Source organism: Bradyrhizobium sp. SZCCHNS1050 (assembly GCF_032484785.1).
GTDB lineage: Bacteria > Pseudomonadota > Alphaproteobacteria > Rhizobiales > Xanthobacteraceae > Bradyrhizobium.
On the sequence record NZ_JAUETR010000002.1, the window covers coordinates 513,234 to 623,126 of the forward strand.

Genomic DNA, 109,893 nt, shown 5'->3' on the forward strand with positions numbered 1-109,893 from the left:
AGCCACGAGCGCTGGGCCTCGGAGAATGGCGCCGTCGGAGGAATGATCTCGATCTTGGACATGGGCGTGATCTGGTTCATGCTGAGACCTCCGACGAGATCTGGGCTTCGGCGAGATTGCGCAGCGCTTCGCCGTCGTGACGGCGCGCGAACGACAGGAAGGTCTCCTCGGGCGAGGCGCGATGGGCGAGATAGGCCTTGAGCAGCTTCTCGACGGTTACAGGCGCATCCGCCGCCTTGAGGTCACGATAGACCTCGCGGCCGATGTCGGCCTGCGGGCCGAAGCCGCCGCCGGCGAACAGATGATAGCCTTCGACCGTTTCATCGCCGTCACCAACCGGCACCTTTGCCGCGATCATGCCGATGTCGCTGATGTAGTGCTGGGCGCAGGAGTGATGACAGCCGGTGAGATGGATGTTCAGCGGCGTGTCGACGTCCACCCTGCTCTCGCACCAGTCGCCGATCTCGGCCGCATGTTTCTTCGTGTTGGATGCTGCGAACTTGCAGCCGGCGTTGCCGGTGCAGGCGATCAGTCCGGCGCGGACGTAGGAGGCCTTGACCGACAGTCCGATCTGCTCGACTGCGGCGCAGGCCAGCGCGACCTTGTCGTCGGGAACGCCCGATAACAGCAGGTTCTGCCAGACCGTGAGCCGGATCTCGCCGTCGCCGAGATCGGCTGCGATCTTCGCGAGCGCACGCATCTGATCCGTGGTCAGCTTGCCCAGCGGCAGCACGACGCCGATCCAGTTCAGCCCCTGCTGCTTCTGCTTGTGCACGCCGATATGGGCCATCCGGTCCGAATCGGGACGCGGATTGAGCGCCTCGTCCGGCACGCGCGTGAGCTTGCGGCCGAGCCTGGCCTCGACGGCTTCCATGAACTTGTCGTGGCCCATGCTGTCGAGCACATATTTGAGCCGCGCCTTGAGGCGATTGGTGCGATCTCCGGTCTCGATGAACAGCCGCACGACGGCGTCGGCCACCTCGGTCGCCCGCTCCGGCTCGACGATGATCCCGGTCGGCTTGGCGAAATCCTTGTGGCCGGTGATGCCGCCGAGGCCGAGCTTGAACCACACGCCCGGCGCAACGCCGAATCCGTCCTTCACCTCAACCGCCGAGAACGCGATGTCGTTGGTGTCCTCCAGCGCCGCGATCCGACCGGCGCCGTCGAAGGCGACATTGAACTTGCGCGGCAGGCCGTACAGCGAGCGGTCGTTGAGGATGTGGAAGTGCCACTCGCGGGCATAGGGCCGCGTGTCCAGCAGCTCCTGCGGATCGATGCCGGCGGTCGGCGTTCCCGTCACGTTGCGGATGTTGTCGGCGCCGGAGCCGCGCGCCGTCAGGCCGAGATCCGACAGACCTTCCAGCAGCATCACGGCATGCTTGGGCGGGATCTCGCGTAGCTGCAAATTGGCGCGCGTCGTGACGTGGCTATAGGGACCGCAGAGCCGGTCGGCGAGGTCGGCAAGCCCCGCGAGCTGCCAATGCTTCATCACGCCGTTGGGAATGCGCAGGCGGCACATGTAGGAGTCCTGCGCCGGCGCGACATGGAACAGGCCGTAATAGCGCCAGCGGAAATTGTCCGCCGCGGACGGCGCAGCATTGCTGCGGGCCTGCTCCTTCAGCCGCTCATAGGCATCGAACGGGTGCAGCTCGCGCTTGACCTTCTCCTGGTCGGCGAGCTTGCGCCCGGATGCGATGACCTTGTCCTGCGCCTTGATGTGAATGGCGTCGGGCCCGGTCGGCTCGGCAGCCGTCGTCGCAGCAGCCTGCCCGCGGCCGGGGAGCGTGACCTTGAGGCCGGCGGCGAACCCCTCGAGGTAGCGCTTCTGCTCGTCGTTGAAGTCGACTGACAAGGGTTCGATTTTCATGATGGCGGACGAAGCTCCAGCGGCCAGGACGAATGGCGTTTGCGGATGGGACGAGGATCGCGTCGTCGAACGGCCGATGGGGCGCGGTTCAAATGAGCGATCCGACCAGCTTCGTTGCTGCGGAAATCCGATAATGGACTGCAGTCAGCGGCATCTGTGGCGGCTGACTGCACTGCAATATTCAAATTGCGTGCCAGCCGGGACAAGCAGGAAATGTAAGAGAATTCAGAGGGCTGCTCGAATCGGCGAACCCGCGCTGGCAGGCTCAAGCCCTCAAATGCGGGCACTTCGCCCAAAACTTGATCGGCGGAGCGAGTTGCCCAAATTGAGTACTGAGTGGAAGACTCAGGCCGTCCAGCGGCCGATCTTGAAGGCCTTGAGGTGGCCGATCACGTCGTCCGCCGCGAAAGGCGGACCGGCGAAGGCGCCGATGGCGCCATCCGTGCCGACCGCGGCCGTGCCCATCGCCGCGTCGTAGATGTCCGGCCGGAACACGCCCATGGCGGTGCCCAGGGCTTCAGTGCTGAGGGGAGTCTGGCCCCACCGCACCATCTGGGCATAGAGCCAGGCCGCCTGGATCTTCTCGGGCCGTCCCGCCTCTTCCCGGCCCACCAGCAGATAGCGCGAGCTTTCGCGGAAGGTGCCGTCCGGCGAGATCTTGAGGCGGCCGTCCAGCGTGCGCTGGAGCACCTCCGCATCGACGCCGATCCGCTCCGGCTGGGCTAGGATACGCGCGGCTTCTGCGTGGTTCTGCTCGATGAATTCGGCGGCCTTGGCGCAGGCGCGGACCAGGCCGGCGAGGGCGCCGGGATTCTTGTCAGCCCAGCTTTGCCTGACCGCCAGCACCTTTTCGGCCGCGCGCACCAGCACGTCAGACACGAAGTGGAGAATATGGCCGATGCCAAGATCGACCGCGATCGAGTTCCACGGTGCTCCGACGCAGAACGCGTCGACGTGACCGTTGGCGATGCTCTCCACCATGTAGGGCGGCGGCAGCACCACGAGACGGACGTCCTCATCGGGGTCGACACCGCCTGCAGCCATCCAGAACCGCAACTGATAGTTGTGGGTCGAGAACGGAAACGTCATGCCGAACGTCAGCGGCTCGGCGCCGGCCTTGCGCCGTTCAGCGACGACGCGCGCCAGCGCCAGCGCCGTCGCCATCGGGTCGAAACGATCACCCTCGAGGTGGGCCATGATCGCCGCATGCAGCGCTGGCGTCACGGTGATCGCGTTGCCATTCACTCCGAGATTGAAGGGAGCCACGATCGGCACCTTGACATGGCCGATGCCCAGGCTCGACGCAATGGCGACGGGAGCCAGCAGATGCGCCGCGTGGAACAGGCCGATGTTGAGCTTGTCGCGCACGTTCGACCACGACACTTCGCGGACCAGCGTGACATCGAGACCTTCAGCCGCGGTGAAGCCGTTGTCGACGGCGACGATCAGCGCGGCGGCATCGACCAGCGGGATGAAGCCAATGCGAAGCGGGCCGGTCATTTCAACATCTCCGAGGCGGTCAGGATCGATTGCGCGATCTCGCCGATCTTCTTCTTTTCGCGCATCGCTGTGGAGCGCAACAGCACATAGGCTTCCTCTTCGGTGAAGCCCTTCATCTTCATCAGAATGCCCTTGGCGCGGTCGATCACCTTGCGGTCTTCGAGCGCGGACTTGGTGCGCTCGAGCTCGTCCTGAAGCTTGGAGAACGCATTGAAGCGGGAGATGCAGAGATCGAGGATCGGCTTGATCCGCTCCTTCTTCAGGCCGTCGACGATGTAGGCGGAGACGCCCGCCTCCACCGAGGCCTGGATCGAAGCCGCGTCGCTCTGGTCCACGAACATTGCGATCGGCCGGCGGACGGCGCGGCTGACCTGGAACATCTGCTCCAGCACGTCGCGGCTCGGGTTCTCCAGGTCGATGACGATGACGTCCGGATCCAGGGCATAGATGCGCGCCAGGAGACCCTGCATCTCGCTGACATGCACGACGCCGGTAAAGCCCGCTTCCCGCAAGCCTTCCTCGAGGATGGCCGCGCGGATCGGGCTTTCGTCGACGATCACGATTTTAGGCGATTGCTCGGCGCTCATCGATCACCAGGTTGTCCGGGCCCTCACCCATAGCATGGACGTGGCCGCGTCAAAGCCTTGTCTTTCTGGGCAATTCGGACTAGCTGACGCCTATCTCATCAGGCAGTTCCAAGATGCAGCAGGGTTCGGCGCCCAAGATCAGCTTTGTTTCGCTCGGATGTCCCAAGGCCTTGGTCGATTCCGAGCGCATCATCACGCGCCTTCGCGCCGAGGGCTACGAGCTTGCCCGGAAGCATGACGGCGCCGACGTCGTCATCGTCAACACCTGCGGGTTCCTCGACAGCGCCAAACAGGAATCCCTGTCGGCGATCGGCTCGGCCATGGCCGAGAACGGCAAGGTCATCGTGACCGGCTGCATGGGCGCCGAGCCGGAGCAGATCGAGCAGGCCTATCCCGGCGTGCTGTCGATCACCGGCCCGCAGCAGTACGAGAGTGTGCTGGACGCCGTCCACCGCGCATCGCCGCCTGCGCACAACCCTCATCTCGACCTGGTTCCTCCGCAGGGCATCAAGCTCACGCCCCGGCACTACGCCTATCTGAAGATCTCCGAAGGTTGCAACAACCGCTGCACCTTCTGCATCATCCCGAAGCTGCGTGGCGATCTGGTGTCGCGCCCCGCAGCCGACGTGCTGCGCGAGGCCGAGCGGCTGGTCGCGGCCGGGGTCAAGGAGCTCCTGGTCATTTCGCAGGACACCTCGGCCTATGGGCTGGACCTGAAATATGCCGAAAGCGCCTGGAAGGACCGCAGCGTCCGGGCTCGCTTCCTCGATCTGGCGCGCGAGCTCGGCGAGCTCGGCGCCTGGGTCCGGCTGCATTACGTCTACCCCTACCCGCATGTCGACGAGGTGATCGGCCTCATGGCTGACGGTAAAATATTGCCGTATCTCGACATCCCGTTCCAACATGCCAGCCCGAAGGTCCTGAAGGCGATGCGCCGCCCGGCGGCGCAGGACAAGACGCTGGACCGGATCAAGGCGTGGCGGACCACCTGCCCCGACCTCGCGCTGCGCTCGACCTTCATCGTCGGCTTCCCCGGAGAGACGGACGCCGATTTCGCCTATCTGCTGGACTGGCTGGATGAGGCCGAGATCGATCGGCTCGGATGCTTCAAATACGAGCCTGTGGCCGGCGCGACCTCCAACGCCCTACCCGACCAGGTCCCGGACGCGGTCAAGCAGGAGCGCTGGGACGCCCTGATGGCTCGCCAGCAGAAGATCTCGGCACGCCGGCTCAAGCGCAAGGTTGGAACGCGTCAGCAGGTGATCATCGACGAGGTCGGGCCAAGCGTCGCCAAGGGCCGCACCAAGGCTGATGCCCCCGACATCGATGGCGCCGTTTATCTGTCCAGCCGGCGGCCGTTGCGTGTCGGCGAGATCGTTACGGTCAAGATCGAGCGTGCCGACGAATACGACCTGCACGGCACTGTCGCTGGGTTCTAGCACGGCTCTGTCGCGTCTCGGGCCACTCGCCGGGAACTCGCGGGGAATCGCAGACGGGCGTGTAGATGCGTCCTGGACCTGCGGACCGCCCCTCAGTGCGAGGAGCCCGTGGTGCGAACCGACCAGAGCTTCAGCAGGCGAAGCGCCTCGTCCTGCTTCAGTTCGAGATATTTGTTCTTGAGCTTGGTCAGCTCGTCGGGAGGCGTTGCACCTGAAACGAACCGGCTATCGAGGATCGCGGCAACCGTGACCCAGCTCAGGCCAGCGGCCTTGCACGGCACGAGAATGCCGTCGCTGCGCAAGCTCTGCATCAGCGGCCGCACCAGCTCGATGCTGCATTTCGCGAGCTCCGCGATGGCCGCGATCGTCTCGCCGTAGCGCCGCTGGCGGGCAAATTCGAGCAACTCGGCCTCGGTGAGCTTTCCGCCCTGTTTGAGTTGGCCGATCGCCGCCCTGGCGCTGCCGCCGACGCGGTTTCGTGACATCTCGCGCTCGGCGTCGAGCGTGGCCGCCGAAATGGCGCTGCGGATTTCCTCGTAGAGATGCGGCGGCGCCGAGGCGAGCAGGCGCACCCTCACCGCCTCCGTCGCGCGCTGCAACAGGGTCCTGCGCAAGGCTGCCGGCAGATCGGCGCGGATGCCGGCCGCGACCGTGAGCTCCGCATCTCCAGCCGCTTGCGCCACGATGGCGGCAAATCCGGCGGGAGACACCCGCGCACCGGGATTCTTCATCAGTTGCCGGCTCACGCTCGGATAGCGTCGCGCGAGCAGCGCATCGGTGACGATCTCCTGCAGCCACCAGCGCCCGGCGATCGCCACCAGGTGCTTCTCGCTGCGCGTCTGCGCTATCTCGATCAGATCCTCGCTGCTCAGCCGCGGCGATTCCGAAAGCACCGGCCCCGCGACGGCGATGTCGTCATGATGAGCCAGCCGCCGGATCACGCCAGCCGGCGCCTGCGGGATCGGGGCAAGCTGGGCGCTGAGTTCGGCGAGTGCGATCCGGGCACCGACGTCGGCCAGCGCGCGCAGCTCGATGGTGTTGACGAGACGCTCGAAGACGTCGGCAAACAGCGCGTGCTGCTCGATATCCAGGCTGCCGGCGGAGGCGACGAACAGGGAGGCGACCCGCTCGGCCACGCCGGAGCAGCGGTCGGCTGAGCCGGTGGCTATGGCCGCCTGCACTTCTTCGGCGATCGTGAGATGGGGGTTCGACATCGCTCATCCTGAGCAGCTTGCATTTTCAAGCTGGCCGGCAAAGTAAACGCAGCCGCTAAATGTTTGGTAAAGTTGTCACTAAAGCGCGAGACCCGAGATTGGATCGTGCGGCCTTCGCGCCGGCCGGCGCTTCCCTCGCCGCTTCCCGGAGCGGCGGCCCGTATTGCACCCTGCAGGCCGGCATCTTGACACCGGTTGCGATTTGCCTGTATGGCCGCCGCATGATCTTCAACCGGACCAACCGCCGCGCCGCCGTTTGCCGTCGTCACCGCCGTGACGATGCCGGGGCGCGCCATGTCCGAAGACGTTGCTGATCAGCTAGCTCATCAGCTCCAGGTTTTCGAGAAGGCCGCTCCCGCAAAGGAGCGGCCTTCTCGCTTTTTGGCCCACCGTTTCACCCCTGAGCACAGGAGATTGCACATGCTGACCGCCTCCCATCCCTACGACGCTCTGATGGAGATCACGGCGCGTCCGCGCACCGTCTTCGTTCAGGGCAAGGGGTCCTGGCTATGGGACGACGACGGCAAGCGCTATCTGGACTTCATCCAGGGCTGGGCCGTGAACTCGCTCGGCCATGCGCCGCCGGCGCTGGCCAGCGCGCTCGCCAGCCAGGCGGCGCGCCTGATCACGCCGAGCCCAGCGTATTTCAACGACACCAGCCTGCAGTTCGCCAAGGCACTCGTCGACCGCTCGTGCTTCGACCAGGTGTTCTTCACCAATTCGGGCGCCGAAGCCAATGAAGGCGCCATCAAGCTCGCGCGCAAATACGGCGCTCTGCGCAAGAACGGCGCGTATGAGATCATCACCTTCGAGGGCGGCTTCCACGGCCGCACGCTGGCGACGATGTCGGCTTCTGGCAAGAAGGCGTTCGAGCCGCTGTTCGAGCCCAAGGTCCCGGGCTTTCCAAAGGCACGCCTGAACGACATCGCCTCGGTCGAGGCCCTGATCTCCGACAAGACGGTGGCGATCATGCTCGAGCCGATCCAGGGCGAGGCCGGCGTGTGGCCCGCGACGGACAGGTTCCTGCAGCAGTTGCGGGTGCTGACCACCAGGCACGGGCTGCTGCTGATCGTCGACGAGATCCAGACCGGCATGGGCCGCACCGGAAAGCTGTTCGGCTATGAGCACGCCGACGTCCTCCCGGACATCATGACCTTGGGCAAGGGCATCGGCGGCGGCGTTTCGCTCGCCGCCCTGCTGGCGACCGAAGCGGCGTCTTGCTTCGAGCATGGCGATCAGGGCGGTACCTTCAACGGCAATCCGCTGATGTGTGCGGCGGGACTCGCCGTGCTCGACGTCATCGAGAAGCCGGAGTTTCTGAAGGCTGTCACGGACAACGGGATCTATCTGGAGAGCGAGTTGCAGCGCATCTCGGCAAGGCACGGCCTGGGCGAAGTGCGCGGCCGCGGTCTGTTGCTTGCGCTCGACGTGATCAGGCCGATCGCGCCGGCGATCGTCGCGCATGCCTTCGAGCTCGGCCTGCTGCTGAACGCGCCGCGTCCGGATGCGCTGCGCTTCATGCCGGCCCTCAATGTGACGCGCGATGACATCGCGGCGATGATCGACACGCTGGACGGAATCCTGACCAAGGTCGGCGCTGCGCGCTGCGTCGCCTGATCGAATGCCGTTCGGGACGCAGACTCCGTGCCATACGCGAAGCCTGCGTCCCGCTGCCTACAGATGGGGCACAAACATCGAGGTCGGGCTCGCCGCCATTTGACCTGGATCAAGGACAGCCGTCCCTCTGAACAACGATCCTGATCGCGCCAAACACCTGCGATCCGATGACTTACGTTATATCTATTCTGATATAGCGTGTACGGGATGTGATCAGCTCGGAGGAAGAGGCTTGCCGGGACCAAGCTGATGATCATCCGCCGACAACGAGGTCGGCACGATAGAGGAGATGCAAGAATGGCGAGAGACAATCTGGCTCGGGCGTTGCCGGTCGAAGACAGCGGCAGCCACATCGCCCTGGCCGCGACCGAAGAGGTGCTGATCCACGTTCGCTTCTTCCCGAACTCGGACATCAACTCGATCGGCGAGAAGCCCGCCAGCCTGACCGCCAATGAATGGTATGAGCGCCTGCTCGACATGGCGCGTCCGCATTATCAGACCTTCGCCGGCGGCCGCGGCTTCTTCCGCATCTCCCGCCCCTGTTTCGAGGCGATCCTGAAGGGCGTTGCTGCCTGACGTCGGCTCCCCCTCCGGATGAGGCCGCGGGCGTCCTCTCTGCCTCATCCCTGTCGACCGCGGTGCGCCGGGTGCGCCGCGGTCGCTGGCGTTTTGGTCCGTGCGCGCGTCGGAGGACAACATTGAGCGAAGCGGCTTTCAACGAACTGCGACGGGTCTTCAACGCGCTGCTGGCGTCCGGGCTGGCCTCGCAGAATCTGGCAGACATGCTCGCCGACCGCGCCTTCGATCTGTTCGAAGCCAACATCGATGCCCAGACGGCGCATCTGCCCACCCTCGCCTGCGCCAAGGGCTGCCCCTCCTGTTGCGCGCTGCGCGTGACCGCGACGGCACCGGAGATCTTCCTGCTCGCGCGCTACGCCCGGCAGATCGATCAGCGCATGCCGGCAACCGCGCTCGGCTCGCTGTCACGCCGGATCAAGCTCGCCAACCGCGCGACGCGTGGCTTGAGCGAGACCGAGCGAATGAAGCTGCGCCAGCCTTGCCCATTCGTCGTGCGCGGCGGCTGCATCATCCATCCCGCGCGTCCGCTCGCCTGCCGCGGCCATGCCTCGTTCGACCGGCGCGCCTGCGCGCAGGCCATGGCCGGCCGCGAGGTCGACGTGCCGGTCTCGGCGCCACACGTCGCGCTGCGCGCCCTGGTGCAGGATTCGCTCAGGGACGCGCTCGGTGCTGCGGGGCTCGCCTCTGGCCTCTATGAGCTCAACCAGGGTCTCGTTCTGGCGCTCGACGCCCCCGAGCGCGAGCGCGCCTGGCGCGACGGACAAGACAGCCTCGCGCCGGCGCGGATCGTGGCGTCGACGACGGCAGCGCAGACGGACGCGGTGCTCTGGAGCCGGGCGGCGGGTGACGCTTCGATCCGGGACGAGGTTCCAGAGGCAGAGCCAGGTCGCCAATCTCCTATGGCTTGAGGATCGAGGCCCCGGTCGTGACGCGGCTTTCGAGATCGGCGTGCGCCCGGCCCGCATCCTTGAGCGCATAGGCGTGATTGATCTGCACGTGCAGCTTGCCGCTGATCACCGCCGAGAACAGCGTGTCGGCGCCCTCCAGCAGCTCGGACCGTTTGCCGATGTAGTCGTTGAGCTTCGGCCGGGTCGCGAATAGAGAGCCGTGACTGTTGAGCTCGGCGATCGAGAATGGCGGCACCGGACCCGAGGCATTGCCGAAGCTAACGAACAGACCGCGCGGCTTCAGGCAGGACAAGGAGCCGGGGAAGGTCGACTTGCCGACGCCGTCATAGACCACGTCGCACAATTCGCCGCGGCTGATCTGCTTGACCCGCGCGACGAAGTCCTCCTCGTTGTAGAGGATGACGTGGTCGCAGCCATTGGCCAGCGCCAGATCCGCCTTCGCCGTGGAGCCGACGGTGCCGATGACGTGCGCGCCGAGCGCGCGCGCCCACTGGCAGGCCAGCAGGCCGATGCCGCCCGCGGCGGCGTGGATCAGGACGCGATGGTGCGGCTCGACCTTGAAGGTCTTGTGCAGCAGGTACCAGACCGTCAGCCCCTTGAGCATCAGCACCGCGCCCTGCTCATAGGTGATGTGGTCGGGCAGCTTGACCAGCCGCTGCCAGCCGATGTTGCGCTCGGTGGCATAGCCGCCGAGGTTCTCATAATACGCGACGCGGTCGCCGGGATGGAAATGCGTGACGCCCGGCCCCACGGCGATCACCTCGCCGGCCGCCTCGTTGCCGGCGATGAACGGCAGGCCGGGCGCCTTGTACAGTCCGGTGCGATAGTACACGTCGATGAAGTTGAGGCCGATCGCGTGCTGGCGGATGCGGACCTCGCCGGGGCCGGGCGCGACGAGATCAACCGGCTCATAGACGAGCGCTTCGGGGCCTCCCACCTTGTGCACGCGCACCGCCTTGACCATCCCGCCATCTCCCCTTCGGACTCTCCATCGCCGCCTCCGGGAATCCGGCGAAAGAACCTTCGACACTTACCTGATTCTCATCGACATCCGGCTCCGTTGAAGGAGCCGACCTCCGGCCGCGCATCGGGCGCTGCCGGCGGCAAAAGCGAAGGCGATCACGACGGCCTTGTCAACTCGGCGCCTGTCAGGCGTTGCGCTTCCTGCGGTTGCGCGAGGCCATCACGTTGAAGGCTTCGACTGCCAGCGCAAAGACGATCGCGAAGTAGATGTAGCCGCGCGGGATGTGGAACTCGAAGCCGTCGGCGACCAGCGCGACGCCGATCAGCACCAGGAAGGCGAGCGCCAGCATCTTGGTGGTCGGATGGTTTGCCACGAAACGCGCGACGGGTCCCGAGGACACGTACATGATGACGACCGCGATGATGACGGCGGCGATCATGATCTCGAGATCCTGGGCCATGCCGATCGCGGTGATGATCGAGTCCAGCGAGAACACGAGATCGATGACGATGATCTGCAGAATCACCCAGAAGAACTTGTTGGCGCCGCCGCCCTGCGACCCCTCCTCCCCCTCACGCGCCTCGACCTCGGCATGGATCTCGTGCGTGGCCTTGGCGATCAGGAACAGGCCGCCGGCGATCAGGATGATGTCGCGCCAGGAGAAGCCGAGGCCACCGATCGTAAACACCGGCTGCGTCAGCCCGATCAGCCAGACCAGCACGCTGAGCAGCAGGATGCGGAAGATCAAGGCCAACGCCAGCCCGATCTGGCGGGCGCGTGTCGCCTGCGGCTGCGGGATGCGCGAGGTGATCACCGACAGGAAGATGACGTTGTCGATGCCGAGAACGATCTCGAGGGCGGTCAGGGTGAGCAGCGCGGCCCACGCTTCGGGACTGGTCAGAAGGTCGATCATGCTTTCAAGGATCTCAACAGGCGGATCGCGGAGTCGCTCGCGACGATGTAGAGGGCGATCGCGCACAACAGCGTCGTTACGATCGGGCCCACGGCGAAGTTGTTTCCCAGCACGTCGATGACCAGGACGCCCCAGAGCGCGACCAGCGGCAGCGTCAGCCAGCGCAGCCGCTCGACGCGCACCGGGTGGATGACATGGAACGGGACGAAGGTCAGCGCGATCAGGACCGCGAGACCCAAGGTCGCCAACGATGGCGAGGGATGCAGCAGGAACAGGTAGAATGCCGCGATGTTCCAGAGTCCCGGAAACCCGCGAAAATGATTGTCGTCGCTCTTCATGCGGCGATCGGCGAAATACAGTGCGCCGGTGACGGCGATGCCGACGCCGATGACCGGCGCGGCGAGCGGCAGCAGCATCCCGCTGGCGGTGATGGCGTAGGCCGGCACGAACACATAGGTCGTGAAATCCACCACGAGATCGAGCACGTCGCCCGACCAGTCCGGCTGTACATGGACGACGTCGAGCCGGCGCGCCAGCGGCCCGTCGACGCCGTCGATGATGAGCGCGACGCCGAGCCACCAGAACATCGCAGTCCAATGCTCGCGCACGGCCTCGAGCATCGCGAGCAGCGCGACACCGGCACCGAGCGCGGTGAAGACGTGCACCGAGAACGCCGCGGCACGATGCGCGGGCGTTGCGGCCACCCTGCTCTCTGGTCTCAACTGATCCATGCGGCGCCAGTGCTATCAGGAATCTGAGCCAATTGCATATCCGCCGTTGCGGCCATGCGCCGCGCAGGCTCACGCAATACTCTTGAAAAAGCCCTGCAGGAACGTCAAATGTTCCCGGATGAGCAACACAGACGCCAGCTTTGATGTCATCGTCGTCGGCGGCGGACCCGCCGGGCTCGCCGCCGCGATTGCATTGTCGCAGACCGGGGCGCGGACGGCGCTCGTGGCCCGCAAGGCTCCATATGCCGACAACCGCACCACCGCCCTGCTCGGCGGCTCGGTCGATTTCCTCGACGAGATCGGCGTCTGGTCATCGTGTCGTGACCGCGCCGCCGGCCTGAAGGCGATGCGGCTGGTCGACGATACCGGCCGGCTGATCCGAGCCCCGGAGGTGCGCTTCGTCGCCGACGAGATCGGTCTCGACGTGTTCGGCTACAACATCGCCAATGCCGTCCTGGTCGAGGCGCTGGAACAACGCGCCGGCGAGATCGACGGCCTGGTGCGGATCGCCGAGGATGCGGACAGCGTGCGCAGCGATGCCGATGCGGTGACCGTCACCAGCGCATCGGGCCGCGTGCTGACGGCGCGGCTCGTGGTCGGCGCCGATGGCCGGCATTCGCTGTGCCGCGAGGCCGCCGGCATCGGCGTGAGCCGGCGCACGCTGCAGCAGTCGGCGCTGACCTTCAACATCACCCATGCGCGGCCGCATCACAACGTGTCGACGGAATTCCACACGCCGCAGGGACCCTGCGTGTTCGTGCCGCTGCCGGGCGACCGCTCCAGCGTCGTCTGGGTCGCAGCCCCGAAGGAGGCCGACCGGCTGTTCGCGCTCGACGACGATGCCCTGTCCGCCGCCGCCGAGCGGCAGTCGCATTCGATCTTCGGACGCGTTCGCGTCGAGCCGGGCCGCCATGTGTTTCCGCTCGCGATCGAGCGGCCCCTGCGCTACGCGCAAAACCGCATCGCCCTGGTCGGCGAGGCCGCGCATGTGGTGCCGCCGATCGGTGCGCAGGGACTGAACCTCGGCCTGCGCGACGGCATCGACATCGCCGATGTCGTGCGCAAGGCCAATGCGGCCGGCGAGGATATCGGTGCGCCGCAGGTGCTCGCGCGCTACGGTGCGGCGCGCCGCGCCGACATCCTGAGCCGCACCTTCGCCATCGACGTCGCCAACCGCTCGCTGCTCAGCGATCTCCTGCCGATGCAGTCGCTGCGCGCCGTCGGCATGCACCTGATGAGTGGCATCGGTCCGCTGCGGCGGCTCGCGATGCGCGAGGGTCTGGCGCCGTCATGGAGAGCCACGCGCAGGGCCGGTTGACCACCGTCAGGGAAACACCAGCCGGCCAGTCTGGATCAGCCACATCACGCTGGTCAGGGTGATCACCGAGGCGAAGGTGCCGATCAGCACCGCCGATGAGGCCGGCTCGATCCAGCTGTCATTCTGGCGCGCGATCACGAACACATTGAGCGCCGGCGGCAGCGCCGCCATCAGCACCGCAGTCGCCGCCCAAGGCTGTGCGAACGGCCCGAACAGCAGCATCAGCCCGAACGACAGCAGCGGGTGAACGACGAGCTTCACCACGGTCAGGATCGGCACCTCCCAGGGCAGCCGCTCGAACGGGCGCAGCGCCACGGTCACGCCGAGCGCGAACAGCGCCGTCGGCGCAGCGGCGTTCTGCAGGAACTGCAGGGTGCGGTCGAGCACGGTCGGCGGATGCAGCTGAAACGCCGCCGCCAGGATGCCGGCTGCCGTCGCCATGATCAGCGGGTTCTGCAGGATCTGGCGCAGCACCGTGCGCAGCGCGTGCGCCACCGAGGCGTGATCGCGCTCGGTCAGCTCGACGAGCAGCGGCACGATCGAGAACAGGAAGATGCTGTCGCAGCAGAAGATCAGCGCGGTCGGCGCCGCCGCCTTGGTCCCGAGCACGGCCAGCGCCAGCCCAGGCCCCATATAGCCGATGTTGCCGTAGCCGCCCGCGAGCCCGGCCATGGTCGCCTCGCGTAGCGACAGCCGCCCGATGGCCTTGCCGAGCACGAGCGCCAGGGCGAAGGTGAGCATGGTGGCGAGCGTCGTTGCAACCAGGAAGGGAGGGTTGCTCAGCTCCGTGAACGGCGTGCGCGCGATGAGGTTGAACATCAAAGCGGGCAGCGAGACGTAGAGCAGGAAGAAGTTCATCCAGGCGAGCCCGGCTTCGGGCAGCCTCCTCCACTTACCGCAGGCGAAGCCTATGAAAACGACGCCGAAATAAGGCAGGGCCAGATTGAGAATGTCGAACATGGGCTCGGAAGATGACCCCCTGAGGGGGCCTGGGAAGGGCCTGGAATGCGGGGGCGTCGCGGCTTGACGCGAATCGGATTGGTCTAGATCAAATCCGCCCGCGGGGCACTAGCATCGCTCCCCATCCTGGTCTATTCGACTGGGATGATCAAAGCGCGAACTGCCAAGTTTCAGATCGGCCAGATCGTCCGGCATCGGGTGTTCTCGTTCCGGGGCGTGATTTTTGACATCGATCCGGAGTTCAACAACACCGAGGAATGGTGGTTGTCGATTCCCGAGGAGGTCCGTCCGCACAAGGACCAGCCATTCTATCACCTGCTGGCCGAGAACGCGGAATCCGAATACGTCGCCTATGTCTCCGAGCAGAACCTGGTTCCCGACGAGTCCGGCGAGCCGATCCGCCATTCCCAGGTTGCGGAGATCTTCATCAAGGACAAGTCGGGCGGCTATCGTCCGCGCAATTCGCTGATGAACTGACCTATCGACCGGAGGGTTTCAACCCAGCGCTGGTTCCGGCGCGCAAGTTCCCCTCACATCATCAGTTCGCAGAACGAAAAAGGCGCTCCGAATGGAGCGCCCTTGATTTTGCGGTATGGACCCGACCGGCGTTACTGCTTCGCCTGCGGCTGGCCTGGCTGGGTCTGCTCGAGCTTCTTGCGCTGCTCCTCGGCGCGCTTCTGCAGCTCTTCCTGCAGCTTCTTCTGGGTCTCCTCGAACTGCTTCGGGTCGGTCGGCGGGCCATCATAGGCTTTGGCGAAGCTGCTGTTGCCTTCCTGCAGCGGCAGCGGCAGCGTCAGCGCGGTGCCGTTCGAGTTGATCGCCTGGACAAACAGGGTCTGGCCCTTCTTCAGGTTGTTCACGAACTCAGGCGTGGCTTCGTAGTCCGACATGCAGCCGTTCTGGAAGCAGATGACGTATTTGCCTTCCATGAACTGGTTGTTGTCGATGACGATGCGGGTTCCGGGCTGGAGCTGCATGCCGAGCGGCAGGGTCACACGCAGGATCTTCTTCGGCTCGCCTTCGGGCTCGATGATGACGGCTGCAACCACAGGCTGACCGGATTCGATGCGGCCGTCCTTGCCGATGAAGCAGACCTGCTTGGCGTTGGCATCCTGCCCCTTCAGGCAGAACTTGGTCCACGGCGCGTAGATCAGCTGCGGCATCTCCTGCTGAGCCTGGGCCTGAGGCTGGCCGCCGGCGGGAGGAGTGGCAGGGGCCTGGGCGGCCGGAGCGGGAGCCTTGGGAGCGGCAGCCGGAGCCTTCGCCTTCGGCGCTTGAGTCTGCGCAACCGAAGGAGCGAAGGAAACGGCCAGCGCGGTGACCGCGAGCAGCGCGACAAGCCGCCCACGCGGCCCAACCGACGAGGCCAAGTCACGGAAATTCATTGCGGAAAACCCTTTCTGAACGGCAGCGCCCGAGACCGCCAAAGGCGCCACACCAAGCCGTTGAAGCGGCTGTCTCCTCAGGAAATGAGGCGGTTAAGTGACAGGCGTTGCCGCCTTCACTCAATCGCCCGCCTTCTTAACGCGGTGCGCGGAAGAATCAATGCCGCGAGACCATGTCGAAGCCGCGGTCTAGCGCTGGCGAGCCTGTGGTAAAAGCCCCTTGTGACCTGTTCCGAATCAAATGCTTGCGCCCCGATCCTGATGCTGCAACGCATGTTCAGCGCGGCCGTGCGATGTGTCGCCGTCATCCTGGCATTGTTGCCCGAGGTCTACACTCCCATGGCGAAAGCGGCAGAAACTGCGGCGATCGCCATGCATGGTCACCCGGCCTTGCCCGCCGACTTCGACCACATGGCGTACGCGAATCCCGACGCGCCCAAGGGCGGTCGTCTGGTCTGGGGACTGCTCGGCACCTTCGATAGCCTGAACCCGTTCATCGTCCGCGGCATCGCAGTGCAGCAAATCCGCAGCTATGTGGTCGAGAGCCTGCTCACCCGCGGCAATGACGAGCCGTTCACGCTGTATGGCCTGCTGGCGAAAACCGTCGAGACCGACGAGAACAGGACCTATGTCACCTTCCGGATCGACCCGCGCGCCCGCTTCTCCGACGGCAGCCGGGTGCGCGCCGAGGACGTGGCGTTCTCCTTTGCGCTGCTGCGTGATCACGGCCGCCCCAACCACCGGCAATACTACGGCAAGGTCGCCAGGGTCGACGTGCTTGATCCGCTGACCATCCGGTTCGATTTCGGCGGCGCCGAGGACCGCGAGTTGCCGCTGATCCTCGGCCTGATGCCGATTTTGGCGAAGCACGCGACCGACCTGGCGAGCTTCGAGGACACGACGATGACCGCGCCGCTCGGGTCGGGCCCGTATCGTGTCACCGCGGTGCAGCCGGGATCCAGTGTCACCCTCACCCGCAATCCGGACTATTGGGGACGCGACCTGCCGGTCAACCGCGGATTGTGGAACTTCGACGAGGTCCGGCTCGATTACTACCGCGAGTCCAATGGACAGTTCGAAGCCTTCAAGCGCGGGCTGTACGACTTCCGCGTCGAGACCGAACCGCTGCGCTGGCACGACGGCTACGACTTCCCGGCCGCGCGCAATGGCGAGGTCATCCGCGACAACTTCACCTCGGGGATGCCGCAGCCCTCGCAGTTCCTGGTGTTCAACACGCGGCGGCCGGTGTTCGCCGACGTGAAGGTGCGCCGTGCGCTGACGCTGCTGTTCGATTTCGAATGGATCAACCGCAACTACTTCTTCGGGCTGTACCGCCGCAGCGGCGGCTATTTCGCCGGATCCGAGCTTTCGGCCTATGGACGTCCAGCCGATGCGGCCGAGCTCGAGCTGTTGAAGCCGTACGCCGCGCAGATCCCCCCCGATATCATGGACGGCAGCTACCGCCTGCCGATCACCGACGGGTCCGGCCGCGACCGCGCAACGCTGAAGGCGGCGCTCGATCTGCTTGGCGAGGCCGGCTACGGCTTCGACGGGACGGTCTTGCGGTATCGGACGACGCGGGCCCCCCTCGCCTTCGAGATCCTGGTCACGACGCGCGATCAGGAGCGTATTGCGCTGGCTTACGCCGGCAGTCTCAAGCGGGCCGGCATCAATGCGTCCGTCAGGGTCGTCGATCCCGTGCAGTTCGACCAGCGCCGCCTGAGCTTCGAGTTCGACATGATCCAGAACCGCTGGGACCAGTCGCTGTCTCCCGGCAACGAGCAGGCGTTCTATTGGGGCAGCGAGGCCGCCGATCGGACCGGAACCCGCAACTACATGGGCGCCAAGGATCCGGCGATCGACGCCATGATCGCGGCGCTGTTGCGCGCCCGCGACAGGCCGGAATTTATCTCGACGGTTCGCGCATTGGACCGTACCCTGATGGCGGGGTTCTACGCTATTCCAGTGCTCAATGCCGCCGAGGAATGGATCGCGCGGTGGAATCGTATAGAACGGCCAGAGAGGACGGCTTTGACGGGAGCGCTCCCGGAGAGCTGGTGGCAGCGGCCGGAGCCGGCACGGAAGTGACCAATCGGGGCAATTGGTCGTGGCCGGGTCCGTGAAAGTACGGGGCAACAGGTGAATCAGGCCAATACGTCGCCGACGCTCGACGCGTTGTTTCAACGCATCCTGGCGCGCAAGCCGGATACGGTTGCGCTGGTCGATCCGATCAACAAGCAGCGCGTCACCGGGCGACCGCCGATGCGCCTGACCTATGCCGAAGCCGATCGCGTGATCTCGGCGCTGGCCGCGCACTTCGTCGACGCCGGCCTGCCGGCTCATTCGGTGATCGCGGTCCAACTGCCCAACACGATCGAGTTCGTGCTGACGGTGCTGGCCGCGCATCGCGCCGGCCTCGTGGTCGCCGTATTCCCGCTGCTGTGGCGTCAGTCGGAGCTCGTGGCGGCGCTGAACCGCACCAGCGCGCGCGCCATCGTCACGATGTCGAAGATCGACGGCGTGATTCACTCCGATCTCGCGATGAATGCGGCGGCGGAGGCGTTCTCGATCCGCCACGTCTGCGGCTTCGGCTCCGACCTGCCCGAGGGGATGTATTCGCTGGACCAGTCGATCGCAAAACCCTCGCGCTCGACGCGCGGGCTCATGCCGGACGGCCGCAAGGCCGCGATCGTCTCCTTCGACGTGACCGCCGACGGCTTCCGCGCCGTGCCGCGCACCCATTTGAGCCTGATCGCCGGTGGGCTCGCCGTCTCGCTCGAGAGCGATCTGCCGCAGGGCGTGAACATGATGTCGGCCTTCCTGCCGTCGTCATTCGCCGGCCTCGCCGCCTCGGTCGTGACATGGCTGTTGTCCGGCGGCACCCTTGCGCTGCACCACCCGTTCGACGCCGACGCGCTGGAACAGCAGCTCGCGGAGCTGGCCTGCGATACGCTGGTCGCCCCGGCTCAACTCGCCTTGCGTCTCGACGAGGGCAATCTGGCCGCGCGGCTGCCGAACCTGCGCTATGTGCTCGGCCTGTGGCGCGCGCCTGAGCAGGTGGCGTCGAGCGCATCGTGGAAGACGCGCGATATCGAGATGACCGACGTCTATCTGTTCGGCGAAGCCGGACTGTTCGCCGTGCGCCGCACCGCGGCCGATGGCAGTCCCGGTCCGGTCAAGCCGGGCCGCCAGGGCGCGCCGCGCGAACAGCCGGGCTCGTCGATCGCCGGCGAGATCCTGGTGACGCCGAAGGGCACGCTCGGGCTGCGTGGCCCCATGGTCGTGTTGGCCGCCTACGCGCCGCCGCAACCGCCGAGCGACTCGCTGATGCCGGCACCGCCGCGCGACTACGTCGACACCGAATACGCCGTGCGCCTCGACCGCGCCCAGGACACGATCTCGATCACGGCGCCGCCGGCCGGCGTGATGGCCGTGGGCGGCTACCGCTTCCTCGCCCAGGACCTGCACGAATGGTCGAGGCGGCTCGGCCAGGGTGCGCTGCTGACCGCTCTGCCCGACCGTCTCAGCGGTCACCGCCTCGCGGGCCGCGCGATGGACAATGCGCGCGCGCGGGAAGCGCTCGCCGAGCTGGGACTCAATCCGCTGATGGTCGAGGCCTTCCGCGACCGCGCCGGCTCGGGCGGCTGATCCTGCCGGACAGCTACGGAACCGTCATGTTTGGAACAGTGTTGACGCTGCGTTAACGGGAGGGACCTAGGATCGCGATGTAACGTCAGCGTATCCTGAGTTTCCTGGATGTCCCCACAAGGCCCGCTTCTCATCGTCTCCTCGTCCACGCGGCCTTCGCTGAGTGCGGCCCTCGCGGTGGCGCAAATTCTCCCCTCCGTCGAGACGCGCTGGGCTGATGCGATCAGCACGATGTCCAAGGTTCAGCCGGCGGCGGTCGTTGCCGTCGTCGAGGATGCTGATGCAACCGAGCTTGCGGCGTTCTCGCGTCATGTCGGCGCGCGCAAGCCGTACGTGCCGCTGATCGCAATCGCACCCGGTGGCGCTGTCCTGCCCGACCACGCCATTCCCTTGCATGGCAGCGACAATCACGAGCGGCTGCTGGCGCGGCTGCGCGCGGCGTTGCGCGTCCGCACGCTGCACACCACCGTGCTGCGCCGTCTCGATGAGAAGAAAGCACCCGACGCCACACTGCCGGAAACAGATCCGCTCGATGACGCGACCGTGCTGCTGCTCGGCCGCGGCAGCTCCCTGCCCGGCCTGTCGGTCGCGCTCGGCGAACGCATGGCGGTCGTCGGCGCGCTCAGCATCGAAGCCGCCGCCAAACATCTGTCGAGCCGCGACATCGACGGCATCGTGCTCGGCGAAGGGTTTTCGCCGCGCGTGGTCGATGCGTTCCTCGCGGTGCTCGCCGAGGACACCCGCTTCCGCAACCTTGCCGTCGTCGTCACTGCCAACCAGCCGGCGCCGCTGCAGGAACTCGCCAATCTCGAGATCATCGCCGGCGCTCCCGCGCACATCGCGGCCAGCGCGCTGCCCCTGATCCGCCAGCACGCCTTCGAAGCCCGCCTCAACCGCACGCTGCGCGCCATCGAAGCCGGCGGCATGCTCGACCCGCAGACCGGCCTGCTCACCCGTAACGCCTTTGCGCGCGACTTTGCCTCCGCCGTCAGCCAGACCCAGAAGAGCGGCGGCAGCCTGGCGGTGGCCCGCTTCGCCTTCGATCCGGTCAATCCGCGCGCCCAGTATGACGGCGCCCGCATCATCAGCCGCCTGATGCGACGGATGGATTTCGGCACCCACGAGGACAACGGCTCTGTCGTCGTCGTGTTCGCCGAGACGGATCTGCGCTCGGCCCACGCCATCGCCCGCCGCCTCTCCAGCGTGATGCGCCACACCTCGCACGGCAAACGCGACACGCGCACGGAGCCTTCGGTCACCGTCGCCGCGCTGCAGCCGGGCGACACCGCGCGCACCTTGCTGGCCCGCGTCTACGGCGAGGCGCAACGCGCGGCTTCATAGAACGTTGCCTGCGTCACGGGCGTCATTGCGAGTGACCTGCCACCGAAGTTTCATCTAGGAGCATTTAGAGTCCTGTTGGGTTTTACGCCGAGTGGCGCGGGTGCAGCAACGGGCGATTGGCGGAGCTGGTGGGGGTTGCGCAGCCGATCGCCCGTTGCGGTGCGGTTGGCCGCATAGGCCGTAAATTCTTAGGGCAGGTCACTACAACAAAGCATATAACGTCAGATCTGAGCCCTTCGTCTGGACCAAGAAAAAGGCCCGGCAACGCCGCTTCAAAGACCGCCGTATCACCGAGCTATGATTCCGGGTACCAGGTCCGCTTGCGCATGCCAGTTGAAACGGTCTCGTGTGCACGCACATGGGTGCAGATCGTGATAACGAGCGCAAGCCGGCTGCACTGCCAGTCAGCGCCGAGCGCGGCGCTAGTGGGTGACGTCACGTTGACCGACAATAATGCCGCTACGCTGGCAAACATCACGCACGCCGCGATCAGCACCGCTCCCTTGTGGGTCCTTGGGTGGGAAATCATGGCCTTGGCTCCTGTACGATGGCCGGAAGAAGAAAGGGCAGGCTCCACAGTCCTTGTGATCTAATTCACGACCTGACCCACAGTTTTCGCGGGTGGCCCGAAGGCGTGCGCGATTGCTGGCGCTGGATCAGCGCCGCAGCCGGACTCGCGCACCGGAGCAAACAGCATCTTTGTTCGGCCACCTCGTCGGCCCGAGGCGGGCGGCGTGGACGGAATGTCAACGCCGAGCGCCTTGGCTGTCGTGAGATTGACGACCAGCTCAAACCTGGTTGTCTGCTCGACGGGCTTCGCGTCCGGCTGCTGCCTCGGCTTGATCTTGATCAAGTTCAGCAGCGTCGCCGCCACGATCATCACCAGGACGCCGCCAACACTGAGCGCGATCTGCATCGTCAGCCCCTCCGAGATGCCGAGCAGCGCCAGGCGGCTGGCGAACGTCAGCAGAACGCCGACGCAGTAGATTGGCAGCGAATTCTGGCCACAGAGAATGGCGCCGCGCATCACCGCCGTCGTCAGCCCTCGCCAATTGCGAGGCACTAACCATACCACCAAAACCGCAAGGGCCAAGAAATGCAGCAGTCGCAATGGATCGAGATTAGATTTGTCCATCGGGTAAAGCAGCGTCAGCAGCGCCCGCGGGACCAGCGCTTCCAGCGGTTTGATGCTCCAGCTCAATGCGATGATGAGGCTGAACACCAGATAGAGAGCGGCAGCCACAAGCGCGGTGCGTGAGGTCACCCATGGCCGGGCTCTCTTGTCTTCGATCATCCACCACACGCCAAGCACGACCAGCAGCTGCCAGGCCAGCGGATTGAAGGCCCAGTGGCCGTTCGGCCATGCCGGGATGGTCCATCCGAAGACGTGCACCAGTGCGTAAAGCAGCAGCGACGCGCCGAGCGTTGCGTTCGGCGCTCGCAGCAGCAGCCACAGCAGCGGCGCGAACAAAAGGTGATAAAGCACGAAGAGCGGCAAGACGTCGGTGTTGACGGGGCAGTATTGCAGGATCGCCGCGTGCGCGAGCGTCGCGCCCGGCTGTTCCAACAGAATGCGCGTATTGCTCTCGTCGGCAAGATGGCCGCCGCCTGCGAGGTGAACCATGATGGCGCAGGCGAGCGTGAGCAGCAGAAATGCAACATAAATATCCCAGCTTCGCCACAGCGTCCGGCCGATCACGCCGGTCCAGCCCCCGCAGCGCCATGCCTTGCCGTAGGCCAACGTGCAGGTTACGCCCGACACGAACATGAACACTTCCGCGGCATCGCTGAAGCCGTAGTTCCGCAGTGTCAGCCAGCTCCCGATGTTGTTGGGGACATGATCAAGAAAGATGCACCAGAGCGCGATGCCGCGGCAGGCATCAATGCGCAAATCGCGGCCGTAGCCTTTCAGCTCCGGCAACGCGCCTACCGATGGCTTCAGGTCGGCAGTTCGATCATGCATCTGATTGCCCCGTCCGGCGTACGAGCACGCTTCAAGAGGGACCGAATTTGACAAAAAGTCACCGCCGCGCTGCCGGATCGTGACAACGCCGCAATCTAGATTTGCTTCACGCCGACCCCGGCCACGAAAGCTATTACGATAACGATCATATGGCGGCGCTTGGTAGAACCTGCTGGCGCGTGAGGCTGTCCGTTTGACGATCATCGTTCAAACGGCAGAGCGCGTAAATCAGCCGGAGGTCCACAGAGAGAGGTTCCTAGGTCCTATGATCAAGGTACCGTACAGATCTCGGCATCAATCACCTTTGCCTACAGGCGAAGGAGACTCTGAGTCCCACGACTTTCGTGGTCCGTACTCGCGCTCCGACCGTGCGGTGACTACAATTACACCACACAACGGCATTCGGCTCCTACCTTGAGTGCCCGGCGGCGAACCGCTGGTTGGGTCAAGGATGATGGCGGAAGACGGTATCGAGAGCCCGTCTTCCGCCAGCTTCTTCCTCGCCAAAGACCCGAAGGTGGGTGTATGTTTTTTTGAGTTGGATCTCCGTGCAATGGGATGACGGAGAGCTTTTATGAAAGTTCTTATTGTCGACGACCATGCATTAATCCGCGAGGCGTTGCACGCTGTCGTGAAACAACTGAAGCGAGACTCCGTCATTTTTGAAGCTTCGAACGGCCGTGAGGCAGTGCACATAGTCGAGGAACATCCTGACATCAGCCTCATTTTGCTTGATATCAATTTGCCTGATCGAGATGGCTTCTCTGTCCTCCGCGAACTGCGTGACCGCTATGCGACCATTGCTATCGTCATTCTCTCGTCCTCGGATGATCAAGATACAGTCAGGCGCGCTTTCAAACTTGGCGCTCTGGGTTTCATCCCGAAAACTACCGAACGTGAGGTCATGCTCAACGCCATCAAGTTAGTGTTCTCTGGCGGCATTTACATTCCCTCGGAGATACTTGAGGAACCAACGTCTCCGCGGCCTGCAAATAAGCTAGCGACGCGCGACTCTCCCAAGGGTCTCGGGTTGACCGATCGGCAGATTGAAGTGCTTGCGCTCCTGATGAAGGGAAAAAGCAACAAGATCATTGCCAAGACCCTCGATATGGCCGTGCCGACAGTGAAGAACCACATCACGGTCGTTCTCAAGGCACTCAATGTAACGAGTCGCACCGAGGCAGTAATAGAAGTAGGAAAAATGGGCTGGGAATTGTCGCCGAAATCTGATTCATAACGCCGCCCCGGTGTCTCTCCTATCGTCTTGATCCCTCAAGAACTCGTGCATGACAGCGCGGAGCCGCATTGGGTCGACAGGTTTGTGCAGCAAAATGTACCCTCTATCCTTAGCGTCACGTAATGGTTCGGGTGCGGTATCGCCGCTGGTGAGGATAGCTGGAATTGATGAGCCAAACGCCGCACTAATTTGTTCAATTGCTCGGATCCCGGTCTTTCCGCTGGCAAGATGATAATCCGAGATTATAAGATCGAGGCGTTGTTGGCGCTCAGCCAGTCGGATGAGCGCAGCTTCGTCGGATCCGGCGGTAAGGACGGAGTATCCCCATTTGCCAAGCAATCCGCCCGTCTCCTCTCGCACAATTGGAGCATCGGCAATAACAAGAATTACCTTACCTTCGACCGCAACGACTGGGGGGCGAGGTGAGTCGACGGGCTCAGTGGACGTGACGCATTTATCGGCCATCGGAATCAGGATTGCGAATCGCGAACCTCGGCCCACAGTCGAAGCTAAGTCGACTTGATGGTTGAGAAGTACGCGAAGCCTGTCGACAATAGCCAGGCCGAGCCCCAGGCCGCCGTACCGGTTCCGTTCTGGGCCGGGTAGTTGAAAAAACTCGCCAAAGATATTCTGCTTCTGATCCTCAGGAATGCCGGGACCGCTATCCCATACTTCGATACGCAACATTTCACCGCGCCGACGACATCCGACGATGATCCCGCCCCGTGACGTATAGCGCACAGCATTGGATACCAGATTGAGCAGTATGCGTTCGAGCAGCATGGCGTCGCTCCGCACCCAGGCGTCACTTCGCCGAACGCGTAGACGCAAGCCTTTTTCTCGCGTTGCCTGATCAAACGTAGTCTCAATTGTTTGCAACAGGCGCGCGATCGGGAATTCGGTAATTTTGGGTGTAAGGATTCCAGCATCGAGCCTGGAAATATCCAGGAGCGAGTTGAACATTTCATCCATTTCTTTGCGCGTTGCATCGATCCGCTCGATCGTCTTTGTCCTTTCCCCCGATTTGAGCGGCGTGCGCAGCTGTGCAACGAACAGGCCTAGTGCATGTAATGGCTGCCGCAAATCATGGCTTGCCATGGCAAGAAAGCGCGATTTTGCTGCATTGGCGAGCTCCAGCTCTTGCGTACGCTCAGCGACCTTCCGTTCGAGTTCCATCTGCGCGTGGCGCAGACTTTCCTCCGCTTTCTTGCGCACCTCGACGTCGGCGCTCAGTAGCAAGCTTGGAACGGTAATACTGATCAAAAACATCAATACCAGCAGGAATGAAACGTTGAGATCCACGGTCGTGAAGGGGCCGCCGCCCGTGAGCGTCCCCCAAATCGTGATCCCCGCAAGCACCAGCGCAACCGTTGCGGTGTCACGTGGACCGCGGCGCAGCGCCGCCCACAACATTGGCAGGATCGCGAGAAAACCCAATGGATTTCGGCTCGGCGTTTGCTCGATCAGGGGGCTGAAAGCAATGAGTCCAACAGCCGCCGCTGTTGCGAGGACGCCGACCGTCTCCAAGAATTCCTTGCGGTTGAAAGCATGGTAGGGGCTTGATGCCCAAAGCACGATAACGGGGGCAATGACCAGCGCGCCGGTCACATCTCCCAGCCACCATGTGACCCAGGCGTTTGCGAAATTCGTCCGTTCGATGTACCCGGCGGTTGCCAGGCTGGACAGTCCAATGCTGGCGCTGATCGGTGTCGCGATCACGAGGCAAATCAAGGTAAACTTCGCGACAGAATATGGCGTCGAAAACGTATTACATCCGCTCGACCATCGATTGATTAGGTAAGCGCCAACAACCGCTTCAAGAGAGTTACCGGTCGCAATCGCAATCGCGGTGGCAACCGAGCCGGCGGTCGTCGCATTGGCGATCACCGCCGCCGTGAAAATTGCGGGCCAAGTCCGATATCCCCACAACAGCACCGCCGCCAGCGCGACACCTGTCGGTGGCCAAATTGGCGTTGCACTGGGATGAATAGAGGCGAGAGCAAGGCCACCTTTTGCCAGGGCGAAATAGATCGGTCCAATTGCGACCAGACCGCCAGCATAGCTAATGCCTCGGCGGAAATTTATCTCCGGCGATAGTGATCGTGGATCGGACATCGTCGATGCCTGAACTAGGCAGTTGGATCGCCCCCCACAACTGACCTTTGATCTTCTTGAAGATCTGCGAAACTGATCTCGTTGATAAAAATCTGTGAAACATTAATCCTCTTTAGGGACTCGTGCGACCATCTCAAGGTTGCACACGCGTTCGAGCCGGACTTAGCTAGCGCTCGCATGATGCCGATACCGGCGAGCATCGCAGGCCCGCCCTGTTCTGCAACTGACCTGCCACCGAAGTTTCATCCGGTAGGATTTAGAGTCCTGTTGGGTTTGACGCCGAGTGGCGCGGGTGCAGCAACGGGCGAATGGCGGAGCTGGTCGGGGTTGCGCCGCCGATCGTCCGTTGCGGGGAGGTTGGCGGCTGAAGAATGGCGGCGGCCTTGCCGTCGCGCGCTTCGCCTTCGATCACGTCGACCCCCGCGCCCAATATGACGGCGCGCGCATCATCAGCCGGCTGATGCGCCGGATGGATTTCGGGACCCACGAGGACAACGGCTCGGTCGTGGTCGTGTTCGCCGAGACCGATGATCTGCGTTCGGCGCATGCGATCGTGCGGCGGCTGTCGAGCCGTGATGCGCCATACCTCGCATGGCAAGCGCAACACGCGCATGGAGACGGCGGTGACCGTCGCCGCGCTGTAGCAGGGCGACACCGCACGCACGCTGCTGGCCCGGGTCTATGGCGAGCCGCAGCGCGCGGCGTCGTGAAGCCCACTAGTAAGCCTGCCTCAGGCAAGCACTTCAATTCCGATGAGCCGCCCATCCGCATCGAGATCCAGGATTATGTCGGCGCCAACGTATGAAAGAAGGTCAGACAATGGTACTTGCCTGGCAGAGCACCCCTTTGTTCCTGACCCGGGATGCTCAGGCAACATCAGATACGCCACGTTCGGATCGTCTGCACTAATGCGAAGTGCGATGTTACGTTGCGTCATCGACATCTCCCAAGCAGGCGCATCAACGTCCGTAAGGTGGGTACACGCGCACGCACGATCTCGCCATATGTGAGCGCAAGACGGCGCCGTGCCCGCCATCCCAAGAAATTAGCCGAGCGTACCATAAATTGTAAGGGATCGCTTCCAGCAAGTCCAAGACACGGCGTGTGCGCGTGGCTCGCATATCCTGACTTCGGTCGTCAGATCTCATCGCCTTGGCCACGATCTCAACCGAACACTGGCATCTTCAGATCGCGCATTTGCCCCACTCGTCTGATGCTATCACCCTTAGTTCGGGGGCGTCTGACGAAGCGAAGGATGGCGCGATGCAAAACCGACAATCTCGCGATGAGACCGACTGGATCAGCGTGATCGCGATCGTCTCAGTCTTCACGATCGCCAGCCTTGCGTTGCATTTCGGCTGGATCCTTCGCTAACGCTCCATTCCGCTACGCCGCCTTCTTCTTCTCCGCGAGCTCCGCCAGCTCCTTCAGAATATCCGTGGTCCCGGCCAGCCGCTCTTCCGGAGTCTCCCAGACCTGCAGGAACACGACCTTCATGTCCGGGCGCACCTTGGCGGCCTGGCCGTGGCGCTTGATGAAGGCGACGAGGCGGTCCGGATAGGCAAAACTGTTGTCGCGGAAGGCGATGACGGCGCCCTTCGGGCCGGCATCGACCTTCTCGACATTGGCGCGGCGGCAGTAATTCTTGATCGCGGCGACCTTGAACAGATAGCGCGTCTCGTCCGGCAGCTTGCCGAAGCGGTCGCGCAGCTCGGCTGCAAAATTCTCGATCTCCTCGTCGGTCTCGAGATCGGCGAGCCGGCGGTACAGCGACAGCCGCACGGAGAGGTCGGAGACGTAGTCCTCGGGGATCAGCACGGGCATGCCGATTGTGATCTGCGGCGACCAGCGGTCGACCGTCGGCTCGGTGATGCCGGCCTTGAGGTTCTCGATCGCCTCCTCCAGCATCGACTGATAGAGTTCGAAGCCGACCTCCCTGATATGGCCGGACTGTTCGTCGCCGAGCAGGTTGCCGGCGCCGCGGATGTCGAGGTCGTGGCTGGCGAGCTGGAAGCCGGCCCCCAGCGTCTCCAGCGACTGCAGCACGCCCAGGCGCTTTTCGGCCAGTGGGCTGATCTTGTGCGTCGACGGCAGGGTGAACAGCGCATAAGCGCGCAGCTTGGAGCGGCCGACGCGGCCGCGCAGCTGATAGAGCTGGGCAAGGCCGAACATGTCGGCACGGTGCACGATCAGCGTGTTGGCGCGGGGAATGTCGAGGCCGGATTCGACGATCGTGGTCGACAGCAGGATGTCGAACTTGCCGTCGTAGAATGCGCCGATGATGTCCTCGATCACGGTCGGCGCCATCTGGCCGTGCGCGACCGCGACCTTCATCTCCGGCACGGTCTTGTCGAGGAACTCCTTGACCTCGGCGAGATCGTCGATGCGCGGCACCACGTAGAACGCCTGGCCACCGCGATAGCGCTCGCGTAAGAGCGCCTCGCGGATCATCACGGGATCATGCGGCGCGACGAAGGTGCGAACGGCGAGACGATCGACTGGCGGCGAGGCGATGATCGACAACTCGCGCACACCGGTGAGAGCGAGCTGCAAGGTGCGCGGGATCGGCGTTGCCGACAGGGTCAGCACATGCACCTCGGCGCGCAGCTGCTTGAGCCGCTCCTTGTGGCTGACGCCGAAATGCTGCTCCTCGTCGACGATGACGAGGCCGAGATCGCGGAACTTGATCGCCTTGCCGAGCAGCGCATGGGTGCCGACGACGATGTCGACCGAGCCGTCGGCGAGGCCCTTCTTGACCTGATTGAGCTCCTTGGTGCTGACCAGCCGCGACGCCTGTGCGACGTTGACCGGAAAGCCCTTGAAGCGCTCAGCAAACGTCTTTGCATGCTGGCGCGCGAGCAAGGTGGTCGGCACGACGACGGCGACCTGCTTGCCGTCGAGCGCGACGGCAAAGGCGGCGCGTAGCGCCACCTCGGTCTTGCCGAAACCGACGTCGCCACAGACCAGCCGGTCCATCGGCCGGCCCGCTTCGAGATCGGCGAGCGTCGCCTGGATCGCGGTGAGCTGGTCCTCGGTCTCGTCATAGGGGAAGCGTGCGCAGAACTCGTCATAGAGGCCGGCCTGCACCGGCAGCTTCGGCGCCTCATGCAGCATGCGTTCGGCGGCGATCTTGATCAGCTCGCCGGCCATCTCGCGGATTCGGTTCTTGAGCTTGGCCTTGCGTGTTTGCCAGCCGGAGCCGCCGAGCTTGTCGAGCTCGACATTGGTCTGGTCGGAACCGTAGCGCGACAACAGCTCGATGTTCTCGACCGGCAGATACAGCTTCGTGTCGCCGGCGTAGCGCAACTCGAGACAGTCATGCGGCGCGCCGGCAACTTCGAGCGTCTGCAGGCCGACGAAGCGGCCGATGCCGTGATCGACATGAACGACGATGTCGCCGATCGCGAGGCTCGTCACCTCCGAGATGAAATTGTCGAGCTTGCGGCTCGCCCGGCGCGGCCGCACCAGGCGGTCGCCGAGAATATCCTGCTCGGAGATGACCGCAATCTGATCGGTCTCGAAGCCGGTCTCGAGACCGAGCACCGCGAGCATGGTCTCGTTGCGCGGCGTCGCCTGCACCACGCGCCAGGTGTTGACGCTGGTGACATGGATCAGCTTGTGATCCTTCAGCATGCTGGCCATGCGGTCGCGCGAGCCCTCGCTCCACAGCGCGATCACGACCTTCTTGCGCACCGATTGCAGCGCCTGCACGTGCGCCACCACGGCCTCGAATACGTTGACGGCGGAATCGTTGCGCTCGGGCGCGAAGTTGCGGCCCTGTCGCGCGCCGATGTCGACGACGTTGGCGCTCTCCGGCACCGCGAACGGAGTGACACGCGCCAGCGGGACGGCGGCGAGCCGCTCGGCCCATTCGGAGGACGTCAGATAGAGGCGGTCGACCGTCAGCGGCTTGTAGATCGCGCCGCCGCCGGGATGCTCCATCGCCTCGCGGCGCGCGTCGTAATAATCGATGATCTGCTTGAAGCGCTCGCGCGCGGCATCCTCGCCCTGCGGCTCGATCACGACGGGCGTGTTCGGCAGATAGTCGAACAGGGTCTCCATCTTGTCGTGGAACAGCGGCAGCCAGTGCTCCATGCCCGGATAGCGCCGGCCCTCGCTGACGGCCTCGTACAGCGCATCGTCGCGCTCGGGCGCGCCGAACTCGGCGACATAGCCCATGCGGAAGCGGCGGATGGTGTCGGTGACGAGCTGGAATTCGGAAACGGGCACGAGGTCGAGCGAGCGCATGTCGAGCAAGGTGCGCTGGGTCTCGGCGTCGAAGGTACGGATCGATTCCAGGCTATCGCCGAAAAAGTCGAAGCGCACGGGCTGGTCGAGGCCGGCCGGGAACAGGTCGAGGATGCCGCCGCGCACGGCATATTCGCCGCTTTCGCGGACGGTCGACGAGCGGTGGTAGCCATTGTGCTCGAGCCAGGCGACGACCGAATCCATCGGCACGACATGCCCCGGCGCCACCGACAGCGCCTGCCCCGCCATGGTGTCGCGCGACGGCACGCGCTGGACGATGGCATTGACCGTGGTCAGCACGATCAGCGGCTTGTCGCTGCCCGCGAGGCGCGACAGCCGCGCCAGCGTCGTGACGCGCTGGGCCAGGATGCCGCCATGTGGCGAGACGCGGTCATAGGGCTGGCAGTCCCAGGCCGGGAACTGCATCACCGGCAGATCCGGCGCGAAGAAATCGAGCGCCCGCGCCAGCTGCTGCATCCGGTTGCCGTCGCGGCAGACCACGGCCAGGCTGACCGCCGGCGGCTTCGGCCGGGCGGCGATGGCGCGCGCCAGATCGGAGACGACGAGGCCTTCGGCGCCCTCGGCGACATTGGCGAGCGTCAGCGCGCGCCCCGGCGCGAGATGCTCGGCTGGCGACTTGACCGGGCTCTTCATCAATCGGCGCCCACCGCGCGGAACGCCTTGATGCGCTCGAACAATGCCGGGGTCTGCTCCGGCGGCAGCGGCCGGGCGCCGGTGACCGCGGCATAGAAGTCCGGGTCGGGGACTTCGAGCAGTTGCTCGAGCTCGGCCAGCTCGCTTTCGCTGAGGGCGCCGATCTCGGCGTCGGCAAAGCGGCCCAGGATCAGATCCATCTCGCGGGTGCCGCGATGCCAGCAGCGGAACAGGAGCCGCTTGCGGCGGTCGTCAAGGCCTTGGCTCGATCGGGTCGTTCCGGTCATCGCGACATCCTGCTGTTCAACGCCAAAAGCCCGGACGGTGCCGGGCGCGGTTGATATAGCGGTGCACAGCGCCCCTGTCAGCCCCTCTCGGGCTGCAGAACCGGCATGCCCGGCACCTCGAACCTGAGAAAAAGACGTGGATGTCTCGGCATTCGCGGCTATTCCGGCTCCCAAACGGCTTTAAGTGTTCGCTCCATGCGCCCCAGCATCCTCAATCCTCTGTTTGCGCCGGTCACGACCCTGTCGGGGGTCGGGCCGAAGCAGGACAAGCTGCTGCGCTACCTGCTCGGCTGCACCGAGACGCCGCGGCTGGTCGACCTGCTGCTGCATCTGCCGGCCAGCGTGATCGACCGCCGCAACCGGCCGAAGGTCCGCGACGTCGAGGCCGGAACCGTGGTGACGCTCGAAGTCACGGTCGACCGCCACCGTCCCTCGCGCAACGCGCGCGCGCCATACCTCGTTTACGCCAGCGACGAGACCGGCGACGTCGTGCTGACGTTCTTCCGGCCCAAGGGCGACTACATCGAGAAGATGCTTCCGGTCGGCGCCAAGCGCTACGTCTCCGGCACCGTACAGATGTATGACGGCGTGCCGCAGATCGTGCATCCCGACCGCATCCTGGACGAGGCCGGCTTCGCAAAGCTCTCGGGAATCGACCCGGTCTATCCGCTGACCGAGGGCCTCGCACTCGGCTCGCTGCGGCGGGCGATCGCTGCGGCGCTGACCAAGCTGCCTGAGCTGCCGGAATGGATCAGTCCGGAGGTGCTCCGACGCTGCAACTTCCCCTCGCTGAAGGAGGCGCTGACGCGGGTGCACGTCCCGCAGGAGCTGACCGACATCCTGCCGGAAAACCCGTTCTGGTCGCGGCTGGCCTTCGATGAGCTGCTCGCCGGCCAATTGGCACTGGCACTGGTGCGGGCGCAACTGCGCCGGCCCGCGGGCAACCGTCATGCCGGCGACGGCCATCTGCGCCGCAAGATCATCGACGCCCTGCCCTATGCGCTGACGAACTCGCAAGCCGAGGCGATGGCCGCGATTGCCGCCGATCTCGAAAAGCCGGTGCGGATGCTGCGGCTGCTGCAGGGCGACGTCGGCTCCGGCAAGACGGTGGTGGCGTTGCTGGCGGCGGCCGCCGTCGCCGAGGCCGGCAAGCAGGCCGCCCTGATGGCGCCGACCGAGATTCTGGCGCGCCAGCATGCCAAGACCATCGCGCCTCTCGCCGCGCGCGCCGGCATGAACGTGGTCATCCTGACCGGACGCGAGAAGGGCAAGGAACGCCGCGACATCCTCGCCCGGCTCGAAGCCGGTGAGATCGACATCCTCATCGGCACCCACGCGCTGATCCAGGACGACGTGGTCTTCAAGTCGCTGGCGCTCGCCATCGTCGACGAGCAGCATCGCTTCGGAGTGCGCGAGCGGCTGGCGCTGACCTCGAAGGGCGAGGCCGTCGACGTGCTGGTGCTGTCGGCGACGCCGATCCCGCGCACCCTGGTGCTGACCTATTTCGGCGACATGGACATTTCCGAGCTGCGCGAGAAGCCAGCCGGCCGGCAGCCGATCGACACCCGCGCGGTGGCCGACACCAGACTCGGCGAGGTCGTCGACGCCGTCGGCCGCGCGCTCGATGCCGGCAAGCTGGTCTACTGGATCTGCCCGCTGGTCGAGGAATCCGAGGCCGAGGGCATCGATCATCTCACCAACGCGACCGACCGCTACGAGAGCCTGCGCGAGCGCTTCGGCGACAAGGTCGGCCTCGTCCACGGCAAGATGAAGGGCAGCGAGAAGGACGAGGTCATGGGGCGGTTCGCGGCCCATGAGCTGCGCCTGCTGGTTGCGACCACCGTGGTCGAGGTCGGCGTCGACGTGCCGGCCGCCAGCATCATGGTGATCGAGAACGCCGAGCGCTTCGGCCTGGCGCAGTTGCACCAGCTGCGCGGCCGGATCGGCCGCGGCTCGGAAGCCTCGACCTGCATCCTGCTCTATCACGAACCGCTCGGGCCGATGTCGAAGGCCCGCCTCGCCGTGATCCGAGAGACCACAGACGGGTTTCGCATCGCCGAGGAGGATCTCAAGCTGCGTGGCGAAGGCGACGTGCTCGGCATCCGCCAGAGCGGCCTGCCCGGCTACCGCATCGCGCGGCCCGAGGTGCATGCCCAACTGATCACCCAGGCCCGCGACGAGGCGCTGCGGATACTCAAGGAAGACCCGAAGCTGAAGGGCCCGCGCAGCGATGCGCTGCGCTGCCTGCTGTATCTCTACGAACGCGACGAGGCGATCCCGCTGCTGACGGCGGGTTGATCAGCAGAAGGTGCATCAACAAACTCCCATGTCGTCCCGGCCCTGAGCCGGGACCCTTAACCCCAGGGATCAGTTTGAGGCAGGGTGGCGATTGGCTTTTTCGCACCTCACAACCGCCGCGGAGTATGGGTCCGGGTCTGCGCCACGATGGGCTATCGCGCGTCGTGGCTCGCACGGGACGACGAGCTGAAATCGTCTACTTCGTTTTGCAACTCTCGGCGAACGCCACCAGCTGCGCCGCGTCGGTGCCCTCGCCCTGCACGTCCGCCGCAATGTGCTCGAACAACCGCGCAAAGCCCTCGTAGATCAGAGCAGCCGGATGATCCTCGCCGAGGAACCCCGCGATCTCGCGCATTTCGGCGACCCAGCGATAGGCCTTCGGCAGCATGTCCGGCAGTGCGTTGGCGAGACGGGCCTGGACGTGCGGCAGGCTCAGCGCCAGCTCGTCGCGCAGCGCGTCGGCGGCGCCGGCGCGGGTGGCGGCCAGCACCATCGCTGCGCCGAGCCCTGTCAGTCCCTTGTTGATGCCGGCATAGGCCATCTTCAGCGCCGAAGCCGCGCCGATCGGCCCTTCGATCCGGCGCAGATCGAGCCCGAGTTCGCCCAACGCGGCGACATCGGCTGCCGCCTCGCCGCTCACATAGAAGGCCGGTCCCTTCGTGCCGGGCTTCGGCGGCAGACCGATGATGGCGGCGTCGACCAGGCGCGCGCCCGACGACAGCACGATGTCCTCGATTGTCCGGATGGTCTCGACGTTGACGGCGTTGCAGTCGACGATGATGGGCTTCTTCGAATTCCGGTTGATGACCGTCGCGAGCTGCTCCGCCAGCGCCACAGCCTCGCCCGGCGGCACGATCGACAGGATGATGTCGGCATTGGCGATCTCGGCGTCGCTGGCGCCGACCATGCCGGATGCGGCCGCCCTCGCCCGCGTCGCCGCGCTGCGCTCCTCGAGCGACGTCAGGACCTTGCAGCCGTGCTCCACGAGACGGGCGGCGATGGCGCTGCCCATGGCGCCGGGCGCGATGACGGCAATGCTGGGAGGCATGATGACGCTCCGATTCCAACGATGGTCTCGAAGACTATGCGCACCCCATGACAAAATTGAAGGCACGAAAACGAAGGGCAGCCCTTCCGGGCTGCCCTCGCCTTGGCCGCAACGTCAACGCTCCCCTCAGAGCCCCCGAGAACGCTGACCGCCGCGGCAGACCTCAGAACGCAATCTTCAAGCCTCCGCTGCCGAAGAAATCGTCGCCACCCGTGCGTCCGATCGTGCGCGACACGTTCACCGTCAGCGCCACATGGCTCCAGAACGGCGCCACGACGCCGGCGCTCACCCGGCCGTAGACGTTATGCGACGTGCCGTTCGGAACCGTCCAGTTGTTGACGATGACGGGCGCCGAGGTCGCGTTGTACTGAATCAGGCGGCCGTTGCCGATGATGTCGTCATCGAGCGTCAGGTTCAGGTACGGATTGATGACGTTGCCCTGCACCTGGAACGGGGTGCGCAGCTGCACGCCGACGCTGCCGATCAGGGTCTCGGCGGTCTGCGAGCCGACCGCGAGCGTGAGCGCAGGATCGCCGGTCTCAGTGAAGCCGTCGACGCGGGCGCGGGCATAGGTCAGCCCGCCGATCGGGCCGAGCTTCGCCGTGCCTGCATCGAACAGGTAACCGGCTTTGCCGGCCGCGACGAAGGTGGTGCCGCCGGGATTGGAGGTGATGGTGTCGACCACGCCCGGCCGCGTGTTGCGATAGTCCTGATGGCCGATCGTCGCCAGGCCCTCGGCAAACAGGCTGCTGCTGGCCCAGGCCCCGTAGAGGCCGAACTGATAGGAGTTGGCATCCGTGGTGCCGGCGCTGTTGAACAGCCTCGCCTTTGGATTGGAATAGTCGAAGGCGGTACCGATCATGGTGTTCGCCGACAGCCGGTACTCGACGCCAATGGTGCCGCCGATGCTGTCGAGATTGAAGCCGTTCGAGGCGGCGCTGCCCTGGCGGTCGCTGACGCCACCATTGCCCTGCATGTAGAACGACCATGGACTGACCGGCGCGAGCGGCGGCGCCTTGGTGTAGGGCGGGCGGCCCATTGCCCCATAGGCGTTCATCGTCGACGGAGCAAAGCCCGCGGTCTCGCGGAACATGTCGAGCTTGCCGAACAGGGTCGAGGCGAAGCCCATCGCGGTGATCGACCCCACCTCGCCTTGCGGCGCGAAGGTCAGCGGCGCGTTGAGGCGGTTGACGATGTACTGCCCCAGCACCTCGAAGCCGTGTGACGTCAGGTGCACGCCATCGACGTAGAACAGATACTGGTTCTGCAGCGCAGGATTGCCGATGCACGCGATCGGACAGGCGCCGACATTGGTGAAGCCATAGCGCGACGGATTGGCCTGGATCAGCGTGCCGATCAGTCCGGTGTCGACGTACTCGACACGCACGCCCGAACGCGCGACGCCAGCGAGCGACTGCTGCATCAGGCTGTTATAGGTCGTGCTGTAGGCCTTGCCGGCCGGAGCATTGGCGTTGCCAACGGCCTCCGGCAAGGTGCTGACATCGCCGGCCGTGAACACGATACTGCGCGCGCCGTCGCCGACCAGCGCGTTGATGCCGGCCATGGCCTGCTGGGCCGTGACGGCCGCGGCCGTCGGCGCGCCAGCGAGCGAGCCGCCGGCGCGGTAATAGGCCCGCGCATCGTTGCCGCCGACCGAGATCTCGACCAGGTCGGTCGACGAGATCCTGCCGGAGAAGCCCGTCAGTCCGCTCCATTCCTGGAAGAAGCCGGGAATGCCCGGCGCCACCACGTTGGTATCGCCCGCCATGGCGCCGCCGATCGCGTAGTTGAGCTGGGGAATGCCGAGCAGCGCCGAGGTCGTGTCGACGAAATTCGTGCCGCCGCTGAAGCGACCGGTGGGATAGAGCGGCAGCTTGCCGGCGCCGCCGGTGAAGGTCCAGAGATTGCCCGTGTCGGCGTAGCTGTCGCCAAAAGCCTGAATGCGCGTATAGGTGGTCTGGGCCGCCGCCGGCGCGGTCAGTTGCAGGGACGCCGCGGACAGCGCGACCGCACACAACGATGTCGTCCTACTCACAGGCATCCTACGCGCCTCCCCAACGCCCTACTTTTGTTTGCCCGATGTTTCCATGGTGACCATTCGAAACACCACTGCCCATTGGTTGTAGGAACGATGACATCCGTGGCTGTGCTTTCCCCGCATCATCATGCAGTGCAAAGCGCCGCGATGCGCACGTTCGCCCGCTGGGCGGACCGGACCGCCACCGACCATGCTCACGAAGGCCGCTGACAGAATCTGGCAGAGGGCTCGGCTAGTCGTGTGGCTGAAGCGCCGCAGCCGGCGCCGCCACCGGAGAGACGACGATGCCCGACTTCAATTTCCTGATCCTCTATGTCGACAACCCGCCGAGGAGCGCGGCCTTCTATGCGGATCTGCTCGGCCGGCCCGTGATCGAACAATCGCCGACGTTCGCCATGCTGCCGCTGCGCGAGGGCGTCATGCTGGGCTTGTGGTCGCGGCACACGGTCGAGCCGCCAGCGACGGGCGCCGCAGGCTTCGGCGAGGTCGCGTTCGCGGTCGGCGATGCCGGCGAGGTCCAGCGGCTGCACGACGACTGGAAGGCGCGCGGACTTTCGATCGCGCAGGCGCCGACACGGATGGATTTCGGAACCACGTTCGTCACGCTCGATCCGGACGGGCATCGCCTGCGCGTGTTCGTTCCGCAGGATGCGGCCTAGCTCTTCCGCAGTGGCTGGCCTTTCGCGCCAGTCGGCCTTTCAGCCTAGTCCGCCTTGGCCGGCTCGGGCTCGCGGTGCGGCGCTGGCTGCGCGGGTGTGTTGGCGAGGCGCGCGGCGTTGGCCATGTTGGCCAGCGCCGCGACTTTTTTCTGCTGGTCCGATCCCGGCTGCACCACGCCGCAGGACATGATCAGCGTCGCCGCGTCCTCGGCGCTCATGTCGACCTCGATGATCTTGCTCCGCGGCAGATAGAAGAAGAAGCCGGTGGTGGGGTTCGGTGCGCACGGCAAGAACACCGAGATCTGCTCGTCGTCACCGGGCAGCCGGCTCGAAATCTCCGCGCTCGGCGGCTGCGAGATCAGGACGATCGACCACATGCCGGGCGAGGGAAACTCGACCAGGCCGACACGGCGCAGGCTCGAGCCCTTGCCCGAGAACAGCGTCTCGAACACCTGCTTGAGGCCGCGATAGATCGCCCGCACCGCCGGGATGCGGCCGAGCAGCCGCTCGCCGAGGTCGACCAGGGTGCGGCCGATCAGGTTGGCCGTCAGGAAGCCGAGCAGCGTCAGCCCGATCACGGCTACGATCAGGCCGGAGCCGGGCACGCCGAACGGCAGATAGGTCTCCGGACGATACACCAGCGGCACGAACGGCCGGACCAGCCCGTCCACCCAGGTCACGAACCACCAGGTGATGTAGAGCGTGATGGCGACGGGACCGGCGACGACGAGGCCGGTCAGGAAATAGTTGCGAAACCGGAACATCAGCCCATGATGGGGCGTCTCGGCCGGAGCATCGGCCAAGGGATCGGTCTCAGGCGGCAGGTCGTCGCGGGAACTCATGCGAACTTCCGGGTCGGATCAAATCTCACCTAGGGGTCTTAGCAGATTTTTGAAGGGCGAAGGCCCTCTTTCCGACACATGCGCGCTTTGCCGCTGACCTGTGGCCCGGCAGCCGGGCACCAAGTCAACGCGCAAGGCGTCGATTTCAATCCCTACTGCGGCGAGGAGCCACTCAAAAGGGCAAACGCGCTGCCCTAGGCGCTACGCAGCGGCAGGGCCAGGCCGACCGCCACGAAGATGCCGCCGCAGACCTGGTTGAAGCGCCGCCCGACCCGGGCGAGCCATGGACGAACCTGGGCCGCCGCGCTGGCGATGGCGACCTCGGTCAGGAACTCGGTCGCCGTATAGGTGACGGCCACGATGCCGAACTGTACCACAAGGCTGCGCTCGGGGTCGATGAACTGCGGCAACAGGGCGCTGAAGAACAGCAGGCATTTGGGATTGGTGGCCGCGGTCAGGAAACCCTGGCGAAACAGCACCTGCCCGCTCGCAACGGCGGGCTCACTGCCGGCATCGACCGCCACCGGCGGCGATCGCCACAGCTTGATGCCGAGCCAGGCGAGATACAGCCCGCCCACCCACTTCAGGACGACCAGCCAGGCGATGGAGGATTGCACCAGCGCGCCGATGCCGAACATGCAGAGCGCGATGATGAGGACGAAGCCGATCAGGCCGCCGGCGATCGTGAACAGCGTCCTGCGCCCGCCATGCAGCGCCCCATGGGTGAGAGCCAGCAGGCCGCTCGGGCCGGGCGTGAGCGAGATACCGATGCTCATGAGCAGGAACAGCAGCCAAGTGTCGAAAGCCATCGTGATCCCCGTGATGGAGCGGACCGCCGAGCTCCGTCGGGGACATCGCCTGAAACTGATGTCGGATTGCGGATCAGATGGCAAGCACGGCCGAGTTTGCACGCTCGTGCCCCCCGTAAGGTGTGGGCGCGAAAAAAAACGGTGTCGTCCCGGACAAGCCCGGCAACGCGATAGCGTTGGCGGGCGCAGATCCGGCAACTGTTATGTTGATGGAGTGATCGCATAAGGTTTTCGGTCGCGCATCATGGCATTCAGGATGGTTAGAAGCTTCCTGGCGACGGCGATGAGGGCGAGCTTGGCGGGTTTACCGGCTTGGCGCAGACGGTTGTAAAAGATCTTGAAGCGATCGGCGCGGCGGACGGCGTTGAGGGCGGCCATGTAGAGGGCGTCGCGGACACGCTTCCGGCCGCCGCCGATCTTGCGCTTGCCACGATACGCCCCGCTATCGCGATTGAAGGGAGCCAGGCCCGCAAGAGCGGCTACCTCCTTTGGCCCGAGATGGCCGAGTTCCGGCATCTGGGTGATGAGTTGCATGCAGGCGACGGGTCCCACACCGGGCACGGAGCGCATCAGCTGTGCCTGCTCCGCAAGCACCGGCTCGGCTTTGATGAGCGCGTTGATCTCGGCCTCGATCTCGACGATCTCGTCATTGAGGACCTCGATCAGGCGGCTGATGCGTTCGGCCATGGCGCGGTCCTCGGCCTCGCTGCGGCGGTTCTTTTCCTGGGCGCGCATGGCAACCAGTTGATCCCGCCGTTTTGCAAGCCTGGCGAGGGCGCTTTGGGCAGGCGTCATGGCCTGCTCGGTGGCTGGCTGCATGGCGCGCCCAAAGGCTGCCAGCGTTCGCGCGTCGATCGGATCGGTCTTGGCGAGTTGGCCGCTGGCGCGGGCGAAATCGCGAGCTCGAGCCGGGTTGATCCGCGCAAAGCGGATGCCCGCCCGACGCAGGGCCTCGCGCAGTTCGAGGTCGTAGACACCCGTGGCCTCAAAGACCACCAGAACATCGCATCCCCAACGCGCCACCAGCTGTGTGATGGCCTGTGGCCCGTTGGCGATGCGCTCCGGCGCCCCCACGGCTTCATCAAAAATATCGAGATAGGGTTTGCAAACGTCGATTCCGACGCAACGAAAAGGTACGATCACGGTGCCTGTCCCTGTGATGCGAGGTCTGTTGGCGCAGCCTCGTGCAACTGTTCAGGTTGATAAATGGAACGGGCGGGAGACCGAGCCGGCTCACGGCGTCTAGCGCCAAGGACCCAACGGCTTCCCGCCCACCATCATCATGGCAGACTTTCCAGACACAGGGACCCATAATCCCGAGAGGTCGTTTGAGACAGGCTGGAGCCGCCGGCGCTGCGAACCATTAAGCACTGTGGCTATGGATCCCGGCGTTCGCCGGGATGACAGCGAATGTGAAGATGCCGCGTCGCAACTTACGCCGAACTGGTTCTCAAGGCGATGCGAGAGCATCAGCCAAGAGAAACCCGCTGCTACTCCACCGTGACCGACTTGGCGAGATTGCGCGGCTGGTCGACGTCCGTCCCCATCACCACGGCGGTGTGATAGGCCAGGAGCTGGACCGGGATGGCGTAGACGATCGGCGTGAACGTCGCGGCCATGTCCGGCATGATGATCGTGACCAGCGAGTCCACGGTCGCCTCCTCGGCGCCCTTGGCATCGGTCATCAGGATGATCTTGCCGCCGCGCGCGGCGACCTCCTGCATGTTCGACACCGTCTTCTCGAACACGCGATCATAGGGCGCAATGACGACGACCGGCATGGTCTCGTCGATCAGCGCGATCGGGCCATGCTTGAGCTCACCGGCGGCATAGCCCTCGGCATGGATGTAGGAGATCTCCTTCAGCTTCAGCGCGCCTTCCAGCGCCAGCGGATAGGAGGTGCCGCGGCCGAGATACAGCACGTCCTTCGACTTGGCGATCTCGCGCGCGAGCTTCTCGATCTGCGGCTCGACCGTCAGCGCCGCCGCAATCAGCCGCGGCACCTCGACGAGGCCGTGCACCAGCTTGGCCTCGTCGGCCTCAGAGAGCTCGCCGCGGCCGCGGCCGGCGGCAATCGCCAGCGCCGCCAGCACCATCAGCTGGCAGGTGAAGGCCTTGGTCGAGGCGACGCCGATCTCGGGGCCCGCAAGCGTCGGCATCACGATCTCGCTCTCGCGCGCGATCGTCGAGGTCGGGACGTTGACGACGGAGAGCGTATGGACGCCCTGCGACTTGGCGTAGCGCAGCGCCGCCAGGGTGTCGGCGGTCTCGCCGGATTGCGAGATGAAGATGGCAAGATCGCCCTTGCGCAGCGGCGCCTCGCGGTAGCGGAACTCGGAGGCGACGTCGAGCTCGACCGGCACCCGCGCGAAGCGCTCGAACCAGTATTTGGCGACGAAGCCGGCGTAGCTTGCGGTGCCGCAGGCGGTGATCGAGATGCGCTGGATATCTTTGAAGTCGAACGGCAGCCGCGCCGGCAGCATCACGCGCTCGGTGCCCATGTCGACGTAGCGTGCCAAGGTGTGGCCGACGACCTCCGGCTGCTCGTGGATTTCCTTGGCCATGAAATGGCGATAGTTGGCCTTGTCGACCAGGAACGACGACGCGCCGGATTTCAGCACCTCGCGCTTCACCACCGCGCCCGTTGCATCGTGGATGATGCCGGCGTCGCGGGTGATCTCGACCCAGTCGCCGTCATCGAGATAGCTGATCGTATCGGTGAACGGCGCCAGCGCGATCGCGTCCGAGCCCAGGAACATCTCGCCGTCGCCATAGCCCATCGCCAGCGGCGAGCCCTTGCGGGCGCCGATCAGGAGATTGCCGTGGCCCTTGAACAGGAAGGCCAGCGCGAATGCGCCCTTCAACTGCGGCAGCGACGCAGCCACGGCCTGTTGCGGCGTGTGGCCCTTCAGCAGATAGGAATTGACCAGATGGACGACGGTCTCGGTGTCGGTCTCGGATGCGAACTTGGCGCCCTGCTTTTCGAGCTCGGCCCGTAGTTCGCGAAAATTCTCGATGATGCCGTTATGCACCACGGCAACGTTGTCAGTCGCATGCGGATGCGCGTTGCTCTCGGTCGGTTTGCCGTGGGTGGCCCAGCGGGTGTGACCGATGCCGGCGTGTCCCTTCAGCGGCTGCTGCTCGAGCCGCTTCTCGAGGTTCTTCAGCTTGCCCTCGGCGCGCCGCCGGTCCAGATGATCGCCCTCGAGCGTGGCGACGCCCGCGGAATCGTAGCCGCGATATTCGAGACGTTTCAGGGAATCGACGAGATGCGCAGCAACCGGCCCGCGTCCCAGGATCCCGATGATTCCGCACATCAGCGCCAGTCCCCAAATCGTCGAGAGAGATTCAAAAGCGTGGCATTGTCTTAACGAAAACGGCGCGCTTTCAGGATTCAATAATTATTGCGGATTGCGACAGGGTTAAGTGAGAGCCCTAACCGAGGGCCTGCAGGCAACTCCGGTTCGATGCGGAGGTCCAGTTCGGAGCGCACTTAACGCCAGGTCAACGCTTTTGCGCAGAGACTGTCGCGTCGGAGAGGACGCCATGACCTATAGCCGCCGCCCAACTGATCCCAAGGGCACCAGCCCGCTGAGCCTGTCGCATCCGACGTCCGGGAGCCATCTGGCGCACTGGCCGCCGCCGACCTTGAGCAACGAGCTCAAGCCGATGCCTATCAAGCACCGTACGAACGAGCCGGTCAAGCACGCCACCCGCCGCGGCTGGCGTTTGACACGTGCGATGTTCGCCGAGTTCCAGGACGACGAAAGCTGATGTTTCAGCTCACTTCTTGTGGCGTTGCTTGGCATTCCGAAAGCGCGCCGCGGCGCCTTCGCGCGTCGTCTGAGGACTGCGCTCCAGCGCCAGCGCATCGTCGGGCACGTCGCGCGTGATCACCGAGCCTGAGCCGATATAGGCGCGGGCGCCGATGTTGATCGGCGCCACCAGCGAGGTGTTGGTGCCGATGAAGGCGCCCTCGCCGATGTTCGTCTTGTGCTTGTTGAAGCCGTCATAGTTGCAGGTGATGGTGCCGGCACCGATGTTGGAATTGGCGCCGACATGGGCGTCGCCGATATAGGACAGGTGATTGACCTTCACGCCCGCCTCCAGCACTGCGGCCTTGGCCTCGACGAAATTGCCGATCTTGGCGCCTTCGCCGAGCGACGTACCGGGCCGCAGCCGCGCGAACGGCCCGAGCAGGCTGTTGCGGCCGAGCTTGGATTGCACGATGTGCGAGAACGAATGCACCACCGCGCCGTCGCCGATCGACACGCCGGGGCCGATCACGACGAACGGCTCGATGGTCACGTCCTTGCCGAACGTCGTATCCGCGGCGAGATAGACGGTCTCCGGCGCGATCAGCGTCACGCCCGCATCCATCGCCGCGCGGCGCAACCGGGTCTGCATCACGGCCTCGGCCTCGGCGAGCTGCGCCTTGGTGTTGATGCCGCGCACTTCGTCTTCAGACGTCTCGATCACGACCGCGTCGAGCCCCTGCTCGCGCGCGATCGCCACCGCGTCAACGAGATAATACTCGCCCTTGCTGTTGGCGTTGCCGATCCGGTCGAGGATCGCGAGCGCGCAACGGCCGTCCATCGCCATCACCCCGGCATTGCACAGCGTGATCGCCCGCTCCGCTTCGCTCGCATCGGCCTGTTCGCGGATCGCGACCAGCTTCGATCCGTCGAGCAGCAGGCGACCGTAGCCGGTCGGATCGGCGGCGCGAAAGCCGAGCACGGCGAGCGCTGCGCCCTGCGCCAGCGCCGCCCGCAGCCGCGCGAACGTCTCGGCCGTGATCAGCGGCGTGTCGCCGAATGCGACCAGCAGATCGTCTGCGCCGCGCGCGATCGCCTGCCGCGCCGCCAGCACCGCATGCGCCGTCCCCAGCCGGTCGTGCTGGACGAAGATATCCGCATCCGCGCGCAGGCGCCTGGCTTCCTTCTCGACCGCGTCGTGCCCCGGCCCCACCACCACCGCGATGCTGGCGCCATCCCCGTGCGGCGCCGCCGCCAGGACGTGCGCGAGCAGTGATTCGCCGGCGATGGGATGCAACACCTTGGGCACGCTCGTGCGCATCCGGGTGCCCTCGCCTGCCGCAAGCACGATGGTCAGACTGGATCGAGCGGTCATGAAACACCTGGGATGAAGGGAGCGCATAGGTCGCGCTGTCATAATGCGTTTTCTGCGCGGGGCAAGCCGCACCGGCTCAAGCCCCTGGTGGTTTTCCTGTTAATGTTCGCTTCGTGATTCGATTAAGGCAGGTTCATGGCTAGGGACTCCCGCAAATCCGCCGGCACGAATGGAGCTGAGAAGACGGGCGCAACTCTGTCCGGACTGTTTGCTGACGAGAACGAGTTCGATCGCCGCGCGCTGTGGCGGCTCGGCTGGTGGGGGGCTGGCGCCGTCGGCGCCGTCGGCCTGGCCGTTTTCACCAATCAGGCTGCACAGGGATGGCGGCAGGACCGTGTTTCCGCGGCCGATCTGTCGCGCCAGGCGCAACTGCTGCAGTCGCTGGCCCGTGAGACCCAGGGCGAGGCGCGCCAGCTCGGCGCGGCCATCGAGACGCTCAACACCGATCGCGACCGGCTGTACGCGCGCGTGACGGTGCTCGAGCAGGGATTGGACTCGGTGACCGGCGCGCTGGCCAAGCAGAGCGCCCAGGCGACCGCGAATCCCGCCCCCGGCAGCAAGGCGCCCCCCGCGCCACAGATCGCTGCCGTCGAGTCCCAGGCCCCGGTGGCGGCCCCGTCGGGTTCCCCGCCACCCGGCCCCTTGCCCGCATATGCGAACGCGTCGCCGTTCATGCCGGTTCCCAACGGGGCGGCCGGAACCAGTCCGGCTCAGCCGAGTACCCCGCCGGCTGCCGCGAGCGCCGACAAGACGAAACAGGAGCAGGCCAAGCCGATGTCGGCCGGGCTATCGGGGGCTTCGTCACCGCCCGTCTCTTCCGCCCCTTCGCCGACACCGTCAGCCTCGTCCGCATCGCCGGCTGCGACCGGTTCCAAGCCGACTGGTGGTGCCTCGGACCCGGCCGGCAAGCCGGCCGAGACCGACAAGCTCGCAAGAGCCGAACCCGCAGAGGCCGCCGGCGCCAAGGGCAGTGACAGCACCGACGCCGCGGTCACGGCGGTCCAGAAGACCGAATTCGCCGTCGATCTCGGCGGAGCCAACTCGCTCGGCGGCCTGCGGGCGCTGTGGCGGGATCTCGTGAAGACCCATGCCGACCTCGCCCTGCTCAGGCCGATCATCATCCTGAAGGAAGGCCGGGGCGGTCCAGGTATGCAACTGCGGCTCGGCGCCGGCCCATTGGGCGACGCGGCGACGGCGGCGAAGATCTGCGCGGTCCTCGCCGAGAGCCAGCGCGCTTGCGAGACCACCGTCTATGACGGCCAACGCCTCGCGGTCCGCGAGGAGCCGGAGGCGGCCAAGCCGGCCGCGCCCGCGGCTGCCGCCCAGAAGCCGGTGCAGCGCCGGCGCACGTATCAGCCACAGGCCCAGCAGCAGCGTCACGGCAAGCGCGAGGAGCCGCCGGCCGCGGCCGCGCCGGCACCGCCGCCGGCAGAGGCGCCCAAGCCCGAACAGCCGTCGGCGCTGTCGTCGTTCTTCCGCCGCTCCTGAGGCTCGAATCGACGTGCGGCCAAAGCCGGTTGGGACGGATTGTGAAAGCAGTCCGCGAACCGGCTTTGCGGCTTGTCCGCACGTCCTTTCCGCAGCATAGTCCCGCGCATGAAAAAGACCCCGTTCCGCCTCTCGCCCTATCAGGTGCAATGGCTCCTGATCATAGGCTTCGTCACCGTCGGCTATGCCCTCTATCTGCGCTATCTGGCGATCGAGCTGTCGAGCGTCGCGCTCGCCTGCGACGCCGGCCTGCAGACGCTGGCCTGCAAGAGCCGGGCGGTTGCGACCACGCTGTTCAAGAATTCGGTGTTCGGCGCCACGGCGCTGGTGATCGCAGTGCTGCACGTGATGCGGCCGTCGATCGTGCTGCTGACCGGCGGGCTGATCGCCGCCGGCCTCGGCATCGTGCTCTACAACATCGTGCTGTCGGGGCTGGCGATCGGCCTGCTCATCCTCGGCTTTGCGCGGCCCGCGCCCGCCACAGCGTGAACGCCAGCAGCAGATACATCGCGCAGGTCCACATCGCCTGCCAGTTGTCGCGGCCCTCGTTGTAGATCACGTAGACCGAGGAGATCGCGAGCAGGCCGGCGAAGCTGGCCTCGGCGATCGGCCGGGGACCCTGCGCCGGACGATTGCCGAGCAGCATCGCGAACGGCACCACCGCCATGGTCAGGCTGGCGAACGGGAAATCGCGGTAGCGCGGGTCGAACACGAAGCCGAGCGCCGTCTCGGCCGCAATCAGCACCGTCACGACGAGGACCAGGCCCAGCAGGTAGGTGATCTTCAACTGCTTGCGGCCGTCATTCGGTCCGAGCAGGTCGAGGAAGGTCGGCAACGGCCGCCCGGCCATCGTCGCATTGGCGCTGAGGATCGGCGCCAGGACGCCGGCCGCGAGCAGCGCCCCCCAATGCAGCCAGCCGCCAACACCGAGGCTCTCATAGAACATCTTGTCCGCGGCCATGCCGAACAGCACGCCCGCTGTCGTCGCGGAGAACCCGACCCCGATCCAGGCCGAGACGTGCGGCGGCCAGGGCCGGCGCCGCACCGTCAGCCACCCGGCCAGGAACACCACGAACGACAGGATCATGCCGCCGCCCATCTGCAGCTTCCACAGCGGATAGTTGCTGACGGGCTCGCCCGGCGGATATTTCAGCGCCCGCGTATCGTCGCTGATCAGGCCCCAATAGCCGCCGACCGTGCCTTCGAGCTTGCGCTTCCACGGCTGGTCATAGGCCTCGATCAGGTTGACGCGGAAGTTCTCGCGCTTGGCGAGGCTGAGGATCTCCGACACCACGCGGGCCTGGTTGGCCCGCGACGGCAGCGCGCCCTCGCGCATGCGCCCCTCGCTCGGCCAGCCGGTCTCGCCGATCAGGATCTCCTTCCCCGGAAAGGCGACGCCGACCTGCTGGCGGATGGCGTCGACATGGGAGGCGGCGAATTTCGCGCGCACCGGGATGTCCTCCCAGTACGGCAGGATATGAACTGTGACGAAGTCGACGATGTCGTAGAGCTCGCGGTTGCGCAGCCAGAACTCCCAGACGTCCGCATAGGTCACGGGAACCGTGACCTGCGCCTTGACGCCGCGGATGGTCGCGGCCAGATCGGCTGATGTCATCTCGCCGCGCAGCAGCACCTCGTTGCCGACCACGACGGCCGTGATCACCTTTGGATAGCGCTTGATCAGGTCGACCGCGATGCCGATCTGCTGCTGGTTCTTCAGCTTGTTGGAGCCGAGCCAGATGCCCTGGATCACCTTGATGCCGACGCGGGCGGCGATTCCCGGCACCTGGTCGAGACCGTTCTCGATCGAATAGGTGCGCACGCATTCGGAGATCTTGGCGAGCTGCACCAGGTCCTGCTCGATCTGCTCGGCGTCGATATGGGTGGTCGGATCCAGCGGGCTCTGCTGGCCGCGGAACGGCGCATAGGACACGCACTGCAGCTTCGAAGCTGGCTCGATCGGCGCGCGCGCGAGCATGATCGGCTGGGCCAGCCACCACCACGCGGCGGCGATGACACCCAAGGATATGAGCAGAAGCGCCAGCGGCGTAGGAAGGGATTTCAGTTCCGTGTCTCCAGGCAGGGTGGTGTCGATTACCCGGTCGGCGGCGATCTGCCAAGTAGGCGATCGGGCCCTCCGGCGCTCCCGGCGTACCCGCTCCACATCGCCCTTTTACGATGACGCGAGAAAGTTGGTACGTTGCTGGACAAAATCCGAGATTCCGGTCATTGGGAATCCCGGTTGGCCCCGGCCGTCGCAACGTCGCAACCCAGATTGGGCCCCTGCGCAAGCGCCCGTTAGGAACGCTCTGCGACAGTCGGAATCAATCTCCCGCCGCAATCGGGGCTGATTTGATCGGCATCAACACTGCGTCCGTCAGGGGACGGCACGAAGGCAACAATCGGGGAATTTATGGGTCGACGCGTGCTCCACTCCAAGTTTTCGGTTTCGCGCCTGTCGGCGGCTCTGGGCCTCGTGCTCCTCATCGGCGCGCCCGGCGCGCTCGCCCAGAGCGGCAGCGACCATCCCCAGGACCAAAAGCCGCAGGCGGCCAATCCGGCCGACGTGTCGAAGGAGAACCAGCGCAAGGCCGACGAATTCACCGAAGCGTCCCAGGCGCTCAGTGGCGGCCCGGCCGGCAATCCCGAATGCGTCTGGCTCGGCCGCCGCGTCGTCCAGTTGATGTACAACGACGACCTCGATACCGCCTTCCGCCACCTTGATCTCTATGACCGGTTCGGCTGCCCCGGCGGCCACGTTCAGGCCGCCTTCCGCTGCCTGACGCGTTTCATCCCGCAGATCGATCCGAAGGTGCCGAACTCGCTGAACAACCACGTCCACGGCTGCTGGATCAATCCGGACGCCAAGCCGCAGGTGGCTGCGGCGCCTGCGCCAGGCCCGGCCTCGACCCCGGCCGCGCAGGCTTCGCCAGCACCGACGCAGCAGCCCGCTCCCCAGGCATCGCCCTCGCCCGCGCAGCCTCCGGCGAAGTGACCGGCGCCTGAAGGCAGGCGGGACGCACGATCCCGACGACCAGGCGCCATGCGCGGCTGCGGCATGACAGCGCTCCGATCACGTGGCAGGATACGGCCGAGATACGATCGAGGTCCTCGACGCGCGCCTGAGCCTCGCCCCGGTTCAGGCACCGTTCAGCAGGATTGGGCTCTGTTGGGATGACATATGATGTCGCGGCCTTCGGCTGTGACGGCGTGAGAATGATCGCCTTCGCCGCTCGTCGTCGGACGTCGCCCGCGAACGTGATCCCGGTAGCATCGGATACCCGAGATGGAACGGCGATCGACCGCTCCGCTTCACCGCTGACTTGATCCTAGGAATGGTTGCCCCTCCAATGCGTGCCGTTGTCGCCGTCCTGCTCCTCGTCACCGCTGTGCACGCCGCCCTCTGGGGACTGCTGCAGGACAAACAGGAGGCCCCCAGTTTTACCGGCCTGCTGCAGAGCGTCTCCTACGATCCGCATGAAGGAACCGGGGCTCCCGGCGCCAACACCGTGGCCTCGCCGGAACGCATCCGCGCCGACATGAAGAAGCTCGCCACGATGACGCGGGCCATCCGGCTCTACTCGTCTACCGGCGGCCTCGAGATAGTGCCGCCGCTGGCGGCGGAGGCGGGGCTGAAGGTGATGCTCGGCGCTTGGATCGACAAGGATCCGGACCGCAACGAGCGCGAGATCCAGTCGGCCATCACCCTGGCCCGCCGCAACAGCAACGTCATCGGCATCGTGGTCGGCAACGAGACCATCCTCACGGCGACCCAGAAGGTCGATGAGCTGATCGAGAAGATCAAGCGCGTGAAGAAGTCGGTCAACGTGCCCGTCACCACAGGCGACGTCTGGAACACCTGGCGCGACAACCCCGAGCTCGCGGCCAATGTCGACTTCATCGCCGCGCACGTCCTGCCCTATTGGGAATTCTTCACCGACGACCAGGCCGTCGATCAGGCGGTGGATCGCTATCAGCTCCTGAAGAAGCAGTTCCCCGGCAAGCGCATCATGATCGCCGAGTTCGGCTGGCCGAGCCAGGGCTACAGCCGCAGCGGCGACAACCGCGGGCCCGCCGTGCCGGGCCCACTCCGGCAGGCGAAGGTGCTGCGCAATTTTCTGGCCCAGGCCGCCTCGATCGGCATGGAATACAACATCGTCGAGGCGATCGATCAGCCCTGGAAATATTTCGAAGGCGGCGTCGGCCCGTACTGGGGCGTCCTCAATGCCGCGCGCGAGGCGAAATTCGCCTGGACCGGCCCGATCGTGAATCCCGACTATTGGCAGCTCGCGGCCATCGCGCTGCTGGTCGGCGTGCTCTTGTCGCTGCCGATCGTGCGGCTGCGCCAGCCGACCGTGCTGCAGGCCATGATGCTCGCCATCACGGCACATGGCGTCGGTGCCTGGGTCTCCAACGTCTTCGCCTATTGGAACGTGCACTATTTCGTCTGGGGCTCGACCTTCGCGCTGACGCTGGGCCTGATCCTCCTGGTTCCCCTGATCCTCATCGCGATGGCCCGCATCGAGGAGATCGCCGCGATCGCCTTCGGCCGCGAGCCGCGGCGCCTCTTGACCCGCGACAAGGCCGCGCGTGACCGCGCCGCCGCGCCGGACTACTGCCCCAAGGTGTCGATCCACGTGCCGGCCTATTTCGAGCCGGTCGACATGATGAAGCAGACGCTCGATGCGCTGGCCCGCCTCGACTACCCGAACTACGAGGTCGTCTGCATCATCAATAACACGCCCGACCCGGCGTTCTGGCAGCCGATCCAGGATCACTGCCGCATGCTCGGCGAGCGCTTCAAGTTCATCAACGCCGAGAAGGTCAAGGGCTTCAAGGCCGGCGCGCTGCGCATCGCGATGGAGCGCACCGCTGTCGATGCCGAGATCATCGGCATCATCGACGCCGACTATGTCGTGACGCCGGACTGGCTCTCCGACCTCGTGCCGGCCTTCGCCGACCCCGCCGTCGGCCTGGTGCAGGCGCCGCAGGAGCATCGCGACGAGCACCTGTCGCTGATGCACTACATCATGAACGGCGAGTACGCCGGCTTCTTCGACATCGGCATGGTTCAGCGCAACGAGGAGAACGCGATCATCGTGCACGGCACGATGTGCCTGATCCGGCGCGCGGCGATGGACATGGCCGGCGGCTGGTCGAGCGACACGATCTGCGAGGACACCGATCTCGGCCTCGCGATCCAGGAGCTCGGCTGGCAGACCCACTACACCAACACCCGCTACGGCCAGGGCCTCCTGCCCGACACCTACGAGGCGTTCAAGAAGCAGCGCCATCGCTGGGCCTATGGCGGCTTCCAGATCGTCAAGAAGCACTGGCGCCGCTTCCTGCCCGGCCACAGCCGGCTGACCTCGGACCAGAAGCGCGAGTTCTCGCTCGGCTGGCTCAACTGGCTCGGCGCCGAGAGCCTCGGCGTCGTGGTGGCGATCCTCAACCTGATCTGGACGCCGATCGTTGCCTTCGCCGGCATCGCCATTCCCGACAAGATCCTGACCATCCCGATCCTCGCCGCCTTCGTGGTCTCGCTCGCCCACTTCCTGATTCTCTACCGGCTGCGGGTGGCGGTGAAGCCGTGGCAGATGCTGGGCGCGATGGTCGCGGCGATGAGCGTGCAGTGGACGGTCAGCCGCGCCGTGGCGCAGGGCCTGATCACCGAGCACCTGGCGTTCGCCCGCACGTCCAAGGGCGGCCTGTCGCGGATGTCGATCGAGTTCCAGGCGTTCTGGGAGGCCGTGATCGGCGCCCTGCTCCTGATCGGCGCCACGATTCTGATCGTGACCAACACGCTTGCCATCACCGAGCTCTACATCTTCGCCGCCGTCCTGATCCTGGAGAGCCTGCCGTTCCTCTCAGCGGTCGCCATCGCGCTGCTGGAGATGTCCCGCATCAACTCCTTCGAGTTCTGGCGCCACGCCACCGTCCGCACCGCCGAGCTGATCGGCCTGCGCCCGGTATGGGTGCCCGAGCTGGCCGGGCCCGGAATGCAACCGGCGCCGCTGAGCGCGGCGGCAACGAAGGCGGCGGACAAGGTGTAACGCGAAGCGAAGCGTAGCCCGGATGAGCGGACGCATGGGCCCGACGGGCGCAGGCGGCAGCGACATCCGGGGTCATTGCGACGGCCCGTGAGCCCCCGCAGGTCGCCTCCGCCGCCGCTCTCTCGAGCGCCGACGGCGGCTCATGATGGCGGCTCATGGCGGGCTACGGCACCGTCATCGCCGCGCCCCCGAAACGATCGTCGATCTCCCGTGGTTTCCCCCGCCCGCCCTATTGACCGGAACGGACCCACCCCCTACACAGCGCCCACGACAGCATGCGGCCCAAGGTCGGGGTTTTTTGCCGCCCCGATCTCATGCCGCAGTGAACCACGGCCACGCCTAAAGCGTTCCGATGGGGACCTGCCGACGATCCGGACAGTGACGGCCCTGCCGTCGCACCGCTTCTTGGAAGCGAGCGCGTAGCTCAGCCGGTAGAGCACGTGACTTTTAATCATGGGGTCCCGGGTTCGAGTCCCGGCGCGCTCACCAAGATCCCGAACGATCGAATAGTCAGCCTGGCAGACGCCTCCCTTGGCCACGTCGGAACATCGGTAAGACGATGCGTGGCCTCGATCGCCCGTAAGCGGCGGGCTGGATGGGTCTCGATCGGAACCTCGATTTCATACTCGATGAGTCGAACGCGCTCGATCCTCACGCGGCTTTACATCCTCAGTCATTTCCTTGGCTACGATGCTCGTGCGAAGCTGGCGGGACGTCTCCATGATCTCTTCCACCAAGGCGATGTCACGAAGAAGCTGCCCGATCACCGCGCGTCAGCTCGATCATGTCGGCACCTCCACGTCTGCCGGAATTGCAGTCTGCGCAAGCAGGGTGCTAAGGTCGACAACCAAAGGTATCGCAAGTCATTTTTATCGAATTCCGGTAAGGCCTTTTTGGCAAGGCGTTCGCGCCAGTGGAGCCAGCATGTCTGCAAGCTATGGCGCCGTGATCAACCGGCTGCTCAACGGCGTCGGCTTCCAACTCATTCGCCAATCGACGCTCCATCAGCTGGTCTCGTCGGCCCGCAATGGATATGCAAGCGAGCAGGACGACGAAGGTGAGGATCAAGTCCGAACGGATTCGCAAGCCAGCGAACCGACGGAGACGGTATCGGCCAGCTATCTCCAGAACCTGCAGCGCGAGAGTTTGGCGCTTCGTGAGATGTCGACCGAGCTCATTAAGCTCAAGCTGCAGCTGGCCGGAGCGAACGACGGTACCAACACGAGCGAGCCCTCGACTCCGGACGTTGCCGGCCCCCGGCTCTACACGCCCGTATACGACTACGCGGGATTGCGAACCGATCCCGCGATCGTGCACAACCATGACTTCATGCGGGATCCCCGCTTTGTCGCCGCCTACGAACGTGGCGCCGCCGCCGAGGGCTATGAGCCTCGCTATTTCTGGCGGACGCATGTTGCGCTCTGGTGCGCCAGCATCGGCGTCAGCCTTGGCGGCGATTTCGTCGAATGCGGCTGCCCTTGCCCCTGGAGCTTAATCCAGTTTGAAGTTCGTTCTGGCCCAACGAGGACCAGAGCATGAAGCGCAGCCGCTTTACGGAAGAGCAGATCATCGGGATTTTGAAGGAGCACGAGGCCGGCGTTCCGGTCGCCGATCTCTGCCGCAAGCATGGCGTGAGCGACGCCAGCATTTACAAGTGGAAGGCCAAGTTCGGCGGAATGGACGTCTCGGAGGCCAAGCGGCTGAAGACGCTGGAGGACGAGAACACGCGGCTCAAGCGGCTGCTGGCGGAGGCCATGCTGGACAATGCAGCGCTGAAGGATCTGCTGGGAAAGAAGTGGTGACGCCCGCTGCGAAGCGGAAAGCTGTCGCACATCTCGTGGGTGTTCACGGGTTGAGCGAACGGCGGGCGTGTAAAGCCATCGGATGTTGCCGCATGACGGTCAGATATCAGACGAGCCGGGCCGATGATGCCGGGCTGCGGCAGCGCATGAGGGCGATCGCCCATGAGCGCCGCCGCTTCGGCTATCGTCGCTTGCACGTCCTGCTCAAGCGGGAGGGCTACCTGGTCAATCACAAGAAGCTGTTCCGGCTGTATCGTGAGGAACGGCTCGCGGTGCGCCGCAGAGGTGGCCGCAAGCGGGCCCTCGGCACACGAGCACCGATGACGGTGCCGCTGCTCTCGAATGATCGCTGGTCGCTCGACTTCGTGTCGGATCAGATGACCGACGGCCGGCGCTTCCGCGTCCTGACCGTGGTCGACGACTGCACCCGCGAGTGCCTGGCGCTGGTGGCCGACACCTCGCTCTCGGGCGCCCGGGTCGCTCGGGAGCTGGACCGGCTGGTCGCCGAGCGCGGCAAGCCCAAGATGGTGGTGAGCGACAACGGCAGCGAACTCACCAGCAATGCCATCCTGACATGGGCCGATCAGAGCCGCATCGCCTGGCACTACATCGCGCCGGGCAAACCCATGCAGAACGCCTTCATCGAGAGCTTCAACGGCCGCCTGCGGGATGAACTGCTGAACGAGACGCTGTTCACCTCGCTCGCCCAGGCCCGCGTTGCGCTCCGATGCTGGCAGGCCGACTATAACGACGCTCGGCCGCACTCCCAGCTCGGATGGAAGACGCCATCCGAGTTCGCCGCCACCTGCAATCCGCGTCGGGATCTGGCGTTGCGCTATGCCGAGAGCTCCGCGCCAGCTCCCGCCGCTACCACCGCCCGGATGGGCACATCCAACCGCCCGAACGAACTCAGACCTGGATAAAACTTGGGGGCAAGGTCACGGCGTCTGTCGCGGCATGCTCAGCTCTTCGATCATGCACTATCTCGACTGGAACAACCTCCAACGTCGATTTTTTCTGTTTGATACGTTTACCGGGGTCGACGAGCGCCTCGTCACCGATGAGGAGGCCGCAAGCGGCAACCTCGGCTACTTCAGAGAGATGTACAAGACCGACATCTATGAGGATGCCGTTCGCAACTTCTCCGAATACAACAACGTCGAAATCATTCGTGGCAGTGTCCCATCCAGCCTGTCGACCGTCGACATCAATGCCGTCGCTTATCTGTCGATCGACATGAACAACGTCACGCCCGAGATCGCGGCCATCGACCACTTCTGGAGCAAGCTGCAGCCCGGCGCCCCGGTTCTGCTCGACGATTATGGTTTCGTCCGCTACGAGGCCCAGAAGCGTGCGTTCGACGCTTGGGCCTCTCAGCATGGCGTCGCTATTCTCGCGCTTCCCACAGGGCAAGGCCTGATCATCAAGCCACCATCGGCGTCAGGGGCTGTGCGTCGGACGTGGCGCCGCATAGCTCCATTTTTGTGCACCGCCACCGTGAAGCGGTTTTTTGGGATGACGACGGCGTAAGGTTGTCCACATGCCGACTGGCTTGTTCGGCCAATCCAAGGCACAATCGAGCGTTGCAGTCTTTGATTTATTGCCGGGGCGTTTCGATGAATTGGGTAGGAACGGTCGTCGCGATTCCATTGGCTGCCATTTCCTTGTCGGGCTGCATCACGACATCGATGCAGGGATATGCCGACCGACAATTGCCGGCGAAGCCGATCGGCCGCATGGTCGCTTACGTCTCTGGACCCGGTCCGCTCGTCACGAGCATTCAAACGAACATCGCCGAGGAGGCGCGGAAACGCGGCGTCGTCGCTGACGACGCGCTGATGCTGTTCCCACCGACACGGACCTACACCAATGCCGAGGTTCAACAGGGACTCGCGCGTGACGCGATTGAAGGCGTCCTCGTCATCAGCGTGGGCGATAGCGGTGTGCAGCAACAATACGCCGGGACGATCTTGTCGGGCCAATACACCGGAACATCGAGCTCGATCGGTACCGTCAACACCTTCGGCAACACGTCGACCATATCCATGAATGGGACGTCATCAGGCATGGTGGTTGCCACCGCGACGCCGACCTACCGCTACAAGCGTCAGACCACGTTCACGGCGCGGCTTCTTGAGGCAAGCACCGGACGAAATCTCTGGGTCGGTAACGGTCAGGTCAACGCCGGCGGCCTCCTGTTCGTCGGCGACGGCGCAAACGCGTCAAGTTCCGTCGCGGCCATTTTTGACGACTTGCAGCGCAAGGGACTCATCGGGTCATCAAGTTGATCAGGAGCGGCTTCATGCGTCTCCCGTAACCCACCCCATCGGAATTATTAAGTGCACTGTCACCGCAATCACCGAGATTGTTATATGAGGCTCTTAATCAATTTCACGAACCACCTTAAAGCACGAGAGCTAGTGGGTCTAATGATAATGGCCTACGGCGAATTCGAGTTCGAAGTTGCCGGAATCATGAGCTACGCAATTGACGGCGGGCCAGATACCGCGGCGCGCATTTTCTTTCGTGTGAATGGCGAGGCCGCCAGACTAGATGTGGCGGATGCAATCCTGAGACCGTTCTTCGACAAACTAACCTTGGGTGGCCGATGGGGCAATGCGCTAGGCGCTCTAAGGTTCTGCAAGAATGTTCGCAATCAATACGCCCATTGCCAATGGCACCCGGACGCACATAACTTGTATTTTATTAACCTGGATCGAGACGGCCGAGACTCACTGGAAGGGGAACTAATCGTAAATCCCTACCCAACCAATCTCGAGCTGCTCCAAAAACAGTACGAATACTTTGAGCATACCCTCGATTGGTTGTATTATCTGAGCTGCGAATGTCGCAGGCATAAGGGCGAAGAATCCGCCCGTCCACCAGTTCCGAAATCAATTCCACAGCCGCAGCTTCATATTCGGCCAAAGAAGCCTCTTCAATCGCCAGAAACCGAAACGAATTACGGTGACAGCGCACAATATTAGCCGTCGCCTTCACCCAGTTAGTTAAGAGCGCGTACTCATAAAGCTCGATCAGGTCCACTTTGGAGGTAAGGCCAGGCGCGATAGTATTTCGAAGCTGAAGGGCCTCGTGGTATCAAGAGCTGGCCGACTTCGCAGTGGTCATTGGGTTGCCGGCCTACATGTTTTGCGCGTCTAGGATCGGACAGCTGATGAAATTTCTGGCCCTGTTGCTGGCCCTTCTCGCAGCGCCAAACGGTGCTTGCGCACAAGGAGCAGTCTTTAGGGTCGGTGTAACCAAGCGTGATTTTGTTCCTGCTGAGCCTTACGATTGGCGCGGCGCCCAGACACATGCGCTCCGCGCAACGATATGGTATCCGGCCGCAGCGGATGCGCCCGAGAGACCGCAATGGATCGGGCCGCGCATCATCCCGTTCTTCAGCGCCGGCAGCGCTGCGCCCGATGCGGAGCCGGCATCAGGACCCCGGCGTGCGTTCGTCGTCCTGTCCCACGGTAACGGCGGCGCAGCGCTCCAAATCGCATGGCTCGGCACAGCACTCGCGGGGGCTGGCTTTATCGTCGTCGCAGTCAATCACCCCGGCAATAGCGCTCTCGAGGACTATACCGTCGAGGGTATGTCATTGTGGTGGCTGCGAGCTGTGGATGTTAGCGCCGTCATCGATGCGATGCTCGTCGACAAGACCTTTGGCAGCCGAGTCGACCCCGCGCGCATCGGTGCCGCCGGTCATTCGCTCGGTGGCTACACTGTCCTCGCGGCCGCTGGTGGCATCAGCAATCCGGAACTGCTGCAGGTGTTTTGCCGCTCGCCTGCGGCCGACGCGTCATGCAAACCGCCGCCGCCCGCTGCCGTCATGCGCCGGGAGACCCTAGCACGTCTGAGCGTCGATCCCGATTTCCGGCAACGCTACAGCGAGGCCGGCAAGTCCTATCGGGACGAACGCATCCGCGCGGCCTTCGCCATGGCGCCCGGGCCAGGCCCGATCTTCGCACCGAACAGCCTTGAGAAAATCTCGATTCCCGTTGCGATTGTCGCCGGAAGCGCCGACGAAATTGTCCCGACACCCGCCGCTGCCGAGACATTCGCTAGGTTGATCCCGCATTCGACTCTGAAGATATTTCCGAAGGCCGGCCACTTCGTATTTCTGGACACGTGCACTCTGGTCGGAAGCGTATTCTTTCGGAGCACGTGCCGCGATCCCGATGGCGCCGACCGTGAGGCAGTTCATGCCGAGACGATCAGACTTGCGGTCGATTTCTTCACCACATATCTGCGCTGAGCGCTTTCATCGTTGGTCTTCTCGACTGCAATTTACCTGCCGGTTTGTGTTTAGTCCTAATAGCGATCCGTTGTCGTGCTAGGCTGTGGCGCTACGCGCCGACTAGGAGGTTACGGTGACAGTGCACTAAACTTCCATCGACCTCAGGTAACGCGGCCGCACTGCCTTAGCCCTTCACCCGCTCACTGCAAACCCAAGCACCAGCTGCTTCGGGCTCTGCTTGAATTCCTTGATCACCGCGGCCCGGACCTTCTCCGACAGCTCCGGCAGCGGCTTGGCGGTGTAGAGCTTGGGGAAGGTCACCATGACCGACGTCAGCGTGCCGTTGTTCCAGTTGAAGCCGACTGCGGGACGCACGCCGGTTTCGGCGAGGAGGTCGGCTTCGACAGCCCGGCTGTAGGCAAGTCCGTTTTGAACGGCGTCGACCATCCCGCAGCCGGCGAGGCATGCGATCAGGGGGATCAGCGCGAGGGCTCTCATGGTCGTCCACTCCAGGATTCAGCGTCCGGCGACGCGCCGTCGCCACGCATGGCGCCTGCCGAGGTTGCAGCGGCCGGCCAGCATGAAATGCGGCCACGGCCGGATCATGGCGCGACGGCGCAACGTTTTCCAGCGTGACGCGCCGGGACAGGTTAGACTGGCATGAGCCATCCATGAAGGCGGACAATCGTCAGGCATTGGCGTGCATGGTGCTGATCGCTGTCCTGATGGTCGCGCTCCTGTCGGCCAAGTATCAAGTATGACGACTGCCGGTGGCGCGGACAGTCCGAGACCGAGTGCTTGCGGCAGGCCCGGGGACTGCCTCCGGTCGGGCGGCCTTGAGCGAGAATTCCGGTGCGCTGAATTGACCTCGCTACTTGGCGCGGCAGTTTCATTCACTGTCACTGCAACCGTAACCGCCAATGACGAAAGATCCGTCCCTTACCTGCCGGAGGGATCGGCCTCCAGCACGACCTTCGCGACGGGATATCGCCAATCGTTCTTCGTGTTGTCGGCGGCGGCGTCGATGCCGGCCACGATCACCGCACCAAGGATCCCGCCGTTCATGCCGCTGGCCAGACGCGCCTGGCGCGTCGAATCGAAGGGCGCGACCGTGATCATCCGCTTTTGATAGCCGGGCTTCTGGCAGGTCACGGCAAGCGTGCTCGACTGTCCGCGATAGAGCGGCACGCGCACCTTGGCGGGGCTCGTCATGGTTGCGCTGAAGCCGGAGGCTTCCAGTGAGCAGGACGCTCCGGCCATCTCGACCTCGCCTCCCCCGCCGGGATTGTGAAACGTCCGCACCTCCAAAAGCTGGTCACCCGCGAACTCGGGCACGCTTGCGTCGGTTCGGCGCTTCGGCTCGTAGACGTCGATCCCTCGGCTGCCCGTGCTCGACCTGATGTCGGTCACGTTGTTGACTGCGAGCGGCGCAGCACACCCGCCAAGACACGCCCCTCCAAGGATGGCCAGCCAGGTGGCCATCCAACGCAAATAGTCCATTTGAGCCCCCACAGCACCCCTACTGTTGTTGACTAGCGGTAGCAGGGGCCGATCTGGGGAACAATAGCCGCAACCTCAGGGGGAATAGAGCAACTATCAAAAACCGACTACGTTGCGGGCAGGACACAGTCGCTGTCACCTCCAGCATCAATGAGGTCGGTGGTGCTGGATGTGTCAGACGATCGCCAGCGGCGGGAATTCAGGGTCATCAACATGACGCGGTTGCTCAGCCACAACCTTACTCGCGATCAATGGGCGACACGTTTGGCACCCGCGCAGGTTGCAGTGACCGGTGGGCATTCCCGGATCATGGCGCGACGGCGCTGCGCTTTCCAGCAACATGTGCCGTGAGGATGCGCGGACAAACTCATTTCATCAGGCCGCTCAACACGATCACCCCTGTCCAGTCGTCAGAGCACAAATATCTGCCTTCCCTTTTTCCGAATTTTATGATTGACTGTCCCCATCCCGTGCTTCTCGAGAGGGGCGCTTCGCGATCGTCACGGACGTTGGGCGCGGGATGCGGTGGCCGCAGGTGGGTCGCAGCGTGCTTGATGTACGCGGACGAACGGCTCCTTGCGGACGTGAAATCGCGTGGTCCTGGCGCCCCGAAGCTGGCGCCAAGTCCTGGGGGATGATGACCCCCGCGGGCGACGGTGGCTATCAAGCCGGACACCGGGGAGATCGCGTATAAGCGTGAAGACCATCGCGCGGGGAATGCCGGGTGGCGGGCTCAAGCGGTGGTCGCAACACCAAGTGTTTTCATTCGTGACAGCAGCTCGTCAAGCGCTTCTGCTGGAGTTTTCCATCCTAGCGTCTTTCTCGGTCGGGAATTGAGCGCTGCGGCCACGGCGGCGATCTCGTCAGCATCGTAGACGCTCAGATCGGTACCTTTCGGGAAGTACTGCCGCAGCAGGCCATTCGTGTTCTCGTTCGTGCCACGTTGCCAGGGGCTTCTTGGATCGCAGAAGTAGATCTGAAGGTCTGTATCGATCTTGAGGTCACTGTGTTGAGCCATTTCGGTCCCCTGATCCCAGGTTAGCGAGCGGCGGAGTTCTTTGGGCAAGGTGACGATGGTGCGCGTGATCGCATCGCGTACCGCTTCAGCTCCGTGTCCGGAGAGCGCAGGCCCATCCTTCGTACGTGGGCCATCGTCAAACCCCGGCAGCCGTGGAAGGTGCAGGAGCATTGTAAACCGCGTGCTGCGTTCGACCAGCGTGCCGATTGCCGAGCTGGCGGAGCCGACGATCAGATCTCCTTCCCAATGTCCCGGCACAGCTCGATCCGCGACTTCGGCCGGACGCTCACTGATCATGATCTCTGGCGATATGAAGCCTTTGCTGCGCTTCCGCGTACGCGCTCGGGGCACGCGCAGCGCACGTCCCGTTCGCAAACAGGACGACAACTCGCGTTTCAGCGCTCCTCGGCCCTGAACAAAAAGCGCCTGGTAAATGGCTTCGTGGCTGATGCGCATCGCCTCGTCATCCGGGAAGTCGATCGGTAAGCGCCGGGCAATCTGCTCGGGACTCCACGCTTTCGTCCACCCCTGATCCTGGCTAGAGCCCGCACGACCGGCCTTCCGCCGAACGCCGCCTGGAGGTGCGACAAACCCTGCAAGCCGCTCTTCAACATAAGCGCGCAAGGCGGCGTTGCTTGCAAGCTTGCTCGGCTTAGGACGCCGGGCCGATCGATCTGCATGCCACTGGGCGGCCGTCGCCCGATAGGCCATCTTGCCGCCGTGCGTGGCCGCATTGCGATCGAGTTCACGGGAGATGGTCGAGGGAGATCGATTGAGACGCCGCGCTATCTCTCGTACAGAATGGCGCTGCGCATTCAGCAGCGCAATCTCTTCGCGCTCAGAAAAAGAGAGGTGCCGTCCGGAGAGCGGCTTCGCTGAAGGTCGGAACATTGCCGGTGCCACGCCGCCCGCTTTTCGAAATAATCGGGGGCCGACAGCATCCGATAATCCAGCAGCCAGCGCAGCATTCTCGCTGTTCAACCCAGCGGCAATCCCACGCCAAAATTTCTGCTGTTCCGCACGCCCCGCAACTGGTGGGCGCCCCAATGATCCCAGCTTGCCCCGCGTTGACCGTTTCTTTCGAATGCCCATCGCAACCTCCTCATCGAGTGTTGCGACGACCAATTGAATCCGCCGGTTGATCCGGCTGAACCTGTGGTGACTGCCGCCTGCTTTTTCTTCTGCAGGCGGGCCATGGGTTGCGGCCAGCAGCCCGGCATTCCCCGCGCCCTCTGTTTGCTGGAGGGCGAGACGACCGGCACAGCTCGGGCGCGCAAGGCGTCGCGATGACGGTCGAACGCGTCCCCTGCCCCGCCCCCCCCTCCTGCATCGTGATGAGGTTCAGATGATCATGCCGATCGATCGTCCTACGACGGGACTGAGCGCCGGCGCCCGTTGCGTCCCTGCGGTGCGGACGCACGCGGCTTGCAATCACCGGCTGCCGGGAGTGCGCGCACGAACAGCAACAAGATCTTACATGGCGACATCCGACCTGCGCAAAAGCGCCGCGTCCGCGGCGTGTGTTCGCATCTGTGGCCGCACGCGATCGAACCGATGGCGATCGTCGCGGTGCAGCCGCGATCGCGTCAACCGTATCGTGAGGAAGTCCCGATGTCGTCACCCACGCCAACAGGACGGCGGGCCACGCTCGTCCTGCTCGCCGTTCTCCTTCTCGGCAACATCGCCGCCATCATCGCCTGGCCTTCGCATTGCGGCACGAGCCCACGGCTCACGATCGGCGCGGTCATGCTCGCCGGCTGCGGCGAGGCGGACGCCGCCGGTCCTCACCTCGAGGCGATGCAGCGGCCGCATCGGGCGCCCGAGCCGGTTGAAATGGTGAGGGCGCCCTGACATCGTGGCCGTCACCCGTGGTCAGCGATCGGCAGCCCGACGAGATCGAGCGCGGCGACGCGCTGAGGCTGCTGCCGCGCCTTGCGGGCTGATGCGCCTCGTCTCGCCCAAGGAGCTTCCCCGATGTCCTACGCCTTCCTCTTGACCTCGCTGATCGTGGTGGCCTCGCCCGGCACCGGCGTGCTCTACACGCTCGCGGTGGCGCTGACGAAGGGGTCGCGGATGAGCGTCGCCGCGGCGTTCGGCTGCACGCTCGGCATCATCCCGGCGATGCTCGCCGCGATCGTCGGGCTTGCCGCCGTGCTGCACACCAGCGCGCTGGCCTTCGCCGCGCTGAAATGGTGTGGCGTTGCGTATCTCTTGTACATGGCCTGGCAGACGCTCGGTGAGCGTGGCGCGCTCTCGGTGGAGGCCAAGGATGACGCGAAGGACGCGGCGCGCTCGGCTGGGCGCGTGGTGCTGACCGGCTTTTTGATCAACATTCTCAATCCCAAGCTGTCGATCTTCTTCCTCGCCTTCCTGCCGCAGTTCATCGCCGCGGACGAAGTGCATCCGCTCGCCGCCATGCTCGAGCTGTCGGCCACGTTCATGGCGATGACGTTCGCGGTGTTCGTTGTCTACGGACTGTTCGCCTCAGCGGTGCGCGATCGCGTCGTCAGCCGCCCCAAGGTGATGGCGTGGCTGCGCCGGGCGTTCGCCGGCGGCTTCGCCCTGCTCGGCGCGCGGCTGGCGCTGAGCGAGCGCTGAGGTGGTCGCGCTGGGGCGAAGCGGTCGCGGATGACGAGACAATCCTCAGCCACACGAGTTGGTCAATTTGTTACTCGTCATGCCCGGGCTTGTCCCGCCTGCGCGGCCGAAGCCGCTTCGGCGCGGCGAAGGCCCGGGCATCCATGGCGTTCCAAGGACGCCGATCGACGTGGATGGCCGGGACAAGCCCGGCCATGACGGTGTGGAGCGAGTGCGCCACAAACCTTAAGCCGCGTACGCGACCGCACTCCGCCGTTAGGCGTACCATCAAAAAGCGAGACCCGCCTGAAGCCATTGGCTCCAGACGGGTCTCATCAGTTCAGCAGTTCACCCGGCAGAGATCAGCCGAACTGGTTCATCGTGTTGTGCGCGCCGCCGGCCTTCAGGGCCTTCTCGCCAGCAAAGTACTCCTTGTGGTCGTCGCCGATGTCGGAGCCGGCCATGTTCTGGTGCTTGACGCAGGCGATGCCCTGGCGGATCTCGGCGCGCTGGACGTTCTTGACGTAGCCCAGCATGCCCTGCTCGCCGAAGTACTCGCGGGCGAGGTTGTCGGTCGAGAGCGCGGCCGTGTGGTAGGTCGGCAGCGTGATCAGGTGGTGGAAGATGCCGGCGCGCTTGGCCGAATCCGCCTGGAAGGTGCGGATGCGCTCGTCGGCTTCCTTCGCCAGCGGGGTGTCGTCGTACTCCGCCTTCATCAGCTCGGCGCGGTTGTACTTGCTGACGTCCTGGCCCGCCTCCTTCATCGCGTCATAGACCTGCCAACGGAAGTTGAGGGTCCAGTTGAACGACGGCGAGTTGTTGTAGGCCAGCTTGGCGTTCGGGATCACCTTGCGGATGCGGTCGACCATCTTGGCGATCTGCTCGATATGCGGCTTCTCGGTCTCGATCCACAACAGGTCGGCGCCGTTCTGCAGCGAGGTGATGCAGTCGAGCACGCAACGGTCCTCACCGGTGCCGGGACGGAACTGGTAGAGGTTGGAGGGCAGCCGCTTCGGACGCAGCATCTTGCCATCGCGGCTGATGATGACGTCACCGTTGCGGGCGTTCTCGGGCGTGACCTCCTCGCAGTCGAGGAAGCTGTTGTACTGGTCGCCGAGATCGCCGGGCTGGCTCGAGAAGGCGATCTGCTGGGTCAGGCCGGCGCCGAGCGAGTCGGTGCGGGTGACGATGATGCCGTCCTCGACGCCGAGCTCCAGGAAGGCGTGGCGGCAGGCGCGGATCTTGGCCAGGAACACGTCATGCGGCACGGTGACCTTGCCGTCCTGATGGCCGCACTGCTTCTCGTCCGAGACCTGGTTCTCGATCTGCAGCGCGCAGGCGCCCGCCTCGATCATCTTCTTGGCGAGCAGATACGTCGCCTCGGCATTGCCGAAGCCGGCGTCGATGTCGGCGATCACAGGGACGACGTGGGTCTGGAAGCCGTCGATCTTGGCGATGATCTCGGTCTCCTTCGCCTTGTCGCCGGCCTTGCGGGCCGCGTCGAGGCTGCGGAACAGGTCATTGAGCTCGCGCGAGTCGGCTTGGCGCAGGAAGGTGTAGAGCTCCTCGATCAGCGCGGGCACCGAGGTCTTCTCGTGCATCGACTGGTCCGGCAGCGGGCCGAACTCGGAGCGCAGCGCCGCGATCATCCAGCCCGAGAGATAGAGGTAGCGGCGGTCGGTCTTGCCGAAATGCTTCTTGATCGAGATCAGCTTCTGCTGCGCGATGAAGCCATGCCAGCAGCCCAGCGACTGGGTGTACTTGGTGCTATCATTGTCATAGGCGGCCATGTCGGCGCGCATCACGGCCGCGGTGTAGCGGGCGACGTCGAGGCCGGTCCTGAAGCGGTTCTGCAGGCGCATGCGCGCCACGGCTTCGGCGGTGACGCCGTTCCAGGTCGGGTTGGTCTCGAGCAGCGCACGCGCCGCCTCGACCTCGGCCTGGTAGGACGAGGGGCCCTGGAGAGCCTGGTCGTTCAGTCCACGCGGTTGAAAGTTCATGTCCGTGATCCCTTGGTTAAGGACAACCTGGGACCTGTTGTAAGCACCCGGCGCCGGCGGACCAGACATTGCGCGGAAAGCTTGTCACACTTTACAAACTTCTCGTGTATAGCTGTAAGGAGATTACAAGACCGGAATTTGGCCATGACCACCGCCACGGCACGATCGATCTTCATGGGCCCGCGCCTGCGCCGGCTCCGGCGCGAGCTCGGCCTGACCCAGGCCGACATGGCCGCGGACCTCGAAATCTCAGCGCCTTACGTGGCGCTCTTGGAGCGGAACCAGAGGCCGGTGACGGCCGACATGCTGCTGCGGCTGGCGCGGACCTACAAGATCGACCTCGCCGATCTCGCCGGCGACGGCGGGGCCGACCACACCGCGCGGATGCAGTCGGTCCTCAAGGACCCGATGTTCTCCGACATCGACATCCCCGCGCTGGAGATCTCCGATCTCGCCGTCAGCTATCCCGGCATGACCGAGGCGTTCCTGCGCCTCTACACGGCGTATCGCGAGGAGCAGCTCGCGCTGGCCGAGCAGCGCGCTCCGGTGCCGGCCGGCAGCGCGCCCCGCGTTGGCAATGACGGCTTCGACGCCAACGATCCCGTCGCCGATGTCCGCCGCTTCCTCGCCGCCCGCCGCAACAACTTTGCCCAGCTCGACGATGCCGCCGAGCGGCTGGCGCAGGCCATCTTCCAGGGGGCGCCGACGGGGGCTCCGCAGGTCTCCGCCGGGCCGGCCGGCTTCATCGAGCGCTTTCGCGCCCGGCATAATCTCCAGGTCCGCTACATGCCGCCGAACGTGATGCTCGGCTCGCTCAGGCGGCTCGACCTGCACCGCCGGCAATTGCTGATCGAGGACTCGCTGGACAGCGCGAGCCTGAAATTCGAGCTCGCCCGGCAGCTCGCTTATCTCGAGCTCGACACCGAAATCGGCGCGGCGCTCGAGGATGGCAAGTTCGCCAGCAAGACCGCCGAGCTGCTGGCGCGCCGCGCGCTCGCGGCCTACGCGGCGGCTGCGATCATCATGCCCTATTCGATCTTCGCCAAAGCCGTCGATGCCAGGGCCTACGATCTCGAGGCGCTGGCGCGGCAGTTCGGCACCAGCTTCGAGCAGACAGCGCATCGCGTCACCACCCTGCAGAAGCCGGGCGCGGAACGGATCCCGTTCTTCCTGATCCGCGTCGATCCCGCCGGCAACGTGTCGAAGCTGCTCGACGGCGCCGGCTTCCCGTTCGCCCGCCATGGCGGCGCCTGCCCGCTGTGGTCGGTGCACGGCATCTTCAAGACGCCGCGCCAGATCGTGACGCAATGGCTGGAGCTGCCCGACGGCCGCCGCTTCTTCTCGATCGCCCGCACGGTGACCGCCGGCGGTGGCTCCTACGGCGCCGTCCGCGTCGAGCGGGCGATTGCGGTCGGCTGCGCCGCCGAGCATGCGGGGCAGCTGATCTATACCCGCGACGGCCACGGGCCTGATGCCGACGCGCCGACCCCGATCGGCGTCGCCTGCCGGGTCTGCCACCGGCCGAAATGCGCGGCACGCTCCGCGCCGCCGATCGGGCGCGAGATCCTGCCGGACGATTTCCGGACGTCGTCGGTTCCGTTCGGGTTTTCGGCGGATTGAGCAGGGGATGGTCGTGGAACCAGGAACTGGTCGGTATGCCTGGCCGCGGGCGATAATCCATCGAATCGGGCTGCAAATCGTCCCGGGACGCCTGGGCCCTTGACGGAACAGCCATAAACCGGACAAAGATTGCGCCAAAATGTCGCGGCGGAGGTTGGCCATGAGATACGTCGACGGCGTTGTGATGTTCCTCAGCCTGTGGCTGCTGGCATCGATGGTTCTGGACGCCGTGACGCCGCCCGAGCTGAACTTCTACATGATCGGCCCGATCATTGCGCCGGCCGCGATCATCACCGGCTTCCTGTACTGGCTCCGCATCCCCTCCCGCGACTTCGTGCTGGCGTCCGCAGCCATCTGGATGGTCTGCGAGATGACGATGGAGATGGTCACCCCCAAGCCGCTGTCGCCGCTGCTGGCGGTGGCCGCCGTCGCGCCGCTGCTGGTGGCCGGCATCCTCCTGCACGTCCAGCACTGGCGCCAATCGCGCGGCCGCTTGCCACCGCCCGCTTCGACGCCGACGACCAATCTGCCAGGCTCCTCCAACGCGATGTCGAGCCGGCGGCCGTTCTGAGCCGCGCGACGCCGCGGCAATGGCGGATAGCGTGCAGATTTTCCGTTGTTCTACGGGATCGAATGTTTACGAGGAAATCAGAAACCCCCTCTTAAGTTCCGCGGGTCCATCTGTAGCCGACACACCAGCCGCGCGGGGACCATGCTGAACGAACTTCTCGTGATCGAAGATGCCGACGTTCATCTGTCGATCCTGCGCAAGATCGCCGTGCAGGCAGGCTTTGCGACGACCGGCGTGAACTCGGTCGACGGCGCGATGAGCGTGCTTCGCCGGCGCAATTTCGAATGCATCACGCTCGACCTGAATCTCGGCGAGCGCTCCGGCACCGAGGTGTTGCAGCTGTTGGCGGACATCAAATCCCGCACCCCGGTGCTGATCATCAGCGGCTCCGACGATCAGACCCGCGACGTCACGGTCCGCGCCGGCAAGATCCTCGGCCTGAATGTCTATCCGCCGTTCTCCAAGCCGGTCGATCTCGCTTTGCTCCGACAGACGCTGCGCCAGATCGCCGCCGACACCGACCGGCAGCGCCTCGTCAAAGCCAGCATCCGCTAGCCCGAACGCACGCTCGTTTTCCCGCTTGATCCAGATCAAGGCGCCATACCTCTGCCGCTTGTTGGCTGCAGAGGGGCGAGCGGAAATGAGATGCGATGACGGCAGCGAATTCGGCCAGCGAAGCAGAAGCAGTGGTGAACGAGGCGACGCCCTATGAGCTCGTCGGCGGCGAAGCCGGCGTGCGCCGTCTGGCGGAGCGCTTTTACACCATCATGGACCAGGAGCCCGGCGCCAGTCGCATCCGCGCGATGCACGACGCCGATCTCGGTCCGATCAAGCAGTTGCTGTTCGAATTTCTCAGTGGATGGCTGGGCGGGCCAGCGCTTTATTTCGAGCGGGCCGAACATCGCTGCATCATGTCCGCGCACCGTCCGTATCCGATCGGCGACGCCGAGCGCGACGAGTGGATGACATGCATGCGCCGCGCGATGTTCGATTGCGACATCACCGGCGACATGTATGCGTTGCTGGATCAAGCGTTCCTGCGGATGGCGAACGCGTTCCGGAGCCGCAAGGCGAGCTGACAGGAACGCCCGTCAGCCCGACTTGGTGGCGGCCTCCCGCGCCAGACGCTCGGCCCTGAGCCGCTCGCGGTTGGCGTAAAAGGCCCGCTGGGCCGCCTCGTGATCGCGCATGGCCTGCTCGGCATCAGCCCTGCGGGTGGCGTCACGCGCCCGACGCTCTTCCGGCGTGAGGACGCGAGGCTGTCTGTCTGTGCTATCGTAAGGCATGGGCAGATAACGCCCAAGCGGCCGGGATGTTCCCAGCATACGATGGTTCAGTCCGACTTTCGTGGAAACAGCTGGTCGCGGATGTAGCGCGACGTCGGCGTCAGGCTGAGTCCGTAGGGCTTTTGCCACACCGCGCGGTCGATCTCCTTCTTGTCTCCGATCTCCAGGCGCCCTTTGGCATGCTTGGCGATGAAGATGGCGTCGCTCATCTTGCGACCCGAGCGCTTGTTCTTGGCGGTGACTTCCTTCCATAGCCGCAGCCGGCCGAGCTTGAGCTTGGGAAGCTCCTCCTTGATTTCGCGCTTCAGGCAGTCCTTCGCCGTCTCCTGCGCGCGTTTGCGGCCACCCGGAAACATCCAGCGCCCGTCGGCCCGGCGCCGGACCAGGAGAACCCTTCCGCCCTTGGCGGCAACCAGCTTGGACGCCTTGGTCATGGCCCCGGAGCTCTCACCTCTCGAACAGTGACGAACAATGAAGTGGAGTCTATCAAGATTCGCTCCAACTCCCGCTCCGGAGCTTTGCGGAGATTCGGCCAGAGCTCCGCAGCGGCCAACCAAGCTCACTGCAGCGCGACCGTCGGCAGCGCTCAGTAGCAGGAGCGCGGATCGACCGCCACATACTCTCCCGACGGATATCGATAGTAGCAATCGCCCTGCGATAGATAGTAGCCTGGTCGCGCCGCAGCCGTAGCGCCGGCGATCGCGCCGGTGGCACCACCAAGCACGGCGCCCGCCGCGGCACCGCCCGCCTTGCCGGTGAGGATACCGCCGAGCACCCCGCCGATGATCGCGCCCCCGAGCGCGCTGGCGCCCGGATCGACTTCGGCCGGAGGCGGCGCCGGCTCGTAGGCAACCGGCGGGGGCGCCTCGTAGGCCGCCGACGGCGCATAGACCACATCGTCAGCATAGTCCTCCGACACGTAGGTCGGCGGCCCTTCCATGGGCTCGGGATAATAGTACCAGACGCCGCCGACGTCCCACCACCAGCCCGGGCGGCCGTTGTGAACCTCGTGCCGCCATCGGCCACCCTCCCAGCCGACCCGGCCGCGATAAGACTGCCCACCATAGTCGCGCACCGCGACCCGGCCGTGCGCATAACGCGCATCCGGTCCCCGCCCGGCCATCGCCGGACCAGGGCCCGGGCCGTGGCCCGCTGCGAAGCCCTGACCGGCTCCCGGCGGACGTCCCTGAGGGCCAACGGCAGCCCGCGGCGGTGCGCCCGGCTGTGCTCCCTGCGGCTGGCCGGCCATGGGGCCGGCTTGCCGCGGGATCTGGACATGGGGCTGGCCGGCCGGTTGCCCACCCTGGGTCGGCGCTTGGCGAATGACACCCGGCGGGCGGGCCTGGGGCGAATGCCCGGCGCCAGGACCAGCCTGGTCCTGGGTTTGCGCCCAGGCTTGGGCGGGGATCACGACCGCGGTCAGGATCGCGATCGCGGGCAGCCACCGTGTGCTCTGGTTGGACAACGTCATTCTCCCCTACCCTTGATCGCCCGCCGTCTGCGCTGGTTGCCGCGCACGCGGGGTGTGATGCGGATTGATGATCCCGGATCGCCGGCTTCGGCGTGGATGGTCCGGACACACCATAGTTTGCGCGACAAACGGGTAAAATCCCGACGATTTTGCGGCCAAGTCAACCTGCTGCCGTCAACCTGCTGCCGTCAGGTTAACCGAGACGCCGGCTGATTCGCCGCTCCGATCATGCAAACTCGCCGGCGCGGCCTTGCCGATCCGGTACGGGCAGATCGGCGGTCACCGGTCGGGCACGATCACATTGCAGTTGGTTCGTCCCGACATCAGGCAGTCCTGCATCCGGCTTGCGGAGGTCAGGCTGCGGGCCAGCCACAAGCCGAAGGCCACGACGAGCGCCGCGAACACGAGTGCCGCCACGGCGCCACGTCTATCCGGCCCCTGCGTACTCATCGCCGGTGCGCCTAGGCGGCACGCAGGCCAGCGGCCTCACCGTGCGGTTGCTGCTGCTGGCGCGATGCCGGCAAGATCGATTCGATCCGGGTACAGCTCGTCACCCAGAACAGCTGCCCGCATTCCCATTCGGAACCCAGCACACCGGCCGAAACGGGCCTCGGGCGGGCGAGGACCGCCGTCATCACGCATGCGCTGACCACGAGAGCGACGAGCGCGAGGCCGAGCGCCATGCGCCCGCGGCGAACAGAGGTCATGCCGGTCAACTCCGTTGGATGTCGCACCCGGGCGGTGCGCTGGTGCCCGCGAGGCGTGAAGCGACTCACGGCCGGCCGACCTGCGTCAGCGACGGGGATGGTTACATAGCCTCCGGCGAGCGCCATGCAAGCGCCAGGCAGGACGGATGCGGAGGAGCGGCGATAAAGCATTTGTCATCGACGCATGCGATCCTATACACACGGGCTCGCGTCGGCCTCCGCTCGTGTTCACGATCTCGTGGAAGAATTGCCTGGCGGCGCGTGCAGCCCCTGACCGACCACACCCTGATCGAACACCCAAATAGCGAAGTGACGACGTCTCCATGAGAGGATTCAAGGAACCTGGATTTGCCGATCGGCAGAAGGCCGCGCAGCAGGCCCGCCAGAGCATCGTGCAGAAGTTCAAATCGCAGCCGGGACCGGACGATCCCGAAGTCGTGAAGCGACGGCAGGAGCGCGAGGCCGCCGCCGCCCGCCGCGAGCAGCAGCGATTGGAGCGCGAGGCCGCCAAGGCTGAGCAGCAGCGTCTCGAGGAAGAGGCCAAGGCCGCCGAGAGTGCCCGGCTTGCGCGCGAGGCGGAAGAAGAAGCCGCCCGCTTGGCCGAGATGGAAGCCGAGCAGAAGGCGAAGCGTGATGCGCGCTACGCCGCGCGCAAGGCCCGTGGAAAGAAGAAGTAAGCAGCGACGCCGCCGCCACCAGACCTGCGTGTCGTCGCGTCCGGCATCGCGCGACTCCTCAATTCATCGGCGATGGGACTGATACGGTCGTCCCATCGCACGATGCCGTGCGAGACGAGCTAGTTCTTCTTCATCATGCCGTCGTCCTTCTTCATCCCGTCCTTGGACATGGCATCGTCCTTCTTCATGGCGTCTTTCGCCATCGAGTCCTTCTTCATGCCGTCGTGGGACATCGCGCCCTTTTTCATCCCATCGTCCTTGCTCATCTTGTCTTCCGCGAAGGCCGCCGGCGCGACGGCCACGTTGAACGCGAGGGCGGCAGCGGAGATACTGAGGATGAGGCGGCTACGATTGGTCATGATGATCGCTCCTTCGTATGACGGGGTTCGACGGCGACGGACGCGCCGTTCTTGGATATCGACGTTCCGATGAAGGCGATTGTTACGAGCGCGGGCGAGAATTTTGTTCGATCAAATTTGACTCGAATGCGTCCCGTTCCGGAATCGAGGACACAATTTTGCCCGGCAAGATCATGTTAGTACAACCGCGCAAGGGATTCACAGGCCGGTACGTGCGCCGCAGCAATATGTCGCTTCCCATGCATTTGGCCTCGAACGAACTGTCTAGTTCGGCTAGAGGTAAGCTCGACAGATTGGCTGGTATAAGTCACGCCAACGAACCGGGTCGGGAACCCAACCAGAAGTTGTTCAGGGGAAATCTCATGCTCACACGCCGTCATGTCATCGCATCCGCGCTCGCTGCGCCGGCCATGCTGCGTTTTGGAACCGGTACGGCCCACGCAGCAACGACGCTGAAGATCTCTCACCAGTTTCCCGGCGGCACCATCGACAAGGGCGATTTCCGCGACCGGCTCTGCCGGGTGTTCTCCGAGGAGGTTGCGAAGCGCTCCGGCGGCGAGATCGCGACCGAGATCTATCCCAACTCCTCGCTCATCAAGACCGTCGCGCAGTTCTCGGCCATGCGGAAGGGCGCGCTCGACATCAGCCTCTATCCGATGCCTTACGCCGGCGGCGAAGTGCCTGAGACCAACATCGCGCTGATGCCGGGTCTGGTCACGACCTACGACCAGGGCATGCGCTGGAAGAATGAGCCGGTCGGCAAGACGCTGAGCGATTTTCTGGCCGACAAGGGCATCATCCTGCTGACCTGGGTCTGGCAGGCGGGCGGCGTTGCCAGCCGATCGCGGCCGCTGGTGACGCCGGAGGACGCCAAGGGCATGAAGGTGCGCGGCGGCTCGCGCGAGATGGACATGGTGCTGCAGACCGCCGGCGCCTCGGTGCTGTCGGTGCCATCGAACGAAATCTACACCGCGATGCAGACCGGCGCCTGCGATGCCGGCATCACCTCGTCGACCAGCCTGATCTCGTTCCGCCTGGAGGAAGTGTCGAAGGCCCTGACCTCCGGCGCCAAGGCGTCGTACTGGTTCATGCTCGAGCCGCTGATGATGTCCAAGGCCTCGTTCGACAAGTTGCCGAAGAACCAGCAGGACATCCTCCTCGCGGTCGGCGCGGAGATGGAGGCGTTCGGGCGCAAGGGCGCGCAGGACGACGACATCGAAGTTGCCAAGGTCTACGAAAAGGCGGGCGCGAAGGTTGTGGAGCTCGATGTCCAGACCGTCAATAAATGGCGCGACATTGCCCGTGACACGGCCTGGAAGGACTATGGCGGCAAGTCTGCGAACTGCGCCAAGCTCCTCAAGCTCGCTTCCGACGTCGCGGCCTGATTGATGCACGCGCCCGTTATCGATACCGAGGCCACGACAGCCATCGGCGCCAGCGGTCCGCTGGCGCCGCTCCAGCGTGTTGTCTCGCTGCTCAATCGCATCATCGTGGTTCTGGCCGCGTTCGCACTGGTCGCGGCCTGCCTCATCCTGAGCTACAGCGTGGCGGGCCGTGCACTGTTCAAGGCCGCCAACTACTGGCAGGACGAAGCCGCCGTGTTCTTGCTCGTCGGCGCCACCTTCATGACTGCGGCCTATGTGCAGGAGCATCGCGGCCACGTCAGCATCGAAGCCTTCGTTGGGCTGATGTCGCCGCTCGCCAACAAGATCAGGCTCTGGCTGGTCGACGTCGCGAGCTTTTTGTTTTGTGCCTTCTTCACTTGGAAATCCTGGACCCTGACACATGAGGCCTGGGTCGATGGTCAGGTCTCGAATTCGATGTGGTCGCCGCCGCTGGCGATTCCTTACGGCCTGATGGCCGCCGGGATGACCCTGCTGTGCCTGCAGATGCTGCTGCAGATCGTGGCTCCGCTGACCGGAGCGCGTCGATGAGCGTGTTCGGAATTGGGGTTGCCTACGGACTCTCGACCCTGTTTGCGATGTTCGCGGGCATGCCGATCGCGTTCGCGCTCGGCGCCGTGGCCGTCGTGTTCATGGCCATCTACATGCCTGCCGCGTCGCTCGATACGGTCACGCAGAACGTCTACGAGGAAATGGCGTCGATCACGCTGCTATCGATCCCGCTGTTCATCCTCAAGGGTGCGGCGATCGGCCGCTCCCGCGCAGGCCAGGACCTCTACTCGGCGCTGCATGCGTGGCTGCATCGCGTGCCCGGCGGATTGGGCGTCGCCAACGTGTTCGCCTGCGCGCTGTTCGCGGCGATGGCGGGATCATCCCCCGCGACCTGCTCGGCGATCGGCTCGGCCGGAATTCCCGAGATGCGCAAGCGCGGCTATTCCGGGGGCTTCGCCGCCGGTATCATCGCGGCCGGCGGCACGCTCGGCATTCTGCTGCCGCCCTCGATTACGATGATCCTGTTCGCGATCGCGGCGGAGAAATCGCTGGGACGGCTGTTCCTGGCCGGTATCGGCCCCGGGCTGCTGCTGGTGACCCTGTTCGGCGTCTATTCGGTGGTGCGCTTCCGGCAGGAATATGCGCGCGCGAAAGCCGTCTATGAGAAATCGGGCGCGTGGTCGGACATCCTGACCAAGGACGATTTTACGATGGCGCAGCGCTTCTCCGTGCTGCCACGCGTGATTCCGTTCGTGCTGCTGCTGACCGGCGTCATGGTCGCGCTCTATGGCGGCCTCGCCACGCCATCGGAAACAGCCGGTCTCGGTGGCATCCTCGCGCTCGTGCTGATCGCGATCATCTACCGCGTCTGGAGCCCGGCCGATCTCGCGCCCATCATGAAGGCGACGCTGCGCGAATCGACCATGCTGATGCTGATCATCGGCATGTCGCTGCTGTACTCCTACGTGATGAGCTACCTGCACATCTCGCAGTCGGTTGCGGAGTCCATCGTGGCGATGCACCTGCCGCGCTGGGAACTGTTGTTCGCGATCCTGCTGATGGTGGTCGTGCTCGGCTTCTTCCTGCCGCCGGTATCGATCATCCTGATGACTGCCCCGATCATCCTCCCGCCTCTGCGGGCAGCAAACTTCGACATCATCTGGTTCGGCGTGGTGATGACGATCGTGATGGAGATGGGCCTGATTCACCCGCCGGTGGGTCTGAACATCTTCGTCATCAGGAACGTCGCGCCGGACATCCCGCTGCGCGAGGTGATCTGGGGCACGCTGCCGTTCGTCCTGCTGATGATGGCCGCCGTGCTGCTGCTCTGCTTCGTGCCGCAGATCTCGACGGCGCTGCCGGATCTCGTGATGGGGCCGGATCTCAGCCGCTGACACGCGGCGAATGGCGAATAGGGAGTGGCGAATAGGGAATACGGCGAGTCTGCCTTTCCCTACTCGCTATTCGCCCCTTCAGCCATTTGCTGCTCGCATGTTCTTCGCGTTCAGCGCCGCTGCAACACGGCTGACGGGTGGCCGACCGAGCAGCCGGCTCATGTCGTTGGTGGCGGCCAGCAGTTTCGTCATGTCGACGCCGGTGCGGATGCCCATGCCTTCGAGCATGTAGACGACGTCCTCGGTCGCGACGTTGCCAGTCGCGCCCGGCGCGAACGGGCAGCCGCCGAGGCCGCCGGCCGCGGCATCGATGACGCGGACGCCCTCCTCCATGCCCGCATAGAGATTGGCCAGCGCCTGGCCGTAGGTGTCGTGGAAATGCATCGCCAGATGCGTCACCGGCACGTCGTCGCAGACGGCGCGCAGCATCTGCTTTGCCTTGAGCGGCGTCCCGACACCGATCGTGTCACCCAGCGAGACCTCGTAGCAGCCCAGATCCCACAGCGCCTTGGCCACGCCGGCTACTGCCTGCGGCTTGATCTCGCCCTCATACGGGCAGCCCAGCGCGCAGGAGACGTAGCCGCGCACCCTGATGCCGTCGGTCCTGGCGTGGGCGATCACCGGCTTGAAGCGCTCCAGCGACTCCGCGATCGAACAGTTGATGTTGGCGCGGGAGAAGCTCTCGGAGGCCGCAGTGAACACGGAAATCACCTTGGCGCCGGCAGCGCGCGCGGCCTCATAGCCCTTCACGTTGGGCACCAGCACATGGAATTCGCCGGGCAGCGCAGCCACACTGCGCATGACCTCGTCCGAGCCCACCATCTGCGGGATCGCCTTGGGCGAGACGAAGGCGCCGACCTCGACCGTGGTCAGGCCCGCCGCGACCAGCGCGCGGATGAAGGCGATGCGATCGGCGACGCTGATCGACATCTTCTCGTTCTGCAGGCCGTCCCGCGGGCCCATTTCGATGATGCGCACGCTCTCGCTCATGCCGACCTCTTCGGTTCGAGGATCAGGCGGACGGTTCGAGGTCCGCCAGTTCGACGCCTTCCTGCACGATGTCGCCGACCTTGCACTTGATCGCCTTGAGCCGGCCTGCGAACGGCGCTCGCAGGGTCTGCTCCATCTTCATGACTTCGAGCGTCAGGATCGCCGCACCCTTCTCCAGGACGGCGCCTTCCTGCGCAAGCAGCGCCACGACGGTCCCCGGCAACGGCGCCACGATCTTGTCCTCGCCGGCCTGCTCCTCGTCGTCACCGCCGAACGGATCGATCCAATGCAGATCGAAACGGCCGTTGCGGGTCCGCAGGTACAGCTCATGGCCCTCGATGACGGCCACCACATGGGATTTGACGCCGTCGCACACAAGGTCGAAGCCGCCGTCATCAGTCGGAAGTGCCGAGAACGAGGTCTCACGGCCCTCGATCGACAGGCGCTGCACGCTGGGACCATAGGCCAGCGTGGCGGTCCGCGGTTCATTCGCCGCGCTTTGGCGGAACGAGAACACGCGCTGCCGCAGTCCCACCGGCATCCAACCGGATGCGCGCCACGGCGAGCCTTGCTCCTTGGCCGCGGTCTGCTCGCCGATGAGAATGGCCGCGACGGCGGCACTGAGCTCGAGGTCGCCGGCCACCGCCCCCGACTGGGTCAGATGTGTCAGATGGCGCTCGATGAAACCGGTGTCGATCGCGTTGGCCACGACGTCGGGATGCGTTAGCAGCGACGACAGGAACGGGATGTTGCTGACGATGCCTCGGACGTCGGTGTCCTCAAGGCCGCGGTTGAGCCGCTCGATCGCAACCTCGCGGGTCGGCGCCCAGGCGATCATCTTGGCGAGCATCGCATCGTAATAGGGCGAGACCACATCGCTCTCGCGATAGCCGGCATCGATGCGCAGGCCGCCGGTTTCAGCGGGAAGCCGCCAGGTCTTGATCGTGCCGACTGAGGGCATGAAATTCTTGGCGGGATTCTCCGCGTACACGCGTGCCTCGATGGCATGGCCATGCAAGCGGATCTGGTCCTGCGTCAGCGGCAGCGCTTCGCCGAAGGCGACGCGCAACTGCCATTCGACGAGATCGACGCCGGTGATCAACTCGGTGACGGGATGCTCGACCTGCAGGCGCGTGTTCATCTCTATGAAGAACACGTCGCGGCCGTCGGAGACGAACTCGATGGTGCCCGCCCCGACATAGTTGACCGCGCCGGCCGCGCGACGCGCCGCGGCGCAGACCGTCTCCCGCTGCTCCGGCGTCAGCGTCGGCGACGGCGCCTCCTCGATCACCTTCTGGTGCCGACGCTGCAAGGTGCATTCGCGCTCGAACAGCGACACCAGATTGCCGTGGCTGTCGCCGATGATCTGCACCTCGATGTGGCGCGGGTTCTGGACGAATTTCTCGATCAGCACACGATCGTCGCCGAACGCCGCCTTGGCTTCGCGCTTGGCGCTGGTGACGGCATCAGCGAGATCGCCGGCTGCATTGACCACGCGCATGCCGCGGCCGCCGCCACCGGCGGAGGCCTTGATCAGAACGGGAAAGCCGATCCGCGCGGCTTCATTGGCGAGCGTCGCCTCGTCCTGCGCCTCGCCGTGATAGCCGGGCACCAGCGGCACGCCGGCCTGCTCCATCAGGAATTTGGAGCCGGACTTGGAACCCATCGCGGTGATCATCGCGGCCGTCGGCCCGACGAACACCAGGCCCGCGTCGAGACAGGTCTGCGCGAATTCGGCGCTCTCGGACAGGAAGCCATAGCCGGGATGAACCGCCTCGGCGCCTGTCTGCCTCGCAGCCTCGATCAAGCGCTCGATGTTGAGATAGGAATCGCGGGCGCGTGCGGGGCCGAGCAGCACCGCCTCGTCGGCGAGCGCGACATGCAGCGCGTTTCGATCCGCCTCGGAGTAGACCGCGACGGTCTTCAATCCCATCGCGCGTGCCGTGCGGATGACGCGCACGGCGATCTCGCCGCGGTTGGCGATCAGGAGCTTGCGAAAACGACGATACAATCCGGGACGAGCCATGATCACATCCTGAACAGGCCGAATTTGGTCGGCTCGACCGGGGCATTGGCGGCGGCAGACAATCCGAGCCCGAGCACAAGGCGGGTATCGGCGGGATCGATCACGCCGTCGTCCCACAGCCGCGCCGTCGCGTAGTAGGGATTGCCCTGGGCCTCGTATTGCGCACGGATGGGGCTGCGGAATTTCTCTTCCTCTTCCGCAGGCCAGCTCTCGCCCTTGGCCTCGATGCCGTCGCGGCGGACCTGGCTCAGCACCATCGCGGCCTGCTCGCCGCCCATCACCGAGATGCGCGCGTTCGGCCACATCCAGAGGAAACGCGGCGCATAGGCGCGGCCGCACATGCCGTAATTGCCGGCGCCGTAGGAGCCGCCGATCACCACGGTGAACTTGGGAACCGACGCGGTCGCGACCGCAGTCACCAGCTTGGCGCCGTCGCGGGCGATGCCGCCGGCCTCGTATTTCTTGCCGACCATGAAGCCGGTGATGTTCTGCAGGAACACCAGCGGAATGTTGCGCTGGCAGCACAGTTCGATGAAATGCGCACCCTTCAGCGAGCTCTCGCTGAACAGGATGCCGTTGTTGGCGATGATGCCGACCGGATGGCCCCAGATGTGGGCGAAGCCGCACACCAGCGTCTGGCCGTAGAGCTTCTTGAACTCGTCGAACTCCGAGCCGTCGACCACCCGCGCGATGATGTCGCGCACGTCGAACGGCTTGCGGCCGTCGACCGGCACGACGCCGTAGATCTCTTCCGCCGCATAGCGCGGCTCGCGCACCTCGCGCATATTCAGCGCGCTGCGCGCGCCCGGCGGCTTCAGCGTGCCGACGATGCGACGCGCGATGCCGATCGCATGGGCGTCGTTCTGTGCGTAGTGATCGGTGACGCCCGACTGGCGTGAATGCACGTCGGCACCGCCCAGTTCCTCGGCCGTGACGACCTCGCCGGTCGCCGCCTTCACCAGCGGCGGGCCGCCAAGAAAAATCGTGCCCTGATTGCGCACGATGATGCTCTCGTCCGACATCGCCGGCACATAGGCGCCGCCGGCGGTGCACGAGCCCATCACGATCGCGATCTGCGGGATGCCTTGCGCCGACATCTGCGCCTGATTGTAGAAGATGCGGCCGAAATGCCGCTCGTCCGGGAAGATCTCGTCCTGCAGCGGCAGGAACGCGCCCCCGGAATCGACCATGTAGACGCAGGGAAGGTTGTTCTGCCGCGCAATGTCCTGGGCGCGCAGGTGCTTCTTCACCGTCATCGGGTAGTAGGTGCCGCCCTTGATGGTGGCGTCGTTGGCGACGACGACGCATTCGCGGCCGGCAATGCGGCCGATGCCGGTGACGATGCTCGCCGAATGGACGTCGCCGCCATAGAGCCCGTGCGCGGCTAATGGCGACAGCTCCAGGAACGCCGTTCCAGGGTCGAGCAGCAGGTCCACACGCTGACGCGCCAGCATCTTGCCGCGCGACAGGTGCCGCTTGCGCGAGGCCTCGCCGCCGCCCTCGGCGACCTGCCCCAGCTTCGTCCTGAGGTCGGCGACCAGCGCGCGCATGGCGTCGGCATTACGGGCGAAATCGGAGGACGATGGATCGATCGTGGAGTGAAGCGTCATGACCGGCGTCTTCGTTGCGAGGCTGGAGGGGGAAGCCGTGGGAGCACGCGTCAGAGCGGTCGCGGCCGTTCAGGCCGCTGAGAGCCCGGGTGTACCATCTTTGCCCGCATGCTGTCCTCCCTGCCCGTCGGCGGCCCGGTCTGCGGCCGTCCGTCCTTCTCGAATTAAACAATCATACGTTTTTAAATTCTATTCTCAAGCGGATTGTTGTAGGGTCCGGGGTGAGCAGCATTTGCTTGAGACCACGGAATTTTCAGACTTCACTACGGGGCCCCTCCCGAGGTGGATCCGCCGCGATCGGCACCGGGACGGTCCAGCGAGGACGAGATGGCGCGCACGATCGGGTCACATGGTCCGACGACGATGGAGGCGATCCGCAAGGCCGGCCTGCGGCTGATCTTCCAGCACGGCTATGAGGCCATGAGCCTCCGCCAGCTCGCCGCCGAGGTCGGCATCCAGCCAGGCTCGCTCTACAATCACATCAGCACCAAGCAGGAGCTGCTGGCGGAGCTGATCCAGGACCACATCAACAACCTCCTGCGCGAGCTCGACCAAGCGCTGCGCGGCACCCATGGCCCCGTCGAACGCCTGCGGGCGTTCGTCGCCTTCCACGTCAGCTATCACATGACCCGGAAGCGCGAGGTCTTTATCGCCAATTCGGAGCTGCGCAGCCTCGATCCCCGTAACTATGAGGCGGTTGTGGGCTTGCGCGGCGCCTATGAGCGCCGGCTGGCCGACATCCTCGGCGACGGTGTGGCGCAAGGCGTGTTCGACGTCGACGACATCCAGGTCGCGACCTTTGCCATCATCGCGCTCCTGACCGGGCTGTGCAGCTGGTACCGTCCTGGCGGCCGGCTCACCAGGGAGGCGATCATCGCGGCCCACGAGAAGCTCGTGCTCTCGGGCGTCATGCCGCGCACCGCTGGGCCTGATCAGGCTGGCGGTGGCCGGCCTGATCACCCGACCGGCTGAACGGGCCGCGCCGATGGCTGGCAGCCCGGAGCTCGACGCGATCGATCGCAGGATCCTGGCGGAGCTCCAGGCCGATGGCCGGATCCGCATGAACGAGCTCGCCGACCGGGTGGGGATCTCGCATCCGAACTGCCTGCGCCGGGTGCGGACGCTGCGCAGCAGCGGCGTGATCAAGTCCATCCGCGCCAGCGTCGATGAACGGTCGCTGGGCTATGAGGTGGTCGCGTTCGTGTCGATTCAGCTCGACAGCCAGCACCAGACGGCGCTGGCCTCGTTCGAGGCCGCGATCGTGACGTTGCCCTGGGTCCAGCAATGCTGGCGGCTGTCGGGAGATGCGGATTTTCTGCTGAAATGCGTGTCGACCGGGGTCGAAGGCATGAGCCGCCAGCTCCGCCAGTTCGCCGCCCTGCCCGGCGTCCGGGCCATCAGGAGCTTCCCGGTGCTCGGCCTGTCCAAGGACGCGCCGCTGCCCATCCCCGGCGGGCCGCCTCAAACAGGGTGAACGGACGACGGCCGGGCCGGCCCCTCAATGCGTCCAGGGCTCGCCGCGGCGGAACGAGAAATTGTCGGCATAGGCGATCTGCCGCTTCACCGGCTCCTTCGGCTCGATCACCTGATAGGGAATGCCCTTGCGCTCGCAATAGGCGATCGCCTCGTCCTTGGTGTCGAAGCGCAAGGTGACCTGCTGCTTCATGTCCGAGGAGGACGTCCAGCCCATCAGCGGCTCGACCGAACGCGGCTGCTCCGGCTCATAATCCAACTGCCAGTCCCGGGTCTTGGCCTTGCCCGATTGCATCGCGTTCTTGGCGGGCTTGAAAATGCGTGCGGTCATGGCTGGAAGAGCCCCTGGAAGCTGCGTCGTCATGCGTTTGGCGGAAACGGCCGGGATGGGGTACAGGCAAGCGTCGGCACGGAACGGTGATTCCCATCCTGGACATGACCGTCTATCGTGCCCCGTATAGTCATTCTGCCGTCCCGTGACAATCTCGGTCGACTGCCACGGCGCCTCTGCTCCCCGAACGCTTTCCATTCAAAACAGTGCGTTGAAGCGGCCATGAAAATCAATGCCACGCTGCCCGAGCGAGGGCGCGACCTTCGGCTCGACCTGTTTCGCGGAATCGCCAACTGGGCGATCTTTCTCGATCACATCCCGGACAACGTGGTGAACTGGATCACCACGCGGAATTACGGCTTCAGCGACGCCGCCGACCTGTTCGTGTTCATCTCCGGCTATACCGCCTCGTTCGTCTATGCGCGCATGATGATCGACCGCGGCTTCATCGTCGGCGCCACCCGGCTGTTCAAGCGGGTGTGGCAGCTCTACGTCGCCCACATCGTGCTGTTCGTGATTTATATCGTGGCCATCAGCTATCTGGCGACGCGGTTCGGCGTCTCCGAGATCATCGACGAGTTCAACGTCGCAGGCCTGGTCGACCACGCCAGCGATACGCTGGCCCAAGGACTGATCCTGAAGTTCAAGCCGGTCAATCTCGACGTGCTGCCGCTCTACATCGTGCTGATGGGCTTCTTCCCGCCGGTGCTGTGGATGATGCTGCGCCAGCCCGACCTGACCATGATCGCCTCGATCGTGCTTTGGCTCGTGGCGCGACAGATGGGCTGGAATTTCGCGGCCTATCCGGCGGGCACCTGGTACTTCAATCCGTATTGCTGGCAGGTGCTGTTCGTGTTCGGCTCGTGGTGCGCGCTCGGCGGCGCCCGCCGCTCGATGGGCATCATCATGGCGCCGGCCACGCTGTATTTCTGCATCGCCTATATGGTGCTCGCCCTGGTCATGACGATGGCCGGCCGCTTCCCCGAGCTCGGATCGATGTTTCCGAACTGGCTCTATTCGGCCTTCAATCCCAACGACAAGACCAATCTCGCGCCGTACCGCTTCCTGCATTTCGTGGTGATCGTCATTTTGGTCATCCGGTTCGTGCCGAAGGAATGGCCGGGCCTGGAGTGGAAGGCGTTCGATCCCCTCATCGTCTGCGGCCAACAGTCGCTGGCGGTGTTCTGCGTCGGCGTGTTCCTGTCCTTCATCGGCCACTTCACCCTGATGCTGAGCTCAGGTTCGCTGCTGGCGCAGATCCTCGTCAGCGCGGCGGGCATCGCGATCATGACCACCGTGGCCTACTACATCTCCTGGTCGAAGCGGCAGGACAAGCCGCTGCCGAAGCCGCCTGCGCCGAAGTAAACCCCGCGCATCATGGGCGCGGGGGGTGGTCCCCGCGTCCGTTGACCTGCATCAAGCCGGCCACGATCGGGCTCGCTAAGGTTTGCTTCACAACGGGTGCCGCCTTCGGCGGCGCGCGTTCCATGGCGAACGCGCAAGGCCGCCACGCGGCGATTTGCTGACAAGGACCAGAATATGCCCACCCATTTCCATGCCGTCGTGTGGCTCGATCACAGCGAGGCCAAGGTGTTCCATATCGGACTGACCGGTGCCGACGAGTTGACGCTGCATCCACACCTGCAGACCAAGCACCTGCACCACAAGGCCAACGAGATCGGCAGCGGCCACGCGGCGCCCGACAAGAATTTCCTCGAGGAGGTCGCGCACGCGCTCGATGACGCCGGCGAGATCCTGATCATCGGCCCGGCCGGCGCCAAGACCGAGCTTGCCAAGTACCTGCACGAGAAGCATCCTGCGGTCGGAAAGCGCATCGTCGGCGTCGAAGCTGCCGATCACCCGACCGATCGCCAGATCGTCGCCTATGCCAAACAGCACTTCAAGATGGCTCCGCCCCGCGTGGCGACGGGTACTGCCGGCTAAGTATAGCCTTTCTCCCGTCGCAGGGTCCGTTCGATCATGGACATGCTGACGCCGGACCGATCCAACGCCATTGCTGCCCCGCCGGCCGTCGATCGCGGCCGGCGTCGTTTTCCGTGGCGCGGCCTGCTCTCGATCATCCTGCTGTTCGGCGCGCTGGCCGGGCTTGCCACATGGTGGGTGCGTGGACCGCTGATCGCGACCGCCCGCATCACCCGCGGCACGGCGGCCGAGATCGTGTATGCGACCGGCGCGGTGGAGCCTGAGACGTGGTCGCGGAGCACGCCCCTGGTCCGCGGCCGCATCGTCGAGCGCTGCCGCTGCGAGGGCAAGCTGGTCAAGGCCGGCGACGTGCTGGCGCGGCTCGACGACAAGGAGGCGCTGGCCACCTTGAACGATCTGCGCGCACAGGAGGAATTCCAGCGCCACGAGTTCGAGCGGCAGTCGCAGTTGCTGGCCCGCGGCGCGGCCACATCGCAAGCGTACCAGCGCTCCGAAAGCGATCTCGCCCGCATCCGCGCCCAGATCGCGGCCCAGACCCAGCGCCTCGACTACTTCAAGCTGGTGGCGCCGATGGACGGCGTCGTCCTCAAGGAGGACGGCGAGGTCGGCGACATGGTCGATCCCGGCACCATCCTCTACCGCGTCGGCCTGGAGAAGCCGCTCTGGGTCGTCGCCGACGTCAACGAGGAGGACATCCCCCGTGTCCAGGTCGGGCAGAAGGCGCTGCTACGCGCCGATGCGTTCGGCAACCAGGCCCTGCCCGGGACGGTGAAGCAGATCACGCCGGCGGGTGATCCCGTGGCCAAGACGTTCCGAGTGCGGATCGGCTTGCCCGACAACACGCCGCTGCGCGTCGGCATGAGCGTCGAGGCCAACATCGTCAGCCGCGAGACGGGCGACACGCTGCTCGCGCCGGCCAATGCCGTCGTCAACAACAGCCTCATGGTGATCGATGGCGGCCGTGTGCACCGGCGCGCGGTGCGGATCGGCATCCGCGGCTCCGCGGCGGTCGAGATCCTCGACGGCGCCCGCGAGGGCGAGCTGGTCGCGGCGCCGGCGACGGCCGACATCAAGGACGGCGAGCGGATTCGCGTGATCGAGCCCGAGACGTCCGTGCCATGAGCCTCGTCCTGACCATCGCCTGGACCCATGTGCGCCATCGCGCCCGCCAGACGCTGGTCGCGATCGCCGGCGTGATGACCGGCGTGGCGTTTTCGGTGATGATGGCGGCAATGATGGAGGGCTCCCAGGACGACTTCATCCGCACGCTGGTCGACGCGCTGCCGCACATTTCGATCACCGACGAGCTGCGCCAGCCGACCCGCCAGCCGGCCGACCAGGTCTATGCGGCGGCCGAATATCATCGATTGACCCCGAATGTCCGCCGCCCCGGCATCAAGAACCCGATGGCCACCATCGCCTCGCTGCAGGGCTGGGTGCCGGGCGCGCTGACGGCGTCGGTGCAGTCCAAGGCCGTGCTGCGCTTCGCCGGCCGCAACCTGACGGTCGCAATCATCGGCATCGATCCGCGCACTGAAGGCCAAGTCTCGACGCTGGCGAGCCACATGCGGCAGGGCAATCTCAATTCGCTGTACCGGTCCTCGCACGCGATCCTGCTCGGCGACCGGCTCGCGGCCAAGATCGGCGCGCGGGTGAACTCCAACATCACGCTCGCCTCGGCCCAGGGCATCAGCATGAACGCGACCGTCGTCGGCATCTTCCATTCCGGCTTCCGCGGCACCGACGAGACCACCGGCTACGTGCTGCTGCGCACCGCGCAGATCCTGGAGCGCCAGACTGGGATCATCAACGAGATCCGCGTCCGCACCAACGATCCGATGCAGGCGCGCCTGATCAGCGAGCGCATCGGCGAGCAGACCGGCTACAAGGCGGTCTCCTGGCAGGAGGCGCAGGAGGACCTGCTGGCGGCGATCACGCTGCGCAACGTGCTGATGTACACCATCGTCGGCGCCATCCTGCTGGTCGCGAGCTTCGGCACCTACAACATCATCTCGACCATCACCCACGAGAAGACCCGCGACATCGCCATCCTCAAGTCGCTCGGCTTCCGCGACCGCACGGTCCGCACCATCTTCATCGTCGAGGCGCTGTTCATCGGCCTGACCGGTGCCGCCCTAGGCTGGGCGCTCGGCTACCTGCTTACCCGCGGGCTGGCCTCGCTCGAGTTCAAGACGCCGTTCTCCGACTACAATCATCTGCCCGTGCTGTATTCGCTGAAGCACTATCTGCTGGCCGGCGCGGTCGCGCTGATCTCCAGCGCGGTCGCCGGCTACTTTCCGGCCCGCGCCGCGGCGCGGTTGCATCCGGTCGACATCATCCGGGGGGCGACGTGAGCCCGCCCCTGATCGAGGCGCGGCAAGTGACGAAGGTGCTGCCTGGCGAGGTGCCGGTGACGCTGGTCGCCAACATCGATCTCGTAATCCATCCGCGCGAGCTCATCGCCATCACCGGACCGTCGGGCTCGGGCAAATCCTCCCTGCTCTACCTGCTTGGCCTGCTCGACCTGCCGAGCCAGGGCGACGTGCTGATCGACGGCCGCTCGACGACCGGCATGAGCGAGGATGAGCGCGCCGAGGTGCGACTGTCGCGGCTCGGCTTCGTCTTCCAGTTTCATTTCCTGCTGCCGGAATTCTCGATCACCGAGAACGTCGCGCTGCCGATGCGCGCGCTGGCACGGCTGTCGCCCCGCGCCATCACCCAGCGCGCCGAGGAGCTGCTGGAGTCGCTTGGGCTGGCCGAGCATCTGCGCAAGACGCCGGACAAATTGTCGGGCGGCCAGCGCCAGCGCGTGGCGGTGGCGCGCGCGCTCGCCAACGATCCGCCGGTGATCCTCGCCGACGAGCCGACCGGCAGCCTCGACACCGCCGCGACCGCGCAGGTGTTCGGCATCCTGCGCGATCTGGTCACGCTGCGCGGCAAGACCGTCGTCGCGGTTACGCACGATCTCAACCTCGCCGCTCAGATGCAACGGCGCGTGCACATCATCGACGGCCGGCTGGCGCAGGGCGAGCTGGCGCGCTGATCCGCCCCCGGCGACCTCGGCACGGCCGACGCGCGAACTGCCTCCTGCGCCTGATTTGATTTAGCGCAAAGACGCGAGATTTCGATTCAGAGGATGCTGACGACCAGCGGATGTTCCTTCCCCGGATTCACCCGCACACTTCGGATGCTCCCGGGTTTTGCCGCTGCGGGAGCATCCGAATTTTTTTGGCCCAGCCGCGCTCGCGGTCGCTCGTGCCGATTGACGGCTGGCGGCCTGGCCGAAATCCTTCTCGCTATCGTGAGCGTCGAGCCGGAGTTCGCACCAGCAATTGGCCTCACCTGGGAAGCCGCGCCGCTGCGGAGATGGTCGGGGCAGCTGGATTCGAACCAACGACCTGCAGTACCCAAAACTGCCGCGCTACCAGGCTGCGCTATACCCCGATGGTCTCGAAGGACGATTGTCCTCGAGGACCCGTCACTACACGGTCGCGGCCTCCGCAGCAAGACTGCGGCCCGTCCGTGAAGATGGAGCCGGCATGAAAAACGGCCCCAGGAAACGCCGTTCCGGGGCCGTCAAATGCGGTGGTCGCAGGAAACATCCGCTCAGTGCGAGGACAATGCCGGCGAGCCCGTCTCGGGGTGGATCTCGGCCGCCATCATGCCCTTGGAGCCGGGCCCGTAGCGGACCAGCACCCATTGGCCGGGGCGCAGCTCGGTCATACCGTAGCGGCGCAGGGTCTCCATGTGGACGAAGATGTCCGGGCTCCCTTCCCCGCAGGTCACGAAGCCGAAGCCGCGCAGCCGGTTGAACCACTTGACCTGGGCTCGCTCCAGCCCGCTGGTCGGCGTGACCGTCACATGGGTGCGCGGCGGCAGCATCTGCGCCGGATGGATCGCCGTCGACTCGTCCATCGAGACGATGCGGAAGGCCTGGTAGCCCTTGGAGCGCTGCACGCACTCCACCACCAGGCGAGCACCTTCATAGGCGGTCTGGTAGCCGTCGCGCCTGAGCACCGTGACGTGCAGCAGCACGTCCGGCCAGCCATTGTCGGGAACGATGAAACCGTATCCCTTCGAGGCGTCGAACCATTTGATGACACCGCTGATTTCGACGAGGTTCTCGCCAAGACCGGTCATCGCATCGATTGCCGAGTCGCGCGCGACGCCGGTTTGATATTCCGCCCCGAGCCGGGTTGGTGTCGATACACCAACGACCGGCACCCCAAGCTTCTTGGACTCAAATCCGTCCGACCCCATAACCCCGGACCTCACATATGAATTGTGAGCCGCCACCCCTGCAACGGCGCCCTCATACACGTGCTCACCACCTATACCCACGATGAGTCACGCGAATCTCTCGAATCAAAGATAACATTCCCTCGTGCCGCGCATAGATAAAAATCGGTTTCAGTGAGGCATATGAACAGAGATGCCGACAAAAATGCATCAATTTCCGTTCAATTACGGACGAACGATCCGAGTACTTCGCCGATGTCGTGGTGGATAACGAGGTCTGCAACGTCGTCCTGATCGGTCGGTTCCCGGTTGATGATCACGAGTTGCGCGCCAGCCCGCTTTGCCATCAATGGAAAGCCCGCGGCCGGCCACACAACCAGCGATGAGCCGATCGCGACGAACAGATCGCAGTGCTGCGCGAGTTCGCTGGCACGCTGCATTTCATGCTCGGGCATCGACTGACCAAAGGATACCGTCGCGGTCTTCACCGGCTCCGCGCATTCGGGGCAATCCGGCGCGGCACCGTCGGCCTCGAAGCGCTCGCGCACCCAGTTGAGCTCATAGCGCTGCCCGCATCCGATGCATCGCGCGTAGGTGGTGTTGCCGTGCAGCTCGATGACGTGATCCGGGGCGAAACCGGAGTCCTGGTGCAGGTTGTCGATGTTCTGAGTGATGACGGCCGGAATTTTCCCCGCACGGTAGAGCGACGAAAGCGCCAGGTGGCCGCGGCCGGGCCGCGCCGCGGCAAACGTCCCCTGCATCGCGAAGCGCCGCCGCCAAGCCTCGTCCCGCGCCTCCTGGCTGGCGACGAATTCGTCGAAATGGATCGGCCGGTTGCGCGTCCATAGACCGCCGGGAGAACGGAAATCCGGAATGCCCGTCTCGGTCGATATTCCAGCACCGGTGAAGGGGACGATCACCCGCGCCGCAGCGATCATGTCTCCCAGGCGGTTCACCCCGTCGTGCAGATCGGATGCAATCATCAGCGGCGGTCCCGAACCATGAAACCTCGCATCATCATTGTCCTCCCTTCATAGCACGGCAAGCTGGCCCCCGCCTCTGAGCGTGTCCGGCTCGGCTGCGTCGTTGCGCCACTCCGCATCCACCGGAACCGGTCGTGAACGACGCAACTGCAAGCAAAGCGAGTCAGATTGTTTCGTGTCTACCGGAAGACGTTGGCGTTGCTCGCCTTCCGTCCCCAGCAAAACGCGCGAGCCGCCTGCAGCCGGGGCCGACCGTCCGCAATCACGCCCCAATCGGACATCCACATCGCGCCAGCGATTCGCCAGGAAGTTTGTCACGCGTCTCAGGGCGAGGCTCGCCGGATAGCGACCGGAGCAGAGAGGATCCGTGAGGCAGAACGAGACGCAGGACGACCGCCGCGCGAAGGAGCGCGCCGACATCACCGCAAGGATTGCACGGTTCAAGTCGACCCAGGAGAAGTTCGCGCGCGAACGCGAGGAATATGCCCGCTTGGCGTGGAAGAAGGCGCAGCGCGGCGAGGCCGCGGAATAGCAGGGATGAAAGAAGAGCCCGGAGGCTTTCGCCATCCGGGCTCGCCTTGTCACGACTGGCGCTTACCAGTGATGACGCCAGTGGTGGTAGCGATGATAGTACGGTCCGCCGTAATAGGCATACGGCCCGGGCGCGTAGACGTAACGCGGGCCGTAGTCGTAGTAGTCGTAGCCCGGACCATAGTAATACGGGTGCGAGGCTGCGATCGCGCCGGCAGTCAACGCTCCCGCCGCGAGGCCGAATGCGAGACCCGGGCCGATGCCGCGCGCCTGTGCCGGTGCGGGTGCCGCCAGTGCGGTGATGGCGACGGCGCCCGCGGTCGCCAGAACAGCCAATGTCTTTCTCATGATCGAATGTCCTCCAATTCCCATGCGTCCAAACAACGCAGATGCGGGGGAGTTGGTTGCAGGCCGGCTCACCGCCGCGCGCGTTGGAACCGTGACCGTCGCCACACGTTCACCGCCATGAGGGAAATCCCCGATGGCATCCTGGCTGGAACTTCTGTTCAACATCATCGGCTATGGCGGATTCGTCGTGCTTGCGTCTTGTCATCCCAGGACCGAGGCGGCCGGTGCGGCGCCTGAAATAGCTGCGGACGACGGAGCGGATCTGACCGGCGAGCGCCGCTGAAGCCGAGCTTTGCGGGCGAGCGCCGCGCCTTCATCCACAGCGGATCCAACGCTTATCCACAGCTCCTCGGCTGGGCTCTTCGGATCGCGGATCAACGGCTTGCCGCGCCATATCCACCGGCTTCTCCCCAGCGCGCGCGACGGCGCTCCCGCGCAGGCCGGAGGGCGTACGGGCCGGTCAATCTTCCCGCAAAGACCTTTGAACCTTCCTGCGCCTCCCAGAGACACATCAGTACTGGGGATTTCAGGGCCCAGTTTCGAGGGTGGCGCCACGCGACGAAGATATTCCGTCGCGCTGGCGCTGCTGTCGTTTTTCGGGCCCCCGCGGTGCCAACCTTCGCGGTCCGGGGACGTCGGCGCTTCGGCGACCGCAACACTCAGCCGCGCTGCAACCACACAGCCCGCAACGAAAAAGGCCTCCTTTTCAGGAGGCCTTTGACGTGATCACGACCGTGACTGACGGTCAGATCAGGCAACCGCGTCCTTGGCGGCCTTGACCGGGCGGGCGCGCACGATCTTGCGGGCCGGCTTGGCCTTGAACATCATCTCTTCGCCGGTGAAGGGGTTGGTGCCCTTGCGCGCCTTCACGGCGGGCTTCTTGACGACGACGAACTTGGCGAAGCCCGGCACCAGGAACACGCCGTTCTTCTTCAGCTCCTTGTGGCCGACGTCGGTGAGCGTCTCCATGACGTTCTTGACGTCGCGCTTGGACAGCTCGGTCGAGGTCGCAATCTTCTCGATCAGTTGCGACTTGGAAAGTTGGGTAGCCATCGTATCTCCTTGTGATTGATACCGGTGAATGACGTGACGACTGCGCGGCTATCAGCGCATTGCTGCGCAGACTGGTCGGGGCTTTCTGGCTGCATTGCACAGCCGGGACTTCAGTCGTCTAGTGGCGTATCACCCCGCGATTTTCGGGATTCTCCTGCATTTCAAGGGGCCCCGAAGCACCCACAGCGGCGCCAAAATTCCAACGGAGCGCGCAGAAGTCAAGCTGCGATGGCGATCGAACGGAGCAAGCGATTCATTTTCCCCTATATTTCCAGGCATTTTCGACGGTCCTGCGTGATTTTGGCCGCACATTGCAGGGGAAACATGCTGAAATCCCTGCATGCGGTCGCATCGCGCTCGTTCATCCATGCCGCGAATCACTGCCAAAACAGCGATTCGCTGGCATACGGAGGCGCTCTCGCAACACCGCGCAGCCCCGTCGAATGCGTCGTCGCGCGCACCGCACATCCGAGCGAGCCGGCGCCGCCGCAGCATCAGGCTCGATACACGGGCGGGCGAATTGCTGCTATGGGTCGGCGTCCGCAGGCGGCCGTTGACCATCCGCTTCGAGTTCAGGGAGAGAAGACACGATGCGTTATCTCCACACCATGCTGCGCGTGCGCAATCTCGACGCCGCGCTCAAATTCTATTCCGATGCGCTCGGCCTCAAGGAGGTGCGCCGGATCGACAACGACAAGGGTCGCTTCACACTGGTGTTTCTCTGCGCACCCGAAGATGAATACCTGCTGAAGAGCCTGCCGCCGACGCGTGGCGCCCCGCTGGTCGAGCTCACCTACAATTGGGACGAGGAGAGCTATGGCGAGGACCGCTTCTTCGGCCATCTCGCCTATGAGGTCGACGACATCTACGCCACCTGCGACCGGCTGATGAAGCTCGGCATCACCATCAACCGGCCGCCGCGCGACGGCAACATGGCCTTCATCCGCTCGCCCGATCTGCACTCGATCGAGCTGTTGCAGAAGGGCGAGCCGAAGGCGCCGGCCGAGCCCTGGCTGTCGATGCCGAACACCGGACATTGGTGAGTCATTCGCCTTCATGATCCAGCCGGAACATCGTGGCCACCCTCGCGTTGTCGCTCCGATTGATGGAGAGGATACGAGGAGGCCGAGATGGGTCGAGGACTTCTATTGTGGTTGTTGGGCGTGCCGATTCCGGTGATCATTCTGCTCTGGCTGTTCTTCGGCCACTGATCGCCGCGAACGATGCGTTCGTCGGAAAAGCCCCGCTTCGAGCGGGGCTTTTTGCGTAACATGGGCTAATGATGACGCTCGCCCAGAGAGGAGCCGAACGTGTCCGCCGACGACAGACTGACGATCTGGGGCCGCCCCAATTCGGTGAACGTGCAGAAGGTGCTGTGGTGTCTCGCCGAGCTCGATGTCGCTTATGACCGTATCGACGCGGGCATGCAGTACGGCCGCAACAACGAGGCGGACTATCTCGCAATGAATCCGAACGGCCGCATCCCGACGCTGGTCGATGGCGATTTCGTGCTGTGGGAGAGCAACGCGATCATGCGCTATCTCTGCCTCGCTTATGGCGACGGCACGCCGCTTTATCCAACGACGCCACAGCACCGCGCCGCGGTGGAGCGCTGGCTGGACTGGACGCTGTCGACGGTGCAGCCGATCGAGCGTCCGCTGTTCTGGGGCTTGGTGCGAACGCCGCCGGAGCAGCGCGACATGGCCGCCTTGCAGAAGGCGGCTGACGACGCCGCGGCGATGTGGCGCATCCTCGACGCGCATCTGACCACGCGCAGCCACGTCGAGGCCGAGCATTTCACGCTCGCCGACATTGCGCTTGGCGCCTATGCCCGGCGCTGGTTCGGAGTCGAAGGTGTCGTCAAGCCGAAGCTGCCGAGCCTCGCGCGCTGGTACGGACAGATCGCGCAACGCCCGGCCTTCATCCGCCACATCGCGCCGCCGCTGTCGTGAGCACCTCAGCGGCTGGTCGAGGTGCCCATCTCGACGCGCAGGGCGCCGCCGACCTTCACGCAGGTATCGGTTCCCTCGACGCGTACGAAGTTGGCGCCGTAGGACGCGCAGGGATTGCTGGTGGCGGCGCCTGAACGGGATGCGGCCTTATTCGGTCCAGCCGCCTTCGGCCCGGGAAGCGATGGCGCAAGAAGCGACGACCCCGGCGAGCCGGCGGCTGCCACGGTCACGGCGGCGAGCACCGCGAGGGCGCCCAGGATGAGAGACCGACACATTCCGCTTGTTAGCGCGTCTGCCGCGGCGAAGCGACACCGGCCGTCTATTTGCCGATGAACTTGACGCCGACCGAGGCGCCGCGGCGCCACACCACCTGGCACTGGCGGCCCGTTCTTGCGTCGCGCGCGAAGGCGAGCCGGATGGTCGCCGGCAGCGCCGCCGCGTCCTGCAGGGTCAGCTTGGCGCCGGCGCTGGAAATGTCCTGAACCAGGCAATGGCGCACGGCGAACCCGCCATCCAGCGTGATCCACGCCGGCTGCTTCATCGATTTGCGGGCTTCCCGCTTCTTGGGCGCGGCCATCATCCTGCTCCTGCTCGCCCGTTGCAGTACGGCAAGGACCCTAATGGACGGTTGACCGGACCCCGACTGCGCGTGCGATTCATCGCTGCAGAACCTCGCGCCGACCGCGTCTCGGCGCAAACCGTCCGTTTCAAGATCGAAGATGGAAGGAATGCCGGCGCGGAGTGGCGCTCCCTAGCGGAATCGAACCGCTCTCTCCACCGTGAAAGGGTGGCGTCCTGACCGATAGACGAAGGGAGCAATACGCACGATGCCAGAGGGCACGAGGCCCCGGTGCCATCGCCGCTTGCACGTTTCGGTAAAACCTTCAGCAAATCAGCAGCTTGAGGCGATGATCTGCGAGGTCGGCTGAACCACCGACGGTGATTCCGTGCCGCGCGCCGAACGTATAGAGGCGTTTCGCCGGCCGGGCAAGCCACCCCGTGGCGGTGTTTCCGGTCTCTTCCCGCGTGCTCAACGGGCCGCAAACAGCGGAGCGATACCGTCCGTGTCGATGTAGACCACGCCGTCCTCGACCTTGACCGGATATTGCGCCAGCGCGCTCTCCGGCGGGTGGAGCGGCGTACCGGTGAAAGCATCCCACGTCCAATTGTGCACGGGGCAACTGAGCACGCGGCCGTCGAAGCCGGCCTCCTCCATCGGCGCCGCCGTGTGCGGGCAGACGCCCTGGAACGCTTTGAGCTCGCCATTGTCGGGCCAGGCAAGGATGACGAGCTGGGCGTCGGCGATGACGAGGCGCATGCCGCCTTCGTCGATGGTGTCGGCCTTGCAGACGCGGGTGAACATTCGCTGGCCTCATGCTCCATTGCGACCATCGCAATCGAAGGACCACGAGCAAAACTCGTTCCGCGGACCGCGCTGTGCCCGCGAGCCCGACAAGACCAAGCCTGACAAGACCATGGCACCCTTCTTGCTGCCTTTCCCGGCATCTCTCGTCGAACGAGCCATCGTGTCGCAAAGGCGACAGACCGCTCGGCGGCGAGTTGCGGCGGAGTGCGACATGACCGACATGACCGAGCTGAGAACACGCAAGGAGCCGCTCAATCTCGCCATCGTGCATGTCGATCCCGACGCCTTCATCGCCAACCTCATGGCTTGGCTCGAGATCACCGCCTTCATCAAGGCGCAGCGCGCCGGCGAGGCCGTGGTGCCTGCCGACGGCAAGACACCCGCATTGTCGGCGGCGCAATTGCAGAACGGCGGCGTCCACGAGGTCGGCAACGACGCGCTGTTCGCCTTCGCGATGACGGCGTCGCTGAAGGGCGACAAGGCCGCGGTCGACAAGGTCGAGACCGCCTTGCTCGACGGCATGGGCAAGGATTTTCCCGGCTCGTTCGCGCTGTGGCACTTCCGCGCCACGATCGATGCGCCGACCACGCTCGACGATTTCGTCGGCCAGGCCGGCAAGAAGATGCTGACAGGCGATCTGCCGCCACCGCCGCTGCGCGCCAAGGAATATTGGAGCGCCGGACTGCGCTTCTTCGAGAAGGCGCGCAAGTCGAACTTCGTCCACGAGATCATGTATCCGCTGGCGAAATGGACGCGGGCGCGCTGGACCGAGACGGCGGAGAAAGGCGTCGCCTTTCTGCATCACATCGAGGACAACGTCCCGGTGCTGCGCGAGGTGCTGGAGGAGCCGCGCAACGACCAGGCCTTCATCGCCAATGTCCTGCTGAAGCTCGCGCCTGCCGTCGATATGGAGTTGAACGAGGAATATCAGGGCTTCCTACGCTCGCTGGCGCGGCGCAACTGACGCAAGGGTGCGGTGTCAATTCCAGCTGACCCGCCCACGCAAAAAGGCCGGCGGGCGTTACGCCGCCGGCCTCTTGTCGCGACTGCCGGCTCCGGCCGTCCGGTTCCGTCGCATTCCTGGGGTATGCGAACAGGGTCGCGCGATCTGGTTAATGATAGGTTAACGCACGTATACCGGAATAACCACGATCATGAACTACAACCATGATCCGGGGTTTGCGTTCCGGCCATGAACCAGCGCGGGGACCATCGAGCGGCGAGATCGGACAAGACCTTCAGCTCAGTTGCAAGGCGCGCTTCGTCTCCCGGCGCAGCGCCTGCTCCTGGCAGCCCGACAGCCGGACGAGTTCCTGGGGATACATGTCATAGCCGTGGCTGCCAAAGGCACTCTGCTGCGCCATCGGGACCTGCGCAGGCGTTCGGGCCGCATCTGCCCCTGCCCCTGCCCCTGCATTCGACGAACCTCGGACCGGATCGAGCCCAGTGTTCAAAGCGGCCATAGCCAGCTCCGCGAAAGAGTGCCTGCCCCCACTGGAACTATAGTCCACCGGTCGCGGGGCGCAATTGGGCAAAACGCCATCAGCCGGCGGTGGCGCGCGCCTGCTCCGCCTCCTGTTCCCAGCGCAGGATGGTCCGCTCGAGATTGTGGAATTTCTCGGCGACGTCGCCGTCGAACAGCGGGTCCTTGCGGTCCGACATGCGGGCGTCGATATCGGCCCAATCCTCCGCCTGAAGGGCGCGCAGCGCCGCGGGAAACAGCAGGGTCTCCTCCTTGCGCAGATGCTCGCGTTGGCTGTCGATGAACTCATGCACGGCGGCGTGGAAGCTCTCGCGCAGGATCTCCTGGTCCGACAGCACCGCGTTCACGGCGTCGGCAAAGCCGCGCAGCCGCTGCGCCTCGGTCTCGTGCTCGTCGTCGACGTCGCCATAGGCTGCGGCCGCGGCAGGGTCGCGTTCGCGCAGCTTGCCGAAGATCATCTCCTCCTTGGGATGATGACAGCGCTGCGGATAGTCCTCGAAATAGGCGATGATGCTCTGCAGGATGTCGTAGTCCGGCCGCCGATTGTGATCGAACAGCTCCAATTCGTGCTCGAGCACCGAGAGAAGCTTCTCGAGATTCTCGTGCTCCTGCAGCAGCGCTTCGATGATCCTTGCCATGGCCGCCCTCGCCTGTGCGCCGGCTGGGCCTTGCCGAACCGGCATTTTCCCTGAACGCAACAGACTACGCCCGCGCGAGCGCGGGCGGCATTGCGGCAGATCAAACTGACAGACCGATGTGACAGGTCAGCGGAAACGGCTCACTCAGCGGCCAGCGCCTGCGGCGCCCGCGCAAGGCCGAGCCGATCCCAGACGTCGACCAGCGCCTCGGCCAGGGCGTCGATCAGGCCGTCATCATGGTAAGGCGATGGCGTGATGCGCAGCCGCTCCAGGCCGCGCGGCACGGTCGGATAGTTGATCGGCTGTATGTAGATGCCGTGCTCGGACAACAGCAGGTCGGACGCCGTCTTGCACTTCTCGGGATCGCCGACATGCACCGGCACGATGTGGGTGTCGGACGGCATGACCGGCAGCCCGGAGGCGTTCAGCACGGCCTTGAGCCGCGCCGCCCGGTCCTGGTGCCGGTCACGCTCCCACTGCGAGGTCTTGAGATGGCGGATCGCGGCGGTCGCGGCGGCGCAAACCGGCGGCGGCAAGGCGGTGGTGAAGATGAAGCCCGGCGCATAGGAGCGGACGGCGTCGATCAGATTGGCATTGGCGGCAATGTAGCCGCCGAGGCAGCCGAAGGCCTTGGCGAGCGTGCCCTCGAGGATGTCGATGCGGGCCATCACGCCGTCGCGCTCGGCGATGCCGCCGCCGCGCGGGCCGTACATGCCGACCGCATGGACCTCGTCGACGTATGTGAGCGCGCCATAACGCTCGGCGAGATCGCAGATCCGGTGCAAGGGCGCGACATCCCCATCCATCGAATACAGGCTCTCGCAGACGATCAGCTTGGGACGGTCGGGATCGGCCGCCCGCAGCAGCTCTTCGAGATGGGCGAGGTCGTTGTGCCGCCAGACCTGCTTCTCGCTCCCGGCCTTGCGGACGCCCTCGATCATCGAATTGTGGTTGAGCGCGTCCGACAGCAGCAGGCAGTTCGGCAGCAGTTTCGCGATGGTCGAGATGCCGGTCTCGTTGGAGACGTAGCCCGAGGTGAACACCAGAGCCGCTTCCTTGCCGTGGAGATCGGCAAGCTCGCGCTCGAGCTCGATCAGCGGATGGTTGGTGCCGGCGATGTTGCGGGTGCCGCCGGCGCCGGTGCCCATGCGCGCGGCAACGTCGACCATGGCGCCGATCACCTTCGGATGCTGGCCCATGCCAAGATAGTCATTGGAGCACCAGATCACGACATCCTTCGGCCCCTCCGGCGAATGCCAGATCGCGCGGGGGAAGCGGCCGGCGAGGCGCTCCAGATCGGCGAAGACGCGATAGCGCCGTTCCTGGTGCAACTGGTCGAGGGCACGGTCGAAATAGCTGTCGTAGTTCATCACCTGATCCGTCCTTCCCCTGCTCGCGTCCCGAACCTGCGTTCCGGCGCGCCCTTGGAGGCCTGTTCGGGGTCGGACCAAAGCGCAATCCGTCGCGTCCTTCGTTGATCCAGATCAGGGATCGCGCACGATGCCGGGCATCCGGATGCCGCTCGCCGCGGTCCGCGACGCCCCCGGAGGCGTTCAGGCGCGCAGCGGGTTCTCCGCATCGGCAACCTCGAGCCGCAGCGGCGCACCGGTGTCGAGGAAGGCGGACAGAGCTGCCTCGTACGGCGCGGGGTCGAGACCGCGCGCGAAGAGCCATTGCGGCTCGTAATAGGTTTGGCGATAGCGCTCCCCGGAATCGCAGATCAGGGTGACCAGTGAGCCGCTCTGTCCATCCTGCCGCATCTCGGCCGCCAGCCGGCACAGCGCCAGGAAGTTGGTCCCGGTCGAGCCGCCGACCGGCCGGCGCAGCCGCCGCGTCAGGACGTTCATCGCCGCGACCGAGGCGGCATCCGGCACCTTCATCATGCGATCCACGACCCCCGGCACGAAGGATGGCTCGCAGCGCGGACGGCCGACGCCCTCGATCAGCGACGGCCGTTCGCACGTCCGGGCGCTGTCGCCGTTGCAGAAGGCGTCGAAGAAGGCCGAATGCTCGACATCGGCGACGCACAGCCGCGTCGGGTGCCGGCGGTAGCGCAGATAGCGGCCGATCGTCGCCGACGTGCCGCCGGTGCCCGCGCCCATCACGATCCATTCCGGGAGCGGACGGCGCTCGCCCTGCAACTGGTTGAAGATCGACTCGGCGATGTTGTTGTTGCCGCGCCAGTCGGTAGCGCGCTCGGCGAAGGTGAACTGGTCCATGTAATGGCCGCCGAGCCGGCTCGCGAGCGCGGCCGCCTCGGCATAGAGAAACCGGCCGTCATCGATGAGATGGCAATTGCCGCCGTAATGCGTGATCGCGGCGATCTTCTCTTCCGAGGTGGTGCGCGGCATCACCGCGTAGAACGGCACGCTGATCATCTGCGCGAAATAGGCTTCCGATACCGCTGTCGACCCGGAGGAGGCCTCGACCACGGGCGTGCCTTCCCGGATGTGGCCGTTGCAAAGCGCATAGAGAAACAGCGATCGGGCCAGCCGATGCTTGAGGCTCCCGGTCGGGTGGGTCGATTCGTCCTTCAGGTAGATGTCGATGCCGGCGAGCGCGGGCACGATCAGCCGGATCAAGTGCGTGTCGGCGGTCCGGCACTGGTCGGCCTCGATGGCCGCCACGGCGTCGTCGACCCAGCCACGGCGATAGCGTGGACCACAGGCTCTGTCGGAAGCTGACCAAGACGGCGAATTCATCGCGGCAACCGACCATGATCCCTTTGCCGCATCAAGCCCGCCCGGCCGCCCATGCCGAGCAAGCTGGGGGCAAATGGCAGTTCGGCGCCGGCTGCCGCGCCTTGGCACCGCAACGGAGCGAAAGGGCTTCGCGTTTGCGCCAGCGAAAAACGCTCGCATCGCTTGCAACTCATGGAATGCACGCGCGAATTTCGGAAGAATTTTTGAATGACGGCGAGAATGGTCAAATATTTGCACGCTTTTGCGGCCAAGCTGGGCATCATCGAATGGCACGACCGAGTCGAGCCTGCATCACGGGCGACCCAAGCCTGCTCCGAGGGGCACCATGAGAGTTCTTTCGATTGTTCTGGTTGCGTGCGCGATCAGTCAGGCCGCTTTCGCTGAAGGTCTGGAATGCCGGCGTGTGGCCGACCCGACACCACGATTGAGCTGCGTGGAAACGCCGACGACCGCCCAGGCGCCAACCACCTCCCGCACCGACGCCTGGACCCCGGTCGAACCGCGCCAGGAGGCCCCGGTGCGCGGCGGCGATGCGACGGCGCCGAGAGCCTCCCGGCCCCGTTGAGACCAGCCGGGCGGCAGCCGACGGCGGCTGCACTCGGCCCTGCAGCGGTCCCTCCCCCAATCGAGCCCCCGGACGGGGTTCTTTCCCTTGAAGAGCGGCTCATTCTGCCGACATGTAGATCTTGCCGTGCGGCCACGGACCGATGTCAAATCCATTCTCCGCGCGGGTGGTGGAGGGTCGGTTCGGCCCCGCCGCATTGGATGATCGGAGACCATGGCTTACTTGCCATCGCAAATGAACCTTCTCGAAGCCCTCGCGACCGTGATCGGCACCGCCGCGATCGCGCCCGCGCTGCTGATCCTCTGGCTGGTGGTCGCCGCCGGTGACAATTCAGGCCCTCCGCTCAAGATCTGGACCGCCTTCCTGCTCGGGGCAGCCAGCGTGCTCCTGCTCGGCATTATCAGGACGCCGTTCCAGCATGTCGGGCTGACATTGGAGAATCCCTGGATCGCCCAGGCGGTCCGGGCCCTTTTTGGCGTCGCCTTGCCGGAAGAGCTCGCCAAGGTCGCGGTGATCGCCGCGCTGTGGTCGCGGCGCCGGCAGGTCGGCAATGCCATGGACACGGTATTCTACGGTGCCGCCGTCGGGCTCGGCTTCGCGGCTTACGAGAACCTGGCTTATCTCGTCCAGCATGCCGAGATGTGGCGCTCGCTGGCGGTGCTGCGCAGCGTGCTCACCGTGCCGTTTCATGGCGCGCTCGGCATCATTGCCGGTGCCTATCTCGCGATCGCCCGCACCAGTACGGCGCTTGGCGCCAACCGCCACAATCGCGAAGGGGCGCGGCTGTCGAGCTGGGCGCTGGTGCTGGCCGCACCCGTGATGCTGCATGCGGCCTTCGACTATCCATTGCTGTTGCTGCAGCGGGCATCGACCCTCGACACCGCCGCGCGCCTCTGGCTCGGCGGCATCAGCGTGCTGATCGGGTTCTCGTCGATCGCCCTTGCCGTGCGGCTGGTGCGCCGGGTCACCCATCACCACACGCCGCGCACCGAGGTGGCGCGGGCAAGGCTGAGCCAGCTGCGCAGGATGTGGGCGCTGCTCCTGCTCGGCGGCGCCGCCGGCTTCGTCGGGCTCGGATTCGTGCTGACCTCCATCCGGCATTGGCTGCTCAACCCTGACCGCAATGTCGCCGCGGTTCTGGTTCCCCTCGGTCTCACCGCGATCATCGTCGGGATGGCCCTTCTGATTGTCACAACGACGATCTATGTTTTCGGTCGCAACCGGATTCGGACGACGGCATAATCCCGGCATCGCGGGGCCGGCAGAGCAACCAAATGCGCATTGCGCGCTTGTCCGGGCCGCAGGTCCTCACCATGTGCGTGGGCAGGCGGCCGCGGCGTTAAGCGCGTGAGCTTGCCCGGAGTGACGATCATGACCCTTCCCCAGGATACGATTCCGCCCGAGCTCGAGCGCATGAAGTCGCAGATGGGCGCAGCCGTGCGCGCGCATTGGAAGGCCTTCCTGATCGAGGGCATCCTGCTCGCCGTTCTCGGCCTGCTCGCGATGATCCTCACCCCGCTGGCAAGCCTCGCGGTCACGATCTTCCTCGGCTGGATGTTCCTGATCTCGGGCATCGCGGGACTCGCGCTCACCTTCTGGGCCCGCGGCATGCCCGGCTTCTGGTGGTCGCTGTTGTCGGCAGTGCTCGCCATCGTCGCCGGAGTCATCCTGGTGGCGCAGCCGGTCCAGGGGACGGTGACGCTAACGATCGTGATCGGCGTCTATTTTCTCGCAGAAGGCGTCGCCACCATCATGTATGCGCTGGAGCACCGCCGCGAGCTGTCCGGGCGCTGGTCGTGGCTGGCAATCTCGGGCGTGGTCGACATCGCGATCGCCGGCATCATCATTTCCGGTCTGCCCGGCACGGCGTTGTGGGCGATCGGTCTGCTGGTCGGCATCAACCTGCTGTTCGGCGGGCTGTCGATGATCGGCATGGCGCTCGCCGCGCGCAACGGTTGACGCCGGAGGGCTCGATTTTCGGGATGACAAGCGGCCGCGCGGCCGCTATAGGATGGGCATGATCAACGCCGCCACCAGCTTTTATTGGTACTTTAGCTACGACAGCTCGCTGGCGGCGGGAGGATCGCGCTCAATCTGACACATTGCAGCAAGATATCCGAACGAGCCGCCAGACCTGGCGGCTTTTTTATTGCCGGCAGGTGCCCACCCAAGAGACCCAGGAGCCCGCCGTGCTGAGCACCACAGACGATCTTCGTATCAAGGAAATCAAGGAATTGAGCCTGCCGGCGGAGGTGATGGGTGAAATCCCCCGCACCCTCACCGCCACCCGTGTGGTGATGGCCGCCCGCAATGCGATCCATGCCATCCTGACCGGCAGCGACGACCGCCTGCTGGTCATCGTCGGCCCCTGCTCCATCCACGATCCCGACGCGGCGGTCGACTACGCCGGCCGCCTCGCCGCCTTGCGCGAGCGCCTCGCCGACCGCCTCGAAATCGTGATGCGGGTCTATTTCGAGAAGCCGCGCACGACCGTCGGCTGGAAAGGCCTGATCAACGATCCCGGCCTCGACAATTCCTTCGACATCAACAAGGGCCTGCGGCTCGCGCGCAGCGTGCTGTCCGCCGTCAACAATCTCGGCCTGCCGGCGGGATGCGAATTCCTCGACATGACGACGCCGCAGTACATCGCCGACCTCGTCGCCTGGGCCGCGATCGGCGCGCGCACCACCGAGAGCCAGATCCACCGCGAGCTGGCCTCCGGCCTGTCGTGCCCAGTCGGCTTCAAGAACGGCACCGACGGCAACATCCGTATCGCCGCTGATGCGGTCAAATCCGCGGCCCACCCGCACCATTTCATGGCGGTGACCAAGGGTGGCCGTTCGGGCATCGCGGCCACGACCGGCAACGAGGACTGCCACATCATCCTGCGCGGCGGCAGCGGCCCCAATTACGACGCCGCCCATGTCGAGCAGGCCGCGGCCGAGCTGATCAAGTCCGGACTGCCGGCGCGGCTGATGATCGACACCAGCCATGCTAATTCGAGCAAGAAGCCGGAGAACCAGCCGCTGGTCGCCGCCGACGTCGGCCGCCAGCTCGCCGCAGGCGAGCAGCGCATCATGGGCGTGATGATCGAGAGTCACCTCATCGCGGGACGCCAGGACGTCAAGCCGGGCGTGGCGCTGACCTACGGCCAGAGCATCACCGACGGCTGTATCGGCTGGGACACGACGGTGGAGGTGCTGGAGCAGCTCGCCGAAGCCGTCGCCGCCCGGCGTGCGGCGCTTCGCAACTCCCCGCGTGAGCGCTCGGCGTAACACTCACGACCGATCAAGCGGCGCGCGTCGGGCGCGCCGCAGATCGCGCTCAGCAGCCGCGGCAGATGCCCTTGATCTTGCGATCGAGCTCGCGGTCTTCCTTGGTCGTGCCGCTCATCGAATTGTCCTCAGCCTGCTCGGCCTTCGGCAGGTCGCTGGGGCGCACCTGACGATGGCCGACCGGCGCCTGCGGCGGCATGCCGCTCTTCGATCCGGTGCCGGCGGAGGAGCCGCTGCCGCTCTGCGCCAGCGCGATGCCATCGGTGACGGCCATCAGGAGCCCCATCGCGATCGCAAATTTCTTCATGTTGCTCCTCCGTGTCAGCGGAATCGGCAGGACACTTCATCCCGCGGCGGGCGGATAGAGGTGCGCCTCACCGCAATAGTCAATCACACGATAGCGCGTTTGCGCAGCTGCCGCATGATCCTGCTCAACAGTTTCATCCGCAGTGAGGTATTGCGGCCCCACCGGCGCCTTGCCGTAGCCGCCGGGGATGTCGAGCACGTAGTCGGGCTGGCACAGGCCGGACACCCGGCCGCGTAGCGTTCGAATCAGCGCCTGCCCTTGCGCCAGCGTGGTGCGCAGATGCGCCGTGCCCGGCGCGAGGTCGCCATGGTGCAGGTAATACGGCTTGATGCGGGTCTCGACGAAGCCGCGCATCAGCGCCTCCAGGGTCGCCGCGTCATCATTGACGCCGCGCAGCAGCACCGACTGGCTGACCATGGGAATGCCGGCATCGATCAGCCGCGCGCAGGCCGCGCGCACCGGCGGACTCAATTCGCGCGGATGATTGGCATGCAGCGCGATCCAGGTCGTTGCGCCCGGCGCCTTCAGCGCGTCAACCAGCGCCGGCGTGATGCGCTGGGGATCGGCGACCGGCAAACGGGTGTGGATACGGACGATCCTGACGTGATCGATGCCGGCGAGATCGGCCATGATCTCCTTCAGCCGCCGCGGCGACAGCATCAGCGGATCGCCGCCGGTGAGGATCACCTCCCAGATCTCGTCATGTGCGCGGATGTAGTCGAGCGCCGCGCGATAGGCCTCCTCCGACAGCGCATTGTCCTTGCCGGGCCCGACCATCTCGCGACGGAAGCAGAAGCGGCAATAGACCGCGCAGACATGCACCAGCTTGAGCAGCACCCGATCGGGATAGCGGTGCACGATGCCCGGCACCGGCGCATGCGAATCGTCGCCGATCGGATCGCCGCGCTCGCCAGGCGCGGCCTTCAGCTCATCCGTGCTGGGCACGAACTGGCGCGCAATCGGATCATTCGGATCGTCGACGTCGATCAGGTCGGCGAGATGCGTCGTCACCGCCACGGCATAGCGCTGCGCCACGCGCGCCAGCGCCGGCTGGTCCGCCGCGTCAGCCAAGCCCTGCGCGACGAGATCCTCGGCGCTGCGCAACGTGGTCGGACGTTCGATCCTGTTCATCGCTCACCTGCCGGCGGCGTCCACACCACCTGATCGATCCTGGTGGCGCCGGCCGCCAGCATCACCAGGCGGTCGAAGCCGAGCGCCACGCCGCTCGCCTGCGGCATCGCGGCCACGGCGGCGAGGAAGTCCTCGTCGAGCGGATAGCGCTCGCCATAGCGGCGCTCCTTCTCGGCCATCTCCTGCTCGAAGCGGCGGCGCTGCTCGGCGGCGTCGGTGAGCTCGCCGAAGCCGTTGGCGAGCTCGACGCCGCAGGCATAGACCTCGAACCGCTCGGCGACGCGGGGGTCGGCCGCCACCCGCGCCAGCGCGGCCTCCGGCGCCGGATATTCATGGAGCACCGTGAGCCGACCCTGCCCGAGATGCGGCTCGACATGCTCGACCAGCACCTTGCTGAACAGGTCCGACCAGGTGTCGTCGTCGCTGATCCGGATCTTGCCGGCGGCGGCCTGGGCCAGCGCCCCACGGTCGCCCGCACCGTCGCGGATGGTCGCGAGCAGGTCGATCCCGGCATGGCGCGCGAACGCGCCGGCAACCGTCAGCAGCTCTGGCTCGGCGAAGGGATCAGCGGTGCGGCCACGGAAGGCGAACCGCCGGATTCCGGTCGCCTGAGCCGCATGGGCGATCACCACGACCGTGTCGGCCATGATCGCGTCGTAGGGCACCTCCGCCCGATACCATTCCAGCATGGTGAATTCCGGCAGGTGCAGGTCGCCGCGCTCGCGGTCGCGGAACACGCGGGCGAACTCGAAGATCCGCCGCTCCCCGGCCGCCAGCAGCTTCTTGCAGGCGAATTCCGGCGAGGTTCGAAAATACCGCCGGTGCCGGGTCCCGTCCGGCGCCGTCAGGTCGGTGCGCGGTGCGTGCAGATGGGTCTCGTTGCCCGGCGACACCTGCAGGATGCCGGTCTCGACCTCGGTAAACCCCTGCTCGTCGAACCAGGCCCGCAACGCCCTGGTGATGGCGGCCCGGGCGAGCAGGAACGGCCTGACATCGGCGTGCCGCTGCGGCGACCACCACGGCGAAGGCGCGGGCTCCCGGGACATCAGGAGGTCGTCCGTTCGGGCCGCAAAAGACTGGCAACCCCGGACAAAATCAGTATGTTGCCGCCCGAAACCGCATTCCGCGTCGCGTGGCGCCCCGGCTTGGTCCGGCGCCCCCTTTTCAGTGTCAGGAAAACAGCTTTGAAAGTCATCGCCAGCTCTATTCGCAAGGGTAACGTCATTGAGCAAGATGGAAAGCTCTATGTCGTCGTGACCGCCGAGAACATCCATCCCGGCAAGGGCACCCCGGTCAGCCAGATCGAAATGCGCCGAATCAGCGACGGCGTGAAGATCTCCGAGCGCTTCAAGACCACCGACCAGGTCGAGAAGGCGACGATCGAGGAGCGCAACTTCACGTACCTCTACGAGGATGCGGACGGCTTCCACTTCATGAACCCGGAGACCTACGACCAGGTCCAGGTGCCGAAGGACGTGGTCGGCAACCAGGCCGCCTATCTTCAGGAGAACATGACGGTCAAGCTGTCGATGCACGACGTGGTCCCGGTGGCGATCACGTTGCCGCAGCGCGTCACGCTCGAAGTGGTCGAGACCGAGCCGGTCACCAAGGGCCAGACCGCGTCGTCGTCCTACAAGCCGGCGGTGCTCTCCAACGGCGTTCGCACCGGCGTGCCGGCGCACATCACGGTCGGCACCCGCATCGTCGTCATGACCGAGGACGGCTCCTACTGCGAGCGCGCCAAGGACTGAGGCATCTCGAGGATCTGACGCCGGGGGGCGCGGGGGGATTTGGGGGCACGGGTCATCACACTCATCGCCGCCCTGGCGGCGATCATCACGCTGGCCGCGCCGTCCACGACGCGCGCGGCCGATGACTTTGCTCCGCTCGCCCTCACCATCAACCGCGCCGACTGGCGCGCGGCGCTGGACCAGCTCCGCTCCGAACTCAACGCGGCGCCCGAGGTCGCTGCCGACTTCGCTCTGTCCGCGCACCGGAGCAGCGTTTCGGCCGGCGATGCGCGGCGCAGGCCCGCGCTGATCCAGCTCAACGGCGTGACCTCGACCATCTTCACGGGGATCGGACGCAGTCCGGTCCCCGTTTTGCTGCCGTTCGACGCCGCGTCCTATCTTGCTGCGCGCCGCAGCGCCGCCATCGCGGCGCGCGATCTGCCGCGCTATCAGGCCGACTTCCAGACCGACCTGTTCGATGCCGGCCCGTCCGGCTACGACGCCGTGTTCTCGCTGCCGCCGGAGACGGCCTCCGGCCTGCCGCCGCGCGTCTTCGCAAAGCCGGTCGAGATCCAGATCACCGGCTCGCTCCTCACCTACGAGGTCGCCGATCCCGCCGGCGGCAAGGGCGAAGGCGTCAAGGCGCTGTCAGCGCAATATCCCGATCTGCGCCGCTTCATCCGCGAGGGCTATGTCCGCTACGCCTTCACGCGTTTCGGCGTGCCCTACGTGGTCTCGATCCAGTGCCTGGACAGCGCGCCGCGGCCGCGCCGGCTCGCCTGCCGCGAGGCCTATCCCATCGCCGAACGCTTTCTCAAGGCGCTCCGCATCGCCGGCGGGCAGCCGTCGCGAATCCCGCCGGAGATCGCGCCGCTCGCCGCCGAGCGCCCGCTCACGCTGGATGCCGATTTCACCTATCGGCCCGTTGGCGACATCGTCGCCAACAGCGGCGGACGCAGCCGGAGCGGGCGGGCCGACCGCACCGTCTATTCGCAGATCCGCTATCCGCTGGATGCGCCGGCCTATGTGCATTCGCAGTCGTTCGGCCGCCGGCGCGCGAGCGACAAATTCGACCAGCCATGGAGCCAGTATCCCTGGCGCGACAATTTCTGCGAGGCGCGCAGCTTCAACGTCGGGCAGTGCGCCAGCGGCTTCGGCCATCAGGGCCAGGATCTCAGGCCGGGCGCCTGCCCGGTGCGCCGCGACGGCGCGGACGGCTGCAACCCGTGGCGGCAGCGCGTGCTCGCCGTGCGCGACGGCGTCGTGATCCGCTCGACCCGGCAGCAGGCGGTGACGGTGCAGGTCAACAGCGGCACCGAGCACATCCGCTTCCGCTACATGCACATGAATCCAGCGGCGATGGATGCCGACGGCCTGCTCAACGGCCGCAGCCTTCGCGAGGGCGAGCCGATCGGCGTGGTCTCGAACTATCTCGACCATCCCAACGGCACCACGCGCCATCTGCATTTCGACGTCCAGTTGTTCACGCGCGACGGCTGGATCTGGGTCAATCCCTACGTGACGCTGATCACAGCCTATGAGCGCCTGATCGGCGGCCGCGGCCGCGAGGTCGGGCTGGAGGAGATCGCCGCGTCGCCGCCGTCGACCACCGGCGCACTCGGATCGTCACCGCTCGGACCAGCGGCCGACGCTGCCGCAGGGCGCGACCGGAACTGATCGCCGGCTGGCCCGGAACCGGGACCCACCGCTCCGGGTTGTCTGGTCAGGAGGATCGCAGATGATGACAGCCAACCCGCATCGCAGAGCCGGACCAGCGCTCGTTTCAACCGCGATTGCGCTGCTCTGCGTGGGCGCGCTGACGATGCTGGTGCGCGACCGCTGGCATCCGCCGGAAATCAAGTCCGCCGAGGCGGCACGGCATTCGATGACCGGCCAGGTCGCCCGCGCCGCCGGCGCGCGCGTGATGCCGACCGACCCCAGCCTCGCGGTCGAGCCGAAGCCGGAAGGTCCCCAGCGGGCGCAGCCGGCGAATCCGTTTTGAGCGCAGCCCCCTTGCTGATCAGTTCGAGCTGACTGCAAGCGGCATGTGTCTCTTGCAACTCCAAGGAGACGGCCAAGGAGCAAGAAGTCATGCCGACCACTTGTCCTCTTCGCGGCGGTGCTCCTCGGCGTTGAGACGATCCGCAATCTCTTGCGCCATCGCCTCGTTCTTCGTCGTTGCGATCGGCTTGCCGTCCTGGCGCTGCACGCGCTCCTTGTCGGCTTCCAGCGGAAAATCCTCCGGCTTGAGCGGTTCGTCCGTCCCGGTCATGCGCGCCTCCTCTGCCTCCCGCGTATAACCCGCCGGGCCGTGCTGCGGTTCCGGACAACTCACGAAGCCGCCCGCACCGGCCGCTCCGCCGGCGTCCAGCGGAAGGCGACGCCATAGCGATTCCAGAGATTGATCACGCCGATCGCCGACGTCAGGAACACCAGCTCCGTTTCCGAGAATTCGGCCCGGGCCTGAGCATAGACCTCGTCGCTGACGCCGCCCTGCAGCGTGGTCAGCGCCTCGGTGAACGCCAGCGCCGCGCGCTCGCGGGCCGAGAATTGCGGCGCCTCGCGCCACACCACGACAAGATTGATCTTGTCGGCGGACACGCCGAGCTTCTCGGCCAGCAGCACATGATGCTGCACGCAGAATGCGCAGCCGTTGATCTGCGACGCCCTGATCTTGACGAGTTCGAGCAACTGCTTGTCGAGGCCGGCCTTCGCCGCCTGCTGACTCACCGCAAGGATGGCGTCGTAAAGCTCCGGCGCCTGGCTCCGGAACGCGGTGTACTCGCTGCGCGCATGTGACATGTGTCTGTCTCTCATGTTATCAGATGTCTGACAACTTATCAGGGCTCTGATGATATGCGCAAGGCACCGGAATTGACGACCTCGCGAGCGTCGCGAAAGGCTGGCCCCGCGCGTCGGCCCAGGAGTCAAACCCGGACTCGACCCAGGACGGCGGCCCGCCCGCCATCGCCCGGCGAGGGCAAGCGCGGCGAGGACGGCTACCTTGCCTATCTGCTGCGCCAGGCGCAGGCCGCGGCGCGGTTGTCGCTCGACCGCGCGCTCATCGCGACCGGGCTGACCCATCCGCAATTCGTGGTGCTGACGATGCTGAAGGCCTATCCCGGGCTGTCCGGCGCCGACCTCGCCCGCGTCGCGCTGCTGACGCCGCAGACCGTCAACGTGATCATCGGCAATCTCGAACGCGACGGCGCCATCGAGCGGACGCCGCATCCCGTCCACGGTCGGATGCTGCGATGGAGCCTGACGCGCCGCGGGCTGGCGCTGCTGGCCAAGGCGCGCCGGCAGGCCACCATCATCGAGCGCAGGCTGGCCCGCGGCTTGAAACGGAGCGAGCTCGCGACCATCCGCCGCTGGCTGGCGCACGTCGCCGCCGACCTCCACGGCGCCTAGCGGGTTCCCGCCGCTCCCAAGGCTTTGCCGCGCCCCGCCCTGACCGGGTAGACTGGCGCCATGACCCAGCCCGATTCCATGACCCGCCGCGCCCTGCTCCGCTCCGGCTTTGGCGCTGCCGCGCTGCTCGTCCCCGCGCTGCCGGCAGCGGCTGCCCCGGCCGAGTTCGACGCCTGGCGCGACGGGTTTCGCGCCCGCGCGCTCGCCAAGGGCATCTCGCCGGCCACCTGGACGCGGGTCATGGCGCGGCTCGAGCCCGACATGACCGTGTTCAAGGAGATGCGCAACCAGCCGGAATTCAAGGAGCAGCTCTGGCAATACATCAACCGTCGCGTCTCCGACTGGCGCGTCATCAACGGCAAGATCGCGCTGCAGAAGAACGAGGCGCTGTTCGCCCGCATCGAGAAGGACTTTGGCGTCGAGCGCGGCACGCTTCTCGCGCTGTGGGGCGTCGAGTCCGCGTTCGGCGATCCCCTGGTGCAGCAGAACCACATGCGCCCGGTATTTCCGGCGCTCGCCGCGCTCGCCTGGAACGAGCCGCGGCGCAAGGCCTATTGGGAGACCGAGCTCACCAATGCGCTGAAGATCGTCGACCGCGGCTGGAGCACGCCGGAGGAGATGCGCGGCTCCTGGGCCGGCGCCATGGGTCACACGCAATGGATGCCCGAGGTCTGGCTCAATGTCGGCTTCGACTATGACGGCGACGGCAAGATCAACCCGTTCGGCCGGCCCGACGACGCGCTCGGCTCGACCGCGCGCTATCTCGTCAACCGCGGCAAATATCACCGCGGCGAGCACTGGGGCTACGAGGTGCGCGCGCCCGGCAACATGTCTGGCAGTCGCAG

At 65.3% G+C, this 109,893-nt stretch carries 108 protein-coding genes, 3 tRNA genes and 1 pseudogene (2 of these 112 running past the window's edge); 56 read left to right on the forward strand and 56 right to left on the reverse strand.

What is annotated here, in order from left to right:
* The 4 genes from QX094_RS26700 to QX094_RS26715 all read right to left on the reverse strand — a co-directional run.
* Positions 1 to 80, reverse strand: partial view of a sulfite reductase subunit alpha gene (locus tag QX094_RS26700; protein WP_316188351.1) — the start only. The gene continues 1,522 nt to the left of window position 1, outside the view; only the first 80 of its 1,602 coding nucleotides appear in the window; it begins with the start codon at positions 78 to 80; the stop codon falls past the left edge of the window.
* Positions 77 to 1,867 carry a NirA family protein gene (locus QX094_RS26705; protein ID WP_316188352.1) on the reverse strand — a complete coding sequence of 597 codons (1,791 nt, stop codon included), beginning with the start codon at positions 1,865 to 1,867 and terminating at the stop codon, positions 77 to 79. Before QX094_RS26705 ends, QX094_RS26700 begins: the two co-directional genes overlap by 4 nt.
* A gap of 345 nt (positions 1,868 to 2,212) precedes the next feature.
* Positions 2,213 to 3,367: a CmpA/NrtA family ABC transporter substrate-binding protein gene (locus QX094_RS26710; protein WP_316188353.1), complete on the reverse strand. Its 1,155-nt coding sequence runs from the start codon at positions 3,365 to 3,367 to the stop codon at positions 2,213 to 2,215.
* Entirely contained in the window at positions 3,364 to 3,954 is a 591-nt protein-coding gene (locus tag QX094_RS26715; RefSeq protein ID WP_008965342.1) for an ANTAR domain-containing response regulator, read from the reverse strand. The genes QX094_RS26710 and QX094_RS26715 overlap by 4 nt, the downstream gene beginning before the upstream one ends.
* Before the next feature lie 113 nt (positions 3,955 to 4,067).
* Here QX094_RS26715 and rimO point away from each other — a divergent pair, with 113 nt between their 5' ends.
* Complete coding sequence (gene rimO / locus QX094_RS26720) at positions 4,068 to 5,393, forward strand: 30S ribosomal protein S12 methylthiotransferase RimO (protein WP_315711986.1); 1,326 nt, start codon at positions 4,068 to 4,070, stop codon at positions 5,391 to 5,393.
* Between the two features lie 92 nt (positions 5,394 to 5,485).
* Here the strand turns inward: rimO and QX094_RS26725 are convergent, their stop codons facing one another.
* Positions 5,486 to 6,607 (reverse strand): DUF2336 domain-containing protein, encoded by a 1,122-nt coding sequence (locus QX094_RS26725; RefSeq protein WP_316188354.1) that lies wholly within the window; start codon positions 6,605 to 6,607, stop codon positions 5,486 to 5,488.
* Positions 6,608 to 7,027: 420 nt separating this feature from the next.
* On the opposite strand from QX094_RS26725, the gene QX094_RS26730 reads away from it, so the two are divergent.
* The 3 genes from QX094_RS26730 (at position 7,028) to QX094_RS26740 (ending at position 9,711) form a co-directional block, all read left to right on the forward strand.
* Complete coding sequence (locus QX094_RS26730) at positions 7,028 to 8,224, forward strand: acetylornithine transaminase (protein ID WP_316185051.1); 1,197 nt, start codon at positions 7,028 to 7,030, stop codon at positions 8,222 to 8,224.
* 297 nt (positions 8,225 to 8,521) lie between these two features.
* Positions 8,522 to 8,800, forward strand: coding sequence for a hypothetical protein (locus QX094_RS26735; RefSeq protein ID WP_316188355.1), 279 nt, complete (start codon positions 8,522 to 8,524; stop codon positions 8,798 to 8,800).
* Between the two features lie 122 nt (positions 8,801 to 8,922).
* The gene (locus QX094_RS26740) at positions 8,923 to 9,711 is read left to right on the forward strand and encodes a hypothetical protein (protein WP_316175421.1); all 789 of its coding nucleotides are present in this window, start codon (positions 8,923 to 8,925) and stop codon (positions 9,709 to 9,711) included.
* Here the strand turns inward: QX094_RS26740 and QX094_RS26745 are convergent.
* From QX094_RS26745 to pcsA, 3 genes are all read right to left on the reverse strand, one after another.
* On the reverse strand, positions 9,701 to 10,675 hold the full coding sequence (locus QX094_RS26745) for a quinone oxidoreductase (RefSeq protein ID WP_315751589.1): 975 nt from the start codon (positions 10,673 to 10,675) through the stop codon (positions 9,701 to 9,703). The genes QX094_RS26740 and QX094_RS26745 overlap by 11 nt on opposite strands.
* 184 nt (positions 10,676 to 10,859) lie before the next feature.
* Positions 10,860 to 11,588, reverse strand: coding sequence for a TerC family protein (locus QX094_RS26750; protein ID WP_315828489.1), 729 nt, complete (start codon positions 11,586 to 11,588; stop codon positions 10,860 to 10,862).
* On the reverse strand, positions 11,585 to 12,319 hold the full coding sequence (pcsA, locus tag QX094_RS26755) for a phosphatidylcholine synthase (RefSeq protein ID WP_316167936.1): 735 nt from the start codon (positions 12,317 to 12,319) through the stop codon (positions 11,585 to 11,587). The genes QX094_RS26750 and pcsA overlap by 4 nt, the downstream gene beginning before the upstream one ends.
* 118 nt (positions 12,320 to 12,437) lie before the next feature.
* On the opposite strand from pcsA, the gene QX094_RS26760 reads away from it, so the two are divergent.
* Positions 12,438 to 13,637 carry a UbiH/UbiF family hydroxylase gene (locus QX094_RS26760; RefSeq protein WP_316185048.1) on the forward strand — a complete coding sequence of 400 codons (1,200 nt, stop codon included), beginning with the start codon at positions 12,438 to 12,440 and terminating at the stop codon, positions 13,635 to 13,637.
* Positions 13,638 to 13,643: 6 nt separating this feature from the next.
* Here the strand turns inward: QX094_RS26760 and QX094_RS26765 are convergent, their stop codons facing one another.
* Positions 13,644 to 14,597 carry an AEC family transporter gene (locus QX094_RS26765; protein ID WP_316185047.1) on the reverse strand — a complete coding sequence of 318 codons (954 nt, stop codon included), beginning with the start codon at positions 14,595 to 14,597 and terminating at the stop codon, positions 13,644 to 13,646.
* 144 nt (positions 14,598 to 14,741) lie between these two features.
* Here QX094_RS26765 and hspQ point away from each other — a divergent pair, with 144 nt between their 5' ends.
* Positions 14,742 to 15,074, forward strand: coding sequence for a heat shock protein HspQ (gene hspQ, locus QX094_RS26770; RefSeq protein WP_316185045.1), 333 nt, complete (start codon positions 14,742 to 14,744; stop codon positions 15,072 to 15,074).
* Positions 15,075 to 15,205: 131 nt separating this feature from the next.
* On the opposite strand, the gene QX094_RS26775 is transcribed toward hspQ, so the two are convergent.
* Positions 15,206 to 15,982, reverse strand: a complete 777-nt coding sequence (locus QX094_RS26775) for an invasion associated locus B family protein (RefSeq protein ID WP_315711999.1) — start codon at positions 15,980 to 15,982, stop codon at positions 15,206 to 15,208.
* A 261-nt stretch (positions 15,983 to 16,243) separates the two neighbouring features.
* Between QX094_RS26775 and QX094_RS26780 the strand changes: the two genes are divergently transcribed.
* The 3 genes from QX094_RS26780 (at position 16,244) to QX094_RS26790 (ending at position 20,971) form a co-directional block, all read left to right on the forward strand.
* Positions 16,244 to 18,070, forward strand: coding sequence for an extracellular solute-binding protein (locus QX094_RS26780; RefSeq protein WP_315712001.1), 1,827 nt, complete (start codon positions 16,244 to 16,246; stop codon positions 18,068 to 18,070).
* Between the two features lie 51 nt (positions 18,071 to 18,121).
* Positions 18,122 to 19,630: a class I adenylate-forming enzyme family protein gene (locus QX094_RS26785; RefSeq protein WP_316188356.1), complete on the forward strand. Its 1,509-nt coding sequence runs from the start codon at positions 18,122 to 18,124 to the stop codon at positions 19,628 to 19,630.
* A gap of 108 nt (positions 19,631 to 19,738) precedes the next feature.
* Positions 19,739 to 20,971: a GGDEF domain-containing protein gene (locus QX094_RS26790; RefSeq protein ID WP_316188357.1), complete on the forward strand. Its 1,233-nt coding sequence runs from the start codon at positions 19,739 to 19,741 to the stop codon at positions 20,969 to 20,971.
* Positions 20,972 to 21,266: 295 nt separating this feature from the next.
* Here the strand turns inward: QX094_RS26790 and QX094_RS26800 are convergent, their stop codons facing one another.
* On the reverse strand, positions 21,267 to 21,500 hold the full coding sequence (locus QX094_RS26800) for a hypothetical protein (RefSeq protein WP_316188358.1): 234 nt from the start codon (positions 21,498 to 21,500) through the stop codon (positions 21,267 to 21,269).
* Between the two features lie 60 nt (positions 21,501 to 21,560).
* Positions 21,561 to 22,934 (reverse strand): OpgC domain-containing protein, encoded by a 1,374-nt coding sequence (opgC, locus tag QX094_RS26805; protein ID WP_316188359.1) that lies wholly within the window; start codon positions 22,932 to 22,934, stop codon positions 21,561 to 21,563.
* Positions 22,935 to 23,508: 574 nt separating this feature from the next.
* On the opposite strand from opgC, the gene QX094_RS26810 reads away from it, so the two are divergent.
* Positions 23,509 to 24,171, forward strand: coding sequence for a response regulator transcription factor (locus QX094_RS26810; protein ID WP_315712007.1), 663 nt, complete (start codon positions 23,509 to 23,511; stop codon positions 24,169 to 24,171).
* Here the strand turns inward: QX094_RS26810 and QX094_RS26815 are convergent.
* Positions 24,166 to 26,286, reverse strand: coding sequence for an MASE1 domain-containing protein (locus tag QX094_RS26815; protein WP_316188360.1), 2,121 nt, complete (start codon positions 26,284 to 26,286; stop codon positions 24,166 to 24,168). The genes QX094_RS26810 and QX094_RS26815 overlap by 6 nt on opposite strands.
* Before the next feature lie 367 nt (positions 26,287 to 26,653).
* Between QX094_RS26815 and QX094_RS26825 the strand changes: the two are divergent.
* Positions 26,654 to 26,996 (forward strand): annotated as a pseudogene (locus QX094_RS26825) (GGDEF domain-containing protein); the annotation flags it as partial.
* A gap of 20 nt (positions 26,997 to 27,016) precedes the next feature.
* Here QX094_RS26825 and QX094_RS34625 read toward each other — a convergent pair.
* Positions 27,017 to 27,322 (reverse strand): DUF2283 domain-containing protein, encoded by a 306-nt coding sequence (locus tag QX094_RS34625; protein ID WP_410052262.1) that lies wholly within the window; start codon positions 27,320 to 27,322, stop codon positions 27,017 to 27,019.
* A gap of 116 nt (positions 27,323 to 27,438) precedes the next feature.
* Between QX094_RS34625 and QX094_RS26830 the strand changes: the two genes are divergently transcribed.
* A complete protein-coding gene (locus QX094_RS26830; protein ID WP_316188361.1) occupies positions 27,439 to 27,660 on the forward strand; it encodes a hypothetical protein in 222 nt (73 codons plus the stop codon).
* Between the two features lie 12 nt (positions 27,661 to 27,672).
* On the opposite strand, the gene mfd is transcribed toward QX094_RS26830, so the two are convergent.
* Both mfd and QX094_RS26840 read right to left on the reverse strand, forming a co-directional pair.
* Positions 27,673 to 31,188 (reverse strand): transcription-repair coupling factor, encoded by a 3,516-nt coding sequence (gene mfd / locus QX094_RS26835; RefSeq protein ID WP_316188362.1) that lies wholly within the window; start codon positions 31,186 to 31,188, stop codon positions 27,673 to 27,675.
* A complete protein-coding gene (locus QX094_RS26840; RefSeq protein WP_315712013.1) occupies positions 31,188 to 31,475 on the reverse strand; it encodes a succinate dehydrogenase assembly factor 2 in 288 nt (95 codons plus the stop codon). The genes mfd and QX094_RS26840 overlap by 1 nt, the downstream gene beginning before the upstream one ends.
* A gap of 195 nt (positions 31,476 to 31,670) precedes the next feature.
* On the opposite strand from QX094_RS26840, the gene recG reads away from it, so the two are divergent.
* Positions 31,671 to 33,773 carry an ATP-dependent DNA helicase RecG gene (gene recG, locus QX094_RS26845; RefSeq protein WP_315712014.1) on the forward strand — a complete coding sequence of 701 codons (2,103 nt, stop codon included), beginning with the start codon at positions 31,671 to 31,673 and terminating at the stop codon, positions 33,771 to 33,773.
* 196 nt (positions 33,774 to 33,969) lie between these two features.
* Here the strand turns inward: recG and QX094_RS26850 are convergent, their stop codons facing one another.
* Positions 33,970 to 34,821 (reverse strand): NAD(P)-dependent oxidoreductase, encoded by an 852-nt coding sequence (locus tag QX094_RS26850; RefSeq protein ID WP_315826932.1) that lies wholly within the window; start codon positions 34,819 to 34,821, stop codon positions 33,970 to 33,972.
* 163 nt (positions 34,822 to 34,984) lie between these two features.
* A complete protein-coding gene (locus tag QX094_RS26855) occupies positions 34,985 to 36,862 on the reverse strand; it encodes an autotransporter domain-containing protein (RefSeq protein WP_316188363.1) in 1,878 nt (625 codons plus the stop codon).
* 281 nt (positions 36,863 to 37,143) lie between these two features.
* On the opposite strand from QX094_RS26855, the gene QX094_RS26860 reads away from it, so the two are divergent.
* The gene (locus QX094_RS26860; RefSeq protein ID WP_316185035.1) at positions 37,144 to 37,518 is read left to right on the forward strand and encodes a VOC family protein; all 375 of its coding nucleotides are present in this window, start codon (positions 37,144 to 37,146) and stop codon (positions 37,516 to 37,518) included.
* A 44-nt stretch (positions 37,519 to 37,562) separates the two neighbouring features.
* On the opposite strand, the gene QX094_RS26865 is transcribed toward QX094_RS26860, so the two are convergent.
* The 4 genes from QX094_RS26865 to glmS form a co-directional block, all read right to left on the reverse strand.
* Positions 37,563 to 38,360, reverse strand: coding sequence for a DUF502 domain-containing protein (locus QX094_RS26865; protein ID WP_315751607.1), 798 nt, complete (start codon positions 38,358 to 38,360; stop codon positions 37,563 to 37,565).
* Positions 38,361 to 38,554: 194 nt separating this feature from the next.
* Positions 38,555 to 39,169 (reverse strand): LysE family translocator, encoded by a 615-nt coding sequence (locus QX094_RS26870; protein WP_316185034.1) that lies wholly within the window; start codon positions 39,167 to 39,169, stop codon positions 38,555 to 38,557.
* A gap of 201 nt (positions 39,170 to 39,370) precedes the next feature.
* Positions 39,371 to 40,312 (reverse strand): transposase, encoded by a 942-nt coding sequence (locus tag QX094_RS26875; RefSeq protein WP_315751903.1) that lies wholly within the window; start codon positions 40,310 to 40,312, stop codon positions 39,371 to 39,373.
* Between the two features lie 347 nt (positions 40,313 to 40,659).
* Positions 40,660 to 42,486, reverse strand: a complete 1,827-nt coding sequence (gene glmS / locus QX094_RS26880; RefSeq protein ID WP_315751609.1) for a glutamine--fructose-6-phosphate transaminase (isomerizing) — start codon at positions 42,484 to 42,486, stop codon at positions 40,660 to 40,662.
* Between the two features lie 229 nt (positions 42,487 to 42,715).
* Here glmS and QX094_RS26885 point away from each other — a divergent pair, with 229 nt between their 5' ends.
* Positions 42,716 to 42,943 carry a hypothetical protein gene (locus tag QX094_RS26885; protein WP_315712023.1) on the forward strand — a complete coding sequence of 76 codons (228 nt, stop codon included), beginning with the start codon at positions 42,716 to 42,718 and terminating at the stop codon, positions 42,941 to 42,943.
* A gap of 9 nt (positions 42,944 to 42,952) precedes the next feature.
* Here QX094_RS26885 and glmU read toward each other — a convergent pair whose 3' ends face one another.
* Positions 42,953 to 44,299, reverse strand: coding sequence for a bifunctional UDP-N-acetylglucosamine diphosphorylase/glucosamine-1-phosphate N-acetyltransferase GlmU (glmU, locus tag QX094_RS26890; protein ID WP_316185033.1), 1,347 nt, complete (start codon positions 44,297 to 44,299; stop codon positions 42,953 to 42,955).
* Positions 44,300 to 44,434: 135 nt separating this feature from the next.
* On the opposite strand from glmU, the gene QX094_RS26895 reads away from it, so the two are divergent.
* Positions 44,435 to 45,787, forward strand: coding sequence for a hypothetical protein (locus QX094_RS26895; RefSeq protein WP_316185031.1), 1,353 nt, complete (start codon positions 44,435 to 44,437; stop codon positions 45,785 to 45,787).
* A 108-nt stretch (positions 45,788 to 45,895) separates the two neighbouring features.
* Positions 45,896 to 46,276, forward strand: a complete 381-nt coding sequence (locus QX094_RS26900; RefSeq protein ID WP_284416120.1) for a hypothetical protein — start codon at positions 45,896 to 45,898, stop codon at positions 46,274 to 46,276.
* Here QX094_RS26900 and QX094_RS26905 read toward each other — a convergent pair.
* Positions 46,236 to 47,765 (reverse strand): beta-(1-6) glucans synthase, encoded by a 1,530-nt coding sequence (locus QX094_RS26905; protein WP_316185097.1) that lies wholly within the window; start codon positions 47,763 to 47,765, stop codon positions 46,236 to 46,238. The genes QX094_RS26900 and QX094_RS26905 overlap by 41 nt on opposite strands.
* 435 nt (positions 47,766 to 48,200) lie before the next feature.
* Between QX094_RS26905 and QX094_RS26910 the strand changes: the two genes are divergently transcribed.
* The 9 genes from QX094_RS26910 (at position 48,201) to QX094_RS26950 (ending at position 57,903) form a co-directional block, all read left to right on the forward strand.
* The gene (locus tag QX094_RS26910; protein WP_315712028.1) at positions 48,201 to 48,782 is read left to right on the forward strand and encodes a beta-1-3, beta-1-6-glucan biosynthesis protein; all 582 of its coding nucleotides are present in this window, start codon (positions 48,201 to 48,203) and stop codon (positions 48,780 to 48,782) included.
* A 355-nt stretch (positions 48,783 to 49,137) separates the two neighbouring features.
* Positions 49,138 to 51,840 carry a glycosyltransferase gene (locus tag QX094_RS26915; protein ID WP_315712029.1) on the forward strand — a complete coding sequence of 901 codons (2,703 nt, stop codon included), beginning with the start codon at positions 49,138 to 49,140 and terminating at the stop codon, positions 51,838 to 51,840.
* 413 nt (positions 51,841 to 52,253) lie between these two features.
* Positions 52,254 to 52,329 (forward strand) — tRNA-Lys (locus QX094_RS26920).
* 231 nt (positions 52,330 to 52,560) lie between these two features.
* Positions 52,561 to 53,379: a hypothetical protein gene (locus tag QX094_RS26925; protein WP_316188364.1), complete on the forward strand. Its 819-nt coding sequence runs from the start codon at positions 52,561 to 52,563 to the stop codon at positions 53,377 to 53,379.
* A protein-coding gene (locus QX094_RS26930) for an IS3 family transposase (RefSeq protein WP_315826682.1) occupies positions 53,376 to 54,565 on the forward strand; the annotation gives its coding sequence in 2 pieces (ribosomal slippage) (positions 53,376 to 53,625 and positions 53,625 to 54,565; 1,191 coding nt in all). The genes QX094_RS26925 and QX094_RS26930 overlap by 4 nt, the downstream gene beginning before the upstream one ends.
* Entirely contained in the window at positions 54,480 to 55,172 is a 693-nt protein-coding gene (locus tag QX094_RS26935) for a TylF/MycF/NovP-related O-methyltransferase (protein WP_316188366.1), read from the forward strand. Before QX094_RS26930 ends, QX094_RS26935 begins: the two co-directional genes overlap by 86 nt.
* Positions 55,173 to 55,258: 86 nt before the next feature.
* Positions 55,259 to 55,930, forward strand: a complete 672-nt coding sequence (locus tag QX094_RS26940) for a hypothetical protein (RefSeq protein ID WP_315712032.1) — start codon at positions 55,259 to 55,261, stop codon at positions 55,928 to 55,930.
* 147 nt (positions 55,931 to 56,077) lie between these two features.
* On the forward strand, positions 56,078 to 56,629 hold the full coding sequence (locus QX094_RS26945) for a hypothetical protein (RefSeq protein ID WP_315712033.1): 552 nt from the start codon (positions 56,078 to 56,080) through the stop codon (positions 56,627 to 56,629).
* Between the two features lie 188 nt (positions 56,630 to 56,817).
* Positions 56,818 to 57,903: an alpha/beta hydrolase family protein gene (locus tag QX094_RS26950; protein WP_315729330.1), complete on the forward strand. Its 1,086-nt coding sequence runs from the start codon at positions 56,818 to 56,820 to the stop codon at positions 57,901 to 57,903.
* A gap of 174 nt (positions 57,904 to 58,077) precedes the next feature.
* Here QX094_RS26950 and QX094_RS26955 read toward each other — a convergent pair whose 3' ends face one another.
* The 3 genes from QX094_RS26955 to QX094_RS26965 form a co-directional block, all read right to left on the reverse strand.
* Positions 58,078 to 58,383: a hypothetical protein gene (locus QX094_RS26955; RefSeq protein WP_315712035.1), complete on the reverse strand. Its 306-nt coding sequence runs from the start codon at positions 58,381 to 58,383 to the stop codon at positions 58,078 to 58,080.
* Positions 58,384 to 58,824: 441 nt separating this feature from the next.
* A complete protein-coding gene (locus tag QX094_RS26960) occupies positions 58,825 to 59,385 on the reverse strand; it encodes a hypothetical protein (protein ID WP_315712036.1) in 561 nt (186 codons plus the stop codon).
* A 733-nt stretch (positions 59,386 to 60,118) separates the two neighbouring features.
* On the reverse strand, positions 60,119 to 61,495 hold the full coding sequence (locus QX094_RS26965; protein WP_315715219.1) for an IS30 family transposase: 1,377 nt from the start codon (positions 61,493 to 61,495) through the stop codon (positions 60,119 to 60,121).
* 462 nt (positions 61,496 to 61,957) lie between these two features.
* Between QX094_RS26965 and QX094_RS26970 the strand changes: the two genes are divergently transcribed.
* Both QX094_RS26970 and QX094_RS26975 read left to right on the forward strand, forming a co-directional pair.
* Positions 61,958 to 62,254: a hypothetical protein gene (locus tag QX094_RS26970; RefSeq protein WP_315712039.1), complete on the forward strand. Its 297-nt coding sequence runs from the start codon at positions 61,958 to 61,960 to the stop codon at positions 62,252 to 62,254.
* Positions 62,255 to 62,377: 123 nt separating this feature from the next.
* Positions 62,378 to 63,001: a LysE family translocator gene (locus QX094_RS26975; RefSeq protein WP_315712040.1), complete on the forward strand. Its 624-nt coding sequence runs from the start codon at positions 62,378 to 62,380 to the stop codon at positions 62,999 to 63,001.
* Positions 63,002 to 63,342: 341 nt separating this feature from the next.
* Here QX094_RS26975 and QX094_RS26980 read toward each other — a convergent pair whose 3' ends face one another.
* The gene (locus QX094_RS26980) at positions 63,343 to 64,980 is read right to left on the reverse strand and encodes an isocitrate lyase (protein WP_315712041.1); all 1,638 of its coding nucleotides are present in this window, start codon (positions 64,978 to 64,980) and stop codon (positions 63,343 to 63,345) included.
* A gap of 144 nt (positions 64,981 to 65,124) precedes the next feature.
* Between QX094_RS26980 and QX094_RS26985 the strand changes: the two genes are divergently transcribed.
* The 4 genes from QX094_RS26985 (at position 65,125) to QX094_RS27000 (ending at position 68,250) form a co-directional block, all read left to right on the forward strand.
* On the forward strand, positions 65,125 to 66,600 hold the full coding sequence (locus tag QX094_RS26985; protein WP_315826916.1) for a short-chain fatty acyl-CoA regulator family protein: 1,476 nt from the start codon (positions 65,125 to 65,127) through the stop codon (positions 66,598 to 66,600).
* Between the two features lie 160 nt (positions 66,601 to 66,760).
* Positions 66,761 to 67,171, forward strand: a complete 411-nt coding sequence (locus tag QX094_RS26990) for a hypothetical protein (RefSeq protein ID WP_315712044.1) — start codon at positions 66,761 to 66,763, stop codon at positions 67,169 to 67,171.
* A gap of 141 nt (positions 67,172 to 67,312) precedes the next feature.
* On the forward strand, positions 67,313 to 67,726 hold the full coding sequence (locus tag QX094_RS26995; RefSeq protein ID WP_315712626.1) for a response regulator: 414 nt from the start codon (positions 67,313 to 67,315) through the stop codon (positions 67,724 to 67,726).
* Between the two features lie 95 nt (positions 67,727 to 67,821).
* Entirely contained in the window at positions 67,822 to 68,250 is a 429-nt protein-coding gene (locus QX094_RS27000; RefSeq protein ID WP_315712045.1) for a group II truncated hemoglobin, read from the forward strand.
* Positions 68,251 to 68,262: 12 nt separating this feature from the next.
* Here the strand turns inward: QX094_RS27000 and QX094_RS27005 are convergent, their stop codons facing one another.
* The 5 genes from QX094_RS27005 to QX094_RS27025 form a co-directional block, all read right to left on the reverse strand.
* Positions 68,263 to 68,457: a hypothetical protein gene (locus tag QX094_RS27005; RefSeq protein WP_315712046.1), complete on the reverse strand. Its 195-nt coding sequence runs from the start codon at positions 68,455 to 68,457 to the stop codon at positions 68,263 to 68,265.
* A gap of 47 nt (positions 68,458 to 68,504) precedes the next feature.
* A complete protein-coding gene (locus tag QX094_RS27010; RefSeq protein WP_315712048.1) occupies positions 68,505 to 68,891 on the reverse strand; it encodes an NUDIX hydrolase in 387 nt (128 codons plus the stop codon).
* 152 nt (positions 68,892 to 69,043) lie between these two features.
* Complete coding sequence (locus tag QX094_RS27015) at positions 69,044 to 69,928, reverse strand: hypothetical protein (protein WP_409999247.1); 885 nt, start codon at positions 69,926 to 69,928, stop codon at positions 69,044 to 69,046.
* 279 nt (positions 69,929 to 70,207) lie between these two features.
* Positions 70,208 to 70,378 (reverse strand): hypothetical protein, encoded by a 171-nt coding sequence (locus tag QX094_RS27020; protein ID WP_315751625.1) that lies wholly within the window; start codon positions 70,376 to 70,378, stop codon positions 70,208 to 70,210.
* Between the two features lie 11 nt (positions 70,379 to 70,389).
* Positions 70,390 to 70,635: a hypothetical protein gene (locus QX094_RS27025; protein WP_316188367.1), complete on the reverse strand. Its 246-nt coding sequence runs from the start codon at positions 70,633 to 70,635 to the stop codon at positions 70,390 to 70,392.
* A 323-nt stretch (positions 70,636 to 70,958) separates the two neighbouring features.
* Between QX094_RS27025 and QX094_RS27030 the strand changes: the two genes are divergently transcribed.
* Entirely contained in the window at positions 70,959 to 71,312 is a 354-nt protein-coding gene (locus QX094_RS27030) for a DUF6481 family protein (RefSeq protein ID WP_315712052.1), read from the forward strand.
* 119 nt (positions 71,313 to 71,431) lie between these two features.
* Here the strand turns inward: QX094_RS27030 and QX094_RS27035 are convergent, their stop codons facing one another.
* Positions 71,432 to 71,671, reverse strand: coding sequence for a pentapeptide MXKDX repeat protein (locus QX094_RS27035; RefSeq protein WP_315826913.1), 240 nt, complete (start codon positions 71,669 to 71,671; stop codon positions 71,432 to 71,434).
* Between the two features lie 362 nt (positions 71,672 to 72,033).
* Here QX094_RS27035 and dctP point away from each other — a divergent pair, with 362 nt between their 5' ends.
* From dctP to QX094_RS27050, 3 genes are read left to right on the forward strand one after another with little or no spacing between them, the layout of a single operon-like run.
* Positions 72,034 to 73,056, forward strand: a complete 1,023-nt coding sequence (dctP, locus tag QX094_RS27040; RefSeq protein ID WP_315712055.1) for a TRAP transporter substrate-binding protein DctP — start codon at positions 72,034 to 72,036, stop codon at positions 73,054 to 73,056.
* Positions 73,057 to 73,059: 3 nt separating this feature from the next.
* Positions 73,060 to 73,605 carry a TRAP transporter small permease gene (locus QX094_RS27045; protein ID WP_315751628.1) on the forward strand — a complete coding sequence of 182 codons (546 nt, stop codon included), beginning with the start codon at positions 73,060 to 73,062 and terminating at the stop codon, positions 73,603 to 73,605.
* Positions 73,602 to 74,960 carry a TRAP transporter large permease gene (locus QX094_RS27050; protein WP_315712058.1) on the forward strand — a complete coding sequence of 453 codons (1,359 nt, stop codon included), beginning with the start codon at positions 73,602 to 73,604 and terminating at the stop codon, positions 74,958 to 74,960. Before QX094_RS27045 ends, QX094_RS27050 begins: the two co-directional genes overlap by 4 nt.
* Before the next feature lie 78 nt (positions 74,961 to 75,038).
* On the opposite strand, the gene QX094_RS27055 is transcribed toward QX094_RS27050, so the two are convergent.
* Genes QX094_RS27055 through QX094_RS27065 form a run of 3 tightly spaced genes read right to left on the reverse strand, consistent with a single transcriptional unit; the run spans position 75,039 to position 79,586 of the window.
* Positions 75,039 to 75,950, reverse strand: coding sequence for a hydroxymethylglutaryl-CoA lyase (locus tag QX094_RS27055; RefSeq protein ID WP_316188368.1), 912 nt, complete (start codon positions 75,948 to 75,950; stop codon positions 75,039 to 75,041).
* 22 nt (positions 75,951 to 75,972) lie between these two features.
* On the reverse strand, positions 75,973 to 77,976 hold the full coding sequence (locus QX094_RS27060; RefSeq protein WP_316188369.1) for an acetyl/propionyl/methylcrotonyl-CoA carboxylase subunit alpha: 2,004 nt from the start codon (positions 77,974 to 77,976) through the stop codon (positions 75,973 to 75,975).
* Between the two features lie 2 nt (positions 77,977 to 77,978).
* Positions 77,979 to 79,586: a carboxyl transferase domain-containing protein gene (locus QX094_RS27065; RefSeq protein WP_315712061.1), complete on the reverse strand. Its 1,608-nt coding sequence runs from the start codon at positions 79,584 to 79,586 to the stop codon at positions 77,979 to 77,981.
* 327 nt (positions 79,587 to 79,913) lie between these two features.
* Here QX094_RS27065 and QX094_RS27070 point away from each other — a divergent pair, with 327 nt between their 5' ends.
* Positions 79,914 to 80,558 (forward strand): TetR/AcrR family transcriptional regulator, encoded by a 645-nt coding sequence (locus tag QX094_RS27070; protein WP_316188370.1) that lies wholly within the window; start codon positions 79,914 to 79,916, stop codon positions 80,556 to 80,558.
* A gap of 13 nt (positions 80,559 to 80,571) precedes the next feature.
* Positions 80,572 to 81,060 carry an Lrp/AsnC family transcriptional regulator gene (locus tag QX094_RS27075; RefSeq protein WP_316188444.1) on the forward strand — a complete coding sequence of 163 codons (489 nt, stop codon included), beginning with the start codon at positions 80,572 to 80,574 and terminating at the stop codon, positions 81,058 to 81,060.
* Between the two features lie 24 nt (positions 81,061 to 81,084).
* Here the strand turns inward: QX094_RS27075 and QX094_RS27080 are convergent, their stop codons facing one another.
* Entirely contained in the window at positions 81,085 to 81,390 is a 306-nt protein-coding gene (locus QX094_RS27080) for an ETC complex I subunit (protein ID WP_315751632.1), read from the reverse strand.
* 222 nt (positions 81,391 to 81,612) lie between these two features.
* Here QX094_RS27080 and QX094_RS27085 point away from each other — a divergent pair, with 222 nt between their 5' ends.
* The 5 genes from QX094_RS27085 (at position 81,613) to QX094_RS27105 (ending at position 86,377) form a co-directional block, all read left to right on the forward strand.
* A complete protein-coding gene (locus tag QX094_RS27085; protein ID WP_315712065.1) occupies positions 81,613 to 82,755 on the forward strand; it encodes an OpgC domain-containing protein in 1,143 nt (380 codons plus the stop codon).
* A gap of 174 nt (positions 82,756 to 82,929) precedes the next feature.
* On the forward strand, positions 82,930 to 83,334 hold the full coding sequence (locus QX094_RS27090; RefSeq protein WP_315712066.1) for a translational machinery protein: 405 nt from the start codon (positions 82,930 to 82,932) through the stop codon (positions 83,332 to 83,334).
* A gap of 42 nt (positions 83,335 to 83,376) precedes the next feature.
* Positions 83,377 to 84,456, forward strand: a complete 1,080-nt coding sequence (locus QX094_RS27095) for an efflux RND transporter periplasmic adaptor subunit (RefSeq protein WP_316170496.1) — start codon at positions 83,377 to 83,379, stop codon at positions 84,454 to 84,456.
* Positions 84,453 to 85,688, forward strand: coding sequence for an ABC transporter permease (locus tag QX094_RS27100; RefSeq protein WP_316164799.1), 1,236 nt, complete (start codon positions 84,453 to 84,455; stop codon positions 85,686 to 85,688). Before QX094_RS27095 ends, QX094_RS27100 begins: the two co-directional genes overlap by 4 nt.
* Complete coding sequence (locus QX094_RS27105; protein WP_316173686.1) at positions 85,685 to 86,377, forward strand: ABC transporter ATP-binding protein; 693 nt, start codon at positions 85,685 to 85,687, stop codon at positions 86,375 to 86,377. The genes QX094_RS27100 and QX094_RS27105 overlap by 4 nt, the downstream gene beginning before the upstream one ends.
* Positions 86,378 to 86,701: 324 nt before the next feature.
* On the opposite strand, the gene QX094_RS27110 is transcribed toward QX094_RS27105, so the two are convergent.
* From QX094_RS27110 to QX094_RS27120, 3 genes are all read right to left on the reverse strand, one after another.
* Positions 86,702 to 86,778: transfer RNA gene (locus QX094_RS27110), tRNA-Pro, on the reverse strand.
* 162 nt (positions 86,779 to 86,940) lie between these two features.
* On the reverse strand, positions 86,941 to 87,594 hold the full coding sequence (locus QX094_RS27115; RefSeq protein WP_315712071.1) for a cold-shock protein: 654 nt from the start codon (positions 87,592 to 87,594) through the stop codon (positions 86,941 to 86,943).
* A gap of 200 nt (positions 87,595 to 87,794) precedes the next feature.
* Positions 87,795 to 88,556: an SIR2 family NAD-dependent protein deacylase gene (locus tag QX094_RS27120; protein ID WP_316173688.1), complete on the reverse strand. Its 762-nt coding sequence runs from the start codon at positions 88,554 to 88,556 to the stop codon at positions 87,795 to 87,797.
* A gap of 367 nt (positions 88,557 to 88,923) precedes the next feature.
* On the opposite strand from QX094_RS27120, the gene QX094_RS27125 reads away from it, so the two are divergent.
* The gene (locus tag QX094_RS27125) at positions 88,924 to 89,088 is read left to right on the forward strand and encodes a hypothetical protein (RefSeq protein WP_315712073.1); all 165 of its coding nucleotides are present in this window, start codon (positions 88,924 to 88,926) and stop codon (positions 89,086 to 89,088) included.
* Positions 89,089 to 89,150: 62 nt separating this feature from the next.
* Here QX094_RS27125 and QX094_RS27130 read toward each other — a convergent pair whose 3' ends face one another.
* On the reverse strand, positions 89,151 to 89,435 hold the full coding sequence (locus QX094_RS27130) for a hypothetical protein (protein WP_316170494.1): 285 nt from the start codon (positions 89,433 to 89,435) through the stop codon (positions 89,151 to 89,153).
* A gap of 133 nt (positions 89,436 to 89,568) precedes the next feature.
* On the opposite strand from QX094_RS27130, the gene QX094_RS27135 reads away from it, so the two are divergent.
* Positions 89,569 to 89,718 (forward strand): hypothetical protein, encoded by a 150-nt coding sequence (locus QX094_RS27135; protein WP_315712075.1) that lies wholly within the window; start codon positions 89,569 to 89,571, stop codon positions 89,716 to 89,718.
* Between the two features lie 467 nt (positions 89,719 to 90,185).
* Here QX094_RS27135 and QX094_RS27140 read toward each other — a convergent pair whose 3' ends face one another.
* Positions 90,186 to 90,488 (reverse strand): HU family DNA-binding protein, encoded by a 303-nt coding sequence (locus QX094_RS27140; RefSeq protein WP_172109121.1) that lies wholly within the window; start codon positions 90,486 to 90,488, stop codon positions 90,186 to 90,188.
* A 590-nt stretch (positions 90,489 to 91,078) separates the two neighbouring features.
* On the opposite strand from QX094_RS27140, the gene QX094_RS27145 reads away from it, so the two are divergent.
* Both QX094_RS27145 and QX094_RS27150 read left to right on the forward strand, forming a co-directional pair.
* Complete coding sequence (locus QX094_RS27145) at positions 91,079 to 91,531, forward strand: VOC family protein (RefSeq protein WP_315712076.1); 453 nt, start codon at positions 91,079 to 91,081, stop codon at positions 91,529 to 91,531.
* Positions 91,532 to 91,798: 267 nt separating this feature from the next.
* A complete protein-coding gene (locus tag QX094_RS27150) occupies positions 91,799 to 92,440 on the forward strand; it encodes a glutathione S-transferase family protein (RefSeq protein WP_316173690.1) in 642 nt (213 codons plus the stop codon).
* Positions 92,441 to 92,445: 5 nt separating this feature from the next.
* Here QX094_RS27150 and QX094_RS27155 read toward each other — a convergent pair whose 3' ends face one another.
* From QX094_RS27155 to QX094_RS27170, 4 genes are all read right to left on the reverse strand, one after another.
* Positions 92,446 to 92,715: a porin gene (locus QX094_RS27155; protein WP_316173691.1), complete on the reverse strand. Its 270-nt coding sequence runs from the start codon at positions 92,713 to 92,715 to the stop codon at positions 92,446 to 92,448.
* Positions 92,716 to 92,759: 44 nt separating this feature from the next.
* Entirely contained in the window at positions 92,760 to 93,017 is a 258-nt protein-coding gene (locus QX094_RS27160; protein ID WP_315712079.1) for a PilZ domain-containing protein, read from the reverse strand.
* 165 nt (positions 93,018 to 93,182) lie between these two features.
* Positions 93,183 to 93,257: transfer RNA gene (locus tag QX094_RS27165), tRNA-Glu, on the reverse strand.
* Positions 93,258 to 93,470: 213 nt separating this feature from the next.
* Positions 93,471 to 93,803: a Rieske 2Fe-2S domain-containing protein gene (locus tag QX094_RS27170; RefSeq protein WP_315712080.1), complete on the reverse strand. Its 333-nt coding sequence runs from the start codon at positions 93,801 to 93,803 to the stop codon at positions 93,471 to 93,473.
* Positions 93,804 to 94,017: 214 nt separating this feature from the next.
* On the opposite strand from QX094_RS27170, the gene QX094_RS27175 reads away from it, so the two are divergent.
* Complete coding sequence (locus QX094_RS27175) at positions 94,018 to 94,770, forward strand: hypothetical protein (protein WP_315712081.1); 753 nt, start codon at positions 94,018 to 94,020, stop codon at positions 94,768 to 94,770.
* A 274-nt stretch (positions 94,771 to 95,044) separates the two neighbouring features.
* On the opposite strand, the gene QX094_RS27180 is transcribed toward QX094_RS27175, so the two are convergent.
* The 4 genes from QX094_RS27180 to QX094_RS27195 form a co-directional block, all read right to left on the reverse strand.
* A complete protein-coding gene (locus QX094_RS27180; RefSeq protein WP_315712083.1) occupies positions 95,045 to 95,170 on the reverse strand; it encodes a hypothetical protein in 126 nt (41 codons plus the stop codon).
* A 178-nt stretch (positions 95,171 to 95,348) separates the two neighbouring features.
* Positions 95,349 to 95,927: a hemerythrin domain-containing protein gene (locus tag QX094_RS27185; protein ID WP_315712084.1), complete on the reverse strand. Its 579-nt coding sequence runs from the start codon at positions 95,925 to 95,927 to the stop codon at positions 95,349 to 95,351.
* A gap of 140 nt (positions 95,928 to 96,067) precedes the next feature.
* Positions 96,068 to 97,297, reverse strand: a complete 1,230-nt coding sequence (gene hemA, locus QX094_RS27190) for a 5-aminolevulinate synthase (protein WP_315751643.1) — start codon at positions 97,295 to 97,297, stop codon at positions 96,068 to 96,070.
* A gap of 183 nt (positions 97,298 to 97,480) precedes the next feature.
* The gene (locus QX094_RS27195; RefSeq protein WP_316173693.1) at positions 97,481 to 98,629 is read right to left on the reverse strand and encodes a PLP-dependent cysteine synthase family protein; all 1,149 of its coding nucleotides are present in this window, start codon (positions 98,627 to 98,629) and stop codon (positions 97,481 to 97,483) included.
* A 778-nt stretch (positions 98,630 to 99,407) separates the two neighbouring features.
* Between QX094_RS27195 and QX094_RS27200 the strand changes: the two genes are divergently transcribed.
* The 3 genes from QX094_RS27200 to QX094_RS27210 all read left to right on the forward strand — a co-directional run bounded on the left by QX094_RS27200 (position 99,408) and on the right by QX094_RS27210 (position 102,469).
* Complete coding sequence (locus QX094_RS27200) at positions 99,408 to 100,436, forward strand: PrsW family intramembrane metalloprotease (RefSeq protein ID WP_316173694.1); 1,029 nt, start codon at positions 99,408 to 99,410, stop codon at positions 100,434 to 100,436.
* 129 nt (positions 100,437 to 100,565) lie between these two features.
* Positions 100,566 to 101,153, forward strand: coding sequence for an HdeD family acid-resistance protein (locus QX094_RS27205; RefSeq protein WP_315712090.1), 588 nt, complete (start codon positions 100,566 to 100,568; stop codon positions 101,151 to 101,153).
* Positions 101,154 to 101,383: 230 nt separating this feature from the next.
* Positions 101,384 to 102,469 carry a 3-deoxy-7-phosphoheptulonate synthase gene (locus QX094_RS27210; protein WP_315751645.1) on the forward strand — a complete coding sequence of 362 codons (1,086 nt, stop codon included), beginning with the start codon at positions 101,384 to 101,386 and terminating at the stop codon, positions 102,467 to 102,469.
* A 49-nt stretch (positions 102,470 to 102,518) separates the two neighbouring features.
* Here the strand turns inward: QX094_RS27210 and QX094_RS27215 are convergent, their stop codons facing one another.
* Genes QX094_RS27215 through epmA form a run of 3 tightly spaced genes read right to left on the reverse strand, consistent with a single transcriptional unit; the run spans position 102,519 to position 104,953 of the window.
* Positions 102,519 to 102,776, reverse strand: coding sequence for a hypothetical protein (locus QX094_RS27215; protein ID WP_315712092.1), 258 nt, complete (start codon positions 102,774 to 102,776; stop codon positions 102,519 to 102,521).
* 36 nt (positions 102,777 to 102,812) lie between these two features.
* Positions 102,813 to 103,907 (reverse strand): lysine-2,3-aminomutase-like protein, encoded by a 1,095-nt coding sequence (locus QX094_RS27220; RefSeq protein ID WP_315826899.1) that lies wholly within the window; start codon positions 103,905 to 103,907, stop codon positions 102,813 to 102,815.
* Positions 103,904 to 104,953 carry an EF-P lysine aminoacylase EpmA gene (epmA, locus tag QX094_RS27225; RefSeq protein ID WP_316173696.1) on the reverse strand — a complete coding sequence of 350 codons (1,050 nt, stop codon included), beginning with the start codon at positions 104,951 to 104,953 and terminating at the stop codon, positions 103,904 to 103,906. The genes QX094_RS27220 and epmA overlap by 4 nt, the downstream gene beginning before the upstream one ends.
* 138 nt (positions 104,954 to 105,091) lie before the next feature.
* On the opposite strand from epmA, the gene efp reads away from it, so the two are divergent.
* The 3 genes from efp to QX094_RS27240 all read left to right on the forward strand — a co-directional run bounded on the left by efp (position 105,092) and on the right by QX094_RS27240 (position 107,639).
* Positions 105,092 to 105,658 (forward strand): elongation factor P, encoded by a 567-nt coding sequence (gene efp, locus QX094_RS27230; protein ID WP_315712097.1) that lies wholly within the window; start codon positions 105,092 to 105,094, stop codon positions 105,656 to 105,658.
* Between the two features lie 39 nt (positions 105,659 to 105,697).
* Positions 105,698 to 107,314 carry a M23 family peptidase gene (locus QX094_RS27235; protein WP_316188371.1) on the forward strand — a complete coding sequence of 539 codons (1,617 nt, stop codon included), beginning with the start codon at positions 105,698 to 105,700 and terminating at the stop codon, positions 107,312 to 107,314.
* Between the two features lie 61 nt (positions 107,315 to 107,375).
* Positions 107,376 to 107,639 (forward strand): hypothetical protein, encoded by a 264-nt coding sequence (locus tag QX094_RS27240; protein WP_315712100.1) that lies wholly within the window; start codon positions 107,376 to 107,378, stop codon positions 107,637 to 107,639.
* Positions 107,640 to 107,726: 87 nt separating this feature from the next.
* Here the strand turns inward: QX094_RS27240 and QX094_RS27245 are convergent, their stop codons facing one another.
* On the reverse strand, positions 107,727 to 107,909 hold the full coding sequence (locus QX094_RS27245) for a hypothetical protein (RefSeq protein ID WP_315712101.1): 183 nt from the start codon (positions 107,907 to 107,909) through the stop codon (positions 107,727 to 107,729).
* Between the two features lie 59 nt (positions 107,910 to 107,968).
* Positions 107,969 to 108,439: a carboxymuconolactone decarboxylase family protein gene (locus QX094_RS27250; protein WP_315826897.1), complete on the reverse strand. Its 471-nt coding sequence runs from the start codon at positions 108,437 to 108,439 to the stop codon at positions 107,969 to 107,971.
* Positions 108,440 to 108,493: 54 nt separating this feature from the next.
* Here QX094_RS27250 and QX094_RS27255 point away from each other — a divergent pair, with 54 nt between their 5' ends.
* Together QX094_RS27255 and QX094_RS27260 are read left to right on the forward strand one after the other, a co-directional pair.
* Positions 108,494 to 109,048, forward strand: coding sequence for a MarR family winged helix-turn-helix transcriptional regulator (locus QX094_RS27255; RefSeq protein WP_316185016.1), 555 nt, complete (start codon positions 108,494 to 108,496; stop codon positions 109,046 to 109,048).
* Between the two features lie 60 nt (positions 109,049 to 109,108).
* On the forward strand, positions 109,109 to 109,893 hold the 5' portion of the coding sequence (locus QX094_RS27260) for a lytic murein transglycosylase (RefSeq protein ID WP_316185014.1). The gene runs 436 nt beyond the window's last position; 785 of the gene's 1,221 nt are visible here — the first part of the coding sequence; its start codon is at positions 109,109 to 109,111; its stop codon lies beyond the right edge, outside the window.

What these genes read in the sequence shown, in the direction of transcription:
- QX094_RS26705 (WP_316188352.1), bottom strand. Translation starts at nt 1,867, where the DNA reads ATGAAAATCGAACCCTTGTCAGTCGACTTCAACGACGAGCAGAAGCGC.
- QX094_RS26710 (WP_316188353.1), bottom strand. Translation starts at nt 3,367, where the DNA reads ATGACCGGCCCGCTTCGCATTGGCTTCATCCCGCTGGTCGATGCCGCC.
- QX094_RS26715 (WP_008965342.1), bottom strand. Translation starts at nt 3,954, where the DNA reads ATGAGCGCCGAGCAATCGCCTAAAATCGTGATCGTCGACGAAAGCCCG.
- rimO (WP_315711986.1), top strand. Translation starts at nt 4,068, where the DNA reads ATGCAGCAGGGTTCGGCGCCCAAGATCAGCTTTGTTTCGCTCGGATGT.
- QX094_RS26725 (WP_316188354.1), bottom strand. Translation starts at nt 6,607, where the DNA reads ATGTCGAACCCCCATCTCACGATCGCCGAAGAAGTGCAGGCGGCCATA.
- QX094_RS26730 (WP_316185051.1), top strand. Translation starts at nt 7,028, where the DNA reads ATGCTGACCGCCTCCCATCCCTACGACGCTCTGATGGAGATCACGGCG.
- QX094_RS26735 (WP_316188355.1), top strand. Translation starts at nt 8,522, where the DNA reads ATGGCGAGAGACAATCTGGCTCGGGCGTTGCCGGTCGAAGACAGCGGC.
- QX094_RS26745 (WP_315751589.1), bottom strand. Translation starts at nt 10,675, where the DNA reads ATGGTCAAGGCGGTGCGCGTGCACAAGGTGGGAGGCCCCGAAGCGCTC.
- QX094_RS26750 (WP_315828489.1), bottom strand. Translation starts at nt 11,588, where the DNA reads ATGATCGACCTTCTGACCAGTCCCGAAGCGTGGGCCGCGCTGCTCACC.
- pcsA (WP_316167936.1), bottom strand. Translation starts at nt 12,319, where the DNA reads ATGGATCAGTTGAGACCAGAGAGCAGGGTGGCCGCAACGCCCGCGCAT.
- QX094_RS26760 (WP_316185048.1), top strand. Translation starts at nt 12,438, where the DNA reads ATGAGCAACACAGACGCCAGCTTTGATGTCATCGTCGTCGGCGGCGGA.
- QX094_RS26765 (WP_316185047.1), bottom strand. Translation starts at nt 14,597, where the DNA reads ATGTTCGACATTCTCAATCTGGCCCTGCCTTATTTCGGCGTCGTTTTC.
- hspQ (WP_316185045.1), top strand. Translation starts at nt 14,742, where the DNA reads ATGATCAAAGCGCGAACTGCCAAGTTTCAGATCGGCCAGATCGTCCGG.
- QX094_RS26775 (WP_315711999.1), bottom strand. Translation starts at nt 15,982, where the DNA reads ATGAATTTCCGTGACTTGGCCTCGTCGGTTGGGCCGCGTGGGCGGCTT.
- QX094_RS26780 (WP_315712001.1), top strand. Translation starts at nt 16,244, where the DNA reads ATGCTGCAACGCATGTTCAGCGCGGCCGTGCGATGTGTCGCCGTCATC.
- QX094_RS26790 (WP_316188357.1), top strand. Translation starts at nt 19,739, where the DNA reads ATGTCCCCACAAGGCCCGCTTCTCATCGTCTCCTCGTCCACGCGGCCT.
- QX094_RS26800 (WP_316188358.1), bottom strand. Translation starts at nt 21,500, where the DNA reads ATGATTTCCCACCCAAGGACCCACAAGGGAGCGGTGCTGATCGCGGCG.
- opgC (WP_316188359.1), bottom strand. Translation starts at nt 22,934, where the DNA reads ATGCATGATCGAACTGCCGACCTGAAGCCATCGGTAGGCGCGTTGCCG.
- QX094_RS26810 (WP_315712007.1), top strand. Translation starts at nt 23,509, where the DNA reads ATGAAAGTTCTTATTGTCGACGACCATGCATTAATCCGCGAGGCGTTG.
- QX094_RS26815 (WP_316188360.1), bottom strand. Translation starts at nt 26,286, where the DNA reads ATGTCCGATCCACGATCACTATCGCCGGAGATAAATTTCCGCCGAGGC.
- QX094_RS34625 (WP_410052262.1), bottom strand. Translation starts at nt 27,322, where the DNA reads ATGGCGGGCACGGCGCCGTCTTGCGCTCACATATGGCGAGATCGTGCG.
- mfd (WP_316188362.1), bottom strand. Translation starts at nt 31,188, where the DNA reads ATGAAGAGCCCGGTCAAGTCGCCAGCCGAGCATCTCGCGCCGGGGCGC.
- QX094_RS26840 (WP_315712013.1), bottom strand. Translation starts at nt 31,475, where the DNA reads ATGACCGGAACGACCCGATCGAGCCAAGGCCTTGACGACCGCCGCAAG.
- recG (WP_315712014.1), top strand. Translation starts at nt 31,671, where the DNA reads ATGCGCCCCAGCATCCTCAATCCTCTGTTTGCGCCGGTCACGACCCTG.
- QX094_RS26850 (WP_315826932.1), bottom strand. Translation starts at nt 34,821, where the DNA reads ATGCCTCCCAGCATTGCCGTCATCGCGCCCGGCGCCATGGGCAGCGCC.
- QX094_RS26855 (WP_316188363.1), bottom strand. Translation starts at nt 36,862, where the DNA reads ATGCCTGTGAGTAGGACGACATCGTTGTGTGCGGTCGCGCTGTCCGCG.
- QX094_RS26860 (WP_316185035.1), top strand. Translation starts at nt 37,144, where the DNA reads ATGCCCGACTTCAATTTCCTGATCCTCTATGTCGACAACCCGCCGAGG.
- QX094_RS26865 (WP_315751607.1), bottom strand. Translation starts at nt 38,360, where the DNA reads ATGAGTTCCCGCGACGACCTGCCGCCTGAGACCGATCCCTTGGCCGAT.
- QX094_RS26870 (WP_316185034.1), bottom strand. Translation starts at nt 39,169, where the DNA reads ATGGCTTTCGACACTTGGCTGCTGTTCCTGCTCATGAGCATCGGTATC.
- glmS (WP_315751609.1), bottom strand. Translation starts at nt 42,486, where the DNA reads ATGTGCGGAATCATCGGGATCCTGGGACGCGGGCCGGTTGCTGCGCAT.
- QX094_RS26885 (WP_315712023.1), top strand. Translation starts at nt 42,716, where the DNA reads ATGACCTATAGCCGCCGCCCAACTGATCCCAAGGGCACCAGCCCGCTG.
- glmU (WP_316185033.1), bottom strand. Translation starts at nt 44,299, where the DNA reads ATGACCGCTCGATCCAGTCTGACCATCGTGCTTGCGGCAGGCGAGGGC.
- QX094_RS26895 (WP_316185031.1), top strand. Translation starts at nt 44,435, where the DNA reads ATGGCTAGGGACTCCCGCAAATCCGCCGGCACGAATGGAGCTGAGAAG.
- QX094_RS26900 (WP_284416120.1), top strand. Translation starts at nt 45,896, where the DNA reads ATGAAAAAGACCCCGTTCCGCCTCTCGCCCTATCAGGTGCAATGGCTC.
- QX094_RS26905 (WP_316185097.1), bottom strand. Translation starts at nt 47,765, where the DNA reads ATGCTCGCGCGCGCGCCGATCGAGCCAGCTTCGAAGCTGCAGTGCGTG.
- QX094_RS26910 (WP_315712028.1), top strand. Translation starts at nt 48,201, where the DNA reads ATGGGTCGACGCGTGCTCCACTCCAAGTTTTCGGTTTCGCGCCTGTCG.
- QX094_RS26915 (WP_315712029.1), top strand. Translation starts at nt 49,138, where the DNA reads ATGCGTGCCGTTGTCGCCGTCCTGCTCCTCGTCACCGCTGTGCACGCC.
- QX094_RS26925 (WP_316188364.1), top strand. Translation starts at nt 52,561, where the DNA reads ATGATCTCTTCCACCAAGGCGATGTCACGAAGAAGCTGCCCGATCACC.
- QX094_RS26935 (WP_316188366.1), top strand. Translation starts at nt 54,480, where the DNA reads ATGCCGAGAGCTCCGCGCCAGCTCCCGCCGCTACCACCGCCCGGATGG.
- QX094_RS26940 (WP_315712032.1), top strand. Translation starts at nt 55,259, where the DNA reads ATGAATTGGGTAGGAACGGTCGTCGCGATTCCATTGGCTGCCATTTCC.
- QX094_RS26945 (WP_315712033.1), top strand. Translation starts at nt 56,078, where the DNA reads ATGGCCTACGGCGAATTCGAGTTCGAAGTTGCCGGAATCATGAGCTAC.
- QX094_RS26950 (WP_315729330.1), top strand. Translation starts at nt 56,818, where the DNA reads ATGAAATTTCTGGCCCTGTTGCTGGCCCTTCTCGCAGCGCCAAACGGT.
- QX094_RS26955 (WP_315712035.1), bottom strand. Translation starts at nt 58,383, where the DNA reads ATGAGAGCCCTCGCGCTGATCCCCCTGATCGCATGCCTCGCCGGCTGC.
- QX094_RS26960 (WP_315712036.1), bottom strand. Translation starts at nt 59,385, where the DNA reads ATGGACTATTTGCGTTGGATGGCCACCTGGCTGGCCATCCTTGGAGGG.
- QX094_RS26965 (WP_315715219.1), bottom strand. Translation starts at nt 61,495, where the DNA reads ATGGGCATTCGAAAGAAACGGTCAACGCGGGGCAAGCTGGGATCATTG.
- QX094_RS26970 (WP_315712039.1), top strand. Translation starts at nt 61,958, where the DNA reads ATGGCGATCGTCGCGGTGCAGCCGCGATCGCGTCAACCGTATCGTGAG.
- QX094_RS26975 (WP_315712040.1), top strand. Translation starts at nt 62,378, where the DNA reads ATGTCCTACGCCTTCCTCTTGACCTCGCTGATCGTGGTGGCCTCGCCC.
- QX094_RS26980 (WP_315712041.1), bottom strand. Translation starts at nt 64,980, where the DNA reads ATGAACTTTCAACCGCGTGGACTGAACGACCAGGCTCTCCAGGGCCCC.
- QX094_RS26985 (WP_315826916.1), top strand. Translation starts at nt 65,125, where the DNA reads ATGACCACCGCCACGGCACGATCGATCTTCATGGGCCCGCGCCTGCGC.
- QX094_RS26990 (WP_315712044.1), top strand. Translation starts at nt 66,761, where the DNA reads ATGAGATACGTCGACGGCGTTGTGATGTTCCTCAGCCTGTGGCTGCTG.
- QX094_RS26995 (WP_315712626.1), top strand. Translation starts at nt 67,313, where the DNA reads ATGCTGAACGAACTTCTCGTGATCGAAGATGCCGACGTTCATCTGTCG.
- QX094_RS27000 (WP_315712045.1), top strand. Translation starts at nt 67,822, where the DNA reads ATGACGGCAGCGAATTCGGCCAGCGAAGCAGAAGCAGTGGTGAACGAG.
- QX094_RS27005 (WP_315712046.1), bottom strand. Translation starts at nt 68,457, where the DNA reads ATGCCTTACGATAGCACAGACAGACAGCCTCGCGTCCTCACGCCGGAA.
- QX094_RS27010 (WP_315712048.1), bottom strand. Translation starts at nt 68,891, where the DNA reads ATGACCAAGGCGTCCAAGCTGGTTGCCGCCAAGGGCGGAAGGGTTCTC.
- QX094_RS27015 (WP_409999247.1), bottom strand. Translation starts at nt 69,928, where the DNA reads ATGACGTTGTCCAACCAGAGCACACGGTGGCTGCCCGCGATCGCGATC.
- QX094_RS27020 (WP_315751625.1), bottom strand. Translation starts at nt 70,378, where the DNA reads ATGAGTACGCAGGGGCCGGATAGACGTGGCGCCGTGGCGGCACTCGTG.
- QX094_RS27025 (WP_316188367.1), bottom strand. Translation starts at nt 70,635, where the DNA reads ATGACCTCTGTTCGCCGCGGGCGCATGGCGCTCGGCCTCGCGCTCGTC.
- QX094_RS27030 (WP_315712052.1), top strand. Translation starts at nt 70,959, where the DNA reads ATGAGAGGATTCAAGGAACCTGGATTTGCCGATCGGCAGAAGGCCGCG.
- QX094_RS27035 (WP_315826913.1), bottom strand. Translation starts at nt 71,671, where the DNA reads ATGACCAATCGTAGCCGCCTCATCCTCAGTATCTCCGCTGCCGCCCTC.
- dctP (WP_315712055.1), top strand. Translation starts at nt 72,034, where the DNA reads ATGCTCACACGCCGTCATGTCATCGCATCCGCGCTCGCTGCGCCGGCC.
- QX094_RS27045 (WP_315751628.1), top strand. Translation starts at nt 73,060, where the DNA reads ATGCACGCGCCCGTTATCGATACCGAGGCCACGACAGCCATCGGCGCC.
- QX094_RS27050 (WP_315712058.1), top strand. Translation starts at nt 73,602, where the DNA reads ATGAGCGTGTTCGGAATTGGGGTTGCCTACGGACTCTCGACCCTGTTT.
- QX094_RS27055 (WP_316188368.1), bottom strand. Translation starts at nt 75,950, where the DNA reads ATGAGCGAGAGCGTGCGCATCATCGAAATGGGCCCGCGGGACGGCCTG.
- QX094_RS27060 (WP_316188369.1), bottom strand. Translation starts at nt 77,976, where the DNA reads ATGGCTCGTCCCGGATTGTATCGTCGTTTTCGCAAGCTCCTGATCGCC.
- QX094_RS27065 (WP_315712061.1), bottom strand. Translation starts at nt 79,586, where the DNA reads ATGACGCTTCACTCCACGATCGATCCATCGTCCTCCGATTTCGCCCGT.
- QX094_RS27070 (WP_316188370.1), top strand. Translation starts at nt 79,914, where the DNA reads ATGGCGCGCACGATCGGGTCACATGGTCCGACGACGATGGAGGCGATC.
- QX094_RS27075 (WP_316188444.1), top strand. Translation starts at nt 80,572, where the DNA reads ATGGCTGGCAGCCCGGAGCTCGACGCGATCGATCGCAGGATCCTGGCG.
- QX094_RS27080 (WP_315751632.1), bottom strand. Translation starts at nt 81,390, where the DNA reads ATGACCGCACGCATTTTCAAGCCCGCCAAGAACGCGATGCAATCGGGC.
- QX094_RS27085 (WP_315712065.1), top strand. Translation starts at nt 81,613, where the DNA reads ATGAAAATCAATGCCACGCTGCCCGAGCGAGGGCGCGACCTTCGGCTC.
- QX094_RS27090 (WP_315712066.1), top strand. Translation starts at nt 82,930, where the DNA reads ATGCCCACCCATTTCCATGCCGTCGTGTGGCTCGATCACAGCGAGGCC.
- QX094_RS27095 (WP_316170496.1), top strand. Translation starts at nt 83,377, where the DNA reads ATGCTGACGCCGGACCGATCCAACGCCATTGCTGCCCCGCCGGCCGTC.
- QX094_RS27100 (WP_316164799.1), top strand. Translation starts at nt 84,453, where the DNA reads ATGAGCCTCGTCCTGACCATCGCCTGGACCCATGTGCGCCATCGCGCC.
- QX094_RS27115 (WP_315712071.1), bottom strand. Translation starts at nt 87,594, where the DNA reads ATGGGGTCGGACGGATTTGAGTCCAAGAAGCTTGGGGTGCCGGTCGTT.
- QX094_RS27120 (WP_316173688.1), bottom strand. Translation starts at nt 88,556, where the DNA reads ATGATTGCATCCGATCTGCACGACGGGGTGAACCGCCTGGGAGACATG.
- QX094_RS27130 (WP_316170494.1), bottom strand. Translation starts at nt 89,435, where the DNA reads ATGAGAAAGACATTGGCTGTTCTGGCGACCGCGGGCGCCGTCGCCATC.
- QX094_RS27135 (WP_315712075.1), top strand. Translation starts at nt 89,569, where the DNA reads ATGGCATCCTGGCTGGAACTTCTGTTCAACATCATCGGCTATGGCGGA.
- QX094_RS27140 (WP_172109121.1), bottom strand. Translation starts at nt 90,488, where the DNA reads ATGGCTACCCAACTTTCCAAGTCGCAACTGATCGAGAAGATTGCGACC.
- QX094_RS27145 (WP_315712076.1), top strand. Translation starts at nt 91,079, where the DNA reads ATGCGTTATCTCCACACCATGCTGCGCGTGCGCAATCTCGACGCCGCG.
- QX094_RS27155 (WP_316173691.1), bottom strand. Translation starts at nt 92,715, where the DNA reads ATGTGTCGGTCTCTCATCCTGGGCGCCCTCGCGGTGCTCGCCGCCGTG.
- QX094_RS27160 (WP_315712079.1), bottom strand. Translation starts at nt 93,017, where the DNA reads ATGGCCGCGCCCAAGAAGCGGGAAGCCCGCAAATCGATGAAGCAGCCG.
- QX094_RS27170 (WP_315712080.1), bottom strand. Translation starts at nt 93,803, where the DNA reads ATGTTCACCCGCGTCTGCAAGGCCGACACCATCGACGAAGGCGGCATG.
- QX094_RS27175 (WP_315712081.1), top strand. Translation starts at nt 94,018, where the DNA reads ATGACCGACATGACCGAGCTGAGAACACGCAAGGAGCCGCTCAATCTC.
- QX094_RS27180 (WP_315712083.1), bottom strand. Translation starts at nt 95,170, where the DNA reads ATGGCGCAGCAGAGTGCCTTTGGCAGCCACGGCTATGACATGTATCCC.
- QX094_RS27185 (WP_315712084.1), bottom strand. Translation starts at nt 95,927, where the DNA reads ATGGCAAGGATCATCGAAGCGCTGCTGCAGGAGCACGAGAATCTCGAG.
- hemA (WP_315751643.1), bottom strand. Translation starts at nt 97,297, where the DNA reads ATGAACTACGACAGCTATTTCGACCGTGCCCTCGACCAGTTGCACCAG.
- QX094_RS27195 (WP_316173693.1), bottom strand. Translation starts at nt 98,629, where the DNA reads ATGAATTCGCCGTCTTGGTCAGCTTCCGACAGAGCCTGTGGTCCACGC.
- QX094_RS27200 (WP_316173694.1), top strand. Translation starts at nt 99,408, where the DNA reads ATGGCTTACTTGCCATCGCAAATGAACCTTCTCGAAGCCCTCGCGACC.
- QX094_RS27205 (WP_315712090.1), top strand. Translation starts at nt 100,566, where the DNA reads ATGACCCTTCCCCAGGATACGATTCCGCCCGAGCTCGAGCGCATGAAG.
- QX094_RS27215 (WP_315712092.1), bottom strand. Translation starts at nt 102,776, where the DNA reads ATGAAGAAATTTGCGATCGCGATGGGGCTCCTGATGGCCGTCACCGAT.
- QX094_RS27220 (WP_315826899.1), bottom strand. Translation starts at nt 103,907, where the DNA reads ATGAACAGGATCGAACGTCCGACCACGTTGCGCAGCGCCGAGGATCTC.
- epmA (WP_316173696.1), bottom strand. Translation starts at nt 104,953, where the DNA reads ATGTCCCGGGAGCCCGCGCCTTCGCCGTGGTGGTCGCCGCAGCGGCAC.
- QX094_RS27240 (WP_315712100.1), top strand. Translation starts at nt 107,376, where the DNA reads ATGATGACAGCCAACCCGCATCGCAGAGCCGGACCAGCGCTCGTTTCA.
- QX094_RS27245 (WP_315712101.1), bottom strand. Translation starts at nt 107,909, where the DNA reads ATGACCGGGACGGACGAACCGCTCAAGCCGGAGGATTTTCCGCTGGAA.
- QX094_RS27250 (WP_315826897.1), bottom strand. Translation starts at nt 108,439, where the DNA reads ATGTCACATGCGCGCAGCGAGTACACCGCGTTCCGGAGCCAGGCGCCG.
- QX094_RS27255 (WP_316185016.1), top strand. Translation starts at nt 108,494, where the DNA reads ATGCGCAAGGCACCGGAATTGACGACCTCGCGAGCGTCGCGAAAGGCT.